This window comes from Shewanella sp. MF05913 (assembly GCF_059758095.1).
On record NZ_JCAYNT010000018.1, the window covers coordinates 1 to 101,577 of the forward strand.

General features: G+C 42.5%; 95 protein-coding genes and 1 riboswitch. Of the genes, 68 read left to right on the forward strand and 27 right to left on the reverse strand.

Annotation, left to right across the window (positions count from 1 at the left end; genetic code table 11):
• Positions 1–61: 61 nt before the first annotated feature.
• Positions 62–406, reverse strand: coding sequence for an IS66 family insertion sequence element accessory protein TnpB (locus AC19MV_RS17660; protein WP_498309197.1), 345 nt, complete (start codon positions 404–406; stop codon positions 62–64).
• An 850-nt stretch (positions 407–1,256) separates the two neighbouring features.
• On the opposite strand from AC19MV_RS17660, the gene AC19MV_RS17665 reads away from it, so the two are divergent.
• Complete coding sequence (locus AC19MV_RS17665; protein WP_498309199.1) at positions 1,257–3,578, forward strand: putative bifunctional diguanylate cyclase/phosphodiesterase; 2,322 nt, start codon at positions 1,257–1,259, stop codon at positions 3,576–3,578.
• Here the strand turns inward: AC19MV_RS17665 and AC19MV_RS17670 are convergent.
• Both AC19MV_RS17670 and AC19MV_RS17675 read right to left on the reverse strand, forming a co-directional pair.
• On the reverse strand, positions 3,544–4,518 hold the full coding sequence (locus AC19MV_RS17670; protein ID WP_498309201.1) for an alpha/beta fold hydrolase: 975 nt from the start codon (positions 4,516–4,518) through the stop codon (positions 3,544–3,546). The genes AC19MV_RS17665 and AC19MV_RS17670 overlap by 35 nt on opposite strands.
• A gap of 58 nt (positions 4,519–4,576) precedes the next feature.
• Complete coding sequence (locus tag AC19MV_RS17675) at positions 4,577–6,394, reverse strand: DUF885 domain-containing protein (RefSeq protein ID WP_498309203.1); 1,818 nt, start codon at positions 6,392–6,394, stop codon at positions 4,577–4,579.
• A 221-nt stretch (positions 6,395–6,615) separates the two neighbouring features.
• Between AC19MV_RS17675 and add the strand changes: the two genes are divergently transcribed.
• The gene (gene add, locus AC19MV_RS17680; protein WP_432404209.1) at positions 6,616–7,614 is read left to right on the forward strand and encodes an adenosine deaminase; all 999 of its coding nucleotides are present in this window, start codon (positions 6,616–6,618) and stop codon (positions 7,612–7,614) included.
• Positions 7,615–7,734: 120 nt separating this feature from the next.
• Here add and hemN read toward each other — a convergent pair whose 3' ends face one another.
• The 3 genes from hemN to AC19MV_RS17695 form a co-directional block, all read right to left on the reverse strand.
• On the reverse strand, positions 7,735–9,111 hold the full coding sequence (gene hemN / locus AC19MV_RS17685) for an oxygen-independent coproporphyrinogen III oxidase (protein ID WP_498309205.1): 1,377 nt from the start codon (positions 9,109–9,111) through the stop codon (positions 7,735–7,737).
• Between the two features lie 184 nt (positions 9,112–9,295).
• Complete coding sequence (locus AC19MV_RS17690) at positions 9,296–10,045, reverse strand: NRDE family protein (protein ID WP_432404202.1); 750 nt, start codon at positions 10,043–10,045, stop codon at positions 9,296–9,298.
• 59 nt (positions 10,046–10,104) lie between these two features.
• Positions 10,105–11,736 (reverse strand): ZIP family metal transporter, encoded by a 1,632-nt coding sequence (locus AC19MV_RS17695; RefSeq protein WP_498309207.1) that lies wholly within the window; start codon positions 11,734–11,736, stop codon positions 10,105–10,107.
• Positions 11,737–11,999: 263 nt separating this feature from the next.
• On the opposite strand from AC19MV_RS17695, the gene AC19MV_RS17700 reads away from it, so the two are divergent.
• From AC19MV_RS17700 to AC19MV_RS17710, 3 genes are all read left to right on the forward strand, one after another.
• Positions 12,000–12,596, forward strand: a complete 597-nt coding sequence (locus AC19MV_RS17700; protein WP_432404196.1) for a YhgN family NAAT transporter — start codon at positions 12,000–12,002, stop codon at positions 12,594–12,596.
• A 189-nt stretch (positions 12,597–12,785) separates the two neighbouring features.
• Positions 12,786–13,091, forward strand: coding sequence for a hypothetical protein (locus AC19MV_RS17705; protein ID WP_498309209.1), 306 nt, complete (start codon positions 12,786–12,788; stop codon positions 13,089–13,091).
• Positions 13,091–15,955, forward strand: coding sequence for an immune inhibitor A domain-containing protein (locus AC19MV_RS17710; protein WP_498309211.1), 2,865 nt, complete (start codon positions 13,091–13,093; stop codon positions 15,953–15,955). The genes AC19MV_RS17705 and AC19MV_RS17710 overlap by 1 nt, the downstream gene beginning before the upstream one ends.
• A 105-nt stretch (positions 15,956–16,060) precedes the next feature.
• Here AC19MV_RS17710 and AC19MV_RS17715 read toward each other — a convergent pair whose 3' ends face one another.
• Positions 16,061–16,627: a chorismate--pyruvate lyase family protein gene (locus AC19MV_RS17715; RefSeq protein ID WP_498309213.1), complete on the reverse strand. Its 567-nt coding sequence runs from the start codon at positions 16,625–16,627 to the stop codon at positions 16,061–16,063.
• Positions 16,628–16,753: 126 nt separating this feature from the next.
• Here AC19MV_RS17715 and AC19MV_RS17720 point away from each other — a divergent pair, with 126 nt between their 5' ends.
• Together AC19MV_RS17720 and rlmF are read left to right on the forward strand one after the other, a co-directional pair.
• A complete protein-coding gene (locus AC19MV_RS17720; RefSeq protein WP_160055411.1) occupies positions 16,754–17,152 on the forward strand; it encodes a flagellar basal body-associated protein FliL in 399 nt (132 codons plus the stop codon).
• Positions 17,152–18,207: a 23S rRNA (adenine(1618)-N(6))-methyltransferase RlmF gene (rlmF, locus tag AC19MV_RS17725; RefSeq protein ID WP_498309214.1), complete on the forward strand. Its 1,056-nt coding sequence runs from the start codon at positions 17,152–17,154 to the stop codon at positions 18,205–18,207. The genes AC19MV_RS17720 and rlmF overlap by 1 nt, the downstream gene beginning before the upstream one ends.
• Before the next feature lie 8 nt (positions 18,208–18,215).
• Here the strand turns inward: rlmF and AC19MV_RS17730 are convergent, their stop codons facing one another.
• Positions 18,216–19,085 carry a formate dehydrogenase accessory sulfurtransferase FdhD gene (locus tag AC19MV_RS17730; protein WP_432404174.1) on the reverse strand — a complete coding sequence of 290 codons (870 nt, stop codon included), beginning with the start codon at positions 19,083–19,085 and terminating at the stop codon, positions 18,216–18,218.
• 325 nt (positions 19,086–19,410) lie between these two features.
• On the opposite strand from AC19MV_RS17730, the gene AC19MV_RS17735 reads away from it, so the two are divergent.
• The 14 genes from AC19MV_RS17735 to AC19MV_RS17800 all read left to right on the forward strand — a co-directional run bounded on the left by AC19MV_RS17735 (position 19,411) and on the right by AC19MV_RS17800 (position 32,845).
• Complete coding sequence (locus AC19MV_RS17735; RefSeq protein ID WP_498299375.1) at positions 19,411–19,878, forward strand: DUF3305 domain-containing protein; 468 nt, start codon at positions 19,411–19,413, stop codon at positions 19,876–19,878.
• Positions 19,875–20,507 carry a DUF3306 domain-containing protein gene (locus AC19MV_RS17740; protein WP_498309216.1) on the forward strand — a complete coding sequence of 211 codons (633 nt, stop codon included), beginning with the start codon at positions 19,875–19,877 and terminating at the stop codon, positions 20,505–20,507. Before AC19MV_RS17735 ends, AC19MV_RS17740 begins: the two co-directional genes overlap by 4 nt.
• Before the next feature lie 143 nt (positions 20,508–20,650).
• The gene (locus tag AC19MV_RS17745; protein WP_498309217.1) at positions 20,651–22,336 is read left to right on the forward strand and encodes a 4Fe-4S binding protein; all 1,686 of its coding nucleotides are present in this window, start codon (positions 20,651–20,653) and stop codon (positions 22,334–22,336) included.
• A gap of 10 nt (positions 22,337–22,346) precedes the next feature.
• On the forward strand, positions 22,347–23,012 hold the full coding sequence (locus AC19MV_RS17750; RefSeq protein ID WP_498299373.1) for a TorD/DmsD family molecular chaperone: 666 nt from the start codon (positions 22,347–22,349) through the stop codon (positions 23,010–23,012).
• Between the two features lie 51 nt (positions 23,013–23,063).
• Entirely contained in the window at positions 23,064–23,261 is a 198-nt protein-coding gene (locus AC19MV_RS17755) for a twin-arginine translocation signal domain-containing protein (protein WP_432404159.1), read from the forward strand.
• Positions 23,262–23,278: 17 nt separating this feature from the next.
• Entirely contained in the window at positions 23,279–26,128 is a 2,850-nt protein-coding gene (locus AC19MV_RS17760) for a formate dehydrogenase subunit alpha (protein ID WP_498309297.1), read from the forward strand.
• A gap of 25 nt (positions 26,129–26,153) precedes the next feature.
• Positions 26,154–26,750: a formate dehydrogenase FDH3 subunit beta gene (fdh3B, locus tag AC19MV_RS17765; RefSeq protein WP_188958678.1), complete on the forward strand. Its 597-nt coding sequence runs from the start codon at positions 26,154–26,156 to the stop codon at positions 26,748–26,750.
• 47 nt (positions 26,751–26,797) lie between these two features.
• Positions 26,798–27,814 carry a formate dehydrogenase subunit gamma gene (locus AC19MV_RS17770; RefSeq protein WP_498309218.1) on the forward strand — a complete coding sequence of 339 codons (1,017 nt, stop codon included), beginning with the start codon at positions 26,798–26,800 and terminating at the stop codon, positions 27,812–27,814.
• 216 nt (positions 27,815–28,030) lie between these two features.
• Positions 28,031–28,417, forward strand: a complete 387-nt coding sequence (locus tag AC19MV_RS17775; protein ID WP_498309219.1) for a septal ring lytic transglycosylase RlpA family protein — start codon at positions 28,031–28,033, stop codon at positions 28,415–28,417.
• Between the two features lie 85 nt (positions 28,418–28,502).
• Positions 28,503–29,297, forward strand: a complete 795-nt coding sequence (locus tag AC19MV_RS17780) for an EcsC family protein (RefSeq protein ID WP_498309220.1) — start codon at positions 28,503–28,505, stop codon at positions 29,295–29,297.
• A gap of 89 nt (positions 29,298–29,386) precedes the next feature.
• A complete protein-coding gene (locus AC19MV_RS17785) occupies positions 29,387–30,307 on the forward strand; it encodes a formate/nitrite transporter family protein (protein ID WP_498309221.1) in 921 nt (306 codons plus the stop codon).
• Between the two features lie 92 nt (positions 30,308–30,399).
• Complete coding sequence (locus AC19MV_RS17790; RefSeq protein WP_498309222.1) at positions 30,400–31,392, forward strand: alpha/beta fold hydrolase; 993 nt, start codon at positions 30,400–30,402, stop codon at positions 31,390–31,392.
• 352 nt (positions 31,393–31,744) lie between these two features.
• The gene (locus AC19MV_RS17795) at positions 31,745–32,080 is read left to right on the forward strand and encodes a DUF2306 domain-containing protein (protein ID WP_498309223.1); all 336 of its coding nucleotides are present in this window, start codon (positions 31,745–31,747) and stop codon (positions 32,078–32,080) included.
• Positions 32,081–32,407: 327 nt separating this feature from the next.
• Entirely contained in the window at positions 32,408–32,845 is a 438-nt protein-coding gene (locus AC19MV_RS17800; RefSeq protein ID WP_498309224.1) for a GNAT family N-acetyltransferase, read from the forward strand.
• A 127-nt stretch (positions 32,846–32,972) separates the two neighbouring features.
• Here the strand turns inward: AC19MV_RS17800 and AC19MV_RS17805 are convergent, their stop codons facing one another.
• On the reverse strand, positions 32,973–34,499 hold the full coding sequence (locus AC19MV_RS17805; RefSeq protein ID WP_498309225.1) for a sigma-54 interaction domain-containing protein: 1,527 nt from the start codon (positions 34,497–34,499) through the stop codon (positions 32,973–32,975).
• A gap of 572 nt (positions 34,500–35,071) precedes the next feature.
• Here AC19MV_RS17805 and AC19MV_RS17810 point away from each other — a divergent pair.
• The 5 genes from AC19MV_RS17810 (at position 35,072) to AC19MV_RS17830 (ending at position 41,692) form a co-directional block, all read left to right on the forward strand.
• On the forward strand, positions 35,072–36,205 hold the full coding sequence (locus AC19MV_RS17810; RefSeq protein ID WP_498309226.1) for a hypothetical protein: 1,134 nt from the start codon (positions 35,072–35,074) through the stop codon (positions 36,203–36,205).
• Between the two features lie 611 nt (positions 36,206–36,816).
• Positions 36,817–38,379 (forward strand): flavocytochrome c, encoded by a 1,563-nt coding sequence (locus AC19MV_RS17815; RefSeq protein WP_498309228.1) that lies wholly within the window; start codon positions 36,817–36,819, stop codon positions 38,377–38,379.
• Positions 38,380–38,405: 26 nt separating this feature from the next.
• Positions 38,406–40,049, forward strand: a complete 1,644-nt coding sequence (locus tag AC19MV_RS17820) for an HAL/PAL/TAL family ammonia-lyase (protein ID WP_498309230.1) — start codon at positions 38,406–38,408, stop codon at positions 40,047–40,049.
• Positions 40,050–40,094: 45 nt separating this feature from the next.
• Complete coding sequence (locus AC19MV_RS17825; RefSeq protein WP_498309231.1) at positions 40,095–40,475, forward strand: cytochrome c3 family protein; 381 nt, start codon at positions 40,095–40,097, stop codon at positions 40,473–40,475.
• 347 nt (positions 40,476–40,822) lie between these two features.
• On the forward strand, positions 40,823–41,692 hold the full coding sequence (locus AC19MV_RS17830; RefSeq protein WP_498309232.1) for an EamA family transporter: 870 nt from the start codon (positions 40,823–40,825) through the stop codon (positions 41,690–41,692).
• 106 nt (positions 41,693–41,798) lie between these two features.
• On the opposite strand, the gene AC19MV_RS17835 is transcribed toward AC19MV_RS17830, so the two are convergent.
• Entirely contained in the window at positions 41,799–42,839 is a 1,041-nt protein-coding gene (locus tag AC19MV_RS17835; protein WP_498309233.1) for a DUF7450 family protein, read from the reverse strand.
• 217 nt (positions 42,840–43,056) lie between these two features.
• Here AC19MV_RS17835 and AC19MV_RS17840 point away from each other — a divergent pair, with 217 nt between their 5' ends.
• The gene (locus AC19MV_RS17840; protein WP_498309235.1) at positions 43,057–43,704 is read left to right on the forward strand and encodes a hypothetical protein; all 648 of its coding nucleotides are present in this window, start codon (positions 43,057–43,059) and stop codon (positions 43,702–43,704) included.
• Positions 43,705–43,721: 17 nt separating this feature from the next.
• Here AC19MV_RS17840 and AC19MV_RS17845 read toward each other — a convergent pair whose 3' ends face one another.
• Positions 43,722–45,524 (reverse strand): tetratricopeptide repeat protein, encoded by a 1,803-nt coding sequence (locus tag AC19MV_RS17845; protein WP_498309237.1) that lies wholly within the window; start codon positions 45,522–45,524, stop codon positions 43,722–43,724.
• A gap of 278 nt (positions 45,525–45,802) precedes the next feature.
• Between AC19MV_RS17845 and AC19MV_RS17850 the strand changes: the two genes are divergently transcribed.
• A complete protein-coding gene (locus AC19MV_RS17850; RefSeq protein ID WP_498309238.1) occupies positions 45,803–46,135 on the forward strand; it encodes a DMT family transporter in 333 nt (110 codons plus the stop codon).
• A 110-nt stretch (positions 46,136–46,245) separates the two neighbouring features.
• Here AC19MV_RS17850 and AC19MV_RS17855 read toward each other — a convergent pair whose 3' ends face one another.
• On the reverse strand, positions 46,246–47,409 hold the full coding sequence (locus AC19MV_RS17855) for an iron-containing alcohol dehydrogenase (protein ID WP_498309239.1): 1,164 nt from the start codon (positions 47,407–47,409) through the stop codon (positions 46,246–46,248).
• A gap of 251 nt (positions 47,410–47,660) precedes the next feature.
• On the opposite strand from AC19MV_RS17855, the gene AC19MV_RS17860 reads away from it, so the two are divergent.
• The 6 genes from AC19MV_RS17860 (at position 47,661) to AC19MV_RS17885 (ending at position 52,763) form a co-directional block, all read left to right on the forward strand.
• Complete coding sequence (locus AC19MV_RS17860; RefSeq protein ID WP_432404107.1) at positions 47,661–48,530, forward strand: AraC family transcriptional regulator; 870 nt, start codon at positions 47,661–47,663, stop codon at positions 48,528–48,530.
• Between the two features lie 42 nt (positions 48,531–48,572).
• Complete coding sequence (gene yqfB / locus AC19MV_RS17865; RefSeq protein ID WP_498309241.1) at positions 48,573–48,896, forward strand: N(4)-acetylcytidine aminohydrolase; 324 nt, start codon at positions 48,573–48,575, stop codon at positions 48,894–48,896.
• Between the two features lie 263 nt (positions 48,897–49,159).
• Positions 49,160–50,497, forward strand: a complete 1,338-nt coding sequence (locus tag AC19MV_RS17870) for a coproporphyrinogen III oxidase family protein (protein WP_188958710.1) — start codon at positions 49,160–49,162, stop codon at positions 50,495–50,497.
• Positions 50,498–50,575: 78 nt separating this feature from the next.
• Positions 50,576–51,421, forward strand: a complete 846-nt coding sequence (locus AC19MV_RS17875) for a PfkB family carbohydrate kinase (protein ID WP_498309243.1) — start codon at positions 50,576–50,578, stop codon at positions 51,419–51,421.
• Positions 51,422–51,647: 226 nt separating this feature from the next.
• Positions 51,648–52,340: an MOSC domain-containing protein gene (locus AC19MV_RS17880; RefSeq protein WP_498309245.1), complete on the forward strand. Its 693-nt coding sequence runs from the start codon at positions 51,648–51,650 to the stop codon at positions 52,338–52,340.
• Positions 52,341–52,403: 63 nt separating this feature from the next.
• The gene (locus AC19MV_RS17885) at positions 52,404–52,763 is read left to right on the forward strand and encodes a DUF4870 domain-containing protein (protein WP_498309246.1); all 360 of its coding nucleotides are present in this window, start codon (positions 52,404–52,406) and stop codon (positions 52,761–52,763) included.
• 141 nt (positions 52,764–52,904) lie between these two features.
• Here the strand turns inward: AC19MV_RS17885 and AC19MV_RS17890 are convergent, their stop codons facing one another.
• Positions 52,905–54,827 carry a methyl-accepting chemotaxis protein gene (locus AC19MV_RS17890; protein WP_498309248.1) on the reverse strand — a complete coding sequence of 641 codons (1,923 nt, stop codon included), beginning with the start codon at positions 54,825–54,827 and terminating at the stop codon, positions 52,905–52,907.
• A 235-nt stretch (positions 54,828–55,062) separates the two neighbouring features.
• Entirely contained in the window at positions 55,063–56,712 is a 1,650-nt protein-coding gene (locus tag AC19MV_RS17895; RefSeq protein ID WP_432404090.1) for an electron transfer flavoprotein-ubiquinone oxidoreductase, read from the reverse strand.
• Between the two features lie 232 nt (positions 56,713–56,944).
• Positions 56,945–57,077, forward strand: a riboswitch (molybdenum cofactor riboswitch).
• On the opposite strand from AC19MV_RS17895, the gene moaA reads away from it, so the two are divergent.
• From moaA to AC19MV_RS17950, 11 genes are all read left to right on the forward strand, one after another.
• Positions 57,065–58,045 carry a GTP 3',8-cyclase MoaA gene (moaA, locus tag AC19MV_RS17900; RefSeq protein WP_498309250.1) on the forward strand — a complete coding sequence of 327 codons (981 nt, stop codon included), beginning with the start codon at positions 57,065–57,067 and terminating at the stop codon, positions 58,043–58,045. It overlaps the preceding riboswitch by 13 nt.
• 112 nt (positions 58,046–58,157) lie before the next feature.
• Entirely contained in the window at positions 58,158–58,589 is a 432-nt protein-coding gene (gene moaC, locus AC19MV_RS17905) for a cyclic pyranopterin monophosphate synthase MoaC (protein ID WP_498309299.1), read from the forward strand.
• 49 nt (positions 58,590–58,638) lie between these two features.
• Positions 58,639–58,887: a molybdopterin synthase sulfur carrier subunit gene (gene moaD, locus AC19MV_RS17910; protein ID WP_498309251.1), complete on the forward strand. Its 249-nt coding sequence runs from the start codon at positions 58,639–58,641 to the stop codon at positions 58,885–58,887.
• Between the two features lie 2 nt (positions 58,888–58,889).
• The gene (moaE, locus tag AC19MV_RS17915; RefSeq protein WP_498299348.1) at positions 58,890–59,351 is read left to right on the forward strand and encodes a molybdopterin synthase catalytic subunit MoaE; all 462 of its coding nucleotides are present in this window, start codon (positions 58,890–58,892) and stop codon (positions 59,349–59,351) included.
• Between the two features lie 120 nt (positions 59,352–59,471).
• Positions 59,472–60,305: a molybdate ABC transporter substrate-binding protein gene (gene modA / locus AC19MV_RS17920; protein ID WP_498309252.1), complete on the forward strand. Its 834-nt coding sequence runs from the start codon at positions 59,472–59,474 to the stop codon at positions 60,303–60,305.
• A complete protein-coding gene (modB, locus tag AC19MV_RS17925) occupies positions 60,305–60,985 on the forward strand; it encodes a molybdate ABC transporter permease subunit (RefSeq protein ID WP_432404072.1) in 681 nt (226 codons plus the stop codon). Before modA ends, modB begins: the two co-directional genes overlap by 1 nt.
• Positions 60,966–62,084 carry an ABC transporter ATP-binding protein gene (locus tag AC19MV_RS17930; protein WP_498309254.1) on the forward strand — a complete coding sequence of 373 codons (1,119 nt, stop codon included), beginning with the start codon at positions 60,966–60,968 and terminating at the stop codon, positions 62,082–62,084. The genes modB and AC19MV_RS17930 overlap by 20 nt, the downstream gene beginning before the upstream one ends.
• Before the next feature lie 187 nt (positions 62,085–62,271).
• A complete protein-coding gene (locus AC19MV_RS17935) occupies positions 62,272–62,733 on the forward strand; it encodes a hypothetical protein (protein ID WP_432404062.1) in 462 nt (153 codons plus the stop codon).
• Positions 62,734–62,740: 7 nt separating this feature from the next.
• Complete coding sequence (locus AC19MV_RS17940) at positions 62,741–63,424, forward strand: response regulator transcription factor (RefSeq protein WP_188958739.1); 684 nt, start codon at positions 62,741–62,743, stop codon at positions 63,422–63,424.
• Between the two features lie 67 nt (positions 63,425–63,491).
• The gene (locus tag AC19MV_RS17945) at positions 63,492–64,733 is read left to right on the forward strand and encodes a sensor histidine kinase (RefSeq protein ID WP_432404228.1); all 1,242 of its coding nucleotides are present in this window, start codon (positions 63,492–63,494) and stop codon (positions 64,731–64,733) included.
• Positions 64,734–64,774: 41 nt separating this feature from the next.
• Complete coding sequence (locus tag AC19MV_RS17950; RefSeq protein WP_498309256.1) at positions 64,775–65,452, forward strand: TIGR01621 family pseudouridine synthase; 678 nt, start codon at positions 64,775–64,777, stop codon at positions 65,450–65,452.
• 44 nt (positions 65,453–65,496) lie between these two features.
• On the opposite strand, the gene AC19MV_RS17955 is transcribed toward AC19MV_RS17950, so the two are convergent.
• Positions 65,497–66,681: a GGDEF domain-containing protein gene (locus AC19MV_RS17955; RefSeq protein ID WP_498309258.1), complete on the reverse strand. Its 1,185-nt coding sequence runs from the start codon at positions 66,679–66,681 to the stop codon at positions 65,497–65,499.
• 200 nt (positions 66,682–66,881) lie between these two features.
• Between AC19MV_RS17955 and AC19MV_RS17960 the strand changes: the two genes are divergently transcribed.
• A complete protein-coding gene (locus AC19MV_RS17960; protein WP_160055483.1) occupies positions 66,882–67,055 on the forward strand; it encodes a YqaE/Pmp3 family membrane protein in 174 nt (57 codons plus the stop codon).
• A gap of 119 nt (positions 67,056–67,174) precedes the next feature.
• Positions 67,175–67,348, forward strand: coding sequence for a DUF2986 domain-containing protein (locus AC19MV_RS17965; protein WP_498299343.1), 174 nt, complete (start codon positions 67,175–67,177; stop codon positions 67,346–67,348).
• Positions 67,349–67,414: 66 nt separating this feature from the next.
• On the opposite strand, the gene moeB is transcribed toward AC19MV_RS17965, so the two are convergent.
• Both moeB and moeA read right to left on the reverse strand, forming a co-directional pair.
• On the reverse strand, positions 67,415–68,185 hold the full coding sequence (gene moeB / locus AC19MV_RS17970) for a molybdopterin-synthase adenylyltransferase MoeB (protein ID WP_498309260.1): 771 nt from the start codon (positions 68,183–68,185) through the stop codon (positions 67,415–67,417).
• 7 nt (positions 68,186–68,192) lie between these two features.
• Positions 68,193–69,446: a molybdopterin molybdotransferase MoeA gene (moeA, locus tag AC19MV_RS17975; RefSeq protein WP_498309262.1), complete on the reverse strand. Its 1,254-nt coding sequence runs from the start codon at positions 69,444–69,446 to the stop codon at positions 68,193–68,195.
• Positions 69,447–69,578: 132 nt separating this feature from the next.
• Here moeA and AC19MV_RS17980 point away from each other — a divergent pair, with 132 nt between their 5' ends.
• Both AC19MV_RS17980 and AC19MV_RS17985 read left to right on the forward strand, forming a co-directional pair.
• The gene (locus tag AC19MV_RS17980) at positions 69,579–69,881 is read left to right on the forward strand and encodes a GIY-YIG nuclease family protein (RefSeq protein ID WP_498309264.1); all 303 of its coding nucleotides are present in this window, start codon (positions 69,579–69,581) and stop codon (positions 69,879–69,881) included.
• A gap of 50 nt (positions 69,882–69,931) precedes the next feature.
• Positions 69,932–70,801 carry a transporter substrate-binding domain-containing protein gene (locus AC19MV_RS17985; RefSeq protein ID WP_498309266.1) on the forward strand — a complete coding sequence of 290 codons (870 nt, stop codon included), beginning with the start codon at positions 69,932–69,934 and terminating at the stop codon, positions 70,799–70,801.
• Between the two features lie 44 nt (positions 70,802–70,845).
• Here AC19MV_RS17985 and AC19MV_RS17990 read toward each other — a convergent pair whose 3' ends face one another.
• From AC19MV_RS17990 to hslR, 4 genes are all read right to left on the reverse strand, one after another.
• Complete coding sequence (locus AC19MV_RS17990; protein ID WP_498309300.1) at positions 70,846–72,630, reverse strand: M14 family metallopeptidase; 1,785 nt, start codon at positions 72,628–72,630, stop codon at positions 70,846–70,848.
• Between the two features lie 220 nt (positions 72,631–72,850).
• Positions 72,851–74,407: a phosphoenolpyruvate carboxykinase gene (locus tag AC19MV_RS17995; RefSeq protein ID WP_498309268.1), complete on the reverse strand. Its 1,557-nt coding sequence runs from the start codon at positions 74,405–74,407 to the stop codon at positions 72,851–72,853.
• A gap of 250 nt (positions 74,408–74,657) precedes the next feature.
• Complete coding sequence (gene hslO / locus AC19MV_RS18000; RefSeq protein WP_498309270.1) at positions 74,658–75,518, reverse strand: Hsp33 family molecular chaperone HslO; 861 nt, start codon at positions 75,516–75,518, stop codon at positions 74,658–74,660.
• A gap of 28 nt (positions 75,519–75,546) precedes the next feature.
• Positions 75,547–75,945 (reverse strand): ribosome-associated heat shock protein Hsp15, encoded by a 399-nt coding sequence (hslR, locus tag AC19MV_RS18005; protein ID WP_432404030.1) that lies wholly within the window; start codon positions 75,943–75,945, stop codon positions 75,547–75,549.
• Positions 75,946–76,198: 253 nt separating this feature from the next.
• On the opposite strand from hslR, the gene gspC reads away from it, so the two are divergent.
• From gspC to AC19MV_RS18065, 12 genes are read left to right on the forward strand one after another with little or no spacing between them, the layout of a single operon-like run.
• Positions 76,199–77,113 carry a type II secretion system protein GspC gene (gspC, locus tag AC19MV_RS18010; RefSeq protein ID WP_498309272.1) on the forward strand — a complete coding sequence of 305 codons (915 nt, stop codon included), beginning with the start codon at positions 76,199–76,201 and terminating at the stop codon, positions 77,111–77,113.
• A 24-nt stretch (positions 77,114–77,137) separates the two neighbouring features.
• The gene (gene gspD, locus AC19MV_RS18015) at positions 77,138–79,270 is read left to right on the forward strand and encodes a type II secretion system secretin GspD (RefSeq protein ID WP_498309274.1); all 2,133 of its coding nucleotides are present in this window, start codon (positions 77,138–77,140) and stop codon (positions 79,268–79,270) included.
• A 7-nt stretch (positions 79,271–79,277) separates the two neighbouring features.
• Positions 79,278–80,822: a type II secretion system ATPase GspE gene (gene gspE / locus AC19MV_RS18020; protein WP_498309302.1), complete on the forward strand. Its 1,545-nt coding sequence runs from the start codon at positions 79,278–79,280 to the stop codon at positions 80,820–80,822.
• Positions 80,823–80,825: 3 nt separating this feature from the next.
• Positions 80,826–82,058 (forward strand): type II secretion system inner membrane protein GspF, encoded by a 1,233-nt coding sequence (gene gspF / locus AC19MV_RS18025; protein ID WP_498309276.1) that lies wholly within the window; start codon positions 80,826–80,828, stop codon positions 82,056–82,058.
• 60 nt (positions 82,059–82,118) lie between these two features.
• Positions 82,119–82,553: a type II secretion system major pseudopilin GspG gene (gene gspG, locus AC19MV_RS18030; RefSeq protein WP_432404016.1), complete on the forward strand. Its 435-nt coding sequence runs from the start codon at positions 82,119–82,121 to the stop codon at positions 82,551–82,553.
• Between the two features lies 1 nt (position 82,554).
• Positions 82,555–83,127 carry a type II secretion system minor pseudopilin GspH gene (gene gspH, locus AC19MV_RS18035; RefSeq protein ID WP_498309278.1) on the forward strand — a complete coding sequence of 191 codons (573 nt, stop codon included), beginning with the start codon at positions 82,555–82,557 and terminating at the stop codon, positions 83,125–83,127.
• A complete protein-coding gene (gene gspI / locus AC19MV_RS18040) occupies positions 83,120–83,518 on the forward strand; it encodes a type II secretion system minor pseudopilin GspI (protein WP_432404008.1) in 399 nt (132 codons plus the stop codon). The genes gspH and gspI overlap by 8 nt, the downstream gene beginning before the upstream one ends.
• Positions 83,499–84,191, forward strand: a complete 693-nt coding sequence (gene gspJ / locus AC19MV_RS18045) for a type II secretion system minor pseudopilin GspJ (RefSeq protein WP_498309280.1) — start codon at positions 83,499–83,501, stop codon at positions 84,189–84,191. Before gspI ends, gspJ begins: the two co-directional genes overlap by 20 nt.
• Positions 84,191–85,177 carry a type II secretion system minor pseudopilin GspK gene (gspK, locus tag AC19MV_RS18050; protein WP_432404001.1) on the forward strand — a complete coding sequence of 329 codons (987 nt, stop codon included), beginning with the start codon at positions 84,191–84,193 and terminating at the stop codon, positions 85,175–85,177. The genes gspJ and gspK overlap by 1 nt, the downstream gene beginning before the upstream one ends.
• Positions 85,178–85,228: 51 nt before the next feature.
• Positions 85,229–86,437 carry a type II secretion system protein GspL gene (gene gspL, locus AC19MV_RS18055; protein WP_498309282.1) on the forward strand — a complete coding sequence of 403 codons (1,209 nt, stop codon included), beginning with the start codon at positions 85,229–85,231 and terminating at the stop codon, positions 86,435–86,437.
• Position 86,438: 1 nt separating this feature from the next.
• A complete protein-coding gene (locus AC19MV_RS18060; protein WP_432403997.1) occupies positions 86,439–86,915 on the forward strand; it encodes a type II secretion system protein M in 477 nt (158 codons plus the stop codon).
• A 9-nt stretch (positions 86,916–86,924) separates the two neighbouring features.
• Positions 86,925–87,686 carry a type II secretion system protein N gene (locus tag AC19MV_RS18065; RefSeq protein ID WP_160055525.1) on the forward strand — a complete coding sequence of 254 codons (762 nt, stop codon included), beginning with the start codon at positions 86,925–86,927 and terminating at the stop codon, positions 87,684–87,686.
• Between the two features lie 100 nt (positions 87,687–87,786).
• Here the strand turns inward: AC19MV_RS18065 and yrfG are convergent, their stop codons facing one another.
• Positions 87,787–88,434 carry a GMP/IMP nucleotidase gene (gene yrfG / locus AC19MV_RS18070; protein ID WP_498309284.1) on the reverse strand — a complete coding sequence of 216 codons (648 nt, stop codon included), beginning with the start codon at positions 88,432–88,434 and terminating at the stop codon, positions 87,787–87,789.
• Between the two features lie 77 nt (positions 88,435–88,511).
• On the opposite strand from yrfG, the gene nudE reads away from it, so the two are divergent.
• From nudE to AC19MV_RS18085, 3 genes are all read left to right on the forward strand, one after another.
• Positions 88,512–89,084 (forward strand): ADP compounds hydrolase NudE, encoded by a 573-nt coding sequence (nudE, locus tag AC19MV_RS18075; protein WP_498309286.1) that lies wholly within the window; start codon positions 88,512–88,514, stop codon positions 89,082–89,084.
• A gap of 128 nt (positions 89,085–89,212) precedes the next feature.
• Positions 89,213–90,022: a 3'(2'),5'-bisphosphate nucleotidase CysQ gene (cysQ, locus tag AC19MV_RS18080; protein WP_432405746.1), complete on the forward strand. Its 810-nt coding sequence runs from the start codon at positions 89,213–89,215 to the stop codon at positions 90,020–90,022.
• A gap of 104 nt (positions 90,023–90,126) precedes the next feature.
• Positions 90,127–91,455, forward strand: coding sequence for a hypothetical protein (locus tag AC19MV_RS18085; protein ID WP_498309288.1), 1,329 nt, complete (start codon positions 90,127–90,129; stop codon positions 91,453–91,455).
• Positions 91,456–91,492: 37 nt separating this feature from the next.
• Here the strand turns inward: AC19MV_RS18085 and mnmH are convergent, their stop codons facing one another.
• Positions 91,493–92,596, reverse strand: coding sequence for a tRNA 2-selenouridine(34) synthase MnmH (gene mnmH, locus AC19MV_RS18090; RefSeq protein ID WP_498309290.1), 1,104 nt, complete (start codon positions 92,594–92,596; stop codon positions 91,493–91,495).
• Complete coding sequence (gene selD / locus AC19MV_RS18095) at positions 92,593–93,651, reverse strand: selenide, water dikinase SelD (protein WP_432405736.1); 1,059 nt, start codon at positions 93,649–93,651, stop codon at positions 92,593–92,595. Before selD ends, mnmH begins: the two co-directional genes overlap by 4 nt.
• A gap of 192 nt (positions 93,652–93,843) precedes the next feature.
• Between selD and AC19MV_RS18100 the strand changes: the two genes are divergently transcribed.
• Together AC19MV_RS18100 and AC19MV_RS18105 are read left to right on the forward strand one after the other, a co-directional pair.
• On the forward strand, positions 93,844–94,449 hold the full coding sequence (locus AC19MV_RS18100) for a TetR/AcrR family transcriptional regulator (protein ID WP_498309291.1): 606 nt from the start codon (positions 93,844–93,846) through the stop codon (positions 94,447–94,449).
• The gene (locus AC19MV_RS18105) at positions 94,446–96,305 is read left to right on the forward strand and encodes an MFS transporter (protein WP_498309293.1); all 1,860 of its coding nucleotides are present in this window, start codon (positions 94,446–94,448) and stop codon (positions 96,303–96,305) included. Before AC19MV_RS18100 ends, AC19MV_RS18105 begins: the two co-directional genes overlap by 4 nt.
• A 70-nt stretch (positions 96,306–96,375) precedes the next feature.
• Here the strand turns inward: AC19MV_RS18105 and AC19MV_RS18110 are convergent, their stop codons facing one another.
• Entirely contained in the window at positions 96,376–97,485 is a 1,110-nt protein-coding gene (locus tag AC19MV_RS18110) for an acyl-CoA desaturase (RefSeq protein WP_432405725.1), read from the reverse strand.
• Between the two features lie 156 nt (positions 97,486–97,641).
• On the opposite strand from AC19MV_RS18110, the gene fabR reads away from it, so the two are divergent.
• Positions 97,642–98,259, forward strand: a complete 618-nt coding sequence (fabR, locus tag AC19MV_RS18115) for an HTH-type transcriptional repressor FabR (protein ID WP_160055543.1) — start codon at positions 97,642–97,644, stop codon at positions 98,257–98,259.
• Between the two features lie 269 nt (positions 98,260–98,528).
• Here fabR and trmA read toward each other — a convergent pair whose 3' ends face one another.
• Positions 98,529–99,626 carry a tRNA (uridine(54)-C5)-methyltransferase TrmA gene (trmA, locus tag AC19MV_RS18120; RefSeq protein ID WP_498299323.1) on the reverse strand — a complete coding sequence of 366 codons (1,098 nt, stop codon included), beginning with the start codon at positions 99,624–99,626 and terminating at the stop codon, positions 98,529–98,531.
• 129 nt (positions 99,627–99,755) lie between these two features.
• Between trmA and murI the strand changes: the two genes are divergently transcribed.
• Positions 99,756–100,535: a glutamate racemase gene (gene murI, locus AC19MV_RS18125; RefSeq protein ID WP_498309295.1), complete on the forward strand. Its 780-nt coding sequence runs from the start codon at positions 99,756–99,758 to the stop codon at positions 100,533–100,535.
• 26 nt (positions 100,536–100,561) lie between these two features.
• Here murI and AC19MV_RS18130 read toward each other — a convergent pair whose 3' ends face one another.
• Positions 100,562–101,005, reverse strand: coding sequence for an RNA recognition motif domain-containing protein (locus AC19MV_RS18130; RefSeq protein ID WP_432405714.1), 444 nt, complete (start codon positions 101,003–101,005; stop codon positions 100,562–100,564).
• Between the last annotated feature and the right edge of the window lie 572 nt (positions 101,006–101,577).

Here is a 101,577-nt window from a genome sequence, read left to right on the forward strand (position 1 = left end):
GATTTACGAAAATCGACCACATCGGCACATAAATAAACGGTGGGCACATCAACAAATATCTTCATGCCGTTAACCCTTTAATAATGGCAACGATATCGTTCGTTGCTAAATTGGCTGGAAACATTAACTGGCCTGTGCGGATATCAAACTGCACCACATTTTGATGAGTTTGTTCGCAGACTTCAGTGGTGGTTTGTTTTAACTGAATAAAACGTGATGATGTGAGGTTCGTTGTTTGCACTGGCAAGATTGAATTAGGCTGATACTCAGCCAGTAAAGCACGTTGTTTATAATAAGTCGTAATAGCGACATTATGGTGTTGGCAGAATTCAATATTAGTGCCTTTGAAATTGCTGCGTTGCTGAAGTAGTGCCAGCCATTGTGCCGCTGTTCTGTAAGTTTTCATCACCTGCTCCGAATTTATTATTGAGCAGGTATTTTTAGACAATCAGAACATCGATGCTAGGTGTACTTCGCTAGACGGTTACTTTACGTCTGCCATTTATCAACATTGTCAGAGAAAGAAGCATGATAGCTGTGTGGCCGATATGCCCCTGCCAGAATAGGTCATTTCCAGGCGCCTAATTTTTTGAAAAGAGATACTCGAAAGAGTAGAGATAAGCCCGTTGCTAACAAAATAGGCTTTTTTACGTCTGTAGTTTAGTCAATATGGTCGTAGAAAGGAACATGATAGCTGTGTGACCGATATGCCCATGCGAAAGTAAATCATTTAATGTGTATAATTTTACGACCGTGTCGTGATAATTTTTATATCCAACAGATGTAGTTTTATCAGTCTGTTGTTTACACGCATACTTAAAAGGTTTTTTAAGGTGTATTTTTTGATGTTTACCAAACAACTTGCTATTAAATAACGCAAATCCCGCTAATGTCATTATGTTAATATGGGTTATTGTAAATACGATAACGCAAATCAGATCATGCCGTTAAACTATGGCTGTTTAATGTAAAAAGCTATTAATTAATAAACAGTTTTTATGCCATTTATGTGGTTGCGTTCTATAACTATTTCTTTACTTATTGCTAAGATTACCGCTAGCATATATTTATCTATTTTATTGGGTGGGTTTATTTTGCCTCGGCTGCCAACATTTTCTTTATCTGTGCTTGTTCCTTTATGTTTTTTTATCCTTTACCTCGGTTTGGTATGTGGGGAGTATTTCTATGAGCACGCAGAGTTAAATGATCAGCTAGCATTGAGACAGACCGAGCAGATCCAAAAAGATCTTTTCCGTATGCGCCATGTTATTGAGTCAGCTGTGATGACTCAAGATTTTGAGCGGATAGAGCAAGAAGTTGCACTTGTTTCTACTGAGCAAAATATGATGGTATATGTGATTTTGGATTCATCTAGTGAAATCCAATATGCAAATCATATCATTTGGCGCGATAGCAATGCGACAAATGTGCTTGAGGGATATTCTGCAGAGCAACATCGCTTATCAGTAACAAGCAATAAACCTTATATCAATGTCAGTTTTGATCGTCTTTCAATACAAGCGTATTACCCGCTTAATTCTAATTCTCGTTTTAGCTACTCAAATGCCGCTGAGCTTGTGTATCTTGAATATGATATCGCCAACCTATTGTCTGAGGCGTCAGAAAGTCTATTAAAAAGATTTACCGGGATATGGGGATTCGGTGCTCTTGTGCTAACCCTATTTTGTTTGCTATTGCATTACGCATTAATTAGGCCATTAACTCAACTCAGTCATGCCGCAAAAAATTTAGATAATCCAGATTTTAGTAATAATATTTTCTGCGTCACCACTGAAATTAATAATCTCCGAGATTATCTCAATTTAGTCAAAGGTCGTTTGTCTCGCAGTCGAAAGCGTCTTAATGATGCAGAACAAAGATGGCTATTTGCTGTTGAGGGCGCACGCAATGGCATTTGGGACTGGGGAATTGCCACTGGTGATGTGTTTGTGTCAGACCGTTGGAAAGAGATGCTTGGCTACCAACACTATGAACTAGATAACGATTACTCGGTATGGGAATCTCGCTTACATAGAGATGACAAAGAACAAGTATTAAATACTTTGCAAAACTATATTAATAATCAACGGGATGAATATGAAAGCGTCCACCGATTACGCCATAAAGATGGCCGCTATATTTGGGTTCTTGACCGCGGCAAGATCGTTGAATGGGATGAGTCTGGTAGACCGTTAAGAATTATTGGTACCATTACGGATGTATCTGGTGATGTAAAAAGTCAGCGTATATCCGTGGATAAAATTAATCACAATGGCTTAACCGATTTAATTAATAGAGAAGTCTTGGCAGACGAACTATACGATTTACAGGTGTTTAGTCGCAGTACAGGCCAGTTTTCGGCATTGTTAATGATTAATTTAGATAATTTTAAACTGATTAACGATGCACTTGGCAAGCAGTTAGGCGATAGATTATTAATGCAGATAGCGGCTAGATTGTCTGGTAATTTTTCTAACGCAGGTTTAGTGGCTCGACTTGGTGCAGATGAATTTGTTATTTTAGCTAAAAATTTGGGCAGCGAAATTGATCAAGCTAATAAGCGTGCTTTGGCATTAGCCAGTGAAGTAAGGCAACTTATTGGTCGTGGTTTTACTATTTCAGAACAAAATTTATCTATTTCAGCAAGGATCGGTTTAGTGGTATTTGATGGTATTGAATCATTAGAACCGCAAATACTATTAGCTCGTGCAGATAGCGCACTTGAGCAAGCGAAAGACAGCCGAACGAACGGTTGTGCTATTTATGAACCGCAGTTAGATAAAAATCAAATTCAACCTTTTAAATTGCAAAATGAGCTAAAGGACGCCATCAGTAACCATCAAATGTCGTTGGTTTTTCAACCTGTTGTCGATCAAGCTGGACGAGTTCATAGTGTCGAAGTGTTGATGCGTTGGTATCACCCTCAGTTTGGTTTTATTAGCCCGACCAAATTTATCGCTGCAGCTGAATTAACCGACTGTATTTTTGAACTCGAACTTTGGGCCTTAGATCAGGTATTAGAAATGATTAATACCTTACAGCAAGCACAATCAACCGTGCCCATCATGTCGTTAAACGTTTCCTCAAGACACTTCCATCAAGACCATTTTGTCAGTGTTTTAATGAATAGAATTAATGCGGCTCAAATATCACCGGCTTTATTACAGCTTGAATTAGCTGAAGATATATTTACCGTCAATTCTAATATCGCTAGAGGTAAAATTTCAGAACTACAAGGACATGGCATCAATATCGCTATGGATGATTTTGGTGGTGGCTCGTGTGGCGTACATCAATTACAAGGCATTAAATTTTCGCAGGTTAAATTAGCTGCAGTATATTTAGATGAAATAGAATATAACCCTGAGACATTTAATATTGTAAATGCAGTCATTGAATTTGCATCTAAACTAAATTTACCGGTAGTGGCTAAACAAATAGAAAATAAACAACAGCTTAATTTATTAACACATGCAAAATGTACTTGGTTCCAGGGGTATATTATTAGCCGTCCTCTAGATAAAGAAGACATGATCCAGTTAATTAAAACCCAGCTGTCTTTGAGTGTTGTGCCATAAAGTCCATGGTATAAGACAACGCAATATTGCGCATTATATCTGTTTCTATAAACACTTCGTGGAAAGCTCCCTCAATAACAACCTTATGACAGCGACTACTTAGGGCAAGGTTTTGAGCTTCGTTACAGACAATGCTGTCTTTTTCTGCCTGTAAAATCAAAATAGGTGTTTGGCTATGTTTAGCATATTCAATGCATCGCTGCGCAGCTGACATGGCTTCGAGTAACCAGCGATTTGTTGGCGAACCTAACTGTGCTTTAGGCGTTGCATCAAATTGATTACGATATTGTTGATAGCGCGGTTTACTGTGCGTTAATTGATTACGCTTAAACGTCACCGCTTGGTATGCACTGCCACCTAGCACATAACGACTATGCACTTTTCCATCGATCATATGACTATTATCAAATTTATTTGCTAGCCAACGGACCGTCTTTGCCGCAAAAGGCAGTTTTATTCCGAGCATAGGTGCCGAAAAAATAGCAGCGGTAAATGTGGCAGGATGTTGCTGGATATAGTCCGTTGCGACAGTACATCCCATTGAATGGGCAAGTATAAACAACTCAGAATGCTTATTTGGGATAACGACTTCATTAATAAACTGACTAAGGTCGTCTGTGTAATCGCTAAACTTATCAACATAACCTTGGTGAGGGTTATGGGTTAGCCTATCTGATAAACCCTGACCTCGGTGATCTAAGGCATACACGCTAAAGCCTTGTTGATATAAATCGAACATTAATTCTTTGTATTTTATATAAGATTCAACACGACCATTACTGATCACTATCGCTTTGTGATTATCTGGATGTTGAATGTATGCATAGGCAATACTTATTCCATCAGGGGTACTAAAGTGACTCTGAATTACGCCTAGCCAAAAATTGCGCTGAGCACTGGTGTCTAATTTGAGTTCCGACGAAAATTTCATGTAATGCATTATTTATAAGCCAGCTTGTTAATATTTATTGTGTTGTTTGTCGCGTAAAATATGGCGGTTAAATTTGGCCGTTAACTTTTATTAAAGCTTGTTGTTGCGCGATAAACTGATCGATCATCTGCTCTAATACTGACATTGGGATTGACCCATTTTCAAGTACCGCATCATGGAAAGCTCTAATATCAAAATCAGCGCCTAATGCTGACTCTGCTTTAGCGCGTAAACGTTTAATGGTTAACTCGCCGATTTTGTACGATAAGGCTTGTCCTGGCCAAGAAATGTAACGATCAATTTCGGTCGTGACATTGTGCAGCGATAACGCGGTATTACTGGCCATAAAGTCTATTGCTTGTTGACGACTCCAGCCTTTTGAATGCATGCCCGTGTCGACAACCAATCTTGCTGCTCGCCACATTTCGTAAGTTAAACGACCAAAATTACTGTATGGGTCTTGATAAAATCCGGCTTCAAGCCCGAGGTATTCCGAATATAATCCCCAACCTTCGCCAAATGCTGAAATATAGCTATAACGTCTAAAGTTAGGTAAATCAGCGAGCTCTTTATTCAGTGATATTTGTAAGTGATGACCGGGTACGGCTTCGTGTAGCGTGAGTGCTTCGAGCTCATATAAAGGGCGTTTATCTAATGCATAAGTATTGACCCAATAATAGCCAGGCTCGTCATCACGGTTTGAGCCTGAATAACGACCCGTTGTGTACTTAGGTGCTATTTCAGCAGGAACCGGCTCAATACCATAAGGTGTTCTAGGCAGTTTACCGAAGTATTTAGGCAGCATGGCATCGGCTTTTTTTGCAATAAAGGCGGCTTCTTTAAGTAACTCATTTGCGGTTTTAGGATAAAACTGTGGGTCGGTGCGTAAAAAATGTAAAAATTCAGCAAAACTACCGTTGAAGTTAACCTGTTGAATAATCGCCTCCATTTCGCCGCGTATTCTTGCCACTTCCTCAAGGCCAAGCTGATGGACTTGCTCGGCACTCATGTCGACAGTGGTGTAGTAATTAACTCTATTTTGATAAAACGCTGCGCCGTCGGGTAGTGCTGAAGCGGCAATTTCAGTACGCGCATTGGGTATATACTGCTCAATCATAAAATCATAAAACTGCTGATACAGAGGTAATACTGTGTGTGTTACCAGTGCTAGACCTTGTTGAGTTAATGCTGCTTTCTCTGCCGCACTAAAGTGATCTGGATATTGTGTAAACGGTACAAAGTAGCCACTTTTTTCGGGTTCGACAATAAAGGCGCTTATGCTGTCTTCAAAACCATTTAGTGTCACCTTGGCCGGTGTAATTCCACTGGCCAGACCCTTTTTTAACCAGTCAGTCTGTTGTTCAAAATAGCGTGGCATCAACGTTAATTTAGCCATATATTGTTGGTAGTCTTCCATGCGACTGAATCGAGCTTTTGCTATAGAAGCAATATAGGCATGGAATCCGCTTTCGGCGGTAATAGGCAAATAATGATCATGAAAACGATACAAATCGACATCGTTTTGTAATTGAGCTTGCAACATATTTGCGTTAATGATGCTTTCTTTTGATAAACCTGTACGATTTAGGTTGTTAAGTGCATCGAGTAACTCGAGTGTTTGCTGATTCTTTTGTGCTAAGGCGTGTGGCGAGAGATCGGCGAGTTTACTGGCCGCTTCAACATTGCCCAAGCTGGCTGCAAGCTCTGGTGAATACGCTAAAGTCAGTGTCCAACTTTTGTCGATGATTGCTTTTAAGTCTTGTTCTGCAATCGCTTGCGAAACGGAGATGTTATCAAGAGTCTCTGTGTTAGATTGTGGCGTCGAATTAACTTGGCAGCCTGATAAACTGAATACAAAGAGTGCAGGTAAGATAAGCAAGCGCATCAAAAGTCCTTTAGATTGGCAGTATGTATGCTTTAGTTGATTAAGAGTATGCCCGATTTCAGCATAAAAGACACATCGCAAACACAGTTGTGAATATGTTGTGACTGAATTCAGAAAAAAACAATCGTCATCAGAAATAATGTAAATACATGTTAAACTGAATACTATTCTCTGACCGACAAAATCAAACCAATGGCAGGGTAAGTTTATAGGGGTTAATTATGATAGATACAACCATTCCGCTGGTTGATTTGCATCGTCACTTAGACGGTAATGTTAACGTAAAAACCATTTGGGAATTAGGCCATCAACATGGTATTAAGTTACCGGCTAATTCGTTAGAAGAGCTTGCACCTTTTGTGCAAATTCAAGGTAAAGAAAACAATTTAGTCGACTTCTTAAAGAAACTAGATTGGATGGTTGCGGTATTAGCTGATTTAGATGCTGTTAAGCGTGTTGCCTACGAAAACGTCGTCGATGCCGCTGCCCAAGGATTAGATTACGCAGAGTTGCGCTTTAGCCCTTACTACATGGCGATGAATCATAATTTACCGATTGAAGGTGTGGTTGAAGCTGTCATTGATGGTATGCGTGCCGGTATTAAAGAGCACGACATTCAGATTAAGCTAATTGGTATTATGTCTCGCTCTTTTGGCCAAGAAAAATGCCGTTTAGAACTTGAAGGTATTTTAGCTCATCGTGACAACATTGTTGCAATGGACCTGGCTGGAGATGAGCTTGGTTTCCCTGGAGACTTATTTACCGAACACTTTAAGCGTGTGCGTGATGCTGGATTACAGATTACTGCACATGCAGGTGAAGCAGCGGGTGCAGAAAGTATGTGGCAAGCCATTAACGTTTTAGGTGCCACTCGTATTGGCCATGGTGTTAATGCTATTCATGACCCTAAATTAATGGAATACCTTGCTAAGCACCGTATTGGTATTGAATCGTGTCCAACCAGTAACTTACATACCTCAACTGTCGCAAACTATGATGTGCATCCTCTGCGTAAATTTTTAGACGCGGGTGTGTTAATTGGTTTGAATACCGATGACCCAGGGGTGAGCGCAATTGATATCGCGCACGAATATCGTGTCGTTAAGTCTGAAATGGGCTTTAGTGATAGTCAATTAGCAACCTTACAACGCAATGGCGTTGAAATGGCCTTTTTATCTGACAGTGAGCGCAAAGCGTTATACGCCAAAAAAGCTCAATAACCTGAGTTTTAATAGCCTGAGTTGAATGCCATAAAGCGTTGAATTAAAAGTTATAAAAGACATAACAAAATAGCCAGCAAGTGCTGGCTATTTTTATGTTCAGCACTTGTTATATTACAATTAAATCACTCGTGAAAACTGCTGTTGACGAGCTTTTTGACGATAATACACATCAAAGCACATACAGATATTACGGATCAGTAGACGACCGGTCGTGCTAACGGTGAGTTTGCGGTCTGTAATGTCGACAAGCTTATCGTTAATAAAGGTCTGTAATAATTTCAAGTCTTCAGCAAAGTAGCTTTCAAATTGAATATCAAATGTGGCATCAATTTTCGCCATATCTAAGTCAAAATGACAAATGATTTGCTTAATGACCGCACGGCGGATTTCATCATCACGGTTTAAGCTACAGCCTTTCCAAAGCGCATGACCATTAGCGTCAATTGATTCGTAGTAAGGGCGAATGTCTTTTTGGTTTTGTGCATAACAATCGCCAATTTGGCTAATTGAAGAAACACCTAAGCCTAACAGGTCACATTCTTCCTGAGTGGTATAGCCTTGGAAGTTACGGTGCAGTTTTCCGGCATTTTGTAATTTAGCTAACTCATCGGTTGGCTTTGCAAAGTGGTCCATACCAATAAATTGATAACCAGCACCCGTTAACGACTCAATGGTTTGATGCAACATATCGAGCTTTTGCTGCGGCGATGGCATATCGATATCTTTAATTTTACGCTGCGCGGCAAAACGAGACGGTAAATGTGCATAGTTAAATACCGATAAACGGTCTGGCGATAGCTCAATAATACGCGCGATAGTTTTAGCAAAGGTCTCCGGTGTTTGTAACGGCAAACCATAAATAAGGTCAACGTTAGTGGATACAAATCCTAGTGCTTTTGCTCTGGCTATTAAGTCGAAAATAAATTGCTCGTCTTGTTCGCGATTTACCGCTACTTGAACATCTTTATTAAAATCTTGCACACCAATAGACACCCTGTTAAATCCGGCTTCTTTTAGCGTGTCTAACATGCTGAGTTCTATCTCACGCGGGTCGACTTCGATTGAGTATTCACCCACTTCAGCAAAGTTAAAGTGTTCTTTAATCAACGCAGTTAACTTTAGGATTTGCTCAGGGCTTAAAAATGTAGGTGTGCCGCCACCCCAATGCATTTGGGTGACAGTGTAGTTTTGGAATAGTGGTGCGCGCTTAACAATCTCAGCGGCTAAATATTCAATATATTGGTCTGCTTTGTGGGCGTGACGAGTAATAATTTTATTACATCCACAGTAGTAGCAGAGCTTGGCACAAAAAGGAATATGCACATACAGCGACAATTTGTCGGTTTTGCTATTTTTAATCGATGTCAGTAAATCTTGCTCAGTAAAGGCGTCATCGAATTCTAATGCGGTCGGGTAAGAAGTATAACGGGGACCGCTGTAATTATATTTTTCGATCATCGACTGATCCCAACTAATCTGAGTGGGCTGCTTCAAGGCGTGTCCTCCGGGGGTAAATTAGCAACAGGCGAAGTATGCAATGTTCACAAACAAATTAACTTGATCTAGGTTGTAAAAATGAATGTTGCCTGTGCAAACTCAGGCACATTAGTCATAACTGATATGGGATTTTATGAATAATGAGGTGCTCGTCACAGTCTACTGCGCTGAAATATTGAAGTTAACCGAGGGTAAACTGCTGTGAGCCTAAATTGCGTGCTTTACCGTCATAGCGAGTTTCAGAAAACGTGATTTGACCACTACGGTGTTTCAGCATAATGCTGGTTGATCGGGTACCGTATTCGTCATGCTGAATAAAAATTGATGAGAGTCTTCTTTCCCATTCAAGGCTAACACCTGTTTTAGGTAATGCGTTATCTTCAGGTTGTGAGGTGTCGAGCATTAATGCGCGTAAGGCTTCAATATCTGGTTTGGCCGTTTGATTAATATAACGCTGTAGTGCTTGTTGTCCTTTGGCCATTTTGGGCCACACATCATCTAAGGCGCCATTACTCACAGCATGAAATCCCGATGAGAGTTTGGTGGTTTGTGAGGTTTTACTGTTGAAGCAATAAAGCTCATCAAGCTGTTGGAACACAAGATTGAAGGGATTGTAGTTAATGGCGTGCTCACTAAGCCATTGAGGGGTTATATCGTTGGTGCACAAGGCGTTGACCACGAGCTCACCACGGCTGCGAACGCCATCTTGCTGGCCTAGCACTCTTATATTGGTTAAGCCCGCAAATTGCCCAAGCTCATTAACCCCAAGCCAAGTGCCGCCTGCTTGTTTGTCTTGGCCAGCATAAATAGCTGGTGTCGTTGCCCAACGATAAGCGGGCTCGGTTGCTCTATGATGAAATTCATCACGGTTGGCACAAACAATTAATGGGTAATCTGGGTGGGTATCAATGGCAACAAACAAAATGCACATGGGGTTTCTCGTTTAGGGACGATAACCCCATCATAACCATAAATTAATCGATTTACTGGTTATTTATGTTGATTATCACTGTTCGCTGTATGAGTGTGGCTATGCGAATGATCGTGACTGTGATTATGGCCGCTAACGTGGCTATGACCAGTATCATCTCCATGACCTTTAGTATGATCATGGTGATGAGGCGTCGTTTTTATATTGATCATGAGGCGGCTTAAAAACTGTCGAGGACCAAGCCTAAGTAAGCTCGCTCCAAACAGTAAGATGATAGCCACTAAGCCAATAATATTTATTGTATCAGGTAAATGTAGTGTGTTTGTTGAACTTAATGTCACTTGATCTGCCACCATTAAGCCTGCAAGCAAAATCCCGCCTAACATCAAACCTTGTTTCCAATTCATCAGTTTTAATTGACCAATACTGACTACAGGTGCTGCGAGTAGGGTAAATGCGACTGCTATTTGGCTCCAACCACTGTAAGCAAGCGCCAAGGCTAAAATAACCGTGCCGAGGTTACAAAAACGCATTGGTAAAAAGACCAACAGTAAAATAAACACCTGCAGCGCAGGGTTTTCTAATGGAACCGAAGGGTGACCAATTAAATTGGCTAATACTAAACTCAGTATAATCCACGGCGCGCTTCTATCGACTAATTGACCAAAACCAAAACGCCAAGCTGAATCAGGTAAAGCAGGATGTGGGTCGGTAATCTTGACTTGAGTCATCGTCATCAATATACCAATCGCGAGCAATCCCAGGGTTTGATATAACGCAAACCATGGCCCCAGTAATAACAGGGTAACCAATAAGGCTTCAGGTCCCGCAAGGCGTTGTAGCCAACGTAATGCTAATGAAGCGTGTGACGGACGTAAACCCAGCGCGAAACGCGATGTCGCGATAACGTAACTGGCTAATAAAATAGGTGAAATGGTTAATAACCAACTCACAAATTGTTCTGAACCATGGTCGTGATGCGCATGCTCGTGACCACCTGTATCCATTAACAATAATAACGCCAATAAACCTAAGCCCAATAAACTGCCAATACCCGCTTGATACTGATATTTACCTTGCTTGTCTTCTTGATGGTGGCCATGAGGTTGGTGTAGCACCACATGCAATATAGAGCCAGTCACAAAGGCTTGCAGGTAAACCGTATTCTCTAAACTCAATTGAGTCAGTAAGTGTTCACCAGCAAAGTAGCCTACCGCGGTTAATACCATCATTGCCGCTAATACAATACTCGCCCAGCGAGTACCAACCTGAGGTTTTAATAACCACCAAATCGCCACACCAACAGGTAAGCGATGCATAATCACGCCTAGCGCAAGCAGAGTTGAGTTGCCTTCTTGTTGTGCAAGTACCATTGCACCGCCATCGGTAATCGTGTGCAGCAATAGCCCGCCGATACCGAGTGTGAGGGTAATGTTGTGAGTGATATTAGAGTAGCGATGGAATAGTTTTTCGCTTGCAGTAGGGCCCCAAACGCCGAGCAACACAAAAAACAGCGTGATAAAACCACCGTGCTCGAGCAATTCTGGCAAAATATGGATGAGCACTAGCCCGCCTAGCGAGACGAATATAAAACCGTCTAAGCCTTTTTGTAACCCACTTCCCGATGAAAAGTAACGGTAAAAAAGTGGCCCAAATAATAATGCGATACAGCTAGCGATGAGATAGAGCATGTTATCCAAGGATTCAATCGAAAAAAACAACGCAGTATAACATTTTTCAATTATGTTGTAGCGTGCGAATCGCTCAAGCTGAAAAATTTACTTAAAACAGATAATGTGAGCAATGCTCGATAGCCTGTCATAGGTCATAGTACCAGTAGACGGCAGCGCGGTTGGAAACAGATTAAACGAATATCTGAGTCATTACGTCGATTGTTGTAACGGTTTCGGTATACAATATCGCCATTGTTTTACAAATTAAAAGATAGTTGTCCATGGATATTTTTTCTGCTGCTGTGATGTTATTTCTGATTATGGATCCACTCGGTAATTTACCGATTTTTGCCTCCATATTACGCCACATTGATCCTAAAAAGCGCCGCAGAGTGTTAATCCGTGAATTAATATTTGCGTTAATTATCATGTTGTCATTCTTGTACGCCGGCGAAGCGATCTTGAACTTTCTTAATCTGCGCTCCGAGTCGGTCAGTATTGCTGGCGGGATTATTCTATTTTTAATTGCGATTAAAATGATTTTCCCATCACCTGGTGGTGTTGCCGGCTTAGCTGCGGGAGAAGAGCCGTTTATTGTTCCTATGGCCATTCCATTAATGGCTGGGCCGTCTATTTTAGCGGCATTAATATTATTAGCACACACCGACAATAGCCGCATGATTGATTGGACTATTGCGCTGGTGTCAGCTTGGGCGCTAAGTGCCTTTATCTTAATGTTTTATAAAGTGTTCACTCGTATACTGGGTGAAAAAGGCCTCACTGCCGTTGAACGTTTAATGGGCATGGTTTTGGTGATGATCTCAGTGCAAATGCTGCTCGATGGCATTTCAAATTATATCAACCACACCACAGGTTAATCCCAGTTGGCTGTAATCACGGTTAAAACCGACTTTATGAGTCGGTTTTTTGCTTTATTAAGCTCTCGTAATGATTTATTTACTACTTTTTAATCGAACGGTCACATTTACATTAAAGAATGTCTAACTTTAATTGTAACCCTATAGTTGCAGCTGTTAATGTCATGTAATTATTGTTTGGGGTGATTTATGAAGTCTATTTTCTTATTGTTGGGGCTTGCCATATTGAGTGTGCAGGGGTGCCAACATCAAGCAACCGCAGAATCCGCACCTGTTGCGATAGCCACAAAACCATTGATCAAAGACTGTGGCCCAAGTGGCATGCCACCAATACGCGATCGCAGTAAATTAATTGAAAACCTGCGTGCTAAAGGCTTGATTACCGAGGATATGGATCAAGTGCAAATAGACAAAACGGTTGCCGATTATATTACCAAGCGCCAAAAAGCATTTGAAAAATGCCACAAACCAACACCCAATACAGGTAAGTCGTAATGAGTAAGTTAACTAAATATCAAGGTTTTGCTATATCCACTTTATTGCTGGCATGTTGCAGTACCTCAGCATTAGCGGCCCCACAAACGGGCACGCCAGCAGATGGCGCACTTATTAACGAACAACAAGTGCTGTATTGGCTAATTAAACGTGGTGAGCTGGCCGTTGACGCTACCGAGCAAGAAAAACAAGCCGCCATTGATGCTTTTGTGAGTCGTGGACGTGATGCTAAATTTAAACCTGCGGCGATTGAAGTCAAAGCTGAACAAATACGCCTTAAACAAGCTGCGCAAAAAAGCACAAAAAATGCCCAGTATGTAGCAGCCAATAATAAAGTGCAGGCTGACCAAGATATTACTAAAACAGTCAAGGTGTTGGCTGTGCTGGTGGACTTTCCTGATTTACCGCACGATGCGAATCAGCTTACTGTTGGCGATACAGACATGTACTACAGCAGCTATCCGGCATCGCATTATCAACAATTACTGTTTTCTGAAACCGGTTTTGCTGGCCCCAATAGCCAAACGCTGCAATCTGCGTATCAATATTTTCAGGCCGCTTCTGGCAAAAGTTTTTATTTTACTGGCCAGGTACAAGATTGGGTAACTGCAGATAACAACGCCGCATACTATGGCGGTAATAATGAAGATGAAGACGACAACGCGGTACCTGAGTTAGTGAAAGAAGCCGTCGTTAAAGCCATTGTGGGTATGAGTGATACTGAACTCAATAATTATGATATTGAAGATCCATATGATTTAGATGGTGACGGTAACTACGATGAAGCCGATGGCATTATCGATCACGTGATGCTATTTCACTCAAGTATTGGTGAAGAAGCCGGTGGTGGTATTTTAGGTGACGATGCGATTTGGTCGCACAGATACTACGTTGACCAAGACACAAATGGCTACAGCATTCCGGGCCGAGGCCTAAAGGTACTGGGATATACTGTACAGCCCATCGACTCAGCAGCAGGGGTGTGTACCCACGAGTTTGGCCATGATTTAGGTCTACCTGACGAATACGACACTACTAACCAGGGCGATGGTTCACCCGTTGGTGAATGGTCGTTGATGTCTGGTGGTAGTTGGACTGGCAGTATTGCAGGTTCTCAACCCAGTGGTTTTAGCCCTTATGCGAAGTCTTATTTACAGCAAAAATACAAAGGTAAGTGGGTTAACGAGCAACATGTTTCGTTAGCCGATTTAACTAGTGGCAGCACATCCGTACAGCTCAATCATGCCACTAATTCCGACGCAGTAAATCAACTGTCGATAGCGCTACCAGCGCAAGGCGTACCGTTTAAAGCTCCTTTCTCTGGGGAATACCAGTATTATTCAGGCCAAGGCAATATGCTCAATAATGCCCTGTCGTTTGATGTGACATTACCGTTAGATACGCCGCTTGCATTAACCTTTAAAGCCCATTGGGACATTGAAGAAGATTTTGACTATGTACAGGTGCTCGTCGACAGTGTCGCAATTGAAGGCAACTATACTAGTAACAATAATACGGTTTATCCGACAGTAAAAAACTTCATTAGTGGTCTGTCGGGCGACATTGTCACGTCAACAGGGGCAGACAATTGGGTTGATTTACGTTTTGACCTCAGTGTTTATGCTGGCCGTAATGTACAAATCAGCGTGGTATACAAAACAGATGAAGCCGTAGGCGAGTACGGTATGGCAATTGATGATATTCAGCTCACTAACCAAGGTAATGCTTTTTATGTCGATGGTGCTGAAGCGAGCGATGTTGCAACCTTAACTGGGTTTACTCGAATAGATGACAGTCTGCCCGGCCAAGCTCAACGTTATATTGTGCAATTACGAAGTCATCAGGGTATTGATGCGGGGTTGGCTTACAGCAAATACGTACCAGGCGTTTTACTGTGGTTAGAAAACTTTAACCAATACGACAACAACGTATCAGAGCATCCTGGAGAAGGATTAATTGGTGTCATTGATGCAGACCAAAATCTGATTGGCACCAGAGGTACAGAGGTTCAGGTTCGCGATGCAGCTTTTAGCTTATATGCTCAAAGTACGTATTCTGGTGACACCCATTTAGATGCCGAGTCATTATTTGATGACAGCCGCGATTACAGCGCACCGCTTAAACCGCAAGCTGGGATGATTATTCCTGAATTAGGGTTAACTATGCAGGTTACCGAGCAAGCAAGCGACAGTAGCAGTGCAACGGTTGAGTTTGCGTTAGCCGATGGCAGTATTTTGCCTGAGGTAGACTTAACGGCAGATATTGCGGCTGAGGTCATAGGGGCAAAAGTCAGTTTTAGTGCCACAGTGAGTGGCGGTAGCGGTTATACCTATGCATGGTCATTTGGCGTAAGTAACGCCACCAGTACAGCAAGCTCACCAAGTTACACTTATCCAACCTCAGGCGATTATGACGTCAGCGTGCTGGTTAAAGACAGTGCCGGCAATACGGTTACCGCAACTAAAACAGTGAGGGTAGTTATTGCGCCAGTGGCAGCATTTACTTTGCTTCAAACTGATGCAAGTGTCAGTGTGACAAACCGTTCAACCGAAGGCTTTGGTGGGCTTACTTACCTATGGAACTTTGGTGATGGCAGTGCTTCAAGTACAGTACAAAACCCGAGCCATGCTTACACTCAAAGCGGCACTTACGCAGTGACTTTAGTCGCGACGGATTCATTAGGTAATGAATCAAGCGTGAGCCAAAATGTAACCGTAACCGTAGCTGTGACGACAACACCCACTTCGCCGACAACGCCGACAACAACTGCATCAACTGACAGTAACAGTAGCGGCGGTAGTTTAGGGTGGTTAAGCATGATGTTACTCGTTTTAGGCGGTACTTTGCGTAAGCGAGTTAACTAACCTGAACTCGGGATAATAAAAGGTTAGCTAATCATTCTTCGGCAGTAAACAAAACGCCCATCACACTGTGAATGGGCGTTTTTGTGGAAGCTCTATCAGTAACAGCTAGAGATTATTGATGCGCTCAACTGCTGCGGGTAAAAAAATCTCGCTAACGATTAACTGCGAGTCATGCAAGTTAAAGTAACGTCTTCTTCCCCACAAACTGGCATTTACTTGCTGATTTAAGCTGGTAGCGAGTGCTGCAAGGCGGCCGCAGGTTTCAAACTGTGCCACTTCAATACTGCCCGGTGAAATATCTGGGCTGGTAAATAACAGTTCACCTAATGGTCGAGTACCAAGGTGAGTAAATTGGTCTCGAGTAGTGTCCAAAATAGTTTGCGGGATTAAGGTTCTGGCGAATACCCAGGGTGTACCGTCAAGGCATAATAAGACTTCGCGGATCCACACCGGCTCTCGATGGCTTGGAAACTCATCTTGTAGAGGTGTGAGTAAGTGCTCGCCCAATACTTTGACTTCAAAATGAGTGCAATGGGTTTTGAGACGTTGAGTTAAACTGCCTGTGGCTAATAACCAGTCTTTAAGTTGGTCATTTGGTAAGGAATCGATTTTTTGTGGCGAAAACCAATGAATTGATTCACCATATGGAAAGCTAACACTGGTCACGTTCATCTAAAACTCGTTACAATATACCTCAACAGCAATAGTCTATCATGTCGTGAATAACCAAACACGCCTCAAGGTATGAGCAACATGGCCGATTTAATTAACGTTACATCTTTAGGAGTGTCTCTTATTATGAAAAAATGGCTTTCAACGTTAGTTATATTATGTTGCGCTGCATTCCACGTACACGCAGCCGATGAAGGTGTAGAAGATTATGCGTATTATGGTTTTGAGCCAGATATCGTGACTAATTACATTTCTAACCGTAAAAAATTAGGTTTTGTTAAAATCAGTGTCGAGCTGATGGTAAAAGATCCTAATGATTTGGTGAGTTTAGAGCATCACGATCCTCTTTTACGTTCTGCAATCGTCGAGATTTTAGGTAATCAGTCAGAAGATAAAGTGAAATCATTGTCTGGTCGTGAAGAAATCCGCCGTGAGTGCTACGAGACGGTAAATCGTTTAATGGAACAAGAAGTTGGAAAGTCGATAGTGGTCAACTTGTTATTTACTAAGTATTTATACGATTAATGAAGCGTTCTAATCCTGTTGGGCGAGCCAAGCCACAAGCTAAGCGCTCGCCATCCTCTCAACATAAAGCATCGAATAACGTTAATATATCCAAAAAATTGCACCCTCGAAATGCCCATCTACATGGCTATGATTTTGCAAAGTTAGTTGCGGCTATGCCATCATTAAGCGGCTTTGTGCGTGCTAATCCCTATGGTAATCCGTCTATCGACTTTGCCGATCCTGACGCGGTAAAGTGCTTAAATTCAGCTTTATTACTCAGTGACTACAAGATAAAAAACTGGGATATCCCAACGGGGTATTTGTGCCCGCCAGTGCCAGGTCGTGTGGATTATTTACACTACATTGCCGATTTATTAGCGCCAAAAGGACCGCTTATGCATGGGCCAAATATCCGCGTTTTGGATGTTGGCACTGGTGCTAATGGTATCTATCCGCTGCTGGGGATTCAGACTTACGGCTGGCAGTTTATCGCATCGGACATCGATCCCGTCTCGATTGACAATGTCGCGAATATTGCGAAGCAAAACCCCAGTATTGAAGCTAATTTACAGTTAAGGCTGCAATCGACACCGCAACATATCTTTAAAGGCATTATTGCAGACAATGAACGTGTTGATGTCACCATGTGTAATCCACCCTTTCATCGCTCTTTAGCCGAAGCCTCTGCAGGCTCGTTACGCAAAGTGACTAATTTGGCTAAAAACCAGCAGCAAAAGCACGGTAACACATCACACAATTTGATCGCAGCACAAGCAAACCCTAAATTGAATTTTGGTGGTCAAAAAGCCGAATTGTGGTGTGATGGAGGCGAAGCGCAATTTTTGGCCAACATGATAAACCAAAGTAAAGAATACGCCAGCCAAGTGCTGTGGTTTACGTCATTGGTGTCTAAATCTGACAACCTCAAGCCGTGTTATCAATTGCTTAAACACTTAAGTGCGGCAGAGGTAAGCACGATTGAAATGACTCAGGGTAACAAAATTACGCGAATTTTGGTGTGGAGTTTTATCCCCGCAACACTTCGCCAGCAATGGGCTTTGTTACGGGGTTAACCACATCATTATTTGGAGGGGTGATCGTTTTTAAGGGCATCAAACTCGATTGTCTCGCTGCCGTGATACACTAAAAAATGGCGTCCTTTGGCACGTGCGATTAAGGTAATCCCCAGCTGCATCGCTAAATCTAATCCCATTTGGGTGACACCACTGCGTGACAACAATACTGGTATTCCCATCTTGGCGACTTTAATCACCATTTCTGAGGTAAGCCGGCCAGTTGTGTAGAAGATTTTGTCACCTCCAGTTTGTTGTTCTAGCCACATGTCTCCCGCCAAGGTATCTACTGCATTATGGCGGCCTACATCTTCAACAAACGCGAGTATTTTGTCGTGCTGGCAGAGCCCACAGCCATGCACCGCACCGGCATTTTTGTAGGTTTCGTTATACGCATTAATGTTATTGAGTAAAGCGTAAATTGTTGATTGTTTTAAGGCTGGCGTGGGTAGTGATATTTCATCTAAACCTTGCAAAAATCCGCCGTAAACGGTGCCTTGACCACAGCCCGATGTCACGGTTTTTTCCGATAATTTTTGCTCAATATCTTCCGATATCTCTTGCGTGATGACCGCAGCAGAGCTCACTTCCCAGTCAACAATTACAGACTCTAATAAGCTTAAGTCGCTAATAAACCCCTGGTTCTTAAGATAACCAATGGTCAATGACTCGGGTTTGGCGCCTAATGTCATTAAGGTTACTATTGGGCGCCAATTTAAATACACTGTTAGCGGGCGTTCACAGGCGACAAATTTATCGACCACAACACCTTGGTCATCCACCGCTTTAACCGCAATAGTTAAAGGCACTTGTGTGGCTGTTTTGACAAATTTTACGGGCTTGCGGGCTGAGGACATTGCCGAAGCAGATTGGGTCATAAGTGAGCCTCTTAAAGTGTATTTTATAGATGCGATCGCCTCATTGGGTTACCTCATCGGTTAATTAGCATAGCAATTATTATTCCCTAAACTGAAAACATCTTACCTAAGCGTGATCTAGCGCAAATCTTCAACAAATCAATACTTTTAACGCGTATTAATGTCCCAGTTGCTATTGCGGTGTGGACATAATGTCCTATTGTTAATAGGTAAATTGAGATCAAGTTCAAAGTTAATTTTACTTTTTAGTTGGCATCATTTTTGCTCTACCTAAGTATAGCAATTCAATCACACGTGGCTTATGTAGCCTGAGGTCAGCATCAATATGCAACATACCGATAAGATATGGCCAATGTATGTGTCACTTAAAAAAGTGCAAGTGCAAACAGGGCGCTGGACATCGGTTCGCTGGGAGCTTGAGCACATGGTGCCAGCAACACAACCTCAGCCCGACAATGCCGTGCTCATTCCACTTGAACTCTATAAAGATCAACGTGGTAGCTACCGTATTAATCTCGATATGGATAACCCAACGTTGTACATAGTGTGCGATGAGCTCAGTGATGGTACCTGGATACCCGCGATTATTTCTGCTGATCAACACGTCAGTGCCGGCTGCTTAGAGTCAGACACGCCAGTGTTGAACATTCCGATGCCTAGCGCGATTGCCTGTTGGATTGAAGCATTCATTACTCGACATGGTGAAGTAGAAATTAGCGCTCATCGCCGTAAGCATGTCAATCGTCGTAAAAATGAAGGTCCAAGTGCCAACCGTTCTGGGAATATGCAATGAGCAGCCAAGACGGATTATTGAGTCGCTGGGAATTACGTCGCCAGCGAGTGGCTGCAGAAGCAGAGCAGCAAGAGCTTGATACTGCAAATGAGTCGCTTGAGCTTACACAGCAACCTGACGCCACAGCGCAAACAGAACTGGATGATGGACTAACGGATGTTAGCCCTGAAGAAGAGCCGTTACCCGACCCAAGCACCATTGAAGTGGGCGGCAGTTTTGCCCGGTTTATGGCTAAAAATGTCGATCCAACCGCTAAGGCTGCAGCATTGCGTGCTTTATGGAAGCAACCACAATACGGCCATATCGATGGCTTATTAGAATATGCATTGGATTACACCAATCAACCCATTTTGTCTGCTGAAGTGTCAGCAGAGTTAGCCAGTAAAGTGTTTCGTTACGTGGTAGAAAAAACAGATCCTGACGAAGATGAGTTACTTGCAGACTCTGAAACCGAGATGGGTCGTGACGTTGAAGCAGTAACAACCGACATAAGCAGTGAAACAGAATTTACAGAAGTTGATGAGTCGTTAGCGATTACGCAACAATCGGAAACGTTATCGGCTAACGCCCAAGTACAGGATGATGACCTACTTGAGCCCGCCTTTGCCAGTGATGAGGCTAAAGGCTAACAGACCGTATTAAGCCGATATGATATTGATATGTTATCGGGTATGCAGTCAGTCGATTTGATGAGTTGATATAAATAAAAAGTGTTAATTGCACCGTGAGCCTGGGTGATTAACCAGAGACAAAAACCGATATTAGGAACGCAATGAGCATAATAAAAAACCAGCCTATGCTGAAACAAGCTCGGCAACAGGTAATGGCGAATACCCAGATTTTACAAAATCTGATCCCGCCAACAGTCAGCTATACCACTCAAGGTAATGTATTAGTCATTGGCCCAGAAGATCTTGCCCGTTTAGCGGCGGACAAATTGTCCACCATGAACAGTTGTGTCATTTTGGCCAATGAAGCGATTACTAGCCAGGATGAAGCACACCTTGAAGCGGTAATGAATGCAGCCACGCAAGTTGAAAGCTACTACAACAAATTAGTCAGTATTAAAGGCTTTTTAGGTCAGTTTCAGGTAAAAGTTGAAGGTGATAATGGCATCAGCGAGCTCAGTGTGGTGGCGATTCGTCAAGCACACTTTGATATCGTACTCGACCTAAGTCACAGCCCAAGTATTAATTTAGAAATGCTGCCTCCTGGGTATTTTTATGTCGGCCAAGACAAAGCATTACTGGCAGATGCCCTTGAGCAAATCCCCGATTTAGTCGGCCAGTTTGATAAACCACGATACGTTAAAGTTAATCACGACATTTGTGCGCATAACAAACATGGCTTAAATGGCTGTAACCGATGCTTAAACTTTTGCCCTGCTGATGCGATTAGTAGCGTAGCGCAAAAAATTGAAATCGACCCTTACCTTTGCCATGGCGCAGGCAGTTGTACCAATGCATGCCCAACAGGGGCATTAAGTTATGATTTACCTACGCCAAAATCTTTGCATGCCTATCTTGAAAAGTTAGTTAGTCGTTACCGTCAACAAGCGCAAACCGCACCAGTGGTGTTATTTCACGACAATGAAGCTGGTGCTCAGTTTATTAGCGACGAGTTAAGCGGCGATGTGTTACCTGTAGCAATGGAAGAAATCACCGTAGCCAGTATTGATCATTGGATGACAACGTTAGCCTATGGTGCTCGGGAAGTGTTGATTTTAAATACCCCTGCTACAGCTCCCACACTGACGCAAATGCTCAAAGGTGAATTGGCATTAGCCAACCGTATTTTAGATGAAATGGGACAGCCACAGCGTATTCGCTTAATTAGCCCTGAAGATCTAAAAGATTTAGAGCCAGCATTAACCATCAGCCTAGCATGGCCAGTGATTATGCCAATGGTTGTTAATCAGGCGGATATTGCCCCAGCAAGTAATGCCAAACGCAGTTTATTGTTTCAAGCGGTTGACCATCTAAATAGCCAGGCCGCCGCGGTTGTTAACGTGATGCCTCTGGCGAACATTCCTTACGGAATGGTGAGTATTAATAGCGATAAATGCACCTTGTGTATGTCGTGCGTTGCAACATGTCCTACCCAAGCATTAAAAGATGGTGGAGATACACCAGCACTTAAATTCACAGAGCAAGACTGCGTGCAATGTGGTTTGTGTGAAGCAGCGTGTCCGGAAAAGGTCATTAGTCTAATTCCACAAATAAACTTCAATCCACAACAGCGTCAGCAAGTCCAAATACTAAAAGAAGAACCACCATTTGAGTGTATCCGTTGTGGTAGCGAGTTTGCCACCCAATCAATGATACATAAAATGGTCGAAATGGTCGGCGCGCACAGTGCGTTTAGCGCCAATATAGAGCGTTTGAAAATGTGTGGCGATTGCCGTGTAAAAGACATGTTTGAAGACATCCTTGACGATCCAGAAAAGCAATTGCGATAAGAGATCTGCTATGACAGAAACAGTGAGACAAATAAGCGAAAACGACCAATTAAGAGCTGATATTTATCAGTTGTTGGCCGCGCTAATGCGCCGCCAGCCGAGTGCCGAGTTATTGCAGTTTTTAGCTGATTTAGACATAGAAGTCGAAGAAGGCAACGCCATGAGCGATGCCTGGATAGCATTGAAGCAAGCAGCACAAAAAAGTGATACCGATACCCTAGAAGATGAATATTTTGCCATTTTCCTGGGCGTCGGCAGCGGTGAAATTATGCCTTATGGCAGTTGGTTTATGACCGGTTCACTTATGGATAAACCCTTAGCGGCATTGCGCAGTGACTTAATGCAATTAGGGTTTGAACGTGAAGAGAACGTTAAAGAGCCTGAAGATCATGTCGCCGCATTATGCGAAGTGATGGGCTGCCTTATTTTAGAAGCACCTAGTTACCGACAATTAGCGTTTTATCAACGCCATATCAGTAGCTGGATTATTCGTTTTTGTGAAAACTTAGCCAAAACGCCTAGTGCCCATTTTTACGTTGCGGTTGCGCAACTTGCTCTTGCCTTTTTTAAGGCAGAAGCGAATGAATTTGAACAACTGAGTTTAAACATTCCGGTGAACTGTCCAGGTAGTGCTGACCTTGAGCCGGTTGAAGACGAGATTGTGCAAATCAACTAAACCGGATGGTGGCAGTAACTAGCCTCATCTTTTTATCAACAAGGAGACCATATGAAAAAGCAAGCTTCCGACATGGGTCGTCGCCAAGTGTTAAAAGCACTTGCGCTCGGCAGTGCGGCAGGTGCTGTTGCTAGTGTGAGTGCACCCGCGCTTGCCCAAGTGACTAAACCGTCTACACAAGAGCCTACGGGCAATAACTATCGCGAAACAGAGCATATCCGTAACTACTATGCCTCGTTAAGTAAATAACAAAAGGAGAGTGTGTGATGCGATTAACCCGCAAATCAGACACAGTCGAGACTAAAACAACGTCCGGCTTAGGTCTTAACCGACGTCAATTCCTAAAGTCTGCCAGTTTGGCGACCGGTGGTATTGCCGCAGCATCAATGCTTGGTGCAGGTATGATGCGTAAAGCAGAAGCCAAAGATGTACCACATAACGCGCCTACAGAAGTCAAAAGAACAATTTGTTCGCATTGTTCTGTTGGTTGTGGTGTTTATGCTGAAGTACAAAATGGGGTGTGGACAGGGCAAGAGCCTGCGTTTGACCATCCATTTAACCAAGGTGGACACTGTGCTAAAGGTGCTGCATTACGTGAGCATGGTCACGGTGAAAAACGCTTAAAATACCCAATGAAGCTAGAAGGTGGTAAATGGAAGCGTCTATCATGGGATCAAGCCATCAATGAAGTAGGCGACAAAATGGAATCGATTCGTCAAGAGTCTGGTCCTGATTCTGTTTACTTTATGGGTAGTGCTAAATTTTCAAACGAACAAGCTTATATGTATCGCAAATTAGCAGCAATGTGGGGCACTAACAACGTCGATCACTCTGCTCGTATTTGTCACTCTACCACGGTAGCCGGTGTTGCAAACACTTGGGGCTACGGTGCGCAAACTAACTCGTTTAATGACATGCGCAACTCAAAGTGCATGATGTTTATTGGTTCTAATCCATGTGAAGCTCACCCAGTGGCGATGCAACACATTTTAATTGGTAAAGAGCGCGGCGCTAAAATCATTGTCGTTGACCCTCGCTTTACCCGTACAGCAGCTAAATCTGATGAATATGTCCATATTCGTCCAGGTACTGACATTCCATTTATTTATGGTTTGTTATGGCATATTTTCGAAAACGGCTGGCAGGATGATTCATTCATTTCTCAACGTGTATACGGCATGGAACGTATTAAAGAAGAAGTGAAGAAATACACTCCAGAAGAAGTTGAACATGTTGCTGGCGTGCCAAAAGAACAAATGTATCGCGTCGCTAAAATGATGGCTGAAACTAAGCCAGGCACCATTGTATGGTGTATGGGCGGTACTCAGCATCACATTGGTAATGCTAACACCCGCGCTTACTGTATTTTACAGCTAGCCCTTGGCAACATGGGTATCGAAGGCGGCGGAACAAACATTTTCCGTGGTCACGATAACGTACAGGGTGCTACAGACTTTGGCTTGTTATTTGATAACTTACCAGGCTATTACGGTTTAACGTCAGGTGCATGGGACCATTGGGCTAATGTATGGGACTTAGAACCGAGCTGGATTAAAAGTCGTTTCGACCAAGCTCAATACTTAGGTCAAGACCCACAAACCTCAGCAGGTATTCCTTGTTCACGTTGGCACGATGGCGTGTTAGAAGACAAAACCAAGATTGCGCAGAAAGACAATATTCGTCTGGGCTTCTTTTGGGGACAGTCAGTTAACACCGAAACCCGTGGCCGTGAAGTGCGAGAAGCACTCAACAAAATGGATACCGTTGTGGTTGTCGATCCATTCCCAACCATGGCCGGTGTGATGCACGAACGCCAAGATGGGGTGTATTTATTACCAGCATCAACGCAGTTTGAAACCTATGGTTCAGTGTCTGCGTCTAACCGTTCACTGCAGTGGCGTTCGCAAGTTATCGAACCATTATTTGAGTCATTACCTGATCATATCATCATGTATAAATTGGCCAAAAAGTGGGGCGTTGCAGAGCAATTCTGTAAGCAGATTAAAGTGAATGGTGATGAACCATTGATTGAAGATATCACTCGCGAGTTTAACACGGGTATGTGGACCATTGGTTACACAGGTCAAAGCCCAGAGCGTTTGAAAATGCACCAAGAAAACTGGGGTACTTTCGACGTTAACTCACTTGAAGCGCCCGGCGGCCCAGCTAAAGGCGAAACCTATGGTTTACCTTGGCCATGTTGGGGCACACCAGAAAACAAACATCCAGGTACACAAATTTTGTACCGTACAGGACGTGAAGTTAAAGACGGTGGTGGTAACTTCCGCGCGCGTTATGGTGTGGAACATGAAGGCAATAACATTCTTGCTGAAGGCTCTTTCTCGAAAGGATCTGAAATTCAAGACGGTTACCCAGAGTTTACTGCCGACATGCTTAAACAGCTTGGCTGGTGGGACGATCTAACTGCTGAAGAAAAAGTTAAAGCAGAAGGACAAAACTGGAAAACTGATATTTCTGGTGGTATTCAACGTGTGGCAATTAAGCATGGTTGTATCCCTTACGGTAACGCTAAAGCGCGTTGTATCGTATGGAACTTCCCTGATGACATTCCATTACACCGCGAACCACTGTACACCCCACGTCGTGACTTGGTGGCTAAGTACCCAACGTATGAAGACCGTATGGTGGCGCGCCTACCAACACTTTATAAAACCATTCAAGATAAGGATTTTGCTACCGACTATCCACTTGCCGTTACAACCGGACGTTTGGTTGAGTACGAAGGTGGTGGTGAAGAGTCACGTTGTAACCCATGGCTTGCTGAACTTCAGCAAGAAATGTTTATCGAGATCAACCCAGCAGATGCTGCAGATCGCGGTTTACGTGATGGTGATGACGTGTTTGTTCACAGTCCAGAAGGGGCAAAAATTACCGTTAAAGCAATGGTGACACCACGTGTTATTGCTGGCGAATGTTTTATGCCGTACCACTTTGCGGGTGTATTTGAAGGCAAGAGCCTAGAGAAAAACTACCCAGAAGGCACAGTACCTTACGTAATTGGCGAATCCGCTAACACCGTAATGACCTATGGCTATGACGTTGTGACTCAGATGCAAGAGACTAAGTCTAGCTTGTGTCAGATCAGCAAAGCCTAAACACTTGATGAGGAGATAAGCCATTATGGCAGTCATGAAATTTCTGTGTGACACCAAACGCTGCATCGAGTGTAACGGTTGCGTCACAGCTTGTAAAAACGAGAACGACTCTGCTTTAGAGTGGGGTATTCAACGTCGCCGCGTGGTGACCCTTCACGATGGTGAACCAGGAGAAGCATCAATATCAGTGGCGTGTATGCACTGTACCGACGCACCTTGTATGGCAGTATGCCCTGCAGACTGTTTCTACCGTACCGAAGACGGCATAGTGTTACACAACAAAGATACGTGTATCGGTTGTGGATACTGTTTCTATGCTTGTCCGTTTGGTGCACCGCAGTTCCCTAAAAAGACTGCATTTGGTAGCCGTGGCAAAATGGATAAATGTACTTTCTGTGCAGGTGGCCCTGAAGAAGATCATTCAGAAGCAGAGCGCCTAAAATACGGTTCTAACCGTATCGCAGAAGGTAAATTACCTATGTGTGCCGAGTTGTGTTCAACCAAAGCGTTACTTGCGGGCGATGCAGGCATTGTGTCTGACATTTACCGTCAACGTATGGCATCACGCGGTAATCCAAATGTGATTTGGGGCTACAACCCTAAAACCGGCGAAATGATCTAACCAGAGCATGTGCTGCGATTAAGTTCGCAGCCATATAAGGAGTGACAATGTTAACTTTAACGTTAAACAAATCACTGCGCAGGATGTTTGCTCTGTTGGTTCTGTGTATGGGATTGGGGTTGGTTACATCACCGGTGTATGCCGCGGATGAACAATCTAGCCAACAACAAGCAAAGTCTAAAACCAGCGATGCAGATCTCTGGCGCGCAGTTAAAGCCGGCGAACCGGGATACAGTACAGACAAAGGCTTAGATGCTGATGTACTTATCAATGTCGCAGGCAATGAAGGTAAGATACTGCGAAATACTTACTTAAAACCCGCACTAGGCTTAGCCATAGTCGGCGTTTTTGCTGCCTTTTTAGTGTTTTACTTCGTTAATGGTCCATCAAAACTGAGTAAAGGCTTTTCAGGTAAAATGGTACTTCGTTGGAGCAAAGCTGACCTCTGGTTGCATTGGGTTATGGCAATATCTTGCCTAACGCTTATGTTAACGGGTTTGGTCATTATGCTTGGGCGGCATTTCCTTGCTCCTTATGTCGGTGACGGCATTTGGGCAGGTATTATCGCCTTCTGTAAGTTTACCCATGACTGGTCTGGACCTATTTTTATGGTGTCTTGGCTATTATGTGTAATCAAGTGGATGCCGTTACAAACCTTTAAAATGTACGATTTAAAATGGTTTTTAGTGGTCGGTGGCTACATTAACTTTGGCCCGTTTAAAGGCAAACACCCAGACAGTGGTTTTGCTAACGCGGGTGAAAAAATGTGGTTCTGGACCTTAGCTATTTTTGGTCTTAGCATTAGTGCAACAGGGGTCATGCTAGTGTTCCCTACGCTCGACTTGCCACGCGAGTTGTCTATGATCGCTTTACTTGTACATGGGGTGAGTGCAGTTATTTTAATTGCGTTTACCATCGTGCACATTTGGATGGCGACTGTACTCAGCGAAGGCGGTATGGAGTGTATGGTATCGGGCTATTGTGACGAAAACTGGGCTTCGCAGCACCACAATGTGTGGTACGACGAAATCAAAGCCGATGGCACCCTAAAATACAAAGAGTAATTCAGCTGTAGCGGTGTGAATTCACCAGACTATTGTTAATCTAAAACACCTTGTGGGGCTAACTCGCAAGGTGTTTTTTATTGTGGTATCAGTATAAGTTTCATGGAGAGTTTAATTTGAATCACTATTCAAAGTCGGTTACTGTTCATCACATAATGACACGACAAAGCGAGTGATAGCGTTGGCTCGTTATGTGAACACACAATAAGATAAAACATGGTTACCATTTCTCGAATATTATTCCTGTTTTCATTTTCATTACTTCTGGTTGGCTGTTCAACAATCCAGTCAGATAGCGGTGACCGAATAGGTTTTACTGATTACGGTCAAGCTTCATATTATTCTGATCGTCATCAAAATAATAAAACCGCCAATGGCGATTTATACCAACACAACCTTAAAACTGCTGCCCATAAAACGTTACCCTTTGGTGCGCATGTTAAAGTCACGAATACTGCCAATGGTAAAAGTGTTATCGTTAATATTAATGATCGCGGTCCTTTTGTAAAAGGGCGGATTATCGACCTCTCCAAGTCGGCATTCAGCAGTATCGGCAATCTTTCGGCAGGGGTCATTGAGGTTAAAATTGAAGTTGTCAGATAGCTTTTGCTTCTAATGCGTTTGGATGTGTAAAGCTGGTCAGGGAAAGATCTATTGGAGTGCATTGATTTATTGCTAAGGGGAATAAGTGAATATTTCAGCGCCACATCAAAAAGAGTTGGCAATGGCCAAATCATTATTAGAAAACCCTGGCTTGGCGGTCAAAATAACGAATTTTATCGGTACGCCGATTGAAAAGGGCTTAGCGTTATTGCCAGACAACTGGAATAGAAATATCGCTAAAGTGACTGAAAAGTCGTTAATGAAAGCCTCAGAAGCCGCTATTTTTACGATGAAAGATATTCCTGGAGAAGCGTCATCTAATCGCTGGCATAAACTGGGTGTTGCGGTGAGTGGTGGTATGGGTGGTTTTTTTGGTTTAGCTGCGATTGCAGTTGAACTTCCAGTTTCAACTTCTATTATGTTGCGATCTATTGCCGATATTGCCCGCAGTGAAGGTGAGTTAATTACCTCGTTAGACACTAAAATGGCTTGTCTAGAAGTGTTTGCTTTAGGCGGCGCGAGCGATTTTGACGACAGCAGTGAATCAGGTTATTTTGCGGTAAGAGCTGCTCTGGCTAAATCGGTGTCAGAAGCGGCTGAGTTTATGGTTAAAAAAGGCGTAACAGATGAAGCGGCGCCTCTTCTCGTTAAACTCGTCAGTAATATCGCTGAAAAATTTGGCGTGCAAGTCACCCAAAAAGCCGCTGCTCAAGCCATACCAGCCATTGGCGCCGCGGGTGGAGCCATCATTAACACTTTGTTTATTGATCATTTTCAAGACATGGCCAGAGGCCACTTTATAGTCCGTAAGTTAGAGCGGCAATATGGTTATGATACTGTCAGGAATGCTTACAACTTATTACCTAAAAATGTGAATTAAGCGCCATCGCAGCAGCTGTTGGACTTAGCGGATAGAACAACATTGAACGTTCAGCAAGTCTTACGTTTATCGCCGAAAAGGATAACAATATGACACAAAATGGACCCACTCAATCTGATAAGCCCCTTGCGGCAAAGTCGAATATGCACTCTAACCACAAAGCGGTTAAACGCGAAACGCGGGAGCACGAAGCTACCACATCAGAAATCGCCTTAACTGACTCCGAGCGTGAAGCCGTAGCTGAAAATAGCAGCCTTTCTTCGTTAACCGTGTACTCAATCATACTCAGGGAAGGGCAAGAAGAATTAGAGCGGCCGATGCTGTCTCTATGGTGGTCAGGTATTGCTGCCGGTATCGGTATTTCATCTTCGGTATTAGCAGAAGCAGTTATCCGTAGCAATCTTGGTAGCGATCATCCTTATCTATCGTTGATTGAAAGCCTGGGTTATACCTTTGGTTTTGTATTGGTGATTTTAGCCAGGCTGCAATTATTTACCGAAAATACCATTACCGTGATTTTACCGTTACTGGCAAACCCTTCTAAGCAAAGACTAGCATGCACTGCGCGTTTATGGGCTGTGGTGCTAGGAGCTAATTTTGTCGGCACATTCTTTACTGCTGCTATGGTGGTACATGGTGGAATATTAACGGAAGATATATTTAGCGCGATATTACAGATATCGCGCCATGTGGCGGAGCTAACGCCATCCGAATCGTTATTGCGTGGTATTCCGGCTGGATTTTTTATTGCTGCCTTGGTGTGGATGCTCCCTTCTGCAAAAGGGTCTGAGTTACTGGTGATAATCATGTTTACCTGGTTAATTGCCGCAGGCGAGTTTACTCATGTTATTGCGGGCTCTAATGAAATATTTACCTTAGTGCTCAATGGCGAGTTAAGTTTTTTCACTGCATGGTCACATCATATTGGCCCAACGTTATTGGGTAACATTATTGGCGGTACCGGCTTATTTGCAATGTTAGCTTATGGCCAAGTTCGCCAAGAAATGTAGTTCAACAGATGAATAAAACGATGTTGTAATAGATGTAAGTGACTGCTACTTTGAGTTTTTAGTGATGTATTATTTCTTTGAGTGAGATAAAGATGAAGCGTTTTTATTTAGTATTATTGAGCCTATTTACGGTGTTAGCACCTGTATTTGCCGCAGAACCTGTTAAATACAATAAAGAGTTGGACGGGTTTGACTATCCATTTGAAGTGCAGACGTTTAATTTTAATTCGCAAAGCAAAGATTTAGCGATGCGCTATATGGATATAGGTGCTAAAGACGCGAAAAAAGTCATTGTGCTGTTACATGGCAAAAACTTTTCCGGCTACTACTGGGAGCAGGTCGCAAACGATCTATTAGCTAATGGCTACCGAGTGATTATTCCTGATCAAATTGGCTTTGGTAAATCAACCAAGCCTGAGTATTATCAATACAGTTTTGGTCAATTAGCCTTAAATACTAAATCGTTATTAGACAGCTTACACATCAACACGTTTGATCTTGTTGGCCACTCTATGGGCGGCATGTTAGCGACAACATTTGCGGTTAATTACCCAAGCGCAGTTAATAAGCTCATTTTGATTAACCCCATTGGCCTAGAAGATTACAGTCGATATGTGCAATTTAAAGACGTAAACTTTTTCTATAAAAATGAGCTAGCCGCAAGCGTCGATAAAGCAAGAAACTACCAAAAAGCCAATTATTACGACGGTAAATGGTCTGATGAATATGAGAAATTATTAGTACCCATGCAAGGGATGTTAGCAGGCGATGATTGGCCTATTGTTGCTTGGAATAATGCCCTCACTTATGGGGCAATATTCTCAGAAAATGTTGTCGATAGATTTTCGCAAATAACCAGTGAAACGGTACTCATTATAGGCACTCGAGATCAAACCGGACCTGGTCGTGGTTGGTTAAAAGAAGGTGTAACCAGAACCTTAGGTGATTACAAAAAGCTTGGCGTTAATGCTCATAAGTTAATTAAAGGTTCAACCTTAATCGAGCTTGAAGGGTTAGGTCATATGCCGCAAATTGAAGATTATGATGGCTTTATTAAGGCATTTCATCAAGCGCTTGGTAAATAATACAACAGGGCTGCTTTACTAAAAATGGCTAATTTGCAGACACCCCGAACCTCAAGGCTCGGGGTGTTTTTTATGGCGTGCAGGGTATCAGATGACTGTCACGAAAACCGGGCGACTTTACATCACTACTTGTGGTTTGCTGGAAGATGTCACCTTGCTGTTGTTGCTTCATGATGGCCTAGTGCATTATCTTAGAACCGGTTCCAAACATATGTTACGAATGCAAGCTTTAGGACCCACTCATATAACTGTTAATTTTACTGCTACTTTTACTGCTAATAAGTACTAACGACAATCACCTTCTTTTAGCATCATGTGACCAACAAGTATTATTTTTAAGGGAATAAAAAGTATGGATTATGTTCATTTAGCTTATCTGCATTTAGTCACAGTCGTTCCAGCATTTTTCATTGGTACCTATTTGCTGATGGTTCGAAAAGGTACACCTAGACATAAAGCATTAGGCAAAATTTATATGCTATTAATGTTGTTTACCGCCATTGTGTCTTTATTGATGCCAGCACAATTAGGTACGTTATTTTTTAATCATTTTGGTTATATTCATTTACTCAGTTTACTGACACTTTACGCGGTACCTGCAGGGTATTTATACCCAATCAACTTGAAGATCCGTGTTTCAGAGCTTCACCGTGTTTTCAATACTAGGCGCGTTAATGCGGTAATGTAGGTACCTTATAAATTAGCGCAACAACGTAGTGGGAACACGGTGAAACTCCCAAAGGGCAAGTTTTACACGCGTTTATGCTGTGTTATTGATTTTGGAAAGGGAACGACCATTCCCCGCAATCAATGCCTTGCCTAAACGCGTGTAAATTCTTGCTGAAATCGAGCATCTTCAGGTTGTTTGGGTATATATATTAAAAAAGGTAATGTTAATGGTCATAAGCGCAGCATGATTATTTTGTATTGTGGTGGGTTAATCGTTGCGGGCACGTTTGCCGTTATGCCTGGTCGGTTATTGCATAGTTGGTTGGTGAATTAAAGAGAGGGCATTATGGCTTATCAGTTTGTTGAAGGTACGGTAGACGATATTGTCGCGGTACTTAGATTAGTGCCTGAGTTTGACAATAGCATCACGGCAACCACAATAGCCGAGCGTCTTACGGGTAAAAACGCGTTAATTTTAGTGGCTAAATGCGATACAACGCCCATAGGTTTTAAAGTGGGCTACTCGCTCAATCATGATGAGTTTTACAGTTGGCTTGGCGGTGTTGCACCACAACACCGAGAAATGAAAGTCGCCTCTCAGTTGCGCCGGTTGCAAGAGTCTTGGGCTGTTGCGCAAGGATTTAAAGCGATTAAGGTTAAGTCCATGAATCAGTTTCCCAACATGTTACATATGCTTATTGCCAGTGGTTATCATATCTGTGGTTATGAAAACAATGGCTCTATTTCTAATAGCAAAATTGAATTTATTAAGTGTTTATCATGACGTTTACTACCAATAACTATTGATTTATTATTATATACACTTGCAAGTAAGCCGTTGATTTTACTGGGTATTGTAGTTGAGTCAAATTCCACATATTCTTGCAGATTAAATACTGTTATCAGTAAATCTAGCTGATCCCAAGTTTTTTCATTTTGCTCCGCAAGGTGTTTGGATTTACATCAAGCAATTCAGCTGCGCCACCAGGACCATGTAACTTTCCTCCAGTAAGGTTCAAGGCATGAGTAATATATTTCTTTGTCATTTGTTCCAATGGAATTATTTTATCACTTGCATAATTGGGATCTACGATAATGGTTGGGAGTTGATTCTCAGAGGATAAGTCCAACTCTACGGGAGTGATAAAACTGAAATCTAAAGGTCCCTTCGGGTTATCAATTATAGCTCGTTCGAGTACATTAATCAGTTCTCTCACATTACCAGGCCAGTGGTACTCGCTCAATATACCTAATTGATCAGGTGTAATACGAGGTAAATCAACGAGATTAAATTTTGCGATAATACCTTCTATAAAATGCAAAGCAAGCAATGGGATATCAGATCTGCGTTCTCTAAGAGGGGGGATTTCAATTGGAAAAATTGCGATGCGATACCATAAATCTTCTCGAAAATCCCCAGAGATAACCATTTCCTTCAGGTTTCTATGGGTGGCCGCTATAACTCGTATATTTAACTGTATGCTTTCATGGCCACCAACACGAGTTATCGTACCATTTTGTAGAATCCGAAGCAGCCGCACTTGGATGTTTAAAGGGAGCTCACCTATCTCATCTAAAAAAATTGTGCCGCCATTAGCCTGTTCAAAATAACCCAATTTACGAGTTTCAGCACCGGTAAAAGCACCTTTTTCGTAACCAAAGAGCTCTGAGTCAATTAATGTGTCAGGGATCGCACCACAGTTGACCTTAACAAAGGGTTTTTCTGCGCGTAATGATAATTCGTGAATCGCATTGGCAATCACTTCTTTACCGCAACCTGTTTCACCTAACATCAAGACAGTGGTATTAAGTTTAGCAATAGACTCAACTTGCTTCATGATTTGCTTCAAGCCCGAATGAAAACCGACAACACCATTAGCAATATCTAAAGTTCGTTTTAACTCTTGGTTTTGTTTTACTATAATTAAGTTTTCCTTAAGTAAATTGCGACCTTTGAGGTTAAAAGCTGTAATCATAGAAAAAATATGCATATGTGGGGTAATCATATCAGCATGCCTTTGATTGAAAACCCCTGTATCTTTCGAGTAAAAACCAACCACTCCCAGATGGGTGTTACCAGAAATCATTCGTAGCATTATGACCGATTTAATTTCAGGAATAACCTGAGGTGCTACAAAGTGAGTGACATCATCTAGCGTTATATCATTATAAATTCTAGATGTCGGCCAGTCTTGTGCATTAAGGGCATTACACATGTCTTGATTTACCGGTACTCTCTTTTCAATCGTCGCGGAATCAGAACTATTAACGTGGGCAATAAATTGAATATCGCGGTACTCAGGGCGATAGATGTTTAGGTAGATGCCATCGATAGGAAGGTAATTTTTGACATAGTTAAAATAGGTTTGTAAGGACTTTTCTAGTTGAAGGCTGCTACATAAGTTTTGTGTAGCTATATAGTAAAAGTTTTGTTCCATTTTTTACCGTCCTCTATTCTCAATTATGAAACTATTATAAATCGTTATATATCGTGATTCTGTTGATGAGATCTAATAATCAATAGAAAAGTTAATTATTGAAACAATAAATAGAAATCTAACCTAACTCTCTGTGAATGAACCGCGTGATGGCTTAATTGTTAGTCTTTTCGATGGTGTGTTATAAAATTATTGAACAAATAAATATTGGTTGGGAATGGTAAAATTTAGTGGTTTATGGTGATGCAAGTCACAAATCAACATCATTCTAGATATATTATTTACAATAAGCTTACTTTGTATTAATGAGAGTTAGTTATATTTCGTTTAATACCTAATAATAAGTCTTGATATTTCGTGATTAAGTGCGTGAGTTCAAGTTAATGGCTTATTAATACTATCAATTGTTGTTTGGCATGATTTCTGCTTGTTGAGGTGAGGCAGATAATACTCTTCTGCGTTAGTAATGATTTAACAATAGTAAAATAAAATAAAATGAACTATCGGATATGCTAGTTAATACAGGAGCATATTTAATAAGTTATATATTTAGTAAGAGTTATTAGGAATTGATGATGAAGAATTCAAACATATTTATGTTATCCGCAGTCGCTACAGCTATTTTATTTACCGGAAATGTAACAAACGTTCAGGCTCAAGACGATGGTATTAATATAGGTGGTTCTGTGCGTGTTAACTATGCGTATCGTGACTACGATGATAAAAGTAAAGATAAAGTCGGCGACTTTACCTTTGATACTGCTACCTTAGTATTCAAAGGGCAGAAAGGCGATTGGGGACTTGCAGCAGAATATCGTTTCACGAAATCAACTAATTTTATTAAATATGGTTATGGAATTTATGAAATAAGTCCTGATTGGCAGCTACAATTGGGTATAAATAAGGTTCCTTTTGGTAATCCTGGTTTTATATCCAATAGCTGGTGGTTTGGCTTACCATATTACCTGGGGTTCGAAGACGACCATGATGTTGGTATTAAGGCTGTATATGAGAAAGACGGCTGGCATACTGACTTAGCGTTTTATAAAAATGCAGAGTATGGTGCGAGTGAAAACAAACGTTATGGGACCGATCTCTATACCGGTACTATTAACGACGTTGAATATAACAATGAAGAAACTAACTCATTAAACGTCCGACAGACTTATACTAAGGAACATCAAGGAGGATCTACGACCTTTGGTGCGTCCGTTGAAGTAGGTCAAATTTATAATGCGAAAACAGAAAATAATGGTGATAGATATGCATTTGCTGCGCATATGGAGACTCGTTATAAAGATTGGAATGTTCAATTGCAGGCAATGCAGTATGAGTTTGATGCAGCAGATGCTGAGGATCCTAATCAAATAGGTGTATCAGTGGTTGGTTGGCAATATCCTGTAGCGACAAAAGGCCAAGTTTATAGTTTTAATATAGCAAAAACGTTTAAAACCTCTTTTGGCAGCGTTAAGTGCTATAACGACTATGGCATGATGACTCCTGATGTAGCAGATAAGAGTTATGATGATAGTTATCAAAACGTAACTGGTTGTGCCATTTCAGCAGGTGCGACCTATACAATGATTGACTTTATTATGGGTAAAAACATGACCTTCTCAACTGAGAATAATGACCATGTAGGTTTACCTGAAATGGGTAACGGTTGGGATAAACGCTTCAATATTAACTTTGGCTACTATTTCTAATAATAGATGTTGTGGTACAAAAGTTAAAATGAAATTTGTCCAATAAAAAACATTGCTAGCTATAAGAAAAGTATAATTTTTTAGGTGATGATTGGTTGTTAAAAAATAATTGGAAGCAAGATCTATCAAGGACATTCTATTTTTAAATAAAGTTCTTATATCTAATTGAGTAAATAATATGTTTGGTATTGGAGTTAATATGCATGTAGTACTTAAAGGTAAAGTCTGTATGGCTATATTAATTTCTAATTATCGATTTATATTTTTCAAGTGGCAAGTCTTCATTCTACTTGTTTTAGGGTTTACTTTAAGGCTTTTATATTAAGCCTTAATGATAATTTCATTCTAGTTGATTGCATCCATGCTATTTGGTTTTTGTTGATATTTCGTGATCGTTAATGTTTGAATGTCGTGAAATTAGGTCTGACTTCATAAATCCTCACTAATTAAAGCTAAATCACCAATTGGCACATTCAATGCTAGGTAATACTTTATATATTAATTTGCTTAATAATGGTCAATAACGACAAATTTAAGTACGGAATTTTCATAAGTGATATTTATTTAAATTAAGTATCTAGCAACCAAAAATAGTAATAAGGGTTTATGTAATGAGTAAAGAAAAAGACCTGTGTTATACCCGGCGACAAATAGTAACCGGAACAGCTGTACTAGCCATTGCAGGACTAAGTGCTGGAGTTGTTAAATCAGCAGCTGCCACCAATTGTACGCCTATTAAAGCAGTGGAATTTGACGAAATTGTTGATGTCATTGTTGTTGGAAGTGGATTTGCAGGTATGTCTGCTGCTATTCAAGCTAGAGAAGCGGGGGCGAGTGTTATGGTCATTGACAAGATGCCAGTGTTTGGTGGTAATTCTACCATCAACGGTGGCGCAATGGCCGTTGCTGGTTCTCCGCTTCAAACAGAAGAGGGAATTGAAGATTCAGTTGATACCATGGTTGCGGATATGCTGTTAGCTGGTCGAGGTATGAATGATGTTGAAATGCTCAAACTTGTTTGTAATGGCACCGCTGATTCGTGGCAATGGTTGACTGATTACGGTGTGAAATGGAAACCTTTTGTACAACATTTTGGTGGTCACTCTGTTCCCCGAGTTTTACAAACAATTGAAAGCTCCGGCGCGGGTATTATTAGGCCTCTAATTAAAATTGCTAAATCCATTGGTATCGACATGCGGACTCAAACCCAACTCGAGGGCTTTGTAAAAGATGACTCAGGTCGAGTGATTGGTGTTGAAGTGCGTGCGGATTACTATTTCCCTCAAAAACGGACTGGACACGTTCTTCATTATGGCGCTCGCAAAGGTGTCATCATGGCAACAGGTGGGTTTGGACGTGATATTGAATATCGCCAAATGCAGCAACCAGAATTAACAGCCGAACTAGACTCAACAAATCAACCAGGGGCAAATGCTGACGCTCTGAAACAAATGATGTTGATAGGCGCTAATCCGATTCATCTTGATCAAATTCAACTTGGACCTTGGGCATCACCTGATGAAAAAGGATTTGGGACAGCATCTCAATTTAATACTATTGCGACCTATCCTAGAGGAATAGTGGTTGATGTTCGTACGGGTAAACGTTTCTTCAACGAACTTGCTGATAGAAAAGCTCGTTCCGAAGCGATTATGACTCGCCGTGATGATAACGGAAAGCCAGTATATCCAGTAGGATTGACTAATGCCGAGGGAGCCCAAAAGGCACAAACTTTAGACTGGGGACTTAAATATAACGTCATTAAAAAAGCCGATACGCTCGAAGAATTGGCTGGATTTTACGACATCCCAGTAAAAGCACTCATAAAGCAAGTTGATGATTGGAATCATGCTGTTGATATCGGGGTAGATAAAATATTTGGTCGCCCAATGCAGGAGGCAATGAGGCTAGATCAAGGACCTTGGTATGCGGTACGTATGTGGCCAAAAGTGCATTATTGCATGGGTGGTGTAAAAGTAAATACCAAGTCACAAGTACTTCATTTAGTCACAACTCAACCCATTCTTGGGCTCTATGCAGCAGGTGAAGCGACAGGAGGTATCCATGGCGCAAGCCGCCTCGGAGCCTGCGCTGTAGCCGAAGGCGTAGTGACAGGACGCAATGCTGGTCGACTTTGTGCGGCATCCAAGAGCATTGATTTAAAAAACGTATAATAAACCAAATTAAAAAGGTAATAAAAATGACGAATTACAAGCAAATTGTTTTAGCTTCAGTGGCATTGAGTTTGATGTCAGGAAGCGCTTTTGCCATGGACAAAGTACTATTAGATGGCGAGCATATGACTCAAGCACAAGCGTGGGCTATTGCAGACGGTGCTGAGGTCGTGATTGACGCGGATGCTGAAAAAAACTTAACCACTTCTTATGAGTTGTTAATGGATGCCGCCCGTTTAGGTAAACCTGTTTATGGTCTAACAGTTGGTGTCGGCTTAAACAAGGACCATAAGCTTTTTACCGCGGATGGAAAATTAAGCGATGACGTTCTTAAGGCATCTAGAAGCTTCAATTACAGTACATTGCGAGCACATAGTTCAGCGATTGGGGAGCCAGTTCCTATTCGTCTAACTCGGGTGGCAATGGCTGTTCGTTTGAATACAATTTTATCAGGTCACACTGGTGTGCAACCTTATGTTGCAGAAATATATAAGGAATACCTAAATAAAGGTATTACTCCTGTAATCCCTTCGTTAGGTACAGTTGGTGAGGCTGACATTCTAATGGCCTCACACGTTGGGCTTGCTATGATCGGTGAATGGGATGTTTTTTATAAAGGAGAGCGGGTTAGCAGTGCGAAAGCAATGAAAAACGCAGGTGTAGAACCACTTAAACCGCTCGGTAAAGATGCTCTGTCTATTTTATCGAACAACTCAGTAGCTATTGCATATACTATGAAAGGTTATCAAGAAGCATCACAACTAATGAAGGTTGCACCAACGGTATTTAGTTTAAGTCTTGAAGGTCTCAACGGTAATGTATCGCCATTTTTACCGCAAACGAATGACATTCGGCCTTTCCCATTCATAAAAGAGGCGACAAGTGAAATATTGTCTCAGTTGGATGGCAGTTATTTATGGGATCTTAACAATGAAAGAGCTTTGCAGGATCCGTTGAGTTACCGTACTACAGCGTATACCTTTGCTGGTGTGAAGAAAGCGCTTGTTGATCTTGATGAAGTGATTAATATACAGATTAACCATTCTGACGATAATCCTGGCGTCATACTTAACGCATCAAATGACTATACTCAATTCCCTCAAGTAGCCAAGTACTTAGTGGAAGGTAAAGGTGGCGTTTTCCCAACCACTAACTTTGAGCCATTACCGGTCGCGCTAGCAGTTGAACAAGTTAATATTGCCTTGACTCATGTTTCGCACAATAGCGTTATGCGTACTATCCATCTTTCAGATAGTCATTTCACTAAATTGTCTCGCTTCTTAAGTGCACCAGAGAACAAAGGTCACGCTTTTGGTGCAATTCAGAAAAATTTTGTTGATATGCATGTTCGTAATAAGCACCTAGCGATGCCGGTTTCTTTTGACGGTATCCCTGTTGCAGGCAACATTGAAGATACATTCACAAACCTAAAATTAGCTTCTGACAATATGATTCAAATTGTTGATAATACTGAAATTATTTTTGGTCTTGAGTTGCTACACTCTACACAGGCGATCGACCTTCGCAAGTTAGAAACACCTCAACTGAAAATGGGTAAAGCGACTACAAAAATGTACAAGGCTTATCGTGAACATGTGCCTTTTGTAAAGCTTGATCGACCATTTACTCCAGATATCAAAGCATCAACTGAATTTGTTGCCCAGTACTAACCCGAGTAATGGGGATGGGCAACCATCCCCTAAAGGAAAGTTAATATGTTGAAAATCGTTAATAGCCTTATCTTGGCTTGCCTGTTAAGTATACCGGCAGCGAATGCAGTTCAGATAAAGGACTATCACAAAGAGATTATGACGAACGGTAGTGGCAAAGTGGAATGCGTAGCTTGTCATGGTGACGCTAAACGTAAAATGATCCCTAAAGTCAGTAAATGTAAATCTTGTCATGGTACAAGTGAAGAAGTTGCAATCTTAACCGCAAGGGATAAAAATGCAGGACATGATGTGGAACCTAATCCGCATGATAGCTTGCACTACGGCACTGATTTACCATGTACTTATTGTCATAAAGAACATCAGCAGAGTGTTGTTTATTGCAATGAATGCCATGAGTTTACTTATCCAAAAATGAAACGTTAATAGTTCGGCTATTATTTTTGAAATGAAAATTTTCAATATTTGCATTTAATAATTTAAAGACATAGCAGTTATTGGTGTTATTAACCATAACTGCTTATTTATTAGCAATAATTTTTTAATTATAACTCAAGTGGTTATATTCAAAAAATTTTCAGCTGGTTACTCCTTTGTGGTTGATTTTTTTAAAAGGAAACGTATGGATTTCTACGATTCGTCAATGATATGGCCCCTCTATTAAGCATCCTTATCCATTGCTCCTTTATGTTCATGCTGTTAATTAATACTGCTCGGTTTTAACGTGCTCATGTAGAATGCCGTTATTGCGTTTTTTATCTTTGGGTTTTTCTATGCAAATCAATCGTGTACTTCTTACTGCTGTCGGCAGTGTGTTGTTGGCAATGGTAACGATTCAATCTGGTGCTTCTTTAGCAAAACAACTTTTTCCTATCGTGGGGCCAGAAGGCACTACGGCGTTACGTTTAGGTTTTGCAGCGGCCGTATTGTGGTTGGTGTTCCGTCCTTGGCGTGCGTTACCTCAGGGCCGAGATTGGCAAAGCATTATTATTTATGGGCTGTGCCTGGGCGGGATGAATATTTTATTCTATCTCTCAATTGAACGTATTCCCCTTGGGATTGCCGTCGCCCTAGAATTTACCGGCCCTTTAGCTGTGGCATTATTTGGCTCAAAGCGTAAAAGTGATTTATTTTGGGTTGGCTGTGCTATTGCGGGTATTTTGCTGCTTATGCCCAGTTTGTCTAGTACGCAAGGGCTTGATGTCGTTGGTGCATTAATGGCTCTGGGGGCGGGTGCATGTTGGGCTGGGTATATTTTATTTGGCACTCGTACAGGCAAGCAAGCATCTGGCGGTATTACGGTTGCCCTCGGGATGACGGTGGCAGCTGTTGTGTTAGTGCCTGTAGGCGCCGTTAGCCAAGGTTTAGCGTTAATCAGCTGGGAAGTATTGCCGCTTGGTTTATTAGTGGGAGTATTATCAAGTGCGTTGCCATATTCATTAGAAATGGTGGCGCTGCGTAATATGCCTACTCAAGCCTTTAGCGTGCTAATGAGTTTAGAGCCTGCGATTGCGGCATTAGCAGGCTTTATTATTTTAAGTGAGCAATTGACCTTATTACAATGGTCCGCCATTGGTTTGGTGATTATCGCATCAGTAGGCAGTAGCTTTACTCCTAAAAAAGCGATTGAGATGGGCGTGTAGATTTCTATGCGCAAGAACGTATTTTGTATTTTTGTTATTTTTCACCAATAAAAAATAGTCAGTGAGGGGACTCACTGACTATGTATAACCCTTTATCAATGTAGGTTTATAGCTGCTTTAATGGTTTTATTTCTGCTCTTTTCATTTCTCTTGGGAACGGCTTACCGGGTTTTCCTGGTTTTACTGGCTTTAAGTGTTTTTTACTCGAAGGAACACAGAACAACTCTCGTTGATCATTGACTATCTGATCAGGTGCAAACTGGTTGTTGATTTCTAGATTGTAGTTTCCCACTTTGCTGTGCTTGATTAAGTCATAACAAACCATATGGCGCTTTTCATTTTGAACTTTATACATCTTGTCGTTGTGGATCTTGCTTGAAGGGTTACATAACAATACTGGCTTACCCAAAACGGCACGTGTTTTACCAAACTGATCTTCTATCATAATAGTTTCTTCGCGAAGGGCATCTCCTTTCTGCACGCCATAACATTGGAAGTGTTCTCCTGGCATATTGACTGCAACCTGTGCAGCATCAACGATATCCCCACAGGCAGCGGTAAATACAGAATAGGTTTTTTTGGCTAAATTACTTGTCGACCAAGCCCAGCGGAAATTATTCGCATTAACATTACTGGCGAGAGGGAAGTTCATGGTTCCCCAGGGTGAGGTGCCTCCTGCTACAGAACCAGGCAACAGGTAAGGCGATTGGCCATTAGCTAAAGAACCTGCAATTAATGCATTAATTTGACTTGCATTAGGCCCTCCAGTTTGTGCCCAACCGGATGAGGGAGTCGTTGATTGATATGCCTTAAAGTGCCCAGAGCCTGTATAAATAGTATTATCACCCTTAAAGATGGCTGCCATACCTTGTGATACTGCACCATCCCCCCACGCAATAACACTCACTGAACAGGTTTCTAGTGATTGTGCTGAGTTGTCGATATCAAACTTGAGTGATTCTATCTTTTTCCAATTACTGCCATTGGCCCCACGGTAAACCACTGTAGGTGTACTACCATTACCTGGTGAATGTACCACAATGAAATCGTTATCTGCTGTGACGTTAGCGGTTATTGGGGTTGCACAAACTATTGTTGATGCACTCATTAGACACATACTGATTAATGTTTTTTTGAGTATACTCATCCTGACTTTCCTTATTCTGGTTAGTAAAATGTTGAAGCATGCTTAATGACTTAAGCTGATTTAAAACTAACAGTTAAGATAAAAAAGTCAGCAAAGTTAGAGGGTTAAAAAGGGGGCGTTTTGTGTTTTACCCAAGTTTACCCTAGTATTTAGTAGACTATAAAAATGGAAATGCATAGCGTCTAAGTTGATGCATTCATTCTAAAAAGGATATTTTATGAAATACATATTACCCCTAGTCACTCTGCTTAGTTGTGCTGGTAGCGCATCTGCGCACCAACTTGCATTTAATGAACTCACGCCTGTCAGTGCCGCGATTAAAACCGAAATCACTTTTGAACTGAGCGAGATGGATATGATTAAACAGTATCATTATCGTGCTCAGTACTTTGATATTGAAAAATGGATGATGAGTAAACAACTGACATTACATAATGATCATGTAGCTGCGTCGCAATCGATGAACACTCGTCAGCTTCTGCAACCGGAAGTCGAAATAGATGATTTAGGGGGCTTTCATGGTGTGATAGACCCATTCACGAAGCTACAAGACAATAATGTTAATTCACCCGATCTTAATAGCGTGACAAATCGAATCAATATTGCAGGGCTTGTGGCTGTGTCGATGTGTAATGCTTATGCTTCGATTAATATCAAAGATCAAAATAATAATCTAATGCCCAAGTTTATTGCGCCTAATAGCTTTTTAGTGGGGATTAATCCTGCGACAGCACAACAAAGTGATTACCGATTGACTGAAGGATTAACGTTTAGTTGTGTGTATAAAAATGTACTTAAGCCAGTAGTAAGAGACAGTGTTCGCGAGATAAAACTACAGCAACCATTACTTAAAAAAGGTGGGTAAGCCGCAAAATTAGTCAATTACGTTACGCCTAAAGACTCGCTCTTGATCACTTGCATAATTTGGTCAAGGTGCGAGGTCAATAATGTTCTATCATCGTTAGACAAGTTGCACTCAGACAAGATGAAGTGACATGTTTTAACCACATTACGCCACCGTGGATTATCAGGTAATTTTTTTACGTGTAGGTATTTATCTAAAGAGCGTGTTCTTAGACGGCCGGAATCGATAGATATCGTCCAAATTTGGCTTCTGTCGGCTAATTCTACTTTATTAGTTTTAGTGCTTTTCTCCCAAATACTGATGCAATCAATCATCGTATTCACTAATAACTCAGCAAATGAAGCCGTTAATTCTGACGCTGACAATGGCAAAGTTGCCTGCTGTTGGGTGTCGTCTTGTTCTGTTATATCGTCATTAGATAATAAAAATAATTGCTGTTTATGCGACTCGATTATGGTCATTAAATGCTGCTGGGTTTTACGTTTTCTATAAATATAAAAGCTCACAATAAAGCCAATTAACAAGCCAATACTGGTAATGCCAAGGATTAAATTAAGTAGCTTATCTATTTTTTGGCTCTTCTGCTGACTGGCAACTTGCTCTTCTGCTAATGCTCGTTGCACGCGTTCATTCTCTATGTCGCTTTGAATGACTGTAATGTTCTCACTGTATTTTTTTTTCAATAAGGCTTCGTGTAACTGTTGATATTTCTTTAGATAAACCAGAGACTCGTAGGGGCGGCCATTGTCATAATATAATTCGCTAGCATAGTGATAAATGTTCATTTTTTGCAATGAGTCTTGTTTCGTGTCGCTATAGTCCATTGCACTTTCAATAAATTTTATGGCTTGAGTCGCATCTTTTTGATGTGTTGCTATTTGGGCTTTTAAATAGAAAATTACATCATGAAACGAATGGTCGTCGCGGGTTAAATATTCCGATAATGTGTCGGCGACATTTAAGGCTGGAGTAAATTCATTGGCATTGATATGGATCGTCGCGACATTAATTAACGCAGAAAGCCTGTCATCACCGACAAGGTTATCGTTGTACGCTTCGATGACCTTATTACTGTAGAAATTTTTCTTATTGAATTCATTGTTTATATTATATATCTCAGCAAGATTTCCGTAGAGATGTGACATATAACCGATAACATGAAGATCTACATTATGAGTGGTGTAGCGTAAATAATGTTTAAGTGATAGTTCAAAATAGCGTTGGGACTCTTTAAATTTTTCGAGCTTTTTATAGATCAAACCAAGATTGTTGAGGGTTATCGCAGTATAAAAGTCATTACCTAACGCCTCTTTAATCGCTAAACTCTTCTGGTAGTAACTTAATGCTTTGTCATATTGATTCAAATACTGTTCAGTTAGTGCTAAATCGTTATAGCTTTTCGCCAGCCAAATTTCAGACTCTTGGGCTTTAGCAATGCTAAAAGCTTGTTCAAATAAGGTTTTAGCTTCTTGATAGGACTTTCTATAAAGTTTTTCAGCGGCTTTCTTACGTAGCCAAAGATATTGAATTTCGATATTTTGAGTAAAAGCAGCGCTATTTTTAACGTCATCAAGCATTTGTTCCGCAGCGACTTTGTCACCTAACTCTTGGTTAATATCATATAAGATAAGTTGTAACTTGGCGGCGATGATGGGGTATTTATCAATATCTAATATTTTGAGCTGTTGGCTGCAAAAGCTCAGGCTGGCTTGAGGGGAAATCTGTTTTATACGGGCTTTACATTGCTCTAATGTTAAGCTGGTTTGTTGTGTCGCCTCTTCTTGGGCTGTTAACTTAGCCGCGGTTGCAGGCATATGCATCGAATAGATCGATACCAATGCAAATAGAAAAACAGCTGTAAGTCCCTGCACTTAACCACCAAGTCCAATCATTAATATCATTTAAGTATTATTACACCGTCAAATAGGTGTAATGTCAGTTAACATATTAACAACATAAACCGATAGTCAACGTAAATACAAGAGATAGTCGCGATTGGCCATGTCTAGAGTTAAGTAACCGTCCTAAAATCGAAAGCTGTTTTTTTATTACTTAGCCTTTATACTCCGCAGCTGTTTTGTCTGCGTAGAAAGTAAAAATGAAAAGTTGGATATTGTTAAGTGTGGCTATTTTAACGGAAGTGTTAGCCACTTCAGCGCTTAAAGCCAGTGATGGATTTACTAAAGTCGCACCTTCAATCATCGTTGTTGTTGGCTATGTGTTGTCTTTTTACTTTCTCTCTTTGGCATTAAAAGGGATCCCTGTCGGTATTGCTTATGCGACTTGGGCAGGCCTTGGGATTGTGCTTATTACCTTAATAGCTTGGGTGATGTACGGTCAAAAGTTGGATTTAGGTGCGCTGGTGGGCATGGGCTTTATTCTGATTGGTGTGGTGATAATGAATTTATTTTCAAATGTGACGCCGCATTAGCGTAGAAAGACAGGTCAATCAAAAAGGGCTTAACAATGTATGTCATTGTTAAGCCCTTTTTAGTTGAGGTTAAGTCGAAGCAACCAAATGTTGTTTCGATTACAAGCTCATTACCACGCCATGTCTAAAATCTTACGGCTGGTGGCCAAATCGACTTTGCCGCTTTCAGACAGTGCTGTCATGCCGTGTGCTTCTAATGCATCGACGACTAGCGAAAGTTGCTCTTGAGTGACACCATGATCGCGTAAACGTACCGGTAAACCCACTTGCTTGAAGAAAGCCTCTGTTTTATCAATGGCTTGATCTACACGGCTAACTTCATCACCTTCAGTAATATCCCAAACGCGTGCTGCATATTGTACTAACTTAGCGTGTTTTTGTTCTTTCAACACACGCCATAGTGATGGCAATATTACCGCTAGCGTTTGTGCATGGTCTATATGGAAAAGTGCGGTTAGTTCATGGCCAATCATGTGAGTAGACCAATCTAATGGAACGCCTGTGCCTATCATGCCGTTTAGGGCAGATGTCGCACTCCACATTAAGTTTGCACGAGCATCATAGTTTGTTGGCTCTTCAACTGTGATTGGGCCAACTTCAATGAGGGTACGCAAAATACCTTCTGCCATGCGGTCTTGTACACGAGCATCAACTGGGTAAGTCGCATATTGCTCAAGCACATGTACAAACGCATCAACAACACCGTTTGCGACTTGAATTTTTGGTAAGCTGAAGGTTAATTCAGGATCTAGCATGGCAAATGTTGGGTAAGCACATGGGTGGTTTACTGGGAATTTACCACCTTGATAACTGACGACAGCAAAGGCATTCATTTCTGAACCCGTAGCTGGCAGGGTAGCAATAACACCAAGAGGAATAACCTTGTCATTTGCTACTGGAACAGGCGTGAAGCCGTGATGCAGCAATGTCGTGGTATCGCCATCAAACTGAGTTGCCAGGGCAATAAATTTAGTGCCGTCCATCACTGAACCACCACCAACAGCGAGTAAAAAGTCGATGTTTTCTTTACGAGCAACTTCAACGGCTTTAATGAGTGTGTCGTACTTAGGGTTAGCTTCAATACCGCCAAATTCAAATACTGTGCGGTTACCTAATGCTGCTTTGACTTTATCTAGTGTGCCGAAACGTTGTACGCTGCCGCCACCGTAAGTGATTAATACTCGAGCATTTGCTGGGACCAGTTGGTCTAACTCTGCGATACGGTCTTTACCGAAAACAACATGAGTAGGGTTACGATAATCAAAATTAAGCATAATGGGGGCCTTTTGGTTTAACGGTGAAACAAATAAGTGGCTTATTGTGTATACCGATTTTTGATACACAACAGCAACAATAAATCATGTGGTTATGATAATCCTTTTCGTCAAAATAAACATACACAGAACTATCGTGTTCATGCCTATTCCTATCTATATCGTTATTATATGACTATTTATTGATTATTTTAATGCCTTTTACTGCTTTTTTGGTAGTATCGATGCAATGGTTTTTTAGGGGGAAGGGTATGAATGAGATAGCAACATTAATGGCACAGCTTGCACCAAAAGAAGGGGTTAATAATACTCATTTGGCTGGGGTACGTATGTTTCGTGGCTCTCAGTATGCCTCTCGAGGGCCATTATGCTATTCCCAGGGAGTGTTGATTGTGGGTCAGGGCAAAAAGCGTGTGTATATAGAGGACCAAAGCTTTGATTATGATCGTCAGCATTCATTAGTGATGACCGTACCGCTCCCGGTTGAATGCGAAACCTTTGCTAGCATTGAAGAGCCTGTATTAGTGTTAATGGTTGATATTAACTTAGTGCAGCTAAATTACATCATCAGGTTAATGGATGAGCATCATCAAATTCCTAAAGACTTAAATGAGTCGCGCCAGAGTGGCTTTTTTATTGCCGACAGCACTGAAGACATGGACTGCAGTGTGATTCGGTTATTGCAGGCATTACAGTCGCCGTTAGAGGCAAAAGTGATGGGCGAAGCGTTAGTGCTTGAGTTGTTATATCGACTATTGGATTCGCCAAATGCCGCGCCGCTTTATGCCTTGTCGTTAAGTCATACCCGTTTATCGAGAGTGGAAAAAGCCCTCAGTTATATTCACAAACACTATGGTGATTCGGTCGAGGTCGATACATTAGCGGGTTTAGTGAATATGAGTCCCTCCGCGTTTCATCGCTGCTTTAAAGAGGTGACATCCTCGTCGCCGATTCAATATGTGAAGAAAATTCGCTTAAATAAAGCCAGGGAGCTACTGCAATTACAAAAGCTGAAAGTGAAAGACGTGTCTAGCCAGGTGGGTTATGAAAGTACGGCGCAATTTAGCCGTGAATTTAAACGCTACTTTGATCAAAGTCCTGGTGAATGCGCGAGGTTATAATGCGCATTTACATCGCGTTCGCTTATTGATGAAGGGATTAATATGTTTGCAGTACCGACAAAAATAACATTTTTTGAGTTTTTGACACCATTAGTCGCGTCGGGTCAAAAGACGATTACAATACGTGATAGCAGTGAAAGCCATTATCAACCAGGCAGTATAGTTGAGGTCTTTACATTAGAAACTCATGTAAAAGTGTGCGACATCGTGATTTTGGCTGTTGAACCGCTGGCATTTGGTGACATCAATGAGTTCCATGCAACGCAAGAGAGCTTGCCATTGGATGAGCTGAAGCAATTAATCAACAAGGTTTACCCTAATCAACCAAGTCTATTTATGATTTCATTTTCGCTAGTTAAAGCCTAGCACTGGCGGGAAAACAAGGTATCTCCCCGTTATTTATAACATTTTACTCGTCGTGAAAAAAATCCTTAACAGCAGTGTCTAAAACATGATCTGCTTAACAATTGATTGACGCCAACCATGTTAGTTTGCATATCTATTGGCTAACTCACGTTTTAGCTGTCTCTATGATGGTATTTTTACTATCTGCTTACAGTATACGTATTTAGCGTCGCGCTTTTTTATCAATGGTTTGCTCTCAGGGCTTCATTCAATTAGGATTTTTTATGTCTTCAATTATTCAATCAGCCAGCCAGGAGTTGATTAAACCTTACCAAGCGAATATTACCGTGCCTAATTGGATGATCAGTTCAATGGAGCGGGTGATGCAATATTATGTCGACAAAAACCTGCGCCTTGACACTATTTCGACCGACCGCATGCCTAAGCCGGTGGAAGGCAAAAAGTACATGCTGTACGCTCACATTCCGTTTTGCCATACCTTGTGTTCGTTTTGTACTTTTCACCGTTTTTTATTCCGCGAAGACAAAGCGCGTGAGTACTTTATTGCGCTACGCAAAGAAATGCAGATGGCGAAAGATTTAGGCTACGAATTTGAGTCTATGTACATTGGTGGCGGCACTACAACGGTATTAGAAGACGAATTAGCTCGTACCATTGAGCATGCAAAGAACCTGTTTCCTGGCATTAAAGAAGTGTCTTGTGAGTCCGATCCGCAACACCTAGCCAGCCCTGAATTTAAACAACTTAAAGGCCTTGTCGACAGAATGTCGATTGGGGTACAAAGCTTTGATGACGGCATTTTAAAGATGACCGATCGTTTAGATAAGTTTGGTTCAGGCCAAGAAACATTTGACCGTATTATGGCGGCCAAAGAGTTATTTCCGATTATCAACGTCGATTTAATTTTTGGTTTTAAAGGCCAAACTGACGAGATTATTCAGTCAGATCTTGATATGGCCTCTAAGCTCGACCCGCGCCAAATTACCACTTATCCGTTAATGATTACTCACCAAACCCGTAAAAGTGTTAAAGGCCAGTTAGCAGCTCCTCATGGTGAAATGGTTAACCAGTATCGCCAGATTTTAAACAGCTTAACCGGTCAGTATAACCAGTTATCAGCATGGGCATTTGGCAAAACCGATAATGAAGGTTTTGATGAATACGTAATTGATTATGATGAATACCTCGGTGTGGGTTCGGGATCATTCAGTTTTTTAAATGACACTTTATATGTGAATACATTTTCGCTTAAAAAATATCAACAACGCATCGCGCAGGGCCGCATGGCAGTGGAGCAACAGAAAAAGTATCAACTCAAAGAAGTGATGCAATATCGCTTCTTATTAGGCATGTTTTCGGGGCGATTATCGCGTCAGTATTTCCGCGATACCTTTAACGTGAATTTAGATACCGCTTTGTTTAAAGAGATGGCATCAATGAAAGCCATGGGCGCACTAAAAAATGATCCGCTTAATCCGGATGAATTGATTGTTACCGACAACGGCAAAATGCTGGGCCTATTGATGATGAAAGAGTTTTATTCTGGTATGGACAATGTGCGTGCGCAGTTACGTCAACCGTTGGCTGAGACTGACATGTAATTATGTCGATAGCCGTGTGATCTATGCCGATTTTGTTATACTGAATACTCTTTTTTCGGAGTTATTTTAGGTATCGCTATGGCCAATATTTTGTTACTTGCAAATATAAACTGTGACCGTATTTTACGGCTTGATAAGCCGTTACAAACGGGTGGGCGGTTTCATTATCAAGATGGCGGTTTGCGTTTAGGTGGTGGCGGTGCCAACACAGGTTTGGGTTTGGTGTGGGCTAAGCACAATGTGTCGTTGGTTAGCGAAGTTGGCAGTGATGATATTGGCGATTGGATTTTAGCGAAAGCGAGTACCCTTGGCTTAGATTGTCGCCTGGTGCATCGCTTTAGCGGCAATACCTGCGAAATGTTACTCGTCATGACACCCGATGGCGAACGTACCATTATTCGACCACAACGACCGATATTTGAATTACCCGCGGCGCCAGATTGGCAACAATGGGACGCATTTTACATTAACTCCTCCGCCAATGGTGCAGAGCTATGGGCGCAAGATGCCATTAGCCATAATCCAGATTGTATTGTGGTTGCGCAATTAGCTAAAGACCAACGCGAGCGACCTTGTCATGTATTAATTGCTTCTATTACCGATATGCAAGGCAGATGTAACCAAGCGCCATGGCAATTTGCTCAAACCATCGCGGGTAATGCATTACAGTATTTTATTGTGACAGATGGCGATCAAGGCGCGATAGTTTATAGCGCTGAAGCAGAGCAACATGTTCCAGCGGTTCTTGCTGATGTGGTTGACACCACTGGTGCGGGTGATGCTTATGCTGCTGGTGTTATCCATGGGTTATGTCAAAAAATGTCGATTACTGAAGCGATGCACGAAGGGGCATTATGGGCATCATTTGCGGTTGCGACGCAAAGCTCTATTCCAGGAGAGGCATTGCAAAACTATCTTGCATAAATGGACTAATGATCACTTGGATTGTCATTTTTATGTCATTAATCCCGTTTAATATGTTCATGTCTGATTAACTTGTATCGTATTACGCTGAGTTAACCGCTCACCTTACTTTTAACGATACATTCTCCCTGTTATTTATCGTCTTACTATCCCCTAGTAAGGCTTTTTTTTGTCCGAAAATTGGGTATATTGACTGTACGTTGAAATGTCAGCAGGGATAAACGGGATGAATAAAAATTGGGTTAATCGTATTTCGGGTTTGTATTTAGGCGACCAAGTGCAGATGCACAATGGGGTAGCCAGCTGTATTAACCAAAAGCATTCCGTAACACAACTAACTGTGCTATCTGATCGCGTCGTCGGTAATTGTGAAGCCGATCCTAAGCACCATGGTGGTTTAGACCGAGTATTACATCATTTTCCCCGTGAACATTATGGCCAGTATCGTCGTTGGGACTTAATGTCGAGCTTTCGTGATGCGCCGTCAATGGGTGAAAATATTAGTACCGTTGGCTTAAACGAGACACAAGTTAACATTGGCGATATTGTGCAAATCGGTGATGTGACGCTACAGGTTACTCAACCTCGATCGCCTTGTTTTAAGCTTAACTTGCAGTTTGAACACCCTAAATTTGCCCTGGCAATGCAAGAAAGCCGCATGTGTGGTTGGTTTTATCGCGTTCTGTCTGAAGGTGATATAAAGCAAAATGACAGTATTCGTTTAATTGAACGAAAAACAGACATTAGTATTGCCAAGGCAATGCAGATTTACTTTTTACCTGAATTTGATGCGATACAATATCAAATGTTACTCGAGTGCGAAGGATTAGCTCAAAGCTGGGTTAATTCACTCCAACGAAGAATTGAACAACACAATATAGAAGATTGGGCGATGCGCTTATACGGTAAAGCCAGTTAATTAAGCAATGCTTGTATGCTGCTCACACCATGTTGATAATAATAAAATGATAAGGAATATCTGATGTCTGATCCCTCGTTCGAAGTCACTAAGCCAGCCAGAGACATGGGGTTATTGATCCATGCAGCAAGCTTTGCGGGTTATGTGTTTCCATTTGGTAGCGTATTAGGTCCCTTGATTGTGTGGTTGATGAAACGAGATGAGTTTGAGTTTGCCAATCAGTGCGGTAAAAACTGCCTTAACTTCAAATTGAGTTTAATGATTTATGCGATGATTTCAGCTGTTTTGATATTGGTTGGCGTTGGGGTGTTATTGCTAGCAGGCTTGGCATTATTAGATATTATCTGCACCATCATGGCTATTATTAAAGCCAGCGACGGGATTGCCTATCAATATCCGTTGTCGATTAAGTTTTTAAAATAGACCAGATACAAGCTCTTGGTTTTTTACTGTGTAAAATTATAAATTCTTCTTGTAAACTTATCGCGAAAAAATGCCACTCAATTGAGTGGCATTTTTATATTAACGCGTGTTAATGCATTGATTGTGCAACGTTAAGGTCTGTTACACCTTAAAGCGAGCCACTAAGACGTCTAGTCGGCTTGCGAGTTTGTTCAATGCTTTACTTGCCTCTGCGGCCGCTTGCGCTGTGTCAGAAGTACGTTGAGTAATATCGTTAATCTCAGTCACGTTGCGGTTAATGTCTTCAACCACAGTCGATTGCTCTTCTGTTGCAGCAGCGACCTGGATGTTCATGTCACTAATAAGGGCAATTCGCTCGCTAATACCGCTTAATGATTGACTGGCTTCATCGACAGCACTGACGCCTTCTTTAGAGCGGCTGCTCGATTGTGCCATAGCACTTACTGCTCGGCCTGCTTCTGATTGCAGCTTATCAATCATGGTTTGCACTTCATTGGTCGATGCTGCTGTACGTGATGCAAGGTTACGAACCTCGTCAGCCACTACTGCAAAACCTCGGCCAGCTTCACCAGCGCGAGCCGCTTCAATCGCGGCGTTCAATGCAAGCAAGTTGGTTTGTTCTGAAATTGCGCGGATAACATCTAAAATACTGCCAATCGATTTAGTGTGAGTCGCTAGAGACTCAATGACTTCACCAACCTGGGCAACATCTTTAGATAGCTGATTAATGGTTGAACGTGCACGAGTCACCACTTTTTGACCATCAACAGATTCTGTATCAGCATCGCGAGCGGTTACTGCTGCTTGTGCTGCATTAGCGGCAATTTCATTGACCGTGGCACCCATTTCATTAATGGCAGCAACAACCATCATGGTGCGGTCTTTTTGTAAATGGCTGTCGTCGAGTGTTTGATGTGCTTGATTTGATACATCAATTGCCGACAAACCAAGTTGTTGGCTGGTTTCAGAAACCTCAATAACGGTTTCCTGGATTTTGCTAATAAAGCTATTGAAGCCACGGGCCAATTGGGCTATCTCATCGTCGCCATTTACCGGTAAGCGCTGGCGTAAATCACCTTCACCTTCGCCAATGTTTCTGAACATTTCAGCAACTTGAGCAATAGGGCGGCTAACCGAACCGGCAACAAGAATGGCAATCGCAATGAATACACCAGCAATTAACACTGTCCATAACAGGATTTGATAAGCCGATTCTTCAAGTAAGGCAAACACTTCAGCTTCAGGCACTTGCGCAACTAAATACCAATCCATCGACTTAATGTAGCTACTGGCGATTAACATATGCTGGCCATTTACATCAGCTTTGATTAAGTTGAAGTCATTTTTGTTGAGTAAACCGTTAGTATTGGCGTTAGGGTATAAATTAGTTAACGTTGCCTTACCTATTTGGCTGGTGTCTTGGTGCAGTTTGACGTCACCTTTAGTATCAACTAAATATATAAAACCACTGTCTTCAATTTTAAACGAAGCCAGTAAGCTCACCATATCATCTAACGATTTTGCCAGACCCACCAAACCTCGTCCATCAGGCTGTTGGTAATTAATGTAAAGCTTAACATCGCCGTTACTAGGTTCTGTGAATACATTTAGCATGCGTTCTTGTTTACTATCGCGATAATCAAAAAACCAAGCATCTTGCTGTTGGTTTAATATGCGTAAAAACCCATCTTGGTTGTAATAAGCTGCGGTTTCGCGGTCGGCATAGGATGCTTGAGCTAAATCATATTGATTTTTTATACTATTGAGTTCAGCGATAACGATTTTTTCTTGGTCTGCAGGACGACCATTTTCAAGCCATTCAAGCAACATTTTGCTTTTGGCTAGTTGTTCGCCGGCGTTCATAACACTACTGATCTGGAGATCAATTTCATTACGAATTTGCATGAGTAAACTCGGCATTTCTGATTCAAGCATACGCTGCTCAACCACTAGTTTCGCACTTCGTTGACTTAGCAACCCAACTAACATGGTTGATAGCAGCACAGCAAATGCTACAGTGAGCAAGATTTTTTGCTTAATGGTAAGGGTGTTAAATGTATTCATCTACAACGGCCTCTAGAAGTTTCTCTTGGTTATATCGGTCACAATGGCAATAAATTGATAGTTATTTTGTATTTATTACTAAAGTACAAAATCGTGAATGGTGTAGGTCTTTGTGATGTTATGACGCTAATGATAGTCGAAAAAATAAAAAAAACGCACCTATTTCTAGGTGCGTTTTTTTGACAGTAGCCAATTAATTAACGATTGGCGAACAACGAGTTATCAACTAAATCGTTTACATGTTTGGATAGTTTGGTCCGCCGCCGCCTTCAGGGGTTACCCAAGTGATATTTTGGCTTGGATCTTTAATGTCGCAGGTTTTACAGTGAATACAGTTTTGACCATTAATGACAAACTTTTTCTCGCCAGCATCTTCGACGACTTCATAAACACCCGCAGGGCAATAACGCTGTGCTGGCTCGTCAAATTTGACTAAGTTAACCGAGATGGGAATGCTTTGGTCTTTTAAGTGTAAATGGCAACGCTGGCCTTCTTCATGGTAGGTGTTCGACAAATACACCGACGATAATTTATCAAAGCTGAGTTTTCCATCTGGCTTTGGATAATCAATCTTGCTGTATTCGCTCGCTAAACCCATTGAAGCATAATCTGGCGTTGTGTCGCGGAACGTTACAGGGAACTTACCACCAAACCAATTTTGGTCGATATAGTTAAATGCGCCACCGACAATAGTGCCAAACTTATGTAAAGCTGGGCCAAAATTACGTGATTGATAGAGTTCTTCATGAAGCCAGCTTTCTTCGAAGCGTTGCTGGAAACAATCTAGATCTTTACCACCCTCTAAGCCGGCAATTAACCCTTCACCTAGGGTGGTAGCAGCAATTATTCCGCTTTTAATTGCCGTGTGCGTGCCTTTAATTTTAGCAAAGTTCAAGGTTCCAGCATTACAACCAATGATTAATCCTCCAGGAAAGCTCATTTTAGGCAGAGAGTTTAAACCACCTTTAGCAATTGCTCTGGCACCATAAGTTAAGCGTTCACCACCGGTGAGCGTTTGGGCAATCACTGGATGCGTTTTATAACGCTGAAACTCGTCAAATGGGCTTAAATGTGGATTTTTATAGCTTAAGTCGATAATTAATCCCACGGCGACCTGGTTGTCTTCCATGTGATATAAAAATCCGCCACCAGACGAGCCATTCACTAATGGCCAGCCGCCAGTATGGACTACTTTACCTTGCTGATGCTGCTCGGCAGGGATTTTCCAAATTTCTTTAAACCCTAAGCCGTAATGCTGAGGGGTTTTGCCATTGTCTAAATGGTATTTCTGAATCAGTTGCTTACCAAGGTGGCCGCGGCAACCTTCTGAGAATACGGTGTATTTAGCGTGCAACTCCATGCCTGGCATATAGCTGTCTTTAGGTTGACCGTCTTCTCCGACACCCATATCGCCAATGAGAATACCTTTAACGCTGTTGTCTTCATTAAACAGCAGTTCACTGGCAGCAAAACCTGGGAAAATCTCAACACCCATGGCTTCTGCGCGGTTCGCTAACCAACGTGCGAGGTTACCGACACTAATAATGTAGTTACCTTCGTTATGCATGGTTTTCGGCACTAAGCTATTAGGCATTAAGCGTGATTTAGTGTCTGAATTGAGTAAGTAAATCTCGTCGTGGCTGACTTTGGTGTTTAACGGAATATCTGAGTCGCGCCAGTCGTTGAATAATTCATCCAACACGTCTGGTTGGAATACTGCACCCGATAAAATGTGGGCGCCCACTTCCGAGCCTTTTTCTACCACACAAACGGTGATTTCTTTTTCGGCATCTTTTGATATTTGCATTAAACGACAAGCGGTAGCTAAACCTGCTGGGCCAGCACCGACAATTACGACGTCGAACTCCATTGACTCGCGTTCCATGTTCTCACCTTTCAAAGTATCCCGTTCATCGCGGGTTTATTGTTTTTCTATAACGATAGTTAAACGATCGTTTATCCTTTTACTCACCTTACCGCAAAATTCACTTTTGTCACAGTAGCAAACACAATCTTATCTACGTGAGTCGAGTCACAAATAGTAAACGATGTAAGCATTTCGAATAAGATATTCGCCTAAAGGGGTATTTGTAAAACCATAAATAGGCCTATAATTAAGCCTGACGGTTCTCCGAGCTTTTTGCCCTACGTCAATGATATGGGCATTTAGCCGTGGTAATTTTGCCACCGGGGTGAGTAAAGAAATGCACTTACCTCCCACACTTGGAAAGGTTAACATGTCCCAGTTACAAGACAATTTTGGTCGACGTTTTCATTATTTACGTATGTCAGTTACTGACGTGTGTAATTTTAAATGCACTTACTGCTTGCCTGACGGCTACCGCCCTGATGGTAAACCTACGTTTTTAACGCTCAACGAAATTGAAAATCTCGTTGCTGGCTTTTCTGCTGTGGGTACGCAAAAAATTCGCATCACTGGTGGTGAGCCCACCCTCCGTAAAGACTTTACCGATATCGTACGTATTGTTGCTAACACTCCCAATGTCAATACAGTGGCAATGACAACCAATGGTTATCGTTTACAGCAACATGCTAAAGAATGGTATGAAGCCGGTTTGCGCCGTATCAATGTGTCGGTTGATAGCTTAGATCCTAAAATGTTTTACCAAATTACTGGCGAGAATAAATTCGACCAAGTTATGCGCGGTATTGACGCTGCACTTGAGGCGGGTTTTGAGCGAGTAAAAGTGAACGCCGTGTTACTTAAAGGCTTAAACGATAAGGATTTACCGCGTTTTTTACAGTGGATTAAACACACGCCTATTGATTTACGTTTTATTGAGTTGATGGAAACCGGTTTAGGTCACGACTACTTCAATGCGCATCATTTAGCGGGTGTAGACATTAAAAAGCAACTTGAGCAAAACGGTTGGTTATACGATTTACCCAGTGTTGATGATGGTCCTGCGCAAAACTTCAGTCACAGTGATTATCAAGGCCGTATTGGTCTTATTATGCCGTACGCCAAAAACTTTTGTGCCAGCTGCAATCGCTTAAGAGTGTCAGCCAAAGGTAAGTTGCACTTGTGCCTATTTACTGAAAATGGCGTGGATTTACGTGACTTGCTGCAAGATGCCTCTGCGCGTGATGAGTTAATTTCGCGTTTACATGGGCAGTTAGCACAAAAGAAAGAAACTCACTTTTTGCATCAGGGCATTACTGGTGTTACTAAGCACCTTGCCTCTATCGGTGGTTAATCGCCACCTTTCTTCGTTTAACGTGTGTCACTAACCTGCAAATTCTATTTGATAAGGTATTCATATCATGAGTAATCGTTTTACCCACATTAATGCCGATGGCAATGCTCACATGGTCGATGTGACTGAAAAAGCAGTCACAGAACGTGAAGCCAGAGCTGAAGCGTTTATCGATATGGCGCCAGATACATTGGCAATGATTATGAGTGGCAGTCATCATAAAGGCGATGTGTTTGCGACCGCTCGCATTGCCGGTATTCAAGCGGCTAAAAAAACCTCTGATCTTATTCCGTTATGTCATCCATTAATGCTCACCAAGGTAGAAGTAGATCTTGAAGCTCAGCCTGAGCATAACCGCGTGCGTATCACGAGTTTATGTAAACTGTCTGGTAAAACCGGTGTTGAAATGGAAGCGCTAACGGCGGTATCTGTGGCGGCATTAACCATTTACGATATGTGTAAAGCGGTGCAAAAAGACATGATTATTTCGCAGGTGAGGCTACTTGAAAAACGCGGCGGAAAATCTGGCCACTTTACAGCCTAGTCACTAGTGTAAGTTATTTATTACCGATTAAATGCATTGAGAGACCACTATGATCCAAGTATTATTTTTTGCGCAAATCCGTGAGTTACTCGGTACTGCGAAAGTGGAGCACAGTAGCGCCAATATCCACACCGCAGAACAGCTTCGCGCCGCATTGGCTGCCACCGATGATAAATGGGCTAAAGTGCTCGCGTCAGACAAACTGTTAGTTGCGGTTAACCAAACTATTAGTCAATGGGATGCAACCGTGAAAGCAGGTGACGAAGTCGCATTTTTCCCTCCTGTAACAGGAGGTTGAGTATGAACGCAGTAACAACGGTACGTGTGCAAACTGAAGATTTTAACGTAGCAGATGAATACGGCTTATTGGCTAACGATAACCAAGATGGTGCTGTGGTAAATTTTATCGGCAAAGTGCGCGATTTTAATGATGGCAGTGTGGTCACAGACTTAACGCTTGAGCATTATCCTGGCATGACTGAGTCGGTTTTAGCACAAATTTGTCAGCAAGCTCGTGAACGTTGGCCGTTAAATAAAGTCACCATTATTCATCGCGTTGGTACAATGGCGTTGGGTGAGCAAATTGTGTTTATCGGTGTCACGAGTGCTCACCGTAAAGCCGCGTTTGCTGCATGTGAATTTTTAATTGATTTTTTAAAGACTAAGGCCCCTTTTTGGAAGCTTGAAGCCAACGATGCGGGCAGCAAATGGGTCGAAGCTCGTGACAGTGATGAACAGGCTGCTAAAATGTGGCAAAAGTGATGTCGTGAACATCAGTTGTGCGCTGCTAAACTCACTTTTTTGCGAGCGAATGCAATAGCCATTACAATTTAACCATCGCACTTAAATGATAGTGTCGCTCAACCATAGGGTCGGCTATACATGTCTTTCTTTACGTTATCTATAACGCGTTTAATACGCCAAAGTGCTGTTGTTGCAACGTTAGCGATAAGTTGTTTGAGTCTTATTCTCCCTGTATCAGTTGTCCATGCGGCAGAAGCTCCTGCTATTGCCGCTGCGGCAAACATTAAGTTTGCCTTAGATGATATCGCTAGCCAATTTGAGCAACAAACAGGTCTAAGTGTGCGTATCAGTTATGGCTCATCGGGCAATTTTGTCACTCAAATTCAACACGGCGCTCCCTTTGAAATGATGCTCAGTGCCGATGAGTTTTATATTGAGCAATTACATAAAGCCGGTTATACCCAAGATGCAGGGGTTATTTATGCGATTGGCCGTTTAGCGCTTGCGGCACCAAAAAAATCAGAGCTGATTCTTGATCCTGATTTAGTCGGGTTAGGGCAATTTATTACTGATGGCAAACTCACTCGCTTTGCCATTGCCAACCCTGATCATGCTCCTTATGGTGAGCGCGCTCGTGAAATCTTAAAAGCTAAAGGCTTGTGGGATGCCGTGCAACCTAAACTGATCCTTGGCGAAAATGCCTCACAAGCGGCACAATTTACCATCAGCGGTTCAACTCAAGGAGGCATTGTGCCTTTGTCGTTGGCACTAGCGCCGCAATTTATCAAAATGGCTAATTATGTGGTGATCCCCGATGATTTATATCAACCGCTGACTCAACGCATGGCGTTAATGCCAAATGCCTCAGAAACCACAGAGCGGTTTTATCAATATATGCAAAGCCCGCCAGCCCAGAAAATCTTAAGTGAATTTGGATTTAACTTACCTAATACTACAGCGATGCACGACTAATGGATTGGCAAGCATTATGGTTGTCGGTTAAGTTGAGCTGCTTTACCGTTTTATTCTTGATCCCGTTAGCCATATTGGTCGGCCGAGGTTTGGCCTATTATCAATTTCGCGGTAAGTCTTGGCTAGAAGCCTTAATTCTGGTGCCATTGGTATTGCCTCCTACTGTAATTGGTTATTATTTGCTGGTGGGTCTGGGCAATCAGAGTGTTATAGGTCACTACGTTGAACAGATTTTTGGTCAACAGTTAGTGTTTCAATTTTCCGGCCTTGTTATCGCATCTATTTTAGTCAATATCCCGTTTGCTGTGCAGCCGATACAGCGTGCTTATGAAACCATTCCTATTGATATTCGTGATGCCGCAGCCTGCTGTGGTATGAGCCGTTTACGGATTTTTATCAAAGTTGAGTTACCCATGGTATGGCCTGGTGTGTTAACTGCGCTAGTGTTGTGCTTCTCCCATGTATTGGGTGAATTTGGCGTAGTATTAATGCTGGGCGGCAATATTGCTGGCGAAACTAAGACTATTTCGATTGCGATTTATGACAGCGTGCAAGCGTTCGACTTTGATTCTGCGGGAATGATGTCGTTGGTATTGTTGGTGTTTGCGGTGAGTGCACTTGCATTAACCACCAGTATGTCACGGCGTTTAGGAGGGCATAATGGTACCTCGCAACGCTGATTTAGTGTGTCATATTAGCCAAGAATCACCGATACCATTAGCTGCAAACTTCACCTGTAAAGCTGGTGAGGTGCTCGCAGTGGTAGGGCCGTCAGGTGGTGGCAAAACCACCTTGTTGAGAATGATAGCTGGGTTAACAACACCTAAAGATGGTCAAATTCGATGTGGTGATGCCCTTTGGTTTGATGCCAAATCGTCGCTTTCGTTAACCCCACAACAACGACATATTGGCTATATGCCGCAACATTTTGGTTTATTTCCGCATTTGTCGGCATTAGATAATGTGATAGCCGGGCTTGACCATGTGCCAAAGGCATTGCGTAAGCAGCGTGCGTTAGATTGGTTAGAGCGGGTTAACCTTCATGGCTTGCCAGATAGGTTGCCTGCACAGCTTTCGGGCGGTCAGCGCCAACGTGTCGCGCTCGCGCGTGCCTTAGCTCGTGAGCCTTCAATATTATTGCTTGATGAACCCTTTTCAGCGGTAGACCGTGAAACGCGTGAGCGCTTATACATTGAACTTGCAAGATTAAAGCAACAGCTGTCAATCCCAGTGGTTATGGTCACGCACGATATTCATGAGGCCTTATTATTAGCCGATAAAATGATGCTGATAAGCCAAGGTAAAATGTTGCAACAAGGCAAACCATTTGAGGTATTGTCTCATCCACATGATGAGGCCGTCGCAAGGCAAATGGGCTTACGTAATATTTTTGATGGCCAAGTCGTTGAGCAAGACATTGAACGCAATATGACGTGGTTTAAGCTGGGTGATGAATTAATTGTTAGTGACAGCGCTCCTGCGCTCGTCAATGGCCAAGCCATTCGTTGGGTTATTCCCAATCAAGGTATCCGTTTTAATGCCATTAGCAGTGGCCGTTTATGCAAAAGCATTAATAAGCTCGATGTATTAATTGAGTCGGTATTAGTGATGGGCGAGTCGTCGCGAGTGATTGCGTCGGTGATTGGTATCGGTTCGGTATTTAATGCCGATGTGCCAACGCATTTGGTTGATAAGCTCGGTTTGCAAGCCGGTATACAAACAACCATCGCTTTAAAGTCCGAGCAAATTCATATCTTAAACGCCCCATATTCAAGTTAACCTTTGGCGATAACGCCCTGTTTTACGGTATTTATGATCAATTATTAATCTTAGATTTCTTGGGACTTTGGCCGCGGTTAGGTAGAGTAGTGCGGTAATAAAATTTTCATTAATATAGAGGCTAGTGATGGTTCGGTTGCTATTAGCAATATGCTTTCTTCCTTGTGCCGTGATGGCTACTCCATCTATGCATACTTTGTTGATCAATGGCGAGTTTTTAAAGCCAATTGTGGTCATGGAGCAATTAGAACAACAAGACAAAGGCACAATTTGTGACTTTGATGTTGATGTGGAAGAAGGGTTACTCGTTTACAAAATTTCTATGGTTAACGTAGAAACACGTAAAATGAGTAAATATCAGTACCGAGCTTTAGATGGTGTGCTGCTAAATGAAAAATCATCAGTGTATAGCTCTGATGATGTCGGCTCTGTGAGCGCGGCAAAAATGCTCCAAGCCAAGCACATGACATTTTCTGCACTGGTCGCTTTAGCGATTGAAGATCAACAAGGATATTTAACGCAAGCGGAATTGGACCACGATTTATCCATTAGTTATCTCGAACTAAAACTCCTCAATCAAGATAGTAAGAATACCATTGCTTTCGACATTGAAACCTTACGTCCACTTCCACTGCTCAAATGGGATTAAAGACTCTATGACTAAGCGCATTTTATTGGTTGAAGATGACGCCACTACATTAAAATATGTGGCTGACGGATTTACTGCACAGAAGTATCAGGTAGACAGTGCAACAGATGGTCAAGAAGGCTTAACATTAGCCAAGCACAATCAATATGACTTACTCATTTTAGACCGCATGCTACCTAAGCTTGACGGCCTAACCTTATTGTCGGCATTGCGTACCAGCGGTAATAAAACGCCAGTATTAATCTTGTCAGCACTCAGCCATGTCGATGAGCGTGTTAAAGGCTTACGTGCGGGTGGCGACGACTACATGACCAAACCGTTCGCATTTGCAGAGTTATTGGTGCGTGCAGAAAAGCTGGTACAACGTAATGTTGTAGAGCCAGCCGCAACAGATATTGAAGTTGGCGGCCTGAAAATGGAGCTGCTGACGCGTAAAGTGACACTTGATGACAGTGAGTTAATGCTGCAACCAAAAGAGTTTCAGTTACTCAAGTATTTAATGGAACACCCTAATCAAGTGATTAGCCGTACCCTGCTATTTGAAGCTGTATGGGATTATCATTTTGACCCTCGCACCAATGTTATCGATGTGCATATTGCAAAACTGCGTCGTAAGTTTGAAGAACTTGGGCACGGTGAATTAATTGAAACAGTAAGGGGTGCGGGTTATCGCCTCTGCAAAGGCCATTAAGCCATATCAAAGTAGTGCGTGGCGCATCACGCTTATTTTCTCGACGTTAGTGACCATCTTAATTGTGATGTTGGTATTAAGCCTGTATCGACAATTAGTGATAGAGCAGCAAAACCAGGTTGATAAGCATCTTGCGGCAGAAATGCAGCGCTATCAGCAGTTAGCATTAACGGTTAATCGCCGCAGTTTTGCCGCACAGATCCGCGCCGCCGATCCTAAAACGGCGCTTATCGCCTGGCGTAACAGTGTTGATATGGTCGGGGCATTGACCTTTTTACCTGAAAACATGCCGCAGTTACCTGAAACCAAAGACTTTCCTATCTTTACCGGTGGCCCAGATAAATTACATATTTTGACCGGCGGATTAGTGATAACACGTTACGGTCCCGTGCTCATTGCTACCCGAACCGATCACCTCGCAACCCTCATTGAAAAGTTTATCAATGCTGCTTTCTGGGCTGTAGCCTTTACCTTAGGTTTAACGTTGGCGTTGGGTTATATTTTCTCAAAAGCCATACTTAGACGACTGGTCGAATACAACCGTTTAAGTGAGCAAATTGAAGCCGGACATTACGAAACACGTTTACCTGTCAGTGACAGCCAAGATGAGTTTGACATGTTAGCGCGGCAATTTAACCTCGTGCTCGATACCTTGGAGCAAAACCTACGCGCCGTGCGTGGTGTCACTGATAATATTGCTCATGACTTACGTACGCCGTTATCGCATTTACGTATTGGGATTGAGCAACTTGCTGATAAACCCACTCACCAATTAGCAGATGCGACAGCAGAGTTACTTGAAGAGCTAGATCATTGTTTAGGCACGTTTGATGCGATGTTATCATTAACTCGAATCGAAGAAGGTCAGCAAACGCTTGATTTACAGCCAGTGAGTTTACAACAGATTTGCCAAGATTTATTTGAAATGGCTGATGCCATCGCCGAATCGCGCGATCAAATATTAGAGATTTCGCTGGAAAACGATGTGCACATTAATGGTGATAAATACCTATTATTCCAAGCGCTATTTAATTTAGTCGATAATGCGATTAAGTATTCACCGGTTGGTGCTGCAATTTGCATTAAACAGCGTGGCAAGCATATTCAGATTAGTGATAATGGTCCTGGCATTTTGGATGAAGATAAAGAGCGGGTATTCGACCGTTTAGTTCGTCTGGATCCGAGCCGTCATTACAAAGGCACGGGTTTAGGTTTGTCGATGGTAAAAGCGATTTTATCGCGCCATAAAGCCACTATTTCATTAGATGACAATAATCCTGGATTGTTAGTAAATATTCATTTTAAATAACCCAAGGTTTAGCTGCGGGTATTATCGAGTTGGATTCATCAATGTATCAATTGCTGAGCGAGCAACCTGACTTTATTGTCATCAATAAAGCGCCTCATGTTCACTTTCATAGTCAAGATGGTCATGCAGGCGTTATTGCACAAGCTGAAGCCGATTTAGGCTATAAGTTGTATCCGGTACATCGTTTAGATACTCCCACCTCAGGGTTGTTAATTGTGGCTCGTTCGCCACAAGCCGCCAATGTATTTACACAAATGTTTACTGCCCATCAAGTGCAAAAATACTATTTAGCCATTGCATTAGGTAAGCCTAAAAAGAAGCAAGGTTGGATTGTGGGCGACATGGCAAAATCTCGCCGCAGTATGTACAAATTACTGCGAACTACAGAAAACCCCGCTATGACGCAGTTTTTTTGTATGAGTATTAGCGAAGGGAAGCGCGCATATCTATTAAAGCCATTAAGCGGTAAGACCCATCAGCTACGCGTGGCATTAGCCAGCATTGGCGTGCCTATTTTAGGTGACACACTTTACGGTAAAGATGCGAGCGATCGTTGTTATTTGCACGCATATTGTTTGTATTTTAACTATTTAGGCGAGCAATATGCCTTCCAGCAATTACCGACTCAAGGCGAGTGGTTTGTCGATACACCATTTATGACGATAGTCGCCGAGCAATGGCAACAACCCGATAGCTTAGCTTGGCCAACGAAAAGCTAGCTTGACCTGCAATATCAGCAAATATTCTATTGGCTATAGCCTATTTATTGAGACGATATTTTCAACTCTTTGGTGCAAATAGTGTTGCGGCCGGTATTTTTAGCAAGGTACATCGCCTCATCGGCTAATTGTAATAACTGCTCTACATTGATGTGGGTTTTGCTGGTCGCATAACCAATGCTTAAGGTGAGATTAATCTCTTGCTGTTGCCACTGTACAGATGTGCTATTGATTTTAGACTGAATTTTCTTGGCAACAATGTTGGCCTCATCAGCATTTGTTGATGGCAGAATAATCAAAAACTCTTCACCTCCGTAGCGGCAAATAAAATCGACTTTGCGTAGTGATTGCTGCAATAACGTCGCGGTATGTTTTAATACGGCATCCCCTGCAATATGGCCATAAGTGTCATTGACCTTTTTAAAGTGATCCAGGTCCAGCACCAATAAGCTATAAGCTGATCCGCTACGCTGCCACAGTGCATCCACTTCATCTAATTTATCGAGTAAGGCGTGTCGGTTCCATAACCCTGTGAGTTGATCTCTATTCACTAAACGAGCCACTTTATACACCAGCCGTGTCAGGGCATTACCGTATAACACTAAGTTAGTGAGCAGCAATAAAATGATATAGCTCCACATGACTATTGGCGCGTTAAGTGTATTGGCGGCAGAGAGTCTGGCCAAATCTTCAGGGTATAGAAACAGTGCTACAGCTCGGGTGAGAAACAGGGCGCCCATAATAAAAAAAGGCACATTAATTAAAATGGCATAAAACATAGGCATGTGTTTTTTAGATGTTTTGACGTTATCCAGGCCTGTGAGTGAGATCAACGTGGCCGCGGTGATGCTCATAATAATCACCAGATAAACGGCATACGCCAGAGAAGGCGGAACCAATAACATCAACAAGGCGCAGCTGGTTAACAATACCAGGTCAAACAGATACGATACCGGACGTTTAAATAAATGCTGGCAACCCCAACGCACCAATGCAAACCCCAATAAAATGGTCATGTCGGCAGTAAACCAGTATAGATAGTCAATGGCTTCGCTGCGTTGCGTGTAGAGCAGCACCCCTCCCACAGTGAGGGTGTTTGCTAGGGCGAAGCGCCAACTGGCTCTAGGAGCAATGCGGAACACGCCTGCGTATATTGCCCATGCAATGGCACAACTGCTACCGATTAAGCAAAAGAATTGAACGAAAATAATACTTTGGTTATGTTCCATATGACCTATCAGTATTGTTGCATTGGCTGGAGAATAGCGCGCTGGGAATTAACCATAGCACATCGTTAATAGAATACCTTGATAAGCGCGTTGTTAAACTGTTTGTAATCTTTATTGTAAATGTGTTGTTTAACAATCTGTATCTTATGCTATTTTTATAATTGTATTCTCTTAATTAAGCAACATAATAAGGATGAAAAATGGACACAAACAAATTATTACTGGTCATCATCGCGATATTGCTACCACCGTTAGCGGTATTTTTGAAAAAAGGCTTGGGTAAAGATTTACTGATTAACGTATTGCTGTGCTTTTTCTTTTTTATCCCGGGGCTTATTCATGCTTTGTGGGTGGTGTTACAAGAAGATTTATAAACGCTAAGCTGTCTGCTGGCGGTTCAGGGGGTAAGCTAAAATTAAGCGCTAGAATGAATAGAGCCTGAGGGTGTTTGACGCTATAATCGCGCTGGTATTTTGTCGATGATGTGAATTATATGAACCGTAAAAAGAAAATTAACCAAACATTGAAAGCTAAGGCCAAAAAAGCCAACGCCAAGCTACATGCCGCGAATAAAAATCCGTACGTTGCGAAAGCAGATCGTGAGCGTTTAGCGCAACAAGCATTAATGTCTGCAGAGGCCAACGCCAACGACGTGCCGGTAGAATAATAAAAGCACAAGAGTATTAATCCTCTTGTGCTTTTATTTTGGTTGATTTGGGATAGGTTACGTTTTTTACGCGCCGCTACCGCATACTTTGCATTGCGGTTGTTTAGGTAATGTCATTTGCCTAAACTCCATGGTCATCGCATCAACCATTAACAACTTTCCTGACAAAGCTTGTCCCATCGCGCTAATCACTTTGATGGCTTCCGTTGCCTGAATACAACCAATCATTCCCACCACGGGGGCTAAAATACCCGATTCGACACACGTTAACTGTTGCTCACCAAACAATGCACTAAAACATTGATAACATGGCGTATCAGCTTGATAGTCAAATACGGTTACTGTGCCTTCCATGCGTATAGCCGCCGAAGACACTAATGGTATCTTGTGTTTATAACAGCTCTTATTGAGCTGTTCGCGCACCATAACGTTGTCGGTACAGTCGAGTACCAAGCTGTGCTGACTGACTAACGTGTCGATTTCGGCATCATCTAAAAACGCATTTAACGCATTAATGTTGATGAGCGGATTGAGTTGAGCCAATGTTTGCTTAGCCGAATCGACTTTAGCCTGGCCAATATTGGCATCAAAGTGTAAAACCTGGCGTTGTAAATTGGATAGCTCGACCGTATCAAAGTCGACAATGGTTATTTCCCCTACGCCTGCTACAGCAAGGTATTGGCTAGCTGCACACCCTAAACCGCCGGCTCCAATAATCAATACCTTTGCCAGTTTGAGTTTTTCTTGGCCTTCAATGTCCATTGCTTTAATGGATATTTGACGGCTGTAGCGCAACATCTCGTTGTCGCTCAAAATATCTTGGTCTACAGGCTGCATAATACTCCTAGCAAAGTACGCTATTAAATGGCTCAACGGTGACGGTATTGCCCTTAGCTAAATCACCTTGATATTGCTCTAAAATGACAAAACAGTTGGCTAAACTCATTGACGTCAACATGCCAGAACCTTGGCCGCCGGTAATCGAAACTTGCAATTCGCCTGACTCATTTTGGCTTAATATGCCACGTTGGTATTCTACTCGGCCGGGGTGTTTACGGATGTCGGTTTGTAATGTTGCTTGGCAAAACAAGGGGGCTTTGGGTGTCAATCCCTGCATTTTATGCAAAATAGGCAGAACGAGTTTGTAAAACGTCACCATCGATGACACCGGATTACCGGGTAATCCGCAAAAGACTGCATTGCCAATTTTACCAAACGCAAACGGTTTGCCTGGTTTAATGGCTAATTTCCAAAAAGTAATTTGGCCTTCTTCAGATAAAATTTGTTTAGTGAAATCAGCCTCGCCAACAGATACACCACCTGAAGTGAGCACCATATCGGCTTTACTTGCGGCCTCTTTAAATGCGCCGCGAATGGCTTCTTTATTATCGCTAATTACGCCCAGGTCTATCCATTCGACATTGCTTTTACTCAATAAACCTTGAATTGAATAGCGGTTCGAATCATAAATTTGCCCAGGTGCAAGTTCGCTGCCAACAGGGCGCAGTTCATCACCGGTAGAGAAAAACGCGACTTTTAATTTACGAGTGACGCGCACCTGGCTAATGCCAATAGTGGCAAGTACGCCCATTTCAGCAGCTCGGATGGTTACGCCGCGATGCAATACTTTAGTGCCAGCCTGTAACTCTTCTGCGCGTTTGCGTACATTCGCGCCTAACTTATGTGGATGGCCGATAGTAATGTTATCGCCGTTAGCGTGAGCGTTTTCTTGCATTTGCACCGTATCATAACCGACTGGTAAAGGGGCGCCTGTCATTATGCGGATACACGTATTAGGCTGCGCTTTACCGTGAAATGGATGGCCAGCAAACGAACTGCCAACTAATGGCAGAGTCGTACTTTCTTGGCTACTGTCTAAATCAGCATACCTAAATGCGAAGCCGTCCATCGCTGAGTTATCAAATGGTGGTAAATCGATACTCGAGGCTAGGTCTTCTGCGAGCACTCTGTCGATTGCATGATTCAGCGTGACGAGTTCAGTGTCTTGCGTTGCCTCTACTTGAGCTAATAATTGCTCAATAGCTTGGTCTGGATGCAATAATGTCGGTTGGGCGCAAGGGTCTTGATTGTTTGGCATCTGAACTTCCTTAATGAATACCTAAGGCACTCTTTTAGTGCCTAAGTTAAAAATGATGTTCGCTATTAATAGCGCTTAGTATGCCATGATGGTAAAAGAGTTTTATGATCATACTTAAGGTTTTTCTCGTTTATGTCACAAACTGAAGCGGTTTCTTCATGGTATTTATACATTATTCGGTGTGCTAATTCGCATTTGTACACTGGGGTAACGACCGATGTTAAGCGTCGATTTGCTGAGCATCAAAGTAGTGGACCCAAGGCTGCCAAGTTTTTAAAAGGTAAAGGCCCGTTAACACTGGTTTATCAAGAGCCACAAATTGATCGCAGTACGGCATTAAAGCGTGAAATTACCATTAAAAAGATGTCGCGGCAGCAAAAATTACAACTGGTTACACAATTTGCCGCATTAAACACAAATACCGCTGATGACTAATTGTTTTTACGGCTAATCTTGTTAAATCAGATCACTGTGGATTGAAGGTATTGATATATAAATCAGGGCTTTTTTCGATAGTATTGTGTTTATTATCAGTGCAGGTGTGTGCTGAGGATGTCGTACGTATACAACCTTCGCAATCTCTAGATAATACCTCCTATCAATATTATGTCGACTTATTGCAATTAGTGCTCGACACCACCTCAAATGAATTTGGTCCCGCGCATATTGTGACGTTGGAATCGTCTCTATCACAATCGCGCGGCTTTGTGATGTTAAAAAATAAGCAGCTAGATGTGTATTGGGCGGGTACAAGCCTTGAGCGTGAACGCGATTATCTTGCGGTGACGGTGCCATTAGTGGGCGGCTTATTGGGTAATCGTGTGCCAGTGATTGCGCGTAATCGCTTAAGTGAGTTTGCCAAGATTACGACGGCAGAGCAATTACAAAAAATGGTTGCTTGCCAAGGTAGCCAGTGGCCAGATTCAGATATTTTGGAGTACAACGGTTACCGGGTTGAGCGGGTTATTTCTTTCCCGTTAATGTACACCATGCTAGAGCAGCAACGTTGTGATTATTTTCCGCGTGGCATTAACGAAGCCTTTGCAGAAGTGGGCGCTCAAGGTCATGAAACATTGATGGTGTATGACAAATTAATTTTACGTTACCCATTACCGATGTACTTTTTTGTTAACAAGCAAGATCAGCCTCTGGCTAAACGTCTTACCAAAGGGTTGTTACAATTACTCGCCAATGGCAAATTAGGCGAATTTATTATGCACCATCCCACAACAACCTCCATATTCCCCTTAAGTCGCTTTCAAGATAGCCGAATATTGCTACTCGACAATCCTATTTTGCCGGCCGATTTTTATGAGCGAGAATATAATCATTGGATTGATTTCCCTAAAGAATAAAAGCGCCGGAGCGCTTTTATTCTTTTTAAAACGAGTGAGTTGAGCTATTTCATGGCTCTAAGCACCGGGTAAACCAAGTATTGTTGGTCGTAATACGGACTACGCTGATAAAACCAACGTAATCTAGCTTTACTGTCTTTTGCAAAAGCAGGGTCTTTGAGTGCTTGAGCAAACTCCGTTTGCAATGCCGGATTATCAGCTAACATTTTTGCCGCCAACGGCTCGACTGCGTAATCTTCAATGTATTCTGTTTGAGTGAAAATGGTATTGAAAAACCCCCAGTAAAACAGCGAATCCTCAGCCTGCGGCTCTAATAACAACATGGCTAAATCCCCTAAAGGTTGATCGGTTGCAATACGAACGGTTCCTACGGGAAGTTGAGTATTCACTTTGCTAGTCGTCGTTGTGGCCGTAACTGTTTGATGGCCTTCATAATCAGCACTTGAAAAACTGGGGTCGCTAAATTGATATTGCTGCGCAGTAATTTGTGTGGGTTTTTCAAGCCGAGTCATACGAATGCCATGCAGTGATAAACGTTCAATCACTGTGGTCCATTGCGGGGGAATATAATAGGCAACAGGTCGTGAAACAATAATGTCTGCTTTGGTGTTGGCCACCACAGGAATATTGGCATACAGCTTAGGTTCACCTGTCCAGCGTACGACCTCAGTGCCGCTTATTGGGCTGGTTTCAATTCGGTAATCAATGCCTTTAAAATCGCGGCCTTGAGGTAATACTTCACTTTTCCAGGTGAGCGCTAGTTGGCTTGAGTTGCGGTATTTGTCTGCGTAAATGGCTGATTTTAATTTAGTGCTGTTTTTCGCCACCGTTTTTAACGTTTGCTCCAGCATCACATAGGTACCGAGGACGCGTTGTTTGTACGGCTTAAGGCTGTGATTTTCGATTAAAATAGTCGGTAAATGACGGGCGTCGCCATAACCATTTGAAAAGCGTGGGCTGGGGTTCCATAACGACACACCTTTGGCCATGTCGGCATTATCGACAGCAAACACTAACGGCCCAGGAATATGACCTTGCTCAGTGAGTGCGGCTTCTATTGCGGGGCGATAGACCGTTTCTAACCAGTTAAAACTGCTAGGGCTGTAACCTTGTTTTACGTTGTAGCCGAAAGTGACATCGTACTGGTAGTCAATGCCATCGGTAACGTGTACATCGATGTACAAATCGGGTTGCCAAATATTGATGGCGCGGATGAGGTGCTGCATTTCAAGCGCATCCGCTTTGGCATAATCTCGGTTTAAGTTGAGATTATTAGCCGTGGTACGCCAGCCCATATTGATTGGTCCACGCTGATTAACCCGATTGTATTCACTGCTGCGCTCGTGGGCATCAACACTTAATATGGGTACAAATAAAAAATTAACGTTTTCGAGTAGCGCGCGTTTATTGCCATGGCTCATGTCTCTAAGCAGCATCATTCCGGCATCTTTACCGTCGATTTCCCCTGAGTGGATACCGGCTTGCACAAGCACTGTGGCCTTACCATTATCGCTTAACGTTTTAGCTGTTTCAGCACCTTCACTTGAGGCGACGATTATCCATATATCACGGCCTTGTGGGCTTTTGCCTAGGCTGACTTTATGCAATAAATCACTACTGTCGACGAGTTTATCTAACCACGCTATGGTGTCGTTGTAGTTTGGTGTACTCAGGTAACCTTGCTGTTCAAAAGGGGTTGCCCAAGGTTGTTCTGCGTTTATGAGAAGGGCTTCACTCGCACCAGACCAGGGTTTGATTGGCGGTAGTATGCTGTCGTTTATAAAGGTATTTGCTTGCTTAATCGAGGTCTGCGTTGACGGTTGAATCATATCATCAGCCGCAATACTCAAGGTTGCGCAAAATAACAAAGGGCTAACCCATAAACTAGCAAGCAAAGTACGGTGCATGAAGACCTCTAGGTAATGATGTTGGGTATAAACTGAAACGGCATCATAGCATTACCATTAACGAATATGAGGCTACACAATAAAAAATCCCAACGTAAGTTGGGATTTTAATGGTGTCTCTCTGGGTTAACCGAGTTGTTGTTTAGACTTTCGGACCAGCCTGCTTAATGGCATCAGAGACGTGATACTTGGCAAAGTTGTCGCTGAACTCTTGCGCTAATTGTTGTGCATACTGGTTGTATTGTGCAGCATCGCTCCAGGTGTTAACCGGATTAAGTAGCTTGCTGTCTACGCCAGTTACAGCCACAGGTACATTCAGATTGAGTTTATCGATGTGGACGGTTTCCACATCTTTTAGCTCACCACTAACAATCGCATCGACAATGGCACGAGTTGTTGGAATGTCAAAACGCTTACCGACACCGTGTGGGCCGCCAGTCCAGCCAGTATTAACTAAGTACACTTGGCTACCAAATGATTCGATACGCTTCATGAGTAGTTCGGCATATACGCCGGCTGGACGCGGGAAAAATGGCGCGCCAAAACAAGTTGAGAACGTTGACTGAATGGCAGAGGTTGAGCCCATTTCAGTAGAACCCACTTTTGCCGTGTAGCCAGACAAGAAGTGGTAAGCCGCTTGCTCTTTACTTAATACCGATACTGGCGGTAAAACACCTGACACGTCACAAGTTAAGAAAACGACAGCATGCGGTTCAGCGCCACGATTTTCAACTTTACGTTGAGCAATATGCTCAAGTGGGTAAGCTGCACGGCTGTTTTCAGTTAAGCTGGTGTCGTTGTAGTTAGGTACGCGTTGTTCATCAAGTACCACGTTTTCTAATACCGTACCAAAACGAATCGCATCCCAAATCACAGGCTCATTTTTTTGGCTTAGATCGATACACTTAGCGTAACAACCACCTTCGATATTGAAAACCCCACCTGGCGCCCAACCGTGTTCGTCGTCACCAATTAAAAAGCGCTTAGGATCGGCTGACAGGGTGGTTTTACCTGTGCCAGACAAACCAAAGAATAAGGTGGTATCGCCGTCATGGCCTACGTTTGCCGAACAATGCATTGGCAAAACACCTTTAGCGGGTAGCAAGAAGTTTTGCACTGAGAACATCGACTTTTTCATTTCTCCAGCGTACTTCAAACCAGCAAGCAGCACTTTGCGTTCGGCAAAGTTAAGGATCACGGCCGCTTCTGAGTTAGTGCCGTCACGCTCTGGTTCACACACAAAGCCTGGGGCATTAATAATTTGCCATGTGTCTTTGTTATTACGGTTAAAGACTTCAGGGGTAATGAATAAGTTGCGGGCAAAAATCTGGTGCCATGCATATTCGGTTGTTACCTGAACTGGAATGTAGTGGTCGTCATCGGCACCGACTTCAAGCTCAGACATAAACAGTTCTTTGTCTGCAAGGTAGGCTTCAACACGACCCCATAAGGCATCAAATTTACCGGCATCAAACGGGCGGTTCACTTTGCCCCATTCGATATCAGCTTCGGTCGCGGGGTCTTTAACAATAAAACGGTCGTTAGGTGAGCGACCTGTTCTTTCTCCGGTTTTGGCCACTAATGCACCGTTGGCGGTGAGCTGACCTTCTCCACGAAGTAGCGCGATTTCAACAAGCTGTGCTGTCGTAGGGTTAAGGTTAACGCGGTGTGATAAATCCGCCATAGTGTTGATCTCCATGTCTTTTAGGTCGGGTTTCGCAATGAATCGTTATTATAGGTTTCGCGGTACTATTTTTAGCTCGGTATTATTATTGCGCGCTGGCTGTATAAGCTAATGGGGCGATTGTAACTGAAGTTGACGCTTTGGTAACGAACAGTTTGGTAATTTTTCTGAAAGTTTTTGGCGTTAAGTATTTTTAAGTCAAATTTTAGGCATAAAAAAAGCGCGTAATGCGCTTTTTTTGTAATTGGTTACGTAATGGGAATCTTTATTGCTGTGAATCACTACTGTGGCTGCCTGCGTATAAAGCGGCAATATCGATAGCATCAAATGAATAGGTAATTTTACAGTATTCACAACCCATATCGATTTTACCCTCTTCAGCTAAAATCACTTCAATTTCTGCTTGAGAGAGCGTCTTGATCGCTGAACCACTGCGTTCACGTGAACACGTACATTTAAATGTCACATCAACAGGATCAAATAAGCGCACTTCTTCCTGGTGATATAAGCGGTGCAGCACACCTGGCGCATCTAAGCTAAACAACTCTTCGGCTTTGATGGTGGCCGTAAGGGTTGATAAGTGTTCGAAGTCATCATTTTGATCAGACTTTGTCGGTAATACTTGCAATAGCATACCGGCAGCTTGTTTGCCGTTAGCAAATAACTTGATTTGCGTAGGTAACTGCTCAGACTGATTAAAATACTCTTCTAAACAGGCGGCTAAATCGACATGTTCTAACGACACAATACCTTGGTAACGCTCACCTTCGTCTGGTGTTAGGGTAATGACCATATAGCCTTTACCAAACATGTCCTGCAAACTTGCATCGTCTGCAATGTCGCCTTTCCAGCGTGATACACCACGTAATACTTGTTCGTTATTGCCGTTAATTACCGCTAATGATACCGGACCGTCGCCTTGCAGTTGCACGCTAATGTCACCGGTAAACTTGATTGTTGCGGTTAATAACGACGTTGCAGCCATTAACTCACCTAACAAATGTTGTACTGCAACGGGGTACTCGTGAGCAGATAGCACCTCTTGATAGCTATTCTCAAGCTGGACTATTTCACCGCGAACATCTGCATTATCAAATAGATAGCGATGTAAAATATCGTTGTTCATCTTTACTCTCTTAACTCTTTTTAGTCGCTTAAACGTCTTTAAAGCGCATAAGCTGTCGTCGTTGTTTTTTATCCGGCTTATGATCTGGTGCCGGATTATTCAAAATATTGAGCCGTCTCGCTTCAGCGTTAATGATGCGTTTGCTAATGCTCTCGGGGGTTTCTTCGTACAAAGTTTGCGCAATATTAGCACCTTGTCGATGGCCGGATAACACCATGATAATCAATTCTTTATCATCATTACCCTGGCGAAGACGAATTTTTGCACCGACTTCAGCATTCTTGCTGGATTTCGTCCGTTGGCCGTTGTAATGTACTTTACCGCCGTTAATCATGTCTTTTGCAATGGCGCGGGTTTTATAAAATCGTGCCGCCCATAACCATTTATCTAACCGAATAATGCTCTTTTCGGACTGAGTTTGATTCAAATGGCCTCCAAAACAGGGATGATTTCACAGACTGAGTAATCTAACTGCCATACAATGTCAGTATTATTGCAATATGGGGTTAAATTGAGCCTCATTTGTGCGCGCAAACTTAGCATATTTGGTGCAGTTTCGCCAATTGATATGCGCTAGGGTTGTTGCTTTATCTTCTGTAGGTTAGCATGACGACTAAGTATTACTTTTCAACAATTAGAACAGAGACCTGTACCAAGACGTATAGAGGGTCCAATTATATATGGATTTATTAGATAAACTGATCACCAAAGCAGCCACTGTGCCGCATAAGCCGTTAAGCGTAGCTGTATTTTTGTGTGGATTAGTCATTGTGTTGCTACTTGCTGCACAAATTACATGGAAGTTGATGCCAGTGTCATCGCAATCTGCGACGTGGCAACCATCCCCCATTTCTGCAAGCACTGCTAAGCGCATAGAGCTTTCTGGTGTGCGTAACCTATTACTGTTTGGCCGTGTTGATGGCAACCCGAATAAACCTAAGCCTGAAGCTGTTGAGCAAATAACCGATGCACCTAAAACTAACTTGTCTATTCAGTTAACCGGTGTGGTTGCTTCTACTGCTGAAGAACAAGGTTTAGCGGTGATTGAGTCTAGCGGTCAGCAAGACACCTACAGCTTAGGCGATAAAATTAAAGGCACATCGGCATCATTAAAAGAAGTCTATGCCGACAGGATTATTATCACTAATGGTGGTCGCTACGAAACCTTGATGCTAGACGGTCTTAAGTACACAACGCAAAGCCAGGCCAACGAGCAGTTACAACAAGCTAAGGTCGATCAAAAAGTGACCCGAGTGGATCGTCGCAGTAATCAAGATTTTTCCGAAGATCTGTCTAATTCACGAGATGAATTATTAGCCGACCCCAGTAAAATTACCGACTTTTTAGCCATTTCACCTGTGCGTAGCGGTGAAGAGCTTTCTGGCTATCGCTTAAACCCGGGTAAAGATGCGGCCTTGTTTAAGCAAGCGGGTTTTCAGGCTAATGACTTAGCGAAATCAATTAATGGATTTGATCTGACCGATATGGGTCAGGCTTTAGAAGTGATGGCGCAACTGCCTGAGCTCACCGAAATGGCTGTCATGGTAGAGCGTGAAGGGCAGTTGGTCGAAATCATGTTTAGTTTGCCACAATAATTTGGCGTTAGAGGATTGAGTAAAATGAATAACAAAGGGATCCGACATAAGATTATTGCTGGAATGTTAGTGGGTGCTGCCATGATGGCTGCGCCGATGGCCTGGTCGGAACAATATGCGGCTAATTTTAAAGGCACTGATATTCAAGAGTTTATTAATATTGTCGGTAAAAACCTCAATAAAACCATCATTGTTGATCCTACCGTACGCGGTAAAATTAACGTCCGTAGTTACGACTTATTAAATGATGAGCAATATTACCAATTCTTCTTAAACGTGTTGCAGGTTTATGGCTATGCCGTGGTTGAAATGGAAAACCACGTCATTAAAGTCATTAAAGACAAAGACGCCAAAACATCAGCTATTCGTGTTGCCGATGATAATGCGCCTGGCTTAGGTGACGAAATGGTGACCCGCGTGGTGCCATTGTATAACTCTGAAGCTAAGCAACTTGCACCGCTTCTACGTCAGCTAAACGACAATGCTGGTGGCGGTAACGTGGTTAACTACGACCAAGCCAACGTATTGATGATTTCTGGCCGAGCTGCGGTAGTCAACAAATTAGTAGAAATCGTGCGCAGAGTCGATAAGCAAGGTGACACAGCGGTTGAAGTGGTCACATTAAACTATGCATCGGCTGGTGAAATCGTGCGTATCGTAGATACCTTATACCGTTCAACGGCTAACCAGGCGCAATTACCTGGGCAAGCTCCAAAAGTGGTAGCCGATGAGCGCATGAACGCTGTGGTTGTCAGTGGCGATGAAAAAAGCCGTGAGCGCGTCATTGAGTTAATTCAACGTCTCGACGCTGAGCAAGCCAATACGGGTAATACCAAAGTACGCTATTTACGTTATGCCAAAGCTGAAGACTTAGTTGAGGTATTGACCGGTTTTGCACAAAACCTACAAGAAAATAAAGATGGCGGCACCGCAGCACAGGGCAGCACAACTAAACGTCGTAATGACATTAATATCATGGCGCATGCAGACACCAACTCATTGGTGATCAGCGCAGAACCCGATCAGTTACGTACTATTGAAAGTGTGATTAATCAGTTAGACATTCGCCGTGCACAAGTTTTAGTTGAAGCGATTATTGTTGAAATTGCCGAAGGTGATAACGTCGGTTTTGGCGTGCAATGGGGCAGCACTTCTGGTGGCTTAACCCAATTTAATAATATCGGTCCAAGCATCAGTGAAATTGGTGCGGGTGTATTGGCTGCTCAGGAAGAAGACGGTACTACTGTAAAAACTACAGACTCTAACGGCAGTATAGTAGAAACCACTAATCCAACATCAGACGGAGACTACACATTAATTGCCCAAGCGCTTGGAAAAGTGAATGGCATGGCGTGGGGCGTGGCGTCTGGTAACTTTGGCGCGTTAATTCAAGCGGTATCAAGTGACACCAATTCAAACGTATTAGCCACACCTTCAATAACCACGTTAGATAACCAAGAAGCGTCATTTATTGTCGGTGATGAAGTCCCGATTATTACTGGCTCAACCTCCAGCTCAAATAACGACAACCCTTTCCAAACGGTTGAGCGTAAAGAAGTGGGCGTTAAGCTAAAAGTGGTGCCGCAAATTAACGAAGGTTCGTCGGTTAAATTAACCATCGAACAAGAAGTGTCGGGTGTAAACGGTAATACAGGTGTTGATATCAGTTTCTCCACTCGTCGATTAACCACCACTGTGATGGCCGACTCAGGTCAAATTGTGGTTTTAGGTGGTTTGATCAATGAGGAAGTACAAGAAAGTATCCAAAAAGTACCAATCTTGGGCGATATTCCATTTTTAGGTCATCTGTTTAAATCTTCTTCAAGCAAAAAGACCAAGAAAAACCTGATGATTTTCATCAAGCCAACGATTATCCGCGATGGCATGACAATGGAAGGCATTGCAGGTCGTAAATACAATTACTTCCGTGCTCTACAACTTGAGCAACAGGGCCGTGGTATTAATTTAATGCCAAATACCCAGGTGCCAGTGCTAGAAGAGTGGAGCCAAGAAGCCTACTTGCCAGATGAAGTCAATGACATGCTTGACCGCTATAAAAGCGGTAAAGGATTGAGCACTGACATGCGTGAATCAGATGCGGCTTTAAAAGTCATCGATGAAAGCATGCAAAAGGACAGGGCTCAAGACAATGATTGATAGTGCAATGACAGAGCCGTTAGCTCAAGTATCAAGTGAAGTTGCCCTGGAAGTGGTTGAAGGCGATGAAGTTTTTCACTCGAACAGTAAAGAGCGTCTGCCGTTTGCGTTTTCGCATCGCTTTCAGTTGGTATTAGCCAAAGAAAACGAGCAACTTTGTTTATTTTATACCGACAATACACCGCTAAATGCCATGCTAGAAGTCAGGCGTTATGCGGGCGTTGAGCTAGCCGTAATAAAGTTAGAAGTGGCTAAGTTTGAAGCTAAGTTAACCCAGGCTTACCAAGCTAACTCTTCAGAAGCACAACAGCTTATGGAAGATATTGGTAATGAAATGGACTTGTTTACCCTAGCCGAAGAATTACCGCAAACAGAAGACTTACTTGAAGGTGACGACGACGCGCCCATTATTAAATTAATTAATGCGTTGCTGTCGGAAGCGATTAAAGAAGAAGCGTCAGATATTCACGTCGAAACCTATGAAAAACAGCTTGTGGTGCGTTTTCGTATCGATGGTGTACTAAAAGAAGTCTTAAAGCCAAACCGTAAATTGTCATCCTTGTTAGTGTCGCGTATTAAGGTGATGGCGCGTTTAGACATTGCCGAAAAACGTTTACCGCAAGATGGCCGTATTTCATTGCGTATTGCCGGCCGTGCAGTCGATGTGCGTGTGTCGACCATGCCATCGAGCCATGGCGAACGTGTAGTAATGCGTTTATTAGACAAAAATACCGGTAATTTAGATCTACAGCAGTTAGGTATGACGGCGGGTATTCGTGAACAATTTGATGAATTAATTCGTAAACCACACGGCATTATTTTGGTGACCGGTCCAACCGGTTCGGGTAAAAGTACCACCTTGTATGCCGGCTTAACTGAGATTAACTCTAAAGATACCAACATCCTAACCGTTGAAGACCCTATCGAGTACGAGCTAGAAGGTATCGGTCAAACTCAGGTTAACACCAAAGTCGACATGACCTTTGCCCGGGGCCTGCGTGCTATTTTGCGTCAAGATCCCGATGTGGTTATGATTGGTGAAATTCGCGACCTTGAAACCGCTCAAATTGCAGTTCAAGCCTCGCTAACGGGTCACTTAGTTATTTCAACGCTGCACACTAACTCAGCATCAGGCGCAATTACGCGTCTACAAGACATGGGCGTTGAACCGTTCCTCGTGTCATCCAGTTTACTTGGCGTTTTGGCTCAGCGCCTTATTCGTACATTATGCCCAACGTGTAAAGAAGCCCACGAGCCAGATGAGCGTGAACGTGAATTATTAGGTATTACTGCTAACGATACCCGAATCATTTATCGCGCCAAAGGGTGTAAGGCTTGTAGCCAAAATGGTTATCGTGGTCGAACCGGTATTCATGAACTTCTTATCGTTGATGACAATGTTCGTGAGTTAATTCATGGTGGTCGTGGTGAGTTAGCCATTGAAAAATATGCCAGAAAGTCGATACCAAGTATTCGTCACGACGGCATGAGCAAGGTGTTAGCGGGTGTCACTACGTTAGAAGAAGTGCTACGCGTGACTCGCGAGGAATAATCAATGGCAGCGTTTGAATACAAAGCCCTTGATAGCAAAGGCAAACAGCAAAAAGGAGTGATAGAGGCAGATACTGCACGTCATGCTCGTAGTCAGCTACGTGAGCAACGTCTTATGCCGCTTGAACTGCAACCTGTTAGTGAGAAAGAAGCCCGTTCGCAACGCGGCGGCTTTAGCCTGGCTAACCTGTTTAAAAAACGAATTTCTGTTGCCGAGCTTGCATTAATCACTCGGCAAATTGCCACCTTAGTGGCGGCAGGCTTACCGATTGAAGAAGCATTAAAAGCGGTTGGGCAACAATCTGAAAAAGCCCGCTTGGGTAATATGATCATGGCGGTTCGTTCTCGAGTCGTTGAAGGTTATAGCTTAGCCGACTCTATGGCTGAGTTTCCGCATGTGTTTGATGATTTGTATCGCGCCATGGTTGCCTCTGGTGAAAAGTCGGGCCATTTAGAAGTGGTACTGAATCGTCTTGCTGACTATACCGAGCGTCGCCAACAGCTTAAGTCCAAACTCACTCAAGCCATGATTTATCCTATTGTGCTGACGGTTGTCGCCATTGGTGTCATTGCCGTATTACTTGCCGCAGTAGTGCCTAAAGTCGTCGGTCAGTTTGAACATATGGGCCAAGAGCTTCCTGGTACCACACAATTTTTAATCCTAGCGTCTGACTTTGTGCAACATTGGGGTGTGCTGGTGGTCTTAATTTTGTTTGGCGGCTTAATATTATTTCAGCGCATGCTGACCAAGCCAAGTTTGCGAATGAAGTACGATAGCGCGTTACTTAATACACCTATTATTGGTAAAGTTAGCAAAGGCTTAAATACTGCACGTTTTGCTCGAACCTTAAGTATTTTGTCTGCCAGTTCAGTGCCACTACTTGATGGCATGCGTATTGCGAGTGAAGTATTACAAAACGTCAAAGTGCGCGCCGCGGTAGATGATGCAACTGCGCGTGTGCGTGAGGGAACCAGTTTGGGTGCCGCGTTGACTAATACTAAGTTATTCCCTGCGATGATGCTGTACATGATCGCCTCAGGTGAAAAAAGTGGCCAATTAGAAAATATGCTCGAACGCGCCGCAGACAACCAAGACCGTGAGTTTGAGTCTAACGTCAATATCGCCTTAGGGGTTTTTGAGCCCATGCTAGTCGTGAGTATGGCGTCGGTTGTACTCTTTATCGTGATGGCTATTTTGCAGCCAATATTAGAATTAAATAACTTAATCAGTGGCTAAGCACAATACGCAAAGCCAGCTAGCTCAAAATTTTGAGTCATTTTTAGAAGGAAGTCTTTAATGCAACAACACAATAAACAACGCGGTTTCACCTTACTAGAAGTGATGGTGGTGATTGTTATTTTAGGTATTTTAGCGTCAATGGTTGTGCCTAACTTAATGGGCAACAAAGATAAAGCGGATCAACAAAAAGCGGTTTCAGATATTGTTGCGCTCGAAAATGCTTTAGACATGTATAAATTAGATAACAGTATTTACCCAACAACAGAGCAAGGCCTTGACGCATTAGTACAAAAAACCACGTCATCGCCAGAGCCACGTAATTTTCGTGACGGTGGTTATGTTAAGCGTTTACCGCAAGATCCATGGCGCAATGACTATTTACTGTTAAGCCCAGGTGAAAATGGCAAAATTGATATCTTTAGTTCGGGTCCAGACGGACAACCAGGGACTGAAGATGATATTGGCAGCTGGAATCTACAAGACTTCCAATAATATGCATTTTCGTCGTCACGCAGGGTTTACCTTACTTGAGGTATTACTGGTTGCATTGTTAATGGGTTTGGTGGCTGCTGCAGTCACCATTTCTATGAACGTCGCAGGGCCAGAACAAGCGCTTAAAAAACAGGCGCAACGATTTATGTCGGCGACTGAAATGGTGCTGGACGAAAGTGTGCTCAGCGGCCAATTTATTGGCATTGTGATTGATGAAGACGAATACCAATTTGTATTTTATAAAGAAGGCAAATGGATGCCTGTTGAGCAAGACCGTTTACTGGCGACTCAACAAATGGAATCAGGGATCGTGCTCGACATTGTGATTGATGGCATGCCATTAGTACAAGAAGATGAACAAGATGAGTCGTGGTTTGACGAGCCGTTTATCGATGAAGAAAGCGAAGAAGATAAGAAAAAACATCCTGAACCACAAATTTTACTCTTTCCAAGTGGCGAAATGACCCCATTTGAACTTAATTTTTCCACCGTAGATGATGAGCTAAAACCCGTTAATGTATTAGTGGTTGGTGATGCGCTGGGGCGTTTAACATTAGGGCGAGTCGATGAATAATTCACCTCGCTCTATTCGCTCATTGAATAAAAATTTAGGTATGACCTTGCTTGAGGTGATTGTTGCATTAGCGGTGTTTTCAATTGCTGCGGTGTCGGTAACCAAAAGCTTAAGCGAGCAAATGGCCAACATGCCCATTTTAGAAGAACGCACGCTTGCCCAGTGGGTTGCTAGCAATCAAATGGTTGATATTAGATTAACCAGTGACTTTCCCGATATTGGCAAAAAAGAAGGCCAGGTCGAATTAGCTGGGCGCGAATGGTACTGGCGACAAGAAGTGGTAAAAACCACTGACGATAAATTTAGAATGATTAAAGTGAGTGTCAGTGACGATAACCGCTATGAACGAATTGTGGCTCAGGTAAGCAGTTATGTGCACAACAAAGCCTAATATAGGCGGTTTTACCTTACTTGAAATGCTCATCGCGATAGCGATTTTTGCCATGCTGGGTATTGCGGCCAACTCGGTGTTGTCTGCGGTAATGAAAAACGATGAAGTCACTAAAGACTTTGCCGTTCGCCTAAAAGCTTTGCAACAAGGGTTTGGTGCATTAGAGCGTGATTTAGGCCAAATGGTGGCTCGTACGCCACGATCATTTGAAGGCGATCGCGGTAAGCAGTTTTTTCAAGCAGGCGATAATATTCTCGACTCAGACACCCAAGCATTAATGTTTTTCAGATTAGGCTGGCTAAACCCAGATGGCATGTTACCCAGAGGCAGTGTGCAATCGGTTGCTTATGTGGTGCAGGCGGGGCGTTTAGAGCGTTGGTATTATCCGTATCCTGAACCCATAGTGGGCGCCGAACCGTTAAAAAGCCTAGTGATTGACCATGTGGTATCGATTGAGTATTCGTTTTTTATTGATGATAAATGGCAAACTAAAGCTGATGGAACCGTAATGCCAAAAGGTATTGCCATGGAAATCGAAATTGAAGGCCTAGGTAAAATTCAGCGACGTTTTTTATTGCCTAAAGGCGCACCCGTTACCGATTCAAAAGATGATTCAAAAGATGATTCAAAAGATGATTCAAAAGATGACTCAAAAGATGAGGGTACAAGCTAATGGGCGGCCAAAAGCAGCGAGGTGTCGCGCTTATCGTCGTAATGCTGATTGTGGCGTTAGTAGTCATTATTGCCACCAATATCACCAGCCGTAACCAGTTATCTATGCGCCGGACGTTAAATATGGCGCAATATGACCAAGCTTATTGGTATGCCATGTCTGCTGAAGAGCTGGCAATGAAAGTGCTGAAGCAAGATTTTGAAGACGCCGAAGGCACAGTACATTTACAACAATATTGGGCGTTAGCTAATGTGGTCTTTCCAGCAGAGTACGGCGAAATTGTTGGCGAAATTGAAGATATGCGAGCCTGTTTTAATGTCAATGCCGTGGGTGAGCCGTCAAGCAGTACCGAGGATAATCAACCTAAAATGACCTTAGCAGCAAGGCAGTTTCAATCCTTGTTAATAAGTTTAGGTGTTGATGACTTTGGTGCTGAGCAACTAACGCAAACCTTAAAAGATTACATCGACGTGGATACGGTATCGAGTGCTTATGGTGCAGAAGATGCTGAATATGAGTCACGTAATGTGCCGTATCGCGCAGCAAATACCTTGATGCAACATCGCAGCGAATTACGTGCAGTGCTTGGGTTTAATCAAAATGTGTACATCAATATTTTAGATTATGTCTGTGCAATACCCGGCGACAGTCGACAGTTATTAAATGTGAATACCGTTAAAGTGGAACAAGCCGCCTTACTTGCTGCAATGTTAGAGAATGAAGTATCCGTAAGTGAAGCTGAAAATATTATCAACGAACGTCCTGCAGACGGTTACGGTACCATTGAAGAATTTTGGGAAAGCTCATCGCTTAGCAGTATTAAAGCGGAAGCGGACCTCAAGTCGAGTTTTGTAGTCGATAGCGAGTATTTTTTATTACACGCGGGCGCCAAAGTCGACAACGCAATATTTAGAATGGACAGTGTGCTTAAGCGCAATGGCAATAATTTAGAAGTGCTCACCCGTCAGTATGGTGGCCAACAATAATAACAAGCTCATAGCGTATAAAAGACGTATTGAGAGCGGTGGAGAATAACAGTGTCTGAACGGCTATTTATCCGGTTAGGAAAAACATCAGAACACCCATGTTCATGGCTTGTCTGGTCAGAGCAAGAGCAAGAAATTATTGCCTCAGGTGAGTTGGCTGACGCCGCGAGCCTGAGCAGTTTAGCTGAACGTGCGGGCAATCGTCCTGTTGATGTACTTGTGCCAGCGGCCAGTATGACATTGACCCAAATCGCTTTGCCTGAAAAAGGCCAGCGCCAAGCGTTAAAAGCCTTGCCTTACATGCTAGAAGAATCGCTCGCAACAGACGTTGACCGTATGCATTTTGTGGTGGGTCCGCGCGAGGGCGAACACCTCAATGTAGCAGCCGTTGCCCATGAGCAAATGCAAACCTGGTTAGCCTGGTTACAAGACGCGGGCTTAAAAGTAAAACGCATTGTGCCAGACTGTTTAGCATTGCCATTAGAGCAATGTCGATGGGCAGCAATGAGCTTAGGTAGTGAATATCTTATTCGTACATCTGAAGGTGGCGGTATAAGCCTACCTAAAGCGTGGTCAGCCTTTGCACTGCCTCAGTTAGTTAAGCAAGCGACAGCGCGTAATGATAACGCGCAAATTAATGTAGCTTGTTATAGCGAAGATATTGCGATTGACGGTGTACAAGTAGACAGTAAGCCACTTGATTTGCCAATGATGATATTGGCCAAAGGGGTGTTGAATGCCCCCATTGATTTACTCAGTGGGATCTACAAGCCTAAACGCGAATACAGTAAACATCTGTTAGTGTGGAAAAATGCCGCGATTATTTTAGTGCTCGCCATTGTATTGGCATTGGTGAATAAAGGTTTGATGATCCATCAGCTTAATAATGATACTGAAGTATTACGTGCTCAAAGCGAAGCCATTTTTAAGCAGGCTGTACCAGGAGTGAGCCGTATTGTTAATATGCGCTCGCAAATGGACAGTACCTTACGCAGTATGCAAGGCCAAGGTGGCGGCGCGGCATTTTTTGAGATGCTCGACGGACTCAAACCCGCATTCAGTAAAGTGCCAGATCTTAAGCCAAATAGTTTGCGCTTTGAGGGCAATCGTAACGAGTTACGTATGCAAGTGACCGCGCAAAATTATGCCCAAATTGATCAATTTAAAGAGATCGTAGCCAAAGATTATCAATTAGACGGTGGCGCAATGAACAGCACGGACGAAAACGTGACCAGCACCTTGACCTTGAGGAGCAAATAAAATGAATAATTTGCGTACCTGGTGGCAAGGTTTAGTGCTGAGAGAACAGCAGCTCGTTGGTTTTTGCGCTGCGATTCTCGTAGTTGGGATTATGTATTGGGGTATATGGACACCAATATCAAATGCTCAAATAGAGGCGGAACGCAGCCATAATGCTGCCCAGCAAACCTTAAATTATGTAAAACAAACCGCCAATAAAATTGCCGGTTTAAAGCAAGCAGGCGCTCAAGCAAAAGTGCGTGGCAGCTTAAGTTCAATCGTTAACCAAACGGCTGGGCAATATCAATTAGAAATTACCCGAATGCAGCCGCAAGGTGACAAAATACAGTTGTGGATGGACGATGTTCCGTTTGATGCATTGCTCGGTTATTTACACGATTTAGTTGAACAAAAAGGCTTAACGCTAGACAGCGTCGATTTAGCCGAATCTGATGTTACTGGCTTTGTTAAAGTCAGACGTATTCAGCTTTCACAGTAAGGATTTTTTGTGAGTTTATTTTTTAAAATACTGGTTGGCGTGCTGGTTTATTTTGTGTTTCTCGTCGCGTACATTCCTGCAAACTGGTTAGTCAGTATTGCACCGCTCCCTAACAATGTGGTTATTAGCGGCACAGAAGGGACATTATGGGAAGGCAAAGCTGCATTAGTTTCAGTTGATCAGCGTCAAGTTGAGCATGTGAGTTGGCAACTAAGCCCTTGGGGCTTGTTTATGGGCCAAGCCAATATTGATTTCAGTATTGGCAATCGTGCAACACCGGTTAGCGGTAAAGGCAGTGTAACCTGGTCTCTTGCGGGGATCAGTGGTAACAATATTCGCCTTGATGTACCAGACAGTTTTTTACTTGCCGGAGCCCGTTTACCTTTTAAAACTCAAGTGAGCGGTGATGTGAGCTTAATGATTGAAGTGCTAGAACAAGGTAAGCCTTGGTGCGAACAATTAAGTGGCAAGTTATTTTTAAATAATACCGACGTTAAAAACCAATTTGGTGCTTATCCTGTAGGTAATATCGCGCTAGGCTTGAGCTGCCTTGACGGTCAATTACAATTAGCGACAGATGAAACTCAAAATACCATCGGCTTAACGGGTACCGCTATTTTAGGTGAAGCAAACTTAGTTAAAGTCAGCGCTAAAATTAAGCCGACAGATACCCAACCAAAAGATTTACGCGACGCGTTACAATTTTTAGGTCGCCAAGATAGCCAGGGATATTATCCAATCAACTATCAGGGTGTCGTGCCAGGGTTGTAAATCAATACTGATATTGTTGGCTCACCAAATAGAAGTAAGTAAAAAGCGCGTTGATAGCAATATCAACGCGCTTTTTAATGTTCACTTTCTTTTGTGTTCGTTAAAGTGCGTCTAATAAGTCACTCACCGCGGGAAACTGCTTAAATACCGTGTGCGTTTTTTTACTGTCTGGATTACTCACACCTAATTGATAGCCCACACCAGCGCGCTTTGACGCCGCTAAAATCACTTCACTGTCATCAATAAATAAGCATCTAGCAGGATCTAAATTAAATTTATCAAACGCATAACGCCAAAAGTTGGGATGCTCTTTAGGGTAGCCACTTTCATGACTCGACAATAACTCATCTAAGCCATCGGCTAAATTGGTGTGAGTGAGCTTTAACGCCAGGCTATGAGGATGCGCATTGGTGAACAAAATTCGCCGCTTACTTGCACCCGCGAGTGCTTGTAAAAAGGGCATGCTGTCCTGGCGTATGTTAATTCTGTCTGCAGCCGTATGATGCAAAGCCAAAATATCTAACCCTAAATGTTGCTGCCAATAATCTAAACAGTACCAATCTAGGGTGCCGACGACATTATGGTACGCTTGATTCACCAAATCATTCGCATCGTCTAGGCTAATCTGGCGTAACAGGCTCAATTGCTGTGGCACTAATTGCAGCCAAAAATGGTTATCAAAGTGCAAATCTAGCAGGGTGCCATCCATATCGAGCAGCACTGTGTCTATGTTATGCCAAGGAAACATGTAAATTCCGGTTGTAGAATATACGTAGAATAGTAAGATTGTACCTTGTCTTTATTAATTCGTCACATGGGGCTGCAATGACACAGCGGCATAAAAAGCCGGAAATCCTGCACACAGAAGTCGTTGCTAAAAGCCGACTGTTTCAAATTGAGCAGGTTCACCTTAAGTTTTCTAATGGCGTTGAACGCCAATACGAAAGAATGAAAGGCGGTAGCAGAGGGGCTGTGATGATTGTCCCTATTCACGAAGGTAAGTTGTTATTAGCCAGTGAGTATGCCGCAGGCACTGATAATTATGAATTAGGTTTTCCTAAAGGATTGATCGATCCTGGAGAAACCGCCATTGAAGCCGCAAACCGAGAGCTACAGGAAGAGATTGGATTTGGCAGCCATAAGCTGACACTGTTAAAAGAGTTGTCACTTGCGCCAGGCTATTTCTCAAGCAAAATGCAAATTTTTGTCGCTGAGGATCTTTATCCTAGTCGTTTAGAAGGAGACGAACCTGAGCCGATAGATGTTATTCCGTGGCCTTTAGCGGACTGGCAATTATTACTCGACAATGGTGATTTTTCAGAGTCTCGCAGTGTGAGTGCATTATTTTTAACCCAGCAATATCTAACAACCTCTGAGACATCGAAAGCAGAGTCTTAGCGATGGTTCATCGTGCATGGCATTTGCGCGAGACAATAATTTAGGCAAACAACCGCGACATAAGGGGATAAAAGCTAATTTAGCCCCTTAGAAGGTCATCCTTATCGAACCCAGCGATTGGAGTAGTAATGAAGCCAGAAGATGTAATTGACCAAGTTATCGGCATCGCCACTGAGGCCGGAGAGAAAATCCGCGAGATCTACTTAAAGGGTAGCTTTAAACGTGAGATAAAATCAGACAATACGCCTGTAACATCGGCAGATTTGGCTGCCCACGATATTATTTGCCAACAACTTGCTGTGTTGACTCCAGACATTCCCATTTTAAGTGAAGAAGCGGCCGATATTCCATTAAGTGTGCGCGAAACATGGAAGCGCTATTGGTTGGTTGACCCACTAGATGGTACAGGCGAGTTTATTGCTGGCAGCGGCGATTTTTCTGTGATCATCGCATTGGTTGAACACAATCGTCCTATTATGGGTATCGTTTATGTGCCAATGACTAAGGTGTGTTATTACGCCATTGCAGGATTAGGTGCGTATAAGCGTGACGGTAAAAATGAAGTCCGCATTACCAGTAAACAGTTAACTAACAATGAAACTGATAATTTACGATTAGCCGTAAGCCGTCGCCAAGATCCTCAGTCTGTGTTGAAGTTGCTCAATAAACCTAATCATTGTGAATTGGTTGTTATGGGTGGCGCGGCATTAAAGAGTTGTTTAGTCGCAGAAGGCCGCGCTGATTGTTATGTGCGTTTAGGTCCTACCGGTGAGTGGGATACGGGCGCGGCGCAAATTATTATTGAAGAAGCCGGCGGTGCTTTGATTGATATTAACTTGCAGCCAATGACGTACAACGAAAGAGAAAGCTTAGAGAACCCGAATTTTATTGTGGTGGGTAGCCCCAATTTACCTTGGGATATTTTACTCACGACCTAATTGATGTGGTCGGGGAATATATTTTTAGTCGCATATTGCTTTTGCATTAGTGTGTGAATATTGTATCTCAATTGTTAGTGAACTGTTTATTGAGAGCAAAAAACATGAGACGCAAAGGAATGTTTACCGCTTCAACTTCGATGTTATTCATCCTCGGGGCGATTGGGTTGTCAGGTTGTGGAGGCGGTAGTGACGATACCGCTCCAGACAGTGGTGGAAGCCCTGATGGACGCTTAACTGGCGATATTGTTTATTACGCAGCAGCGTGTGATGTCAGTCAACCTGCAGTAGGAACAGACCTTATTGTACATCGTAAAGATGGCAGTATTTTAAGCCAATCAAAAGTGCCTTCAACAGGTAAGTTTGATATTGCTTGGCCATCAGATGCTTATCACTTTTCATATGCCCAACAAATCAATGGCGAGTTATTCGTTTACAGTAAGCTCAATGTTGTTGCGGGTGATATTGGCATTGTGGGTGAGCGTAATAGCAATATCGATTCAGCATGTGCTTGCAGCGACTTTAATTTTTCATTGAGTGATGTTAATGCCAATTATAACGGCTATACCGTTTATATTGACGGTAGGAGTGATAGGTCTAGTGCTAAGGTGTGTAAACAAGATGGGCAATTTCCCCCTGTTAATTTGGTGCTAACCCCAACTTATGCTGATGGTTTGACATCTTATGCAGCACAAATCGATGTTAATAGTTATGCTGCTAATAGCACGATATATGTTTCCCCTTCTATATTTGAAAACGCTGAAAATGAAGGTGTCGAACTCAACGCCGAATTAAGCAGTGCCAACAACAATATATACTCGCCGAGTTTTAGAACGTTTTCAGAAACCGATTATGGCCGAGTAAACTGGATTGAATGGCCCGTGTCTGCGCATGTTTTTCCGGGATTATTTACTAATAACTTTATTACTTATTCTAATTTTGAACCGTTAGGAGGTGACGATTATGGTCAAGTTTTTTACTATACCAGCCGGCGCCATCGCGTAACCGATCCTGACGCTACTCAAGTAGTACAATTACAGCAAAACCAGCAAAAAATGTTACAAAGCACCGATGCCATTTTATCTAGTTTTAGTGAGGATGGTGCCAGTAACTATGATTTTACTGGTATTGGGACGGGTAAAACATTACTTCAGGTTGATTTTGGTCAAAGCGGTATAGCGAATTGGACAATTGAAGCGCCATTAAAAGGGACGTTTCCTGATTTGGATTTACCGACAAATTTACAAACGCCGTTTGAGCAAATTACCCAGGCGAATTTATCGGTCATGATTTATGGTTACTTTAGTCATTCGTCGAGCCAATATAATCAATTCCGCACAAAAGTAGTCGAAATACAACGCGCTGATTTGAAAACTCGGTCAGAATTTTATGATAATTACGTTATTGAACAAATTTCTGTCGATATTTATTAAGCCTACAAACAAACGCCCTCAAATGAGGGCGTTATTTTTAGACTGTTTTACGATCGTCTAACCATTGATGAATCGCTTGCCGATCACCTTGAAAAATAATGCGATCTTGTTTCTTTTCTAATTGAAACTGATACATAGGATCATAGTAAATCTCAAGTAACACGCTAATCCACTCTAGATGTTTACTCACATCATTTTGATTCAGCTGCTGTAATAACGCATCGTCTACCAATTGTTGCAGCTCACTATGCAGCTTACCGCCTAAGCGCTTACGTATCCCCGTAAGGCTTTGGCTGAGGTAGTCGCTAAATGCAGCAAAACCAGCTTGCTCACCAAACTTAGCAACATAGTCTGCCAGCTTTTCGGTGACATAGTCGTTGAGTAAGCGAGGCAGGCGAATGTCTCTGGGTTCATCCAGTAATACGATATCCGCAAGTTGCATGGCTTGATAAAAAGCATGAGGGAGTGCAGAGCGTCCAATCAGAAAGCTCTCATCTTCAAGCAATAAATGTCGATGCTGTAGCTGCTGATGTTTGAGCAAGGATACTGCAAGATTATTTTCAAAGTTGATTTGCGTTGGCTGTGGGTCAATGTTTTTACCAAAGCTCGAGCCTTTATGGTTAGCAATTCCTTCTAAATCAACCGACTCATCACGCTGATGAATAAATTCGGTTTTACCACTGCCGGTAATGCCACTTAAAATCAGCATACTGGAGTGCTTTGGCGCATTGTCTATCGCTTCAATTAAAAAGCCGCGCATTGCCTTATAGCCACCTTGTATATAAGGCACATTAAGACCCGATTCTTTTATCCATTGTTGCGATAGCTTAGAGCGCAGTCCACCCCGAAAACAGTATAAATAGCTGTCTGGATGTTGTGACAGTTGAGCCTGCCAGGCTTCAATTCGCGCTTGTTTTACCTTCCCTGTCACTAATTGATGGCCTAACGCAATAGCGGCGTCTTGGCCATTCTGTTTGTAGCAGGTACCGACTTTTTCGCGCTCACCATCTTGCATTAACGGCAAATTTACCGAATGACTAAACGCGCCTTTAGTAAACTCTATTGGGGCACGCACATCAATTAGTGGTCTGTTTTCGAGTAGTAAACGGCCATATTCCGAACTGGGAATGATGTCGTTCATTGAGTTAACTCAATGAGTATATCGTGACCAACATTAACAGGGGTGAACTCGGCCATTGAGCCAATGCACACCGCAGCAATATTATTGGCCGTCAGTAACGCTTGCAGTTCGGCTTCGCTTTCTGCATTTACAGTCACTAATAAACCACCGCTAGTTTGTGGGTCGCATAAAATGGCTTTTTGGTCGTCGGTTAAAGGCGGTAGATGCTCGCCGTAGCTGTCAAAGTTACGATGGGTGCCGCCAGGCACACAGCCTTGTGCTAAGTAATCAGCAACCTTTGGCAGTAAAGGTACGTTATGTAATGCGAGGTTAGCTTTAAGTTTTGCTCCTTGGCACACTTCAATTAAATGACCTGCTAAACCAAAGCCAGTGACATCGGTTAAGGCATTCACGCCAGTGATTTTAGCTATCTCGATACCAATTGTGTTGAGCTGGCACATGGCTTGTGGTGCTATTTGACTATCTTCGTCACGTAATTTTTTTTGTTTTTGCGCAGTAGTCAAAATACCAATACCCAGTGGTTTGGTGAGATATAAACGATCGCCAGCTTTAGCCGTATTGTTTTGCTTGAGTAACTCAAGTGGAATTTGACCGGTGACGGCTAAACCAAAAATGGGTTCTGGTGCATCAATACTGTGGCCGCCGGCAAGCATAATACCAGCATCCGCGCAGGCTTGACGTCCGCCATCGACGACTTGTTGTGCAATCTCTGGTGGCAATACATTGACTGGCCAACCTAATATTGCAATGGCCATAATTGGCGTGCCGCCCATGGCGTATATATCGCTAATCGCATTGGTTGCGGCGATACGGCCAAAAGTAAATGGGTCGTCAACGATAGGCATAAAGAAATCTGTGGTACTGATAATGCCGGTATGTTCATTGAGTTTATATACGGCGGCATCATCACGCGTTTGATTACCCACTAATAAGTTGGGATCAGTAAATACAGGTAGCTGCGATGCAAGAATGGTACTTAGGACTTTAGGCGAAATTTTACAGCCGCAACCGGCGCCATGACTATATTCAGTAAGTTTAACTGCTTGCTCAGACATAATAAGGTGATCTTTAGATGGCGTATTGAGCAGTAATTATAATCACTATTAGGCAGAATATCTTGTGTTTTAGTCGTTTATCAAACTAAGTCGTCGTTTTCTAATACGTAAAAAGATTATTGTGAACATTGTTTTTTATTTTGTTTGCTGTTAACTTAGCAACCATAAAGGTAATAGAAATTAGGTAGCGCAGTGGCCAGACGCAAAGAGCACACTCATGAGCAAATTAAACAAATGGCGATAGCCGCAGTAGTGCAGCATTTACAGCATGACAGTATTCATTCGTTGAGTTTACGAAAGGTTGCTGCCGAAATCGGTTATGTGCCAAGTACTTTGATTAATATCTTTGGTAGCTACCAATACTTATTATTAGCCGTATCTGAGCAGACGTTAGTTAGCTTATCTGCGGTGTTGCAGGGATTAACTACACAACAACCGTTGTTGAATATTCAAGATATGGCTGTACGGTATAGTGACTTTGCACTGCAACATAAAAGTTGTTTCCGATTAGTCTTTGAGTTGTCTATGCCCAATGAGCAACCCTTACCCGTAAATCATTCAGCGTTAATCAAATCATTATTTGCGTTAGTCGAGTCGCAGCTGCGTTTATGTATAGCAGACATTAGCGATCAAAAAGTGGAGTTAATGAGCAGGGTGCTTTGGGGCGGTATTCATGGATTAACGTGTTTAGCGTTAGATGGAAAACTATTTGTCACACACAGTGACTTGCAAACAATGCTTTGCAGTCATGTACAAGGATATATTGCCGGAATGGGCATAAACAAGGAGTTCGTATGATATTAACCAAACGCTTTTTTCCTTATTTTGCAACCCTGTGTTTAGGGGCGCTAAATGATAATTTTTATAAAAATGTCCTGTTATTACTGGTGACCTACAGTCAGCTTAATGCATTACCTATCGACGTTAATTTGTTTGTCAATTTAGCCGCTGGTGTATTCATTTTGCCGTTTTTCTTGTTTTCTGCTCATGCGGGTATCGTGGCTGATAACATGAATAAGGCAACATTGATCAAACGCTTAAAGTTACTAGAACTGATCATCATGTCCACAGCCGCTATCGCGATTGTGAGCCAGAGTTATATGGTTATGTTGTTGCTGTTGTTTTTAACGGGTAGCCAATCGGCTTATTTTGGCCCTGTGAAATACTCGTTATTGCCTCAAGCACTGAGTGAGGCTGAATTGGTAAAAGGCAACGCATTGGTTGAAATGGGCACCTTTTTATCAATTCTTGTCGGCACACTAAGTGCTGGTTTAGTGGTGTCTAATGAAAATGGCTTAACGTGGGCAGCTATCATTGTGTGTGTGCTTGCGGTGTGTGGTTATTTGGCAAGTAGAGCGATTCCATCACTGCCTGCACAGGGTGAGCTAAATCCGAATAAGTTTTCACTTTTCTCAGGCACTTGGCGCTGCATTAGTAAAGCCCGTGAAACGACATCAATCTGGATGGCTATTTTAGCGATTAGTTGGTTTTGGTTTGTCGGTGCGACATATCTGACTCAGTTTCCTAATTTTGCCAAGCTGCATTTACATGCAGATGCTACGGTGGTGTCTTTACTGTTAGCGCTATTTTCTGTGGGGATTGCGGTTGGGTCTTTTGTGTGTGAACGTTTTTCGTTTGGCCATGTTGAACTAGGTTTGTTGCCGTTTGGAGTATTGGGACTCAGTGTATTTAGCTTTGACATGATAGGCGCAATCCCGCTACAAGTGGTTGAGCCAGGTTTTGTCTATAGTTTTGAGTCTTTTGTTGCTAACGCACAGCATTATCGTGTGATGATTGATTTGTTTCTGGTGGGGTTAAGCGGCGGACTCTTTATTGTGCCTTTATATGCGTTTATTCAAACCCGCGCAGAAAGAAAAGAGTGTGCGCAAGCTATCGCAGCAAACAACATTATTAATGCTTTGTTTATGGTTGGCTCGGCGGTGTTATCGATAGTCTTACTTGGGGTGTTCAGTTGGAGTATTCCTGAGTTATTTATGCTTATCGGTGTACTTAACTTAGTGGTACTGATTTATGTTTACTCTCAAGTGCCCGAGTTTACTCAACGGTTTATTAGCTACTTGCTTAGCCATGTAATGTATCGGGTTAACGTGCAGGGCAGACAGCACATTCCGGCCCAAGGGGCTGGGATCATTGTGAGTAACCATGTGAGTTACGTTGATGCGTTGATTATAATGGGATCATCAACTCGGCCAATTCGTTTTGTGATGGACAAGTCGATTAGCGAAATTCCGTTATTAAAGTATGTGTTTAGGCATGCTGGCGTTATTCCTATTTGCTCACCTAAAAAGTGCGAAGCGACTTATCTTAATGCGTTCGAGCAAATTCATAATGCGTTAGCCAATGATGAACTAGTGTGTATCTTTCCTGAAGGGCGTTTAACCTCAGATGGTGATATTGGTGAGTTTAGACCAGGCATTGAGATGATTTTACAACGCGATCCAGTACCGGTTATACCGCTAGCACTTAATGGGTTATGGGGTTCGTATTTTAGCCATAAAGGTGGACATGCATTAACGACTAAACCAACACGCTTTTGGTCTCGGGTGAAGGTGAATATTGCGCCTGTGGTTGCGGGTGATACCACCAATCGTATGGCGCTTCAGCAGCAAGTGACACAACAATTCGAACAATAAATAGTAGAGATACAATAAACAAAAAGGCCATCTTGATTAAATCAAGATGGCCTTTTTCGTTGCGCTCAGTTTATTGAGCGTAAGCCGCTGTTAAACTTTTCCAATGACGCTGTCTTTCTAAAAACTGACTGCGTAAATCTTGTACTTGTTGCTTAAGATTATGGTCGGCTAATTGTTTACGTTTCGCTTCTAGTAGGCTTTTTTTCGCTTGATAATATTCAAGCAAGTGTTGTTTCATTAAGTCGTATTCAGCCTGAAACTTTTCAATAATTTCATCACAGTTAGGTAAGTGTGCCACTTGATTCTGTGCTCGCAAAAGTTGCATTTGCAAACGAGCACTTTCAATACGTTCTTGTGGTACTTTGCGTAAGTCAGTGGTTAAGCCGACCCAGCTCATACTTTTAATTAACCACTTGGTTGGATCGTAGTCCCACCACTTAATGCCGTTGCGGTAATCGTTTTCAAAAATATGGTGAAAGTTGTGATAGCCCTCGCCATATGTCAATAAAGCGATAAATGCATTATCACGAGCCGTGTTTTTATCTGTGTACGGCTGTTTTCCCCAGATGTGTGCTAATGAGTTAATAAAGAACGTACAGTGATGTACTACTACTAAGCGCAGTAAACCCGCCATTAGCACCATAGAAAGTATGTCACCGTTTAACCAACCTAAAAACGCCGGTAAACCTATGTTCATTAAAATGACTAACGCAAGGTAATGTTTATGCTGCCACATAACAATGCGATCGTTTTGTAAATCACGCACGTTATTGTAATCGCTGTAACGACTGGCTTGGTATTCACGTAACATCCAACCTATGTGGCTATACCAAAAGCCCATCTTAGCTGAGTACGGATCTTTATCATTATTATCAACATGTTTGTGGTGTATACGGTGATCGCTACACCAATGTAATGCACTATTCTGTAGTGCTAATGCACCACCGAGAGCATATAAAAATCGAACGGCCGGATGAGCCTTATATGCTTTATGAGACCAGAGTCTGTGGTAACCAGCAGTAATAGATAAACCACTCGCGTAAGCAAAAACAACAAATGCAATCCATTCAATGCCGTCAAAGCCATGGGTGAAACCACGCCAAGGGATCAATACCACAGCGCCAAGTAAAGTGATGGCAAATAACAGGGTATTAAGCCAAATGATTGGAGGTTTTTTCATTTAGTAGGATTCCAATTATAGGTTTTAGCAAGTTGAGCGTACATTTGTACGCTAATTTAACTTAGGTAGTAGGCATGGGTCAAGTTTAACAGGGCTGTGTTTCTGTTTTAAAAACGGTATTATCTGTTGCTAAATATTGACTGATTGGATGAGTAGATGGGTGTTAGAGCACAACAAAAGGAAAAAACGCGTCGTGCATTAGTCGATGCAGCATTTAATCAATTAAGTGCAGAGCGTAGTTTTTCAAGCTTAAGTCTACGTGAAGTTGCCCGTGAAGCTGGTATTGCTCCCACTTCTTTCTATCGTCACTTTAAAGACATGAACGAACTCGGATTAACCATGGTTGATGAGGGCGGTTTAACCTTACGTCAAATGATGCGCAAAGGACGTCAACGTGCTGAAGCGGGTGGCAGTGTAATTCGTATTTCGGTCGATACCTTTATAGAAGTGTTAGAGTCTAATCCAAACGTATTTCGTATTTTGCTACATGAACGATCTGGTACATCTGCAGCTTTTAGAGCGGCCGTTGAGCGTGAAATTGAGCATTTTATTTCTGAATTGGCTCATTACACCGAAGCACAAGCCAATCGCACTCCCGATTTAGCTCGAGCACAGGCAGAAGCATTGGTTATTTTGGTGTTTAACGCAGGGGCATCGGCATTAGATATCAAACGCAGTGAGCGTAAAGCATTGGCCGATCAGCTTGTTTTACAGCTGCGTATGGTTGCTACTGGTGCAGAGGCGTTGCAGCAAAAGATGGATAATCGTGCTTAACGGATTGTGTTTAAAAAGTAGAAATAATAAGGGCGCAAATCTTTGCGCCCTTATTATTTAGTAAACTGCTTACTTAACCTGATCTCGGGATAAGGGATGAACTTATGCTATTTAAAATCAAGATGTTACCCTTTCTCACTTTCAAGCTTGTCATTTGTTCAGCTAACAAGGCGAATTGACGCGTCAATAGCTAGCCTATTGTAAGTCGATTCAACGCAGTTAGCAGGGCAAAGGACTGTTTGAAAGGCATTTATTATCCCGAGCTCAGGTTACTTACGTACAAGTAGCACGCCCGATTCCATGTGGTCGGTATACGGGAATTGGTCAAACAGGGCAAAACGGCTTATCTCATGGGTTTCGCTTAGTGTGAGTAAGTTGTCTTTTAAGGTTTCTGGGTTGCACGAGATATATAAAATACGCTCGTAGCCTTGTACAAGCTTTAACGTTTCAGGGTCGATACCTGCACGTGGCGGATCGACAAAGATGGTATTGCAGTCAAAACTGTCTAAATCGATACCTTCCAAACGTCTGAATTCACGCTTCTTCGCCATTGCATCACTAAAATCTTCTGCTGACATGCGGATGATTTGAACGTTAGTGACGTTATTGATGTCAATATTATACTGAGCGGCATCAACAGACGGTTTAGCTAATTCAGTTGCTAATACACGGTTGAAATTTTGCGCAAGAGCAATGGTAAAATTTCCATTGCCGCAATACAGCTCCAACAAATCACCTTGGCTTTGCTTAGTCGCATCGATTGCCCATTCCAACATTTTTACAGACACTTTGGCATTAGGTTGAGTAAAACTGTTCTCAATTTGCTTGTATTGTAATACCTGCTGATTAACCGTTAATGATTCGACAACGAAGTCTTTATCTAAATCGATTTTCTGTTTGCGGGCACGACCAATAATATTGACATTATACCTGGCTGCTAATTTCGCTTTTAACTGCGTTGCGTGTTCGCGCCACTCTTCGTCAAGCTGGCGGTGGTATAGCAATGACACTAATATCTCACCGCTTAATGTCGACAAAAAATCAATTTGGAATAGTCTATGACGTAATGCGGGATTAGGTCTTAATTCAACAATTAATTCCGCCATCATTTGATTAATAAGCACACCAGCAGGCAAATATTGATCGCAACGCACTTTTGCATTCAGTGCTTTATCAAACATGTAGTAATATAAGTCATCGCCTTCATGCCACATTCTAAATTCAGCACGCATGCGATAATTCATTGGTTCGGAAGCAAAGACTTCAAGTGCTGGTGGAGTGAAATCGGCAAAGGCCTGTTCAAGCTTGATGCGCTTTTGTTGTAATTGTGCATCGTAGTTTTTAGGATCCATTGCAGCTAAATTCATGTTGTCCACCTAAGGCTGTAAAAAAGGGCGCAAATATTATACTAAATGACGCTCATGTCTAGTGTTACGCGCCTTAGTATAAAGCGACAAGACGAATAATACTGAACATATTGATAATTGGAGCCAATATTGTCTGGACCTATTTTAGTGTTTGATTCTGGTATCGGCGGATTGTCGGTCATGAGTGAGATTAGAAAACAACTACCACAGCATGATTACTGTTATTTGTTTGATAATGCACGCTTGCCTTACGGTAACTTGTCAGAGCAAGAACTGATCACAGGTTGCGTTGCATTGATTGCACACCATGCGCAACGACTTAATGCGAGTATTGTTGTTGTCGCATGCAATACGGCTAGCACTTTAGTATTGCCACATTTACGTCGACTATTAATCATTCCGGTAGTGGGTGTGGTGCCTGCTATTAAACCGGCTGCAATGTTATCCAGCAAAAAGCACATTGGTTTACTTGCTACACCTGGCACGGTGAAGCGAGATTATACTCAAACATTAATCCAACAATTTGCCGGAGACTGTAAAGTCGATCTGTTTGGTACATCCGATTTAGTATTACTAGCCGAACAGTATGTCGCCCGACAAAAAATAGATATGGATAAACTACACAATATTCTTGAACCAATAAAAGCGTCAGAGATTGATGTATTAGTATTGGGGTGTACTCACTTCCCGATGATAGCAGCAGAGATAAGTGATTATCTTGGAAAAGGCGTTGTATTACTGGATTCTGGAGAGGCAGTGGCTAAGCGGGTGAGATTTTTACTCAGTAAAGAGCACAATGGTGACAAGAAATTACAAGCTTGTTATACCAAAGACATAAATGAAGGGCTCAAAGCGACATTAGTCGATTATGGTTTTAGTGATTTTTCGCTGGTAACCATAACCGACTAACACAGTACTAAATAAAAGGAATAGAGTTAGCTATTATCAGAGTCAGACTCTTGTGATTTAGCTTCTCTTACTTTTAAAGTACGTTCCTGGAAACTGTAGTCATTCAGTTTCGTCATTGCTTTCTGAGCACCTGCCTCAGACATTTCAACAAAACCAAACCCTTTACGACGTCCAGTTTTACGGTCACGGACTAAACGCACAGAATTAACCGGACCATACTCACCAAACAAAGCCTTCACTTCACCTTCATGAACACGATAAGGCAAATTACCTACATATAGTGTCATAGTTGGACCTACATAAGGCTCATCAGCAGAATTTGCTGAGCTTGTAGGTATAAAGGTGAAAATTAACGTTGCCACGACAACACCAGCAATAAACGCTACAGAAGAAGATGTACCGCCAAACTGAGAAAAAACAAAAGCGCCTAGAAGCGCCGCAATCAAAACAATCACGAATGATTTCTGCATAAAATAATCTCTAATGAATATGAAAATGATAAATTACTGTTAAAAACCGTTACATAGTAATTAAAATTTACCAGATACACCAGACTACTGTTGAAAAATTGAGCTCAAATTCACTTTAATATCAGAAATAAGCATTTTGTTATCTAGGTAAAGGTGGTTCTTTAAGCAAAAAAGCCAAAAAAGAATCGATCTGAGCAAAAGTTCAACGTTCGAAACTTATATTGCTTAAAAGCGCTTGCACTAAATCTTAAGCTGCCTATAATGCGCATCCACTGACACGGCAGACAGCGAAAGCAAAAGCCGGTGAGTGTTATCAAGCCATTGAGGTGGCAGAGATAACGGCAAAAAGAAGTTTGAAAAAACACTTGACGCCATAAAGGGAATGCGTAGAATACGCAGCCCTGACCTACTGAAACGGTCAACGCTCTTTAACAATTTATCAAGTAATCTGTGTGGACATTCACAGGTATTGAGTTATTCGAAATTGTCTTCTTGTTCTTCGGAATGTAGGCAATCAAAAAATTTAAACTCAATGCGATGATGAGTGTTCATAGTAATATGTACAAACGTTT

What these genes read in the sequence shown, in the direction of transcription:
- AC19MV_RS17660 (WP_498309197.1), bottom strand. Translation starts at nt 406, where the DNA reads ATGAAAACTTACAGAACAGCGGCACAATGGCTGGCACTACTTCAGCAA.
- AC19MV_RS17665 (WP_498309199.1), top strand. Translation starts at nt 1,257, where the DNA reads ATGCGCCATGTTATTGAGTCAGCTGTGATGACTCAAGATTTTGAGCGG.
- AC19MV_RS17670 (WP_498309201.1), bottom strand. Translation starts at nt 4,518, where the DNA reads ATGCATTACATGAAATTTTCGTCGGAACTCAAATTAGACACCAGTGCT.
- AC19MV_RS17675 (WP_498309203.1), bottom strand. Translation starts at nt 6,394, where the DNA reads ATGCGCTTGCTTATCTTACCTGCACTCTTTGTATTCAGTTTATCAGGC.
- add (WP_432404209.1), top strand. Translation starts at nt 6,616, where the DNA reads ATGATAGATACAACCATTCCGCTGGTTGATTTGCATCGTCACTTAGAC.
- AC19MV_RS17690 (WP_432404202.1), bottom strand. Translation starts at nt 10,045, where the DNA reads ATGTGCATTTTGTTTGTTGCCATTGATACCCACCCAGATTACCCATTA.
- AC19MV_RS17695 (WP_498309207.1), bottom strand. Translation starts at nt 11,736, where the DNA reads ATGCTCTATCTCATCGCTAGCTGTATCGCATTATTATTTGGGCCACTT.
- AC19MV_RS17700 (WP_432404196.1), top strand. Translation starts at nt 12,000, where the DNA reads ATGGATATTTTTTCTGCTGCTGTGATGTTATTTCTGATTATGGATCCA.
- AC19MV_RS17705 (WP_498309209.1), top strand. Translation starts at nt 12,786, where the DNA reads ATGAAGTCTATTTTCTTATTGTTGGGGCTTGCCATATTGAGTGTGCAG.
- AC19MV_RS17710 (WP_498309211.1), top strand. Translation starts at nt 13,091, where the DNA reads ATGAGTAAGTTAACTAAATATCAAGGTTTTGCTATATCCACTTTATTG.
- AC19MV_RS17715 (WP_498309213.1), bottom strand. Translation starts at nt 16,627, where the DNA reads ATGAACGTGACCAGTGTTAGCTTTCCATATGGTGAATCAATTCATTGG.
- AC19MV_RS17720 (WP_160055411.1), top strand. Translation starts at nt 16,754, where the DNA reads ATGAAAAAATGGCTTTCAACGTTAGTTATATTATGTTGCGCTGCATTC.
- rlmF (WP_498309214.1), top strand. Translation starts at nt 17,152, where the DNA reads ATGAAGCGTTCTAATCCTGTTGGGCGAGCCAAGCCACAAGCTAAGCGC.
- AC19MV_RS17730 (WP_432404174.1), bottom strand. Translation starts at nt 19,085, where the DNA reads ATGACCCAATCTGCTTCGGCAATGTCCTCAGCCCGCAAGCCCGTAAAA.
- AC19MV_RS17735 (WP_498299375.1), top strand. Translation starts at nt 19,411, where the DNA reads ATGCAACATACCGATAAGATATGGCCAATGTATGTGTCACTTAAAAAA.
- AC19MV_RS17740 (WP_498309216.1), top strand. Translation starts at nt 19,875, where the DNA reads ATGAGCAGCCAAGACGGATTATTGAGTCGCTGGGAATTACGTCGCCAG.
- AC19MV_RS17745 (WP_498309217.1), top strand. Translation starts at nt 20,651, where the DNA reads ATGAGCATAATAAAAAACCAGCCTATGCTGAAACAAGCTCGGCAACAG.
- AC19MV_RS17750 (WP_498299373.1), top strand. Translation starts at nt 22,347, where the DNA reads ATGACAGAAACAGTGAGACAAATAAGCGAAAACGACCAATTAAGAGCT.
- AC19MV_RS17755 (WP_432404159.1), top strand. Translation starts at nt 23,064, where the DNA reads ATGAAAAAGCAAGCTTCCGACATGGGTCGTCGCCAAGTGTTAAAAGCA.
- AC19MV_RS17760 (WP_498309297.1), top strand. Translation starts at nt 23,279, where the DNA reads ATGCGATTAACCCGCAAATCAGACACAGTCGAGACTAAAACAACGTCC.
- fdh3B (WP_188958678.1), top strand. Translation starts at nt 26,154, where the DNA reads ATGGCAGTCATGAAATTTCTGTGTGACACCAAACGCTGCATCGAGTGT.
- AC19MV_RS17770 (WP_498309218.1), top strand. Translation starts at nt 26,798, where the DNA reads ATGTTAACTTTAACGTTAAACAAATCACTGCGCAGGATGTTTGCTCTG.
- AC19MV_RS17775 (WP_498309219.1), top strand. Translation starts at nt 28,031, where the DNA reads ATGGTTACCATTTCTCGAATATTATTCCTGTTTTCATTTTCATTACTT.
- AC19MV_RS17785 (WP_498309221.1), top strand. Translation starts at nt 29,387, where the DNA reads ATGACACAAAATGGACCCACTCAATCTGATAAGCCCCTTGCGGCAAAG.
- AC19MV_RS17790 (WP_498309222.1), top strand. Translation starts at nt 30,400, where the DNA reads ATGAAGCGTTTTTATTTAGTATTATTGAGCCTATTTACGGTGTTAGCA.
- AC19MV_RS17795 (WP_498309223.1), top strand. Translation starts at nt 31,745, where the DNA reads ATGGATTATGTTCATTTAGCTTATCTGCATTTAGTCACAGTCGTTCCA.
- AC19MV_RS17800 (WP_498309224.1), top strand. Translation starts at nt 32,408, where the DNA reads ATGGCTTATCAGTTTGTTGAAGGTACGGTAGACGATATTGTCGCGGTA.
- AC19MV_RS17805 (WP_498309225.1), bottom strand. Translation starts at nt 34,499, where the DNA reads ATGGAACAAAACTTTTACTATATAGCTACACAAAACTTATGTAGCAGC.
- AC19MV_RS17810 (WP_498309226.1), top strand. Translation starts at nt 35,072, where the DNA reads ATGATGAAGAATTCAAACATATTTATGTTATCCGCAGTCGCTACAGCT.
- AC19MV_RS17815 (WP_498309228.1), top strand. Translation starts at nt 36,817, where the DNA reads ATGAGTAAAGAAAAAGACCTGTGTTATACCCGGCGACAAATAGTAACC.
- AC19MV_RS17820 (WP_498309230.1), top strand. Translation starts at nt 38,406, where the DNA reads ATGACGAATTACAAGCAAATTGTTTTAGCTTCAGTGGCATTGAGTTTG.
- AC19MV_RS17825 (WP_498309231.1), top strand. Translation starts at nt 40,095, where the DNA reads ATGTTGAAAATCGTTAATAGCCTTATCTTGGCTTGCCTGTTAAGTATA.
- AC19MV_RS17830 (WP_498309232.1), top strand. Translation starts at nt 40,823, where the DNA reads ATGCAAATCAATCGTGTACTTCTTACTGCTGTCGGCAGTGTGTTGTTG.
- AC19MV_RS17835 (WP_498309233.1), bottom strand. Translation starts at nt 42,839, where the DNA reads ATGAGTATACTCAAAAAAACATTAATCAGTATGTGTCTAATGAGTGCA.
- AC19MV_RS17840 (WP_498309235.1), top strand. Translation starts at nt 43,057, where the DNA reads ATGAAATACATATTACCCCTAGTCACTCTGCTTAGTTGTGCTGGTAGC.
- AC19MV_RS17845 (WP_498309237.1), bottom strand. Translation starts at nt 45,524, where the DNA reads ATGCATATGCCTGCAACCGCGGCTAAGTTAACAGCCCAAGAAGAGGCG.
- AC19MV_RS17850 (WP_498309238.1), top strand. Translation starts at nt 45,803, where the DNA reads ATGAAAAGTTGGATATTGTTAAGTGTGGCTATTTTAACGGAAGTGTTA.
- AC19MV_RS17855 (WP_498309239.1), bottom strand. Translation starts at nt 47,409, where the DNA reads ATGCTTAATTTTGATTATCGTAACCCTACTCATGTTGTTTTCGGTAAA.
- AC19MV_RS17860 (WP_432404107.1), top strand. Translation starts at nt 47,661, where the DNA reads ATGAATGAGATAGCAACATTAATGGCACAGCTTGCACCAAAAGAAGGG.
- yqfB (WP_498309241.1), top strand. Translation starts at nt 48,573, where the DNA reads ATGTTTGCAGTACCGACAAAAATAACATTTTTTGAGTTTTTGACACCA.
- AC19MV_RS17870 (WP_188958710.1), top strand. Translation starts at nt 49,160, where the DNA reads ATGTCTTCAATTATTCAATCAGCCAGCCAGGAGTTGATTAAACCTTAC.
- AC19MV_RS17875 (WP_498309243.1), top strand. Translation starts at nt 50,576, where the DNA reads ATGGCCAATATTTTGTTACTTGCAAATATAAACTGTGACCGTATTTTA.
- AC19MV_RS17880 (WP_498309245.1), top strand. Translation starts at nt 51,648, where the DNA reads ATGAATAAAAATTGGGTTAATCGTATTTCGGGTTTGTATTTAGGCGAC.
- AC19MV_RS17885 (WP_498309246.1), top strand. Translation starts at nt 52,404, where the DNA reads ATGTCTGATCCCTCGTTCGAAGTCACTAAGCCAGCCAGAGACATGGGG.
- AC19MV_RS17890 (WP_498309248.1), bottom strand. Translation starts at nt 54,827, where the DNA reads ATGAATACATTTAACACCCTTACCATTAAGCAAAAAATCTTGCTCACT.
- AC19MV_RS17895 (WP_432404090.1), bottom strand. Translation starts at nt 56,712, where the DNA reads ATGGAACGCGAGTCAATGGAGTTCGACGTCGTAATTGTCGGTGCTGGC.
- moaA (WP_498309250.1), top strand. Translation starts at nt 57,065, where the DNA reads ATGTCCCAGTTACAAGACAATTTTGGTCGACGTTTTCATTATTTACGT.
- moaC (WP_498309299.1), top strand. Translation starts at nt 58,158, where the DNA reads ATGGTCGATGTGACTGAAAAAGCAGTCACAGAACGTGAAGCCAGAGCT.
- moaD (WP_498309251.1), top strand. Translation starts at nt 58,639, where the DNA reads ATGATCCAAGTATTATTTTTTGCGCAAATCCGTGAGTTACTCGGTACT.
- moaE (WP_498299348.1), top strand. Translation starts at nt 58,890, where the DNA reads ATGAACGCAGTAACAACGGTACGTGTGCAAACTGAAGATTTTAACGTA.
- modA (WP_498309252.1), top strand. Translation starts at nt 59,472, where the DNA reads ATGTCTTTCTTTACGTTATCTATAACGCGTTTAATACGCCAAAGTGCT.
- modB (WP_432404072.1), top strand. Translation starts at nt 60,305, where the DNA reads ATGGATTGGCAAGCATTATGGTTGTCGGTTAAGTTGAGCTGCTTTACC.
- AC19MV_RS17930 (WP_498309254.1), top strand. Translation starts at nt 60,966, where the DNA reads ATGGTACCTCGCAACGCTGATTTAGTGTGTCATATTAGCCAAGAATCA.
- AC19MV_RS17935 (WP_432404062.1), top strand. Translation starts at nt 62,272, where the DNA reads ATGCATACTTTGTTGATCAATGGCGAGTTTTTAAAGCCAATTGTGGTC.
- AC19MV_RS17940 (WP_188958739.1), top strand. Translation starts at nt 62,741, where the DNA reads ATGACTAAGCGCATTTTATTGGTTGAAGATGACGCCACTACATTAAAA.
- AC19MV_RS17945 (WP_432404228.1), top strand. Translation starts at nt 63,492, where the DNA reads ATGTTGGTATTAAGCCTGTATCGACAATTAGTGATAGAGCAGCAAAAC.
- AC19MV_RS17950 (WP_498309256.1), top strand. Translation starts at nt 64,775, where the DNA reads ATGTATCAATTGCTGAGCGAGCAACCTGACTTTATTGTCATCAATAAA.
- AC19MV_RS17955 (WP_498309258.1), bottom strand. Translation starts at nt 66,681, where the DNA reads ATGGAACATAACCAAAGTATTATTTTCGTTCAATTCTTTTGCTTAATC.
- AC19MV_RS17960 (WP_160055483.1), top strand. Translation starts at nt 66,882, where the DNA reads ATGGACACAAACAAATTATTACTGGTCATCATCGCGATATTGCTACCA.
- AC19MV_RS17965 (WP_498299343.1), top strand. Translation starts at nt 67,175, where the DNA reads ATGAACCGTAAAAAGAAAATTAACCAAACATTGAAAGCTAAGGCCAAA.
- moeB (WP_498309260.1), bottom strand. Translation starts at nt 68,185, where the DNA reads ATGCAGCCTGTAGACCAAGATATTTTGAGCGACAACGAGATGTTGCGC.
- moeA (WP_498309262.1), bottom strand. Translation starts at nt 69,446, where the DNA reads ATGCCAAACAATCAAGACCCTTGCGCCCAACCGACATTATTGCATCCA.
- AC19MV_RS17980 (WP_498309264.1), top strand. Translation starts at nt 69,579, where the DNA reads ATGTCACAAACTGAAGCGGTTTCTTCATGGTATTTATACATTATTCGG.
- AC19MV_RS17990 (WP_498309300.1), bottom strand. Translation starts at nt 72,630, where the DNA reads ATGATTCAACCGTCAACGCAGACCTCGATTAAGCAAGCAAATACCTTT.
- AC19MV_RS17995 (WP_498309268.1), bottom strand. Translation starts at nt 74,407, where the DNA reads ATGGAGATCAACACTATGGCGGATTTATCACACCGCGTTAACCTTAAC.
- hslO (WP_498309270.1), bottom strand. Translation starts at nt 75,518, where the DNA reads ATGAACAACGATATTTTACATCGCTATCTATTTGATAATGCAGATGTT.
- gspC (WP_498309272.1), top strand. Translation starts at nt 76,199, where the DNA reads ATGGATTTATTAGATAAACTGATCACCAAAGCAGCCACTGTGCCGCAT.
- gspD (WP_498309274.1), top strand. Translation starts at nt 77,138, where the DNA reads ATGAATAACAAAGGGATCCGACATAAGATTATTGCTGGAATGTTAGTG.
- gspE (WP_498309302.1), top strand. Translation starts at nt 79,278, where the DNA reads ATGACAGAGCCGTTAGCTCAAGTATCAAGTGAAGTTGCCCTGGAAGTG.
- gspF (WP_498309276.1), top strand. Translation starts at nt 80,826, where the DNA reads ATGGCAGCGTTTGAATACAAAGCCCTTGATAGCAAAGGCAAACAGCAA.
- gspG (WP_432404016.1), top strand. Translation starts at nt 82,119, where the DNA reads ATGCAACAACACAATAAACAACGCGGTTTCACCTTACTAGAAGTGATG.
- gspH (WP_498309278.1), top strand. Translation starts at nt 82,555, where the DNA reads ATGCATTTTCGTCGTCACGCAGGGTTTACCTTACTTGAGGTATTACTG.
- gspI (WP_432404008.1), top strand. Translation starts at nt 83,120, where the DNA reads ATGAATAATTCACCTCGCTCTATTCGCTCATTGAATAAAAATTTAGGT.
- gspJ (WP_498309280.1), top strand. Translation starts at nt 83,499, where the DNA reads ATGTGCACAACAAAGCCTAATATAGGCGGTTTTACCTTACTTGAAATG.
- gspK (WP_432404001.1), top strand. Translation starts at nt 84,191, where the DNA reads ATGGGCGGCCAAAAGCAGCGAGGTGTCGCGCTTATCGTCGTAATGCTG.
- AC19MV_RS18060 (WP_432403997.1), top strand. Translation starts at nt 86,439, where the DNA reads ATGAATAATTTGCGTACCTGGTGGCAAGGTTTAGTGCTGAGAGAACAG.
- yrfG (WP_498309284.1), bottom strand. Translation starts at nt 88,434, where the DNA reads ATGTTTCCTTGGCATAACATAGACACAGTGCTGCTCGATATGGATGGC.
- nudE (WP_498309286.1), top strand. Translation starts at nt 88,512, where the DNA reads ATGACACAGCGGCATAAAAAGCCGGAAATCCTGCACACAGAAGTCGTT.
- cysQ (WP_432405746.1), top strand. Translation starts at nt 89,213, where the DNA reads ATGAAGCCAGAAGATGTAATTGACCAAGTTATCGGCATCGCCACTGAG.
- AC19MV_RS18085 (WP_498309288.1), top strand. Translation starts at nt 90,127, where the DNA reads ATGAGACGCAAAGGAATGTTTACCGCTTCAACTTCGATGTTATTCATC.
- mnmH (WP_498309290.1), bottom strand. Translation starts at nt 92,596, where the DNA reads ATGAACGACATCATTCCCAGTTCGGAATATGGCCGTTTACTACTCGAA.
- selD (WP_432405736.1), bottom strand. Translation starts at nt 93,651, where the DNA reads ATGTCTGAGCAAGCAGTTAAACTTACTGAATATAGTCATGGCGCCGGT.
- AC19MV_RS18105 (WP_498309293.1), top strand. Translation starts at nt 94,446, where the DNA reads ATGATATTAACCAAACGCTTTTTTCCTTATTTTGCAACCCTGTGTTTA.
- AC19MV_RS18110 (WP_432405725.1), bottom strand. Translation starts at nt 97,485, where the DNA reads ATGAAAAAACCTCCAATCATTTGGCTTAATACCCTGTTATTTGCCATC.
- fabR (WP_160055543.1), top strand. Translation starts at nt 97,642, where the DNA reads ATGGGTGTTAGAGCACAACAAAAGGAAAAAACGCGTCGTGCATTAGTC.
- trmA (WP_498299323.1), bottom strand. Translation starts at nt 99,626, where the DNA reads ATGAATTTAGCTGCAATGGATCCTAAAAACTACGATGCACAATTACAA.
- AC19MV_RS18130 (WP_432405714.1), bottom strand. Translation starts at nt 101,005, where the DNA reads ATGCAGAAATCATTCGTGATTGTTTTGATTGCGGCGCTTCTAGGCGCT.